Source organism: Streptomyces sp. NPDC049915, assembly GCF_040656475.1.
Lineage (GTDB): Bacteria > Actinomycetota > Actinomycetes > Streptomycetales > Streptomycetaceae > Streptomyces.
The window spans coordinates 1-112,175 of the sequence record NZ_JBFAMH010000008.1 but is presented as its reverse complement, the minus strand read 5'-3'; the positions used below and the strand labels follow the sequence as shown (position 1 = coordinate 112,175).

Genomic DNA, 112,175 nt, shown 5'->3' with positions numbered 1-112,175 from the left:
GGAGATGACGACGGCCAGGATGGCCACCGTGATCCACATCAGTCCGGTCTCGAAGCGCTGGTAGCCGTAGCGGATGGCGATGTCGCCGAGGCCGCCCGCGCCGACGGTGCCGGCCATGGCCGAGTAGCCGATGAGGGCGATGATCGTGGTGGTGGTGCCCGAGATCAGGGAGGGGAGCGACTCGGGGACGAGGACGCTGCGGACGACCTTCCAGGTGCTGCCGCCCATGGCCTGCACCGCCTCCACGAGACCGCCGTCCACTTCGCGGACGGATGTCTCGACGAGCCGCGCGAAGAACGGGATCGCGCCGATCGCGAGCGGCACGATCGCGGCGTCGCGGCCGATGGTGGTGCCGGTGACCCAGCGGGTGAAGCCCATCAGCGCGACCATCAGGATGATGAACGGCATCGAGCGGGCGATGTTCACGATCTGCCCGATGACCTTGTTCGCGACGACGTTCTGCAGTAGCCCGCCGCGGTCCGTGAGCACGAGCAGGATGCCGAGCGGCAGGCCGCCGACGACGGCGATGAGGGTGGACCAGCCCACCATGTAGAGGGTGTCCCAACACGCCTGCGACAGCAGGGGCTGCATCTCGGACCAGGTCACTTGGCACCTTCCTTCACCAGCACGGGCTCCTGGCCCAGGACGTCGATCTGGAGTCCCTGCTCGCGCAGGAAGCCGATGGGCACGACGTTGTCCTCGTAGCGCCCGGGCAGTTCGATGCGCATGCGGCCGATCTGCAGTCCGCCGACGGTGTCGATGGCGGCGCCGAGGATCGAGATGTCGATGTTGTAGGTGCGCGCGAGCTGGGAGATGACGGGCTGGGTGGCGGCCTCGCCGTGGAAGGTGACGTCGAGGACGGTGCGGTCGTCCCCGGAGGCGTCGCCGCCGACCGGGAACAGCGCGGTGGCGAGCTTGCTGCCGGGGGTGGCGAGCAGTTCGCTGACCGTGCCGGACTCGACGATGCGGCCCTTCTCCATGAGCGCGGCGGAGTCGCAGACCGTCTTCACGACGTCCATCTCGTGGGTGATGAGCAGGACGGTGAGACCGAGTTCGCGGTTGAGGTCGCGCAGCAGGGTCAGGATGGAGCGGGTGGTCTCCGGGTCCAGGGCGCTGGTGGCCTCGTCGGACAGCAGCACCGTGGGGTCGCCGGCCAGGGCGCGGGCGATGCCGACGCGCTGCTTCTGGCCGCCGGAGAGCTGGGCGGGGTAGGCGCCCGCCTTGTCGGCGAGGCCGACGAGGTCGAGGAGTTCCAGCGCCTTGCGGGAGCGGTCCTTGCCGGAGCGGCCGAGGATCTCCAGGGGGAGCTCGACGTTGTCCTGCACGGTCCGCGAGGACAGCAGGTTGAAGTGCTGGAAGACCATGCCGATCCGGCTGCGCGCCTGCCGCAGCTCACGGCCGGCGCGCGGACCGCGCCCGGCCAGGGCGGTGAGGTCCTGGCCGTCGACGGTCACGGTGCCGGAGGTGGGGCGCTCCAGCAGGTTGACGCAGCGGATGAGGGAGGATTTGCCGGCGCCGGACTGGCCGATGACGCCGTAGACCTCGCCTTCGCGGACGTGCAGGTCGACGCCGGCCAGGGCGGTGACCTCGCGGCCGCGTGAGCGGTAGACCTTGGTGAGGCCCTGTGTGGTGATCACGTGGGGTTTCCGTCGCTGTCGAGTGCGCGGCACGTCGTGGGCGCCGGGCACGGGGCATGAAGAATCGAAGGCAGCCGGGACGCGGCATGTTCTTCGGCGCGGGGTGCGGCCGTGGGGGGTGGGAACGTGCGCGCGGGGGCGGGGCTCGGTCGCGCAGGGCGGAACACGAGCGGGCACTCGCTTCGGGGCGCGAGGCTCGGGTGGTGCGGGGGCCCTCTAGCAGGCGCACATTCGGCGCGTACGACACATACAACGAGCACCGGGCGTCATGGTCGCCTCGGTCGCAGGGGTGCGGTCGCTCGTCGTGGTCATGCGATCAGTAAACCAGACCTACGGTGCTGACCGGTCACCGCTGTCCGGATAGTGGACAGCGGTGGGACGGCGCCGGACGCGACGCACACCCGTACGCCGATCGCGACACCCTCGCCGGTGACCAGTGCGGACGGGGCCGACGGGTCGCCCACGACCAGGCCGGCGCACCGCCCATGGCCGCGTCGGGCTGTGGCCAACGCCACGGCGGCCCTGCCGGGGGTGCTGTGTCGGCGCGGACGTGGGCCCTGGGGAGGAGGCCGGCGGCGCCCGGGCGGGCTGCTTCGGGCCGGACGACTGCTACGGCGTCGCCTGGTTACTGCTGCATCTGATCGAGACGGGCCCGAACCCCGTACTCACCGAACCGCCGGACGCCCATGCCGGGCCGTGGCGGCGCCGGCTGTGGCGGCGGGGCGCGAACGCCGGGCTCGTCATGGCCGAGGAGGCCGGGGGCGGGGACGGTGGGGCGATTCGGTCGTAATAAAGTCGCTGCATGCTAGATGTCCTGACGCTGGTGACCGGGGTCGCCGCGCTGTTGCTGGCCGCCTGGTGCGGCTGGGCGGCCTACCGAGACCAGCCGACCAAGGACTGGCACTTCATCGGCATGGCCGTGGTCTCGCTGCTGGCGGTGGTCCAGCTGGTGGTCGGGATCGTGCAGCTGGCGCGGGGCGAGAAGCCGGAGCAGGGCACGGCGATCTTCGTGGCGTATCTGCTGGGCGCCTTCGCGTGTGTCCCGGCGGCCGGCTTCATGTCGCTGGCCGAACGCACCCGGTGGGGTTCGGTGACCGTCGCCGCGGGCGGCGTGGTGCTCGCCGTGCTGGAAGTACGGCTCTACGACATCTGGGGAGGCTGAGATGACGGCGGTGCAGGAGAAGCCGGCCCGGCTGATCAGCGGGCCCGGCATGCTGCTGGTGTGGCTGTACGGCGTGATGGTGGTCGGCGCGGTGTCGCGGTCCGTGTACCAGATCGCGACCGAGTTCGACCGGGCGCCGCTGGCCTACTCGCTGTCGGCGGTGGCCGGAGTCGTCTACGGCTTCATCACGTACTCCCTGGTGCGCGGCGGTGAGACCGCTCGCCGCGCCGCCCTGTGGTGCTGCGCCGCCGAACTCGCGGGCGTGCTGACCGTCGGCACCTGGACCCTGGTGCAGCCGTCGGCGTTCCCCGACGCGACCGTGTGGTCCGACTACGGCATGGGGTACCTCTTCATCCCGGTGCTGCTGCCGCTCTCGGCGATCTACTGGCTGCGCACATCACGGCGGCAGCAGCAGCCCTGAGTCACGCCGTCTGCAGGTACACCCCGGCCGGCTTCTCCAGGACGATCATCCGGACGCCGTCCGTGCCCTCGGCGGTGCCGACCGCCTGGTAGCCGACCTTGCGGTACAGCCGCAGGTTGCCCTCGCTGCGGTGGCCGGTGTGCAGGCGGAACCGTGTGACCCCGTGCTCCTCGGCGAGCGCCGTCTCGGCCGTGCGCAGCAGCCGGGCGCCGATGCCGTGGCCCTGCAGTCGCGGGTGGACGCACAGCTTGCCGATGGCCGCGGAGCCGTCCTCGGTGACACGGCCGCGCACCGAGCCGACCACCTCGTCGCCGAGCCGCGCCACATGGACGCAGTCCCGGGCGACCTCCTCGCGCACCGAGTCCAGGGTCTGGACGAGCGGGTCGATGCGGTAGTTGCCGTACAGCGCGGCTTCGCTCTGGAAGCACAGGTACTGCAGCCTGAAAATCTGCTCGGCATCCTGCTCGGTCGCCGCAGAGATGGTCACGCTCATGCCCATGTGCGCACGCCTCCCGCTCACCTGATCATCTGTCGTCCCCCACTCCTATCCCCGCGGTCAGCGCGCCGCAACCTCCCCTACGAGCAAACGACGCAGACATCCCAGACATCTGGAGCGTTCCGGGCCGAGACTGCCCTGTGAGATACCCAACTCCCCCGCGATCTCCCGGTATGTCGGGTCCCGCGGCGACAGCAGCGCCTCCAGCAGCCCCGGGCAGCGGCCCGGCAGCCGGCGCACCGCGGCCCGAAGCGCCCGCCCCCGCGCGGCGGCCAGCACGAGCGCTTCCGGCCCGGGCTCCTTGCCGGCCGGATCACCGTCGTAGCGCTGCTCCCACCGCCGTGTGCGACGGGTGCGGCGGGCCTCGGCGCGGACGGCCCGGCGCAGCCAGCCGTGCGGATCGGGCGGCGGGTCGGCGGCGGCGAGGCGTTCGAGCAGCCGCAGCCAGACCTCCTGTTCCAGGTCCGCGGCCTCGCCCCCGCAGGCGTGCGCCTCGGCCCGGGCCTCGGCGGCGAGCAGCGGGCGCAGGATGGCGAGCAGGTCGTGTGCCCTGTGCGGCACGTCGTGCGTCATGTCCGCAACGACGCGGCGGCCCGGGCGGTGGGTTGCCCGGGCGGCCGTGAGCTCACTCCAACGAGTCGGTCAGCCGTTGACGAAGGCCTCGCGGGCCAGCAGTCCGGTGTCCGGGTTGTCGGTGAAGACGCCGTCGATGCCGGTGGCGAAGTACGTCCGGAAGGCGCCGAACGCGTCGCCGTAACCGTCGGCGTCGGTCCCCTTGCGGAAGCCGGCCGGCAGGAAGAGGTTCTCGTTGCGCATGGTGTAGGGGTGCAGGACCAGCCCCACCTTGTGCGCGTCGGCGACCAGCGTGGTCGGCCGGGTGAGGTTGCCGCTCGCGTCCTTGGGGATGACCAGGTCCAGCGTGGGCCCGATGCCCTGCGCGTAGCCGGCGATCTCGCGCAGGCCCTTGGGGGTGATGAGGTCGGCGACCGTACGCGGGTCACCGGACTCGACGAAGTCGTACGGACGGCTGCTCGCGGACGACAGCAGCACGACCAGCGGGTTGTCGACGAGCTTGTTCAGCCGCTGGATGCTGGTGGGTTCGAAGGACTGCAGGATGACCGGCGAGGTGCGCTTGTCCTTGCCGTGCTTGTGCAGCAGCTTGGCCACCCGCTCCTCCAGGCCGAGGCCCAGCTTGCGGAAGTAGGTGGGGTGCTTGGTCTCGGGGTAGATCCACACCTGCTTGCCGCGCTTGCGGGTCTGCTCGTCCTGCCACTTCAGGACCTCTTCGAAGGTGGGGATCTCCCAGCGGCCGTCGTAGAGCGTGTTGTGCGGCCGGTTGGCGGGGATGCGCTCGATCGCGCGCAGGGTCTTCAGCTCGGCGAGGGTGAAGTCCTCGGTGAACCAGCCCGTGGTGGGCACGCCGTCGAGGGTCTTGGTGGTCCTGCGGTCGGCGAACTCGGGATGGTCGGCGACGTCCGTGGTGCCGCCGATCTCCGGCTCGTGCCGGCACACCAGATGGCCGTCCTTGGTGGGCACGAGGTCGCCGGCCTCGACGATGTCGGCACCCAGGTCGAGAGCCAGTTGGTAGGAGCCGAAGGTGTGCTCCGGCCGGTAACCGCTGGCGCCGCGGTGGCCGATGACCGTCGGCACGGGCAGGCTCTTCAGGCCCCCGCCGTGCCGCGCGGCACCGTCGGCTGCCCGCGCCGTGCCGGTGAGCCCCAGCACGGAGGCGCCGGCGCCGAGCACCGCCGCGCCGAGCAGCGCGCGCCGTCCGGTCCCCCCGCTCGTGCCCTCGGTCTCCCGCGACTGCTGTGTGCCCATCTGCGGCCTCCTGCCCCTCGGTTGTCCGTGCGCGGCGATCGTAGGGGCGTGCACATGACGAAGGGGAGGCCTCGGCCGGAACACGCGGATGACTGCGGATGTCGTATTCCGTCTGGTCCCCCGCCTGGTGACCCGCCGTAGGGGTACTCGTGCGGTGTCCGGGTGAGCCGTCGGTCACATCTCGCCCGCGCGTCACATGCCGTCCACACGGCGGCACCGCAGGTGAACGGGCGTCAACAGTGCGTAAGACCTGGGTGAACCCGATGTGCGCCGGCCCCCTGGCCGCGAGTATCGTCCTCACCTGCACAGACTCCATACCGACTCCCTTGACACCGGAGGGCCCGTTGTCCCGCTTCGCGATCATCAAGGCAGTGCTCGGACCGGTCATGCGCCTGATGTTCCGTTTCCGGGTCGAGGGCGCCGAGCACATCCCGGGCGACGGCCCGGTGATCCTGGCCGGCAACCACCTCACCTTCATCGACTCGATGATCCTGCCGGTCGTCTGCGACCGTCAGGTGTTCTTCATCGGCAAGGACGAGTACGTCACCGGCAAGGGGTTCAAGGGCCGGCTGATGGCCTGGTTCTTCACCGGCGTCGGCATGATCCCGGTCGACCGCGACGGCGGCCGCGGCGGTGTCGCGGCGCTCATGACCGGCCGCCGGGTGCTGGAGGAGGGCAAGGTCTTCGGCATCTACCCCGAGGGCACCCGCTCGCCCGACGGGCGGCTGTACCGGGGGCGCACCGGTATCGCGCGGCTGACGCTGATGACCGGTGCGCCGGTGGTGCCGTTCGCCATGATCGGCACGGACAAGGTCCAGCCGGGCGGGTCGGGGATGCCGCGGCCGGGGCAGGTGACCGTGCGGTTCGGTGAGCCGATGGAGTTCTCCCGGTACGAGGGGATGGACCGGGACCGGTACGTGCTGCGCGCCGTGACGGACTCCGTGATGGCCGAGGTGATGCGGCTGTCGGGGCAGGAGTACGTGGACATGTACGCGAGCAAGGCGAAGGAAGCGGCGTAGTTTTTCGGCGGGGCGCCTACCCGCCGGGTCGGTTTCTGCCGGCCCGGCGGGTGCGGCGTCGTCGTGGCTGGTCGCGGCGCGGCGGAGCCGCATACCGGATGCAGCCCCGCGCCCCTGAAGGTCAGGTTCCCAGCCGTTGGTCCCGGAGCAGCAGCCATGCCACGGCCGACGCCGTCAGCAGGACGGCTGCTCCTACTCCCGACGCCATGCTGAGACCGTTGACGAAGGCTTCCCTGGCCGAATCCAGCAACGCCTCCGCCTTGTCCGCCGGCAGGCCCTGGGCCGCCTCCATCGCGCCGCCGAGTGATTCGTGGGCTGCGGCCGGGGTGCCCGCCGGGGACGGGAAGCCTCGGTAGACGCCCGTGACGATCGAGCCGAGGACGGCGATGCCGAGGGCGGCGCCGAGTTCGTACGCCGTCTCGGAGACCGCCGAGGCCGCGCCCGCCTGGTCCTTGGGGACGCTCGAGAGGATCACGTCGGCGGTCACCGTGAACGAGAAGCCCGCGCCGATGCCGACGACCAGCAGCACGGTGCCGAGGACCGGGTAACCCGTCGACCGGCCCAGAAGGGTCAGCGCGGCCAGTGCGAGGCCGACCGCGGCGAGACCGCCGGAGACCACCGTACGGACCGAGAAGCGGCGCGCCGCGCGGCCGGCGATCAGACCGGCCGCCACCGCGCCGACGGCGGCCGGGGCTTCGGCCAGGCCCGCCTCGAACGGGCGCCTGCCCTGCACCAACTGCAGGTACTGGGACAGGAAGAACACCAGCCCCGACATGCCGAGGACGGTCAGCAGGTCGGCCAGCACGGCGCCACTGAAGCCGCGGCTGCGGAACAGCCGCATGTCGAGCAGCGGGGCGGGCATGGTCAGCTGGCGGTGGACGAAGCCGTACAGGGCCGCCGCGCCCAGCAGACCCACGGCGAGGACCGGCCAGGTGAATCCATGTGAGGCGACTTCCTTGACCGCGTAGACGACGCCGATCATGCCGAGCAGTGACAGCAGGACACTGCGCAGGTCCCAGGGGCCCGGGTTCGGGTTGCGGGACTCCGGCAGCATCTTGACGCCGACCAGCACCAGCACCGCCATCACCGGCAGGTTGATGAGGAAGACCGAGCCCCACCAGAAGTGCTCCAGCAGGAAGCCGCCCGTGATCGGGCCGACGGCGGTGCCGGCGGACGCGGTGGCGCCCCAGATGCCGATGGCGAGGCTGCGCTCGCGCGAGTCGTGGAAGATGTTGCGGATCAGGGCGAGAGTGGCCGGCATCAGGGTGGCGCCCGCGACGCCGAGCAGCGCCCGGGCCAGGATCATCAGCTCGGGTGTGCCGGCGTAGGCGTTGAGCACGGAGACGGCACCGAACGCGGTGGCGCCGACCAGCAGGATCCGCTTGCGGCCGATGCGGTCGCCGAGACTGCCCATGGAGACCAGCAGTCCGGCGATGACGAAGGAGTAGACGTCGCCGATCCACAGCAGCTGGGTGCCGGACGGGTTCAGGTCTTCGCTGATGTAGGGGGTCGCGAGGCCGAGGACGGTGGCGTCGACGGCCACCAGCAGCACGGCCAGGACGAGGACGGACAGCGCGAGCCAGCGGCCCGGGCGCTTCACCGCCTCCGTCGTGCCGGCCGGCTGCAGGGTGCTGGTCATGATTCCTCTCTTCTGATCGGGTCGTTGCGTCGTGCGCCGCCGAGCAGCAGCTCGACGATCATGTAGGTGAAGTCGTTGGGGGCCACCCGGCCCTCGGTCACCGCCCAGGCGCCGGAGGCGAGCAGGCCGAACAGCGCCTCGGTGAGCCAGACCGGGGTGAGGTCGATACGGAACTCGCCGCTCTCCTGGCCGCGCCGGAACAGGGCCGTCATGCGCTCGTCGATGCGGGCCCAGCCGGCGTGCTGCTGCTCGCCCTCGAAGAGCTGGTTCTCCGTGTAGAGGAAGGCGAGCAGGCCGGCGACGGGTTCGATCTTCCGCACGAGCCGGTGGACGGCGTCCGCCGCCGGGCCGTCGTCGAGCCGGGCCGCGTCCAGGGCCGCCTCGCACTCGGCGATGCCGAGTGCCTCCAGCGCCCGGACGAGCGCGTCCCTTCCGGCGAACTGCCGGTGCAGGGTGGCCCGGCTGATCCCGGCAGCCCTGGCGACCTCGTCCATGGTCGCGGTGGATTTCCGGGTCAGCAGGGCGGCGGCGCTGCGCAGCACCTGGTCACGATCGACAGCCATGAGACAAGACTAGCCCATGTGAGACATTCGTGTCTCACGATGGGCGCGCGGGAGTCAGTGACGGGCCCTCGCGGTCCGGCTCAGTGCCAGGGCAGCCCGCCGCGCCGCTCCCAGTAGGCGTGGGGGTCCTCGGCCAGGGCGGCGAGCCGGGCGAGCTGCTCCTCGTCCAGGTCGACGACGGCCGCGTGCAGGTTGGACGAGAGCTGCTCGGTGGTCGCCGCGCCGGAGAGGACGACTCCGGCCCACGGCTGACGCAGCACGAACGCCAGGGCGACGGCGTCGCAGCCGAGGGCGGTGGACGCGGCCACGGCGCGCAGGGCGTCCGGGGCCTGCGGGCCGGCCAGGCGCCCGTTGGCCATGCCCTCCTTGACGATCACCGTGAGCCCGGCGGCGTGTGCCTCGGCGAGGGCGGGCCCGGCGGAGGTCTCCAGCAGGTTGAAGGTGGACTGGACGGTCCGGAAGAGGGGCTCCCCGTCGACGGTCACGGCGAGCGCGGCCCGGACGGCGTCCGCCTGGGCCGGGCCGCTGGTGGAGAACCCGATGGTGACGCCCTGCGCGGCGGCCTCGGCGAGGCGGGCATGCAGGGCGGTGTCGGTGAGGGCGGGGCTGTCCGGGGTGACGGAGTGGATCTGGTAGAGGTCGAGCCGGTCGCCGAGAAGGGCGTCGGTCTCGGCGCGCTGGCGCTCGTAGGCGGCGAGGCTGTGGTCCTTGACCTCGTGCTGTACGGCGTCGGTGGACCAGTCGGCGGTGTAGGTGTAGCCCCATTTGCTGCCGACGACGACGTCCTGGATTCCGGGGCGGGCGTTCAGCCAGTCGGCGAGGAACTCCTCGGAGCGGCCGTAGGAGCGGGCCGCGTCGATGTAGCGCACGCCCTGCGCGTAGGCGGCGTCGAGGAGTTCGTGGGTGCGCTCGCGCAGGGCGTCGACACTGCGGTCGTCCGGCAGGTCCCGGTCCCGTCCGAGATTGATGTACCCGGGCCGGCCCACGGCGGCGAGCCCCAGCCCGATGTGGCAGGTGGGCGTGGTGACGGTCGCGAGACGGGCGAAGGGCATCGGGTACTCCGTTCCGGATCTGCTCCTTGGCTGCCGCGGACCAACGTAACCCGTGCGGGCCGCGACGGCTCGGACGCGAGGGCCGTGGAAGGGCACACGGCGGCCGAACGAACGGGACGGGACCGCCGGCCAAGGGGACGCGGCGGTGCGGCGCCGCTCACCGGCCCGGCGCCCACCAGGTCAGCACCGTACCGGCGAACAGCAGTACCAGCGCCCAGGCCACGAGGCGGCGGGCGAACGTGATCCGGCGGGTGATCCGCTTCGCCATGGCCACCTCGTACAGGTCGATCGACCCGTGGACGCGGTGGATGTCGTCCAGCGAGCGCACCTCAGGGCCGGCTCCCGCCTGTGCGGCCAGGGCCTGCCAGAGACCGGCCACGGCCAGCGCCAGGCCACCACCGACCAGGGCGGTGACGGCGGCCTTCCAGGCGGTCGGCAGATCGGTGGTGCTGCTGCGGCCCTTGACCACGACGGCCGTGCCGACCAGGGTGATGAAGGCGGCCAGTCCGTTGCGCCACGCCTCGGCGCTGGCCCGCGCGTCCGGCAGGGAGCGGCGGACCATGCGCTGGAAGCGGTCCCGTTCGGCGAGGTCCACCGGGCTGGGCGGCCGGCGCGGCGGCTGGGCCTGGAACGTCACAGGCGCTTCAGTTCGATCCGGAAGCTCACACCGCAGCCGGTCGCGCCCTCGGGCGCCCCTTCGTGCGGGGTGCCGCACCCGCAGGTCACATCCAGCAGGATCAGGTCCGACGGCTCACCCTCCCCATTGCGGCTGACCCCGGCCAGGCCGGTCAGGGCGTCGAGGGAGCGCCGGTCGACGAAGTGATGGTCGCAGCGCGGACACGGGCCGGACACGACGGCCCCCGACACGCCGTCCGCGGTGTGCTCGGTGACGGTGAGCCGCCCCTGCTCGTAGAGCGCGAACGCGCGTTCCGTCCAGTTGAAATCAGTGGTCGGCAGGTAAGCAGACGATCCCGGCATGCCCTCGACTTTAGCGAAAAACCGCTACGTTATGGGCAGTTGAGCAAGAACTGCGAGGGGGGCTTCGCGTGCGCTCGAAGGAACGGCATGACGACGACGCGTCCAAGTGGAACGCCTACGGATGTCAACTCGTCCAGTACGGCCGCAACGAGGAGGCCGAACGGGCCTTCCTCAGATCGGCGGCGCAGGGCGAGTTCAACGCCATGTACAACCTGGGACTCCTGACCGAGCGGACGGGCCGCGCCGAGGAGGCCAGGGAGTGGTACGTCCGTGCCCATGAGGCCGGGCACCCGGAGGCGGCGAACAACCTCGGCTGCCTGCTGCTCAACGCGGACGACCCCTCAGCCGTCGACTGGTTCCGGGTCGCCGCCGATGCCGGCCATCCTCAGGCCGTCGAGAACCTGAGGCTGTGCGCGGACCGGCCGGTGCCGACGCACACCGACGACCCGATGCTGCGGCCTGTGATGCTCGACCTGCTGGCCCTGGCGTCCTACGAGCACTTCGCCGCGACCGGGACGGACGCGAACCTGGTACGGGCGGTGAACCTGCACAGGGAGGCGGCGCGGACGGCCCCGGCCGACCACCCGGCACGGCTCCCGCTCCTGACGAATCTGCGCGACATCCTGTGGAAGCGCTACGAGCTGCGGGGGCACGACAGCGACCTGAGGGACGCGGCCTCGGCGGCCCTGGACGTCTGGCAGGCGACGCCGCAGGACGGGGCCGAGCGGCTGGACGCCGCGCGGGTGACGATCGAGTTGCTGCGCAAGCACTGCGAGCTGACCCGCGACCCCCGGCCCCTGCTTGCGCGACTGGACTCCGCGAAAGGGGAGTTGAGCCGAAACGAAGCCGACGGGGAGACGTGGGCGCAGCTCTCGTCGGCTCTGTGCGGAGCGCTGGTGTCGCTGGCCCGGCACACGGACAGCGTGGACTGGTCCGAAGCGGTGGAACTGGGCCGGGCGGCAGCAGAGCGGTTACCGCAGGCGGGCCCGGTGCTCGTCAACCTCGGTGCGGCGCTGATGTACCGGGGGCAGCACCAGGGCAACCTGGACGACATCGACGCCGCCGTCAGGTTGCTGAACGAGGCGAGGGAGGCGGGCCCGCATCCGGCGCAGGCGGCCGCGGCCGTCAACCTGGCTTCGGCGCTGCGGGTCCGGGCGGAGATCACCGGCCGGTCGGAGGATGCCCGGCGGGCACGCGCGGTCGCGGCCGACGCCGCCGGAACCTTGCCGACGGACGGCCCGGCCCATCCGCAGGCACTGCTGCACGCCACGTACGTCCACGACGGCGAGCTCGGCCTCGACGCCCTCCGCCGTGCCTTGTCCGCACTGCCCCCCACTCACGCGGAGTACCCGGCGCTCCTGGCCCGGCTGGCCGTGGCACTGCACCAGGGGGGCGAGTGGGAGGAAGCCGTCACGGTGGCGCGGGAAGCGGTGCGCACCGCGTCGACCAAGGAGACGGAGGTGGCGGCACGGCACGTACTGGGCAGCATCCTGCTGACCGGTCCGGAAGAAGGCGCCGGCCCGACGGACGCCGCCGTGGCCGAAGCGGTCCGGACGCTGTCGGCGGCGGCCCTGGCCTGCGACAAGAGCGCCGTCCACTACGCCGACGTGCTGGTCAAGTGGGCGTCCTCCCTGCTCATGCGGTTCCTGAGCCGATCGGTCGCCTCCGACCGCAGGGAAGCGCTCACCTTGCTGCGGACCGCTGCCCGGGCGGCCGGTTCGGCCCTGGGAGACCGCCTGTACGCCTCCCAGCTGTGGAGCGGGGTCGCACTGGAGGCGGGTGATCCGGTCGACGCGCTCGCCGGAGCGCGCGTCGCCCTCTCCCTGCTGCAGGAGTACGGCTGGATGGGGCTGGACCGCGCCGACCAGGAGCAGGGCCTGCGGGACGGCGCGGCCATGCCCCGCGATGCCGCGGCCCTGGCCCTCCTCACCGGTCGGCCGGAACTGGCGGTGGAACTGCTCGAGCAGGGCCGCTCGGTGCTGTGGCGCACGACGATGCACCTGCGCGGCGACGTGTCCCTGCTCTCCGCGCGCGAACCGGCGCTGGCCGAGGAGCTGGAGCGGATCCGCAGCCGGATCCACACCACCGTCGACCTCGATCCGGAAACCCGCCTCGAACTGGCCCGGCAGTGGAGCGGACTGCTCGACAAGGTACGGGCGCTCCCCCGGTTCGAGACGTTCCTGATGCCGCCCCCGTTCGACACGCTCGCGCGGGCGGCCGCGGCGGGGCCGGTCGTCATCGTGAACATCAGCACGATCCGCTGCGACGCGCTCATCGTCCGGCCGAGCGGACGGCCCGAGGTCGTGCCCCTGCCCGGTGTGACCGTTCCCGAGATGGACCGCGTGGCCAACACCTACGTCGCCCACCTCACGCAGGCCGAGCAGCCGGGCGCCACCGCTTTGCGGCAGGAACGCGCGCGGCACACCGTGCACGACACCCTCGCATGGTTGTGGGAGCACATCGCCGAGCCGGTTCTCGCCCGGCTCGCTCCCGCCGGTGAGGACATGCCGGCGCGTGTGTGGTGGTGCCCCACGGCGTCACTGGCGGTGCTGCCGCTGCACGCGGCCGGTCGCTATCCGCGCGCCGAGGCGGACACCCGGGCCCCGGTCGGAGTGCCGTACCAGGTGGTGTCGTCCTACACCACCACCCTGCACTCGCTCGTCGTGGCCCGGCAGGCTCCCCGGAACGCCGCTGAGGGGCTGCTGGCGGTCGCGCTGACGGACACCGGCCGCGGCCACAGCCCGCTGCCCGGCGTCGACGTGGAACTCGAGGCGTTGAAGGAGTGCTTCTCCGGCCGACGGCTGAAGGTGCTGGCCGAGGACGAGTGCACCGTGGAGGCGGTCCGCGGCCACCTCCCGTCCTACGCGTGGAGCCACTTCGCGTGCCACGGCAGGCTCGACATGACGGCGCCCTCCACATCCGGCCTGTGCCTGCGCGACGGTGACATGAACGTCCTCGACTTCGCGAACCTCCGCCTCGACGAGGCGGAACTGGCGTTCCTGTCCGCCTGTCTGACGCACGTGGGCAGCAGTCTGCTGCCGGACGAGGCCATCCACACCGCGGCAGCACTGCGCATGGCGGGCTACCGGCACGTGGTGGCCACGCTGTGGTCCATCCACGACCAGGCCGCTCCCCGTGTCGCCTCGGCCTTCTACCGGCACCTTCTCGCCCGGGGCGCGAACGCCTCCGACAGCGCCGCGGCCCTGCATCTGGCGGTCGCGGAGCTACGCGAAGAGCACCTCCACGACCCGACGGTGTGGGCGCCCTTCGCGCACAACGGGCCCTGATCCCCACGCGCGCCGCGTGTCCCGCCCGCCTCCTCGCGCAGCGGTCCCGCCCGCCCCCGCGCGCCGACGCGCGGAGGCGGGCGGAGGCGGGCGGGACGGGCCGTCAGCCGTTCCGCTTGGCGTTGGCCCACTCCTGCTGCGCCGCCACGTCCGCCTTGACCTCGGCCAGCTGGACGGCGACCGCGCTGGGCGCCGTGCCGCCGCGGCCGTTGCGGGAGGCGAGGGCGCCGGGGACGTTGAGGACCGAGCGCACCTCGGGGGTGAGGTGGGCGGAGATCTTCGCGAACTGCTCGTCCGTGAGCTCGTCCAGTTCCTTGCCGTCGGCCTCGGCGACCTTCACGCACTCGCCGGCGACCTCGTGCGCGACCCGGAAGGGGACGCCCTGCTTGACCAGCCACTCGGCGATGTCGGTGGCCAGGGAGAAGCCGGCCGGGGCCAGTTCCTCCATGCGCTCGCGGTTGACCGTGAGGGTGGCGACCATGCCGGTGAAGGCCGGGAGCAGCACCTCCAGCTGGTCGCAGGAGTCGAAGACGGGCTCCTTGTCCTCCTGCAGGTCGCGGTTGTACGCGAGAGGGAGGGCCTTCAGGGTGGCCATCAGGCCGGTCAGGTTGCCGATCAGGCGGCCGGACTTGCCGCGCGCCAGCTCGGCGATGTCCGGGTTCTTCTTCTGCGGCATGATCGAGGAGCCGGTGGAGAACGCGTCGTGCAGGGTCACGAAGGAGAACTCCTTCGTGTTCCAGATGATGATCTCCTCGGCGATCCGGGAGAGGTTGACCCCGATCATCGCGGTGATGAAGGCGAACTCGGCGACGAAGTCCCGGGAGGCCGTGCCGTCGATGGAGTTGCCGACGCTGCCGTGTTCAAAGCCGAGGTCCTTCGCCACCGCCTCCGGGTCCAGGCCCAGCGAGGAGCCGGCCAGGGCGCCCGAGCCGTACGGCGAGACGGCCGTGCGCTCGTCCCACTGGCGCAGCCGCTCGGCGTCCCGGGACAGGGACTGCACATGCGCGAGGACGTGGTGGGCGAAGAGCACCGGCTGGGCGTGCTGGAGGTGGGTGCGGCCGGGCATGGCCACGTCCGGGTGGGCCTCGGCGAGGCCGATCAGCGCCTCCTGCAGCTCGGCGATCAGGCCGCCGATGATCCGGGCGTGGTCCCGCAGGTACATCCGGAAGAGTGTCGCCACCTGGTCGTTGCGGGACCGGCCGGCGCGCAGCTTGCCGCCGAGGTCGGGGCCGAGCCGCTCCAGCAGGCCGCGCTCCAGGGCGGTGTGCACGTCCTCGTCGGCGATGGTGCCGACGAAGGTGCCGGCGGCCACGTCGGCTTCGAGCCGGTCGAGCCCGGCGATCATCCGGGTCAGCTCGTCCTCGGTGAGGAGCCCCGCCTTGTGCAGCACGCGCGCGTGGGCACGGGATCCGGCGATGTCGTACGGCGCGAGCCGCCAGTCGAAGTGGACGGATGCGGACAGCTTCGCGAGGGCCTCGGCGGGACCGTCGGCGAAACGGCCGCCCCAGAGCCGTACGTCACCGCTGTTGCTGCTCACTGCGTTGCTCCTCAAGCTGGGAAAAGCTCTTGATCGGGCTCGTGATGTGCCACCGCCTCCCCACGTTTCCAGGCGGGGAGGCGGCTGTCAGGCTGTTGCGGGTGAGGTGACCCGTGCGTGTTACGCCAGGTCCCGCTTGGCGGCGATCTTCGACGACAGGCTGTAGATGTCGATGAAGCCCTTGGCCGCGGACTGGTCGAACGTGTCGCCCGTGTCGTAGGTGGCGAGGTTGAAGTCGTAGAGCGACTCCGCCGAGCGCCGGCCGGTGACCACCGCGCGGCCGCCGTGCAGGGTCATCCGGATGTCGCCGGTGACGTGCTGGTTGGCCTCGTTGATGAAGCCGTCCAGGGCGCGCTTGAGCGGGGAGAACCACTGGCCGTCGTAGACCAGCTCGCCCCAGCGCTGCTCGACCTGGCGCTTGTAGCGGGCCAGCTCGCGCTCGACGGTGACGTTCTCCAGCTCCTGGTGGGCGGTGATCAGGGCGATCGCGCCGGGAGCCTCGTAGACCTCGCGGGACTTGATGCCGACGAGACGGTCCTCGACCATGTCGATCCGGCCGATGCCCTGGGCGCCGGCCCGCTCGTTGAGCTGCTGGATGGCCTGCAGGACGGTGACGGGCTTGCCGTCGATGGCGACCGGGACGCCCTCCTTGAAGGAGATGATCACCTCGTCGGCCTCGCGGGCGACGGCCGGGTTCTGCGTGTACTCGTAGATGTCCTCGATCGGGGCGTTCCAGATGTCCTCGAGGAAGCCGGTCTCGACGGCGCGGCCGAAGACGTTCTGGTCGATGGAGTACGGGGACTTCTTGGTGGTCGCGATCGGGAGGTTCTTCTCCTCGCAGAACGCGATGGCCTTGTCCCGGGTCATCGCGTAGTCCCGGACCGGGGCGATGCACTTCAGGTCGGGGGCGAGGGCGACGATGCCGGCCTCGAAGCGGACCTGGTCGTTGCCCTTGCCGGTGCAGCCGTGGGCGACCGTGGTGGCGCCGTGCTTGTGGGCGGCGGCGACGAGGTGCTTGACGATCGTCGGCCGGGAGAGGGCGGAGACCAGCGGGTAGCGGTCCATGTAGAGGGCGTTGGCCTTGATCGCCGGGAGGCAGTACTCGTCGGCGAACTCGTCCCTGGCGTCGGCGACCTCGGCCTCGACGGCACCGCAGGCGAGCGCGCGCTTGCGGATGACGTCCAGGTCCTCGCCGCCCTGGCCGACGTCGACCGCAACGGCGATGACCTCGGCGCCCGTCTCCTCGGCGATCCAGCCGATGGCGACGGAGGTGTCCAGACCGCCTGAGTAGGCGAGTACGACGCGCTCGGTCACGGGTTTCTCCTCACAGTGCATTCGCTGACATGCATGAGTATGCAGAACTCTGCATGGTTCGTCAATCCGCCCGCTCGTGGAGCTCGATGCGGAGCCGGGAATTCATTAGACAGTCAAACGTTTTTGCCCAATAATCGTTAGCCATGGGAAAGACCTATGAGCGCATCGACGGCAGGCTCCGCAGGTTCATCGAGGAGCAGCCCCTGTTCTTCACGGCGACCGCCCCCCCTTGCGGGCGACGGCACCGTCAACCTCTCCCCCAAGGGCCTGAAGGGTTCCTTCGCGGTGCTCGACGAGCGCACCGTGGCCTACCTGGACTTCGCCGGATCCACCGCCGAGACCGTCGCCCATCTGCGGGAGAACGGCCGGATCACGCTGATGTGGTGCGCCTTCCAGGGCCCGCCCGACATCGTGCGCGTGCACGGCCGCGGCGAGCCCGTCTTCCGCGACGACGCCCGCTTCCCGGAGCTGCTCGCCCACTTCCCGGACATCGACCAGACCCTGCACGGGCTGCGCGCGATCATCGTCGTGCACGCCGAACTCGTCCGCGACAGCTGCGGATACGCGGTGCCGTTCATGACGTACGACGCCGACCGCGATCTGCACGGCAAGCGGTTCGCCCGCGAGGACGACGCCTCGCTCAGCGCGTACTTCACCAAGAAGGAGCACATCGCGACCAGCCTGGACGGCCTACCCGGGCTGCCGCTGCCGCTGCCCCCGTCTACCGTCTGAGCCATGCGCTCCCGTGTCGTCGCCACTGCCCTCGCCTGCGCGGCCCTGCCCGTCCTCGGTGCCGCGCCCGGCGGCGAGGCCCCGCTGCCCGAGCGGATGCGCGACACCGGCGGCGGCACGCAGCTGATCGTCGCCCGGGCGCCGAGCACGGCCTCGACCACGGGCACCGTCAGCTGGTGGGACCTGCGCCGCGGCCGGTGGGTGAGGGCGGGCTCCGCGCCGGCCCGGTTCGGGGCGAACGGGCTGGTGGAGGGCGCGGCGCGGCGGCAGGGGACGAAGACGACGCCGACGGGGCTGTACGAGCTGCCGTTCGCCTTCGGCGTCAAGGCGGCGCCGGGCGGTACGCGGATGCCGTACCGGCCGGTTCGGCAGAACTCCTGGTGGTGTCAGGACAACGACTCCCGTGCCTACAACCGGTGGAGCGAGCCGCTGGCGTCCGACTGCCGGGCCGCGGAGGCCGAGCGCCTGGTGTCCTACCGGACGCAGTACGCCTACGCGCTGGTCGTCGGGTTCAACTATCGGGCGCCGGTGCGCGGTCGCGGCGCCGGCATTTTTCTGCACGTCACCGGGCGTGGGGCCACGGCGGGGTGTGTGTCGGTGCCGGAGGGGGCGATGCGGCGGATTCTGCGGTGGGCTGTGCCGAGTCGTGAGCCGCACATCGCTGTGGGCACAGTGGCCGGAGTTACGGCTGTTACGCGTTACTGAGAGTGCTGTGCGCGGTTCCCCGCGCCCCTCTACGTCGGTATCCGCACCCGGAACACCGTGGAGCCCGCCCGGCTCTCCACCTCCACGCTCCCCCCGTGTGCCTTCGTCACCGCCGAGACGATCGACAGGCCCAGGCCCGCGCCACCGCCCGGGGTGCGGGTGCGGCGGTGGTCGGCTCGGGTGAAGCGTTCGAAGACGTCCGGCTGGAGGTCGGCGGGGATGCCGGGGCCGTCGTCGTGGACCGTGAGGACCGCGTCCGGGCCGTCGGACGTCAGGGACACCGTGACCTTCGTACCGGGGGGTGTGTGGCCCCGGGCGTTGGCCAGCAGGTTGGCCAGCACCTGGTGCAGCCGGTGGGCGTCGCCGGCGACCGTCACCGGCTCCTCCGGCAGGTCCAGCGTCCAACGGTGGCCGGGGCCGGCGGCGCGGGCGTCGGTGACCGCGTCCAGCACCAGGCGGGTGAGGTCGACGGGGTGGCTCTCCAGCGGGCGGCCCGCGTCCAGGCGGGCGAGCAGCAGCATCTCGTCGACCATCTCGCCCATGCGGGAGGACTCGGCGGCGATGCGCTCCAGTGCACGGCTGATCTCGGGCGGCACCGGTCCGGGGTGCAGCAGCGCCAGCTCGGCGTGCCCGCGCACCGAGGCGACGGGGGTGCGCAGCTCGTGGCTGGCGTCGGCGGCGAAGCGGCGCAGCCGCTCCTCGCCGGCGTGCCGTTTCGTCAGCGCGTCCTCGACGTGGCCGAGCATGCGGTTGAAGGCGGCGGCGACCCGCCCCACCTCACCGCGCGGGTCGGACTCCGGTGCCCTGGGCGGCAGCGCCACCTCCCCGCTGGCCAAGGGCAGCTCGCTGACCCGGGTCGCGGTGGCCGCGACCCGGCTGAGCGGCCGCAGCGACCAGCGCACCCACAGCGCCCCGGCCACGCCGGTCACGGCGAGCGCGACGCCGAAGACGATCGCGGCGACCGCCTCCAGCCGGTGCACGGCGGCCTCGACGGGTTCCAGCGGCAGCCCGGTGATCAGCACGTCGCCGTCCCTGCCGCGGCCCGCCATGACCCGGTAGTCGTCCAGTGCGGACAGGTGGACGCTGTGGCCGCGGCCGTCGGCCGGGACGGCGGCCAGGGTGCGCTCGTCCCGGGGCGAGAGGTTCACGCCCGGATCGGTCGCCACATCACCGGAGCGGACCACCGCCGCGTTGGTGACCGTGCCGTTCACGAGGCGGGCACCGAAGGTGCCGGTGGCCTGGCGGCGGGTGTCGCCGTGCTCGTCGCCGTCGTGATCGTCCGGCTTCTGGCCGGCGTGCTCCAGGCTCGCCGGGAAACGGCTTCCGACGTCGGTGAGCTGCTGGTCGAGGCGGCGGGTGAGGAACCCGTCCAGTTCGACGACGGCGGCCACGCCGACCGCGGCGCAGCTGATGGCCAGCAGCACCACCAGACCGGCGGTGAGCCGGGCCCGCAGCGTCCGCGGCCACGGCAGGCGGATCCGCCGCGGCCGGGGCAGGCGCGGCGTCACGGTGTCACCGGCTTGAGCACGTAACCGGCGCCGCGCACGGTGTGGATCATCGGCTCACGGCCGGCGTCGACCTTTTTGCGCAGGTAGGAGATGTACAGCTCGACGACATGGGCGCGGCCCCCGAAGTCGTACGACCAGACGCGGTCCAGGATCTGTGTCTTGCTGAGGACCCGGCGCGGGTTGCGCATGAGGAAGCGCAGCAGCTCGAACTCCGTCGGCGACAGCTCGATCAGCTCCCCGGCGCGGGTGACCTCGCGGGCCTCCTCGTCCATGACCAGGTCCCCGACGGCCAGCTGGGGGCCCTCCTCGCTCTGGCGGGCCATGCCGGCGCGGCGCAGCAGGCCGCGCAGCCGGGCGACGACCTCCTCCAGGCTGAACGGCTTGGTGACGTAGTCGTCGCCGCCCGCGGTGATGCCGGCGATGCGGTCCTCCACGGCGTCGCGCGCGGTGAGGAACAGCACGCACACGTCCGGCCGGACCGCGCGCAGGCCGCGCAGCACGGCGAAGCCGTCGGTGTCGGGCAGCATCACGTCCAGGACGACCGCGTCGGGCAGCAGTTCGCGGGCGGCGGTGAGCGCCGACGCGCCGTCGCCTGCCATGCCGATCCGCCAGCCCTCGTAGCGCAGGGCGCCGGAGAGGACCTCGGCGAGGTCGGGGTCGTCGTCGACGACGAGGACGCGCAGGGGTGTGCCGTCGGGGCGGGTGAGCGCGGGGCGGCCGGAGCGGGTGGTGGTGTTCATGGCTGTCTCCAGGATCGCCCCTCGCGCGGGCGGCGGACGTCGGCGCAGGCTCTGAGTTTCCTTTGAGTCCGCACTGAGGCACCCGTTTCAGAGGGTCCTCAGAGGTTCGCCCCGCACAGTTGCGTTCCGGACAGGCGAAAGGACACGACTGATGCAGACGGTGGACGAGCGGCGGGCCGCCCCGCCCGTGGCGCCGCCCGCCCGGCCCTCCCCCGCGGCCGGCGTGCCGGCCGCGATATGGGCGGGGGCCGCGGCGGTGATCGCGCTGTGGTGGTCGGACACCGCGTCCGTGGTGGGGACGGCGGGATGGCTGACCGGGGCCGGGCGGATCGCGGGGCTGCTGTGCGGGTACGCGTGCGCGGTGCTCGTCGCGCTGATGGCGCGGGTGCCGCTGCTGGAGCGGCGGATCGGCTCGGACCGGGTGGCCCGCTGGCACGCCATGGCCGGCCGGTACACGATCTGCCTGCTGCTCGCGCACATCGCGCTGATCCTGACCGGGTACGCCGCGCAGGACCACGCCCCCCTGCTGCACGAGACGCTGACGGTGGTCCTGGACTATCCGGACATGCTGAAGGCCACCGCGGGCACGGTGATCCTCCTCGCGGTCGGCGTCACCTCGGCGCGCGCGGTGCGCCGCCGCACCGGCTACGAGTTCTGGTACTACGTCCACCTGCTCACCTACGCCGCCGTCTTCCTCGCCTTCGGCCACCAGCTGACCCTCGGCAACGACTTCAACGGCAAGCCGGTCGCCACCGCCTTCTGGTACGCGCTGTACCTGGGGGCCGCCGCGCTCGTGGTGTGGTTCCGCCTGCTGACCCCGTGGCGGCTCAACTCCCGGCACCGGCTGCGCGTGGAGTCCGTGCACCCCGAGGCGCCGGGTGTGTACTCGGTCGTCGTGCGCGGGCGGCGGCTGGACGAACTCGGGGCGCGGCCGGGGCAGTTCTTCCGGTGGCGGTTCCTCGCGCCGGGGCTGGCGTGGACGTCGACGCCGTACTCCTTGTCGGCGCCGCCGCGTGCGGACCGGATGCGGATCACGGTCAAGGCGCTCGGCGGTCACAGCGCCGCCGTGGCGGTGCTGCGGCCGGGCACCCGGGTCTGGGCGGAGGGGCCGTACGGCTCGCTCACTGCCGACCGGCGCACGGCGGCGAAGTCGCTGCTGATCGCGGGCGGTGTGGGCATCACCCCCCTGCGCGCGCTGTTCGAGACACTGCCGGGCGAGGTGACCCTGCTGTACCGGGCGCGCCGGGCGGAAGACCTGGCGCTCGGCGGGGAGCTGGAGGCACTCGCCCGCCGGCGTGGGGCCCGTCTGCGGTACGCCCTCAACGGCCCGCACGGCGAACGCCCCGACCTGTCGGCCGCCGCGCTGCGGACGGCGTTCGGGGACCTCACCGCGTACGACGTCTATCTGTGCGGCCCGCACGGCTTCGCCCGTTACGTGTACGAGCAGTTGCGCGCCGCCGGGGTGCCGGACCGGCGCATCCACCACGAGTCCTTCGAGCTGTGAGGCCTGAGTCGTGCACGCACTGAGGAAGAACCGCCCGCTGCGCCGGATCGTGCTGGCGAGCGCCGCCACCGTCTCCGGGATGGTGCTGCTGCTGTCACTGAAGCCGCACGCCGCTCCGGCGCTCGCGACCGCCGACTCGCCGAGGCCCGGCGTGAGTTCGACCGCGGCGCCCGGCGCCACCGGCACGACGGGCACCAAGACCGCCACCGGCGAGTCGGTCGACACCCGCTGGGGCCCCGTCCAGGTGCGCGTCACCGTCACCGGCGGCAGACTCACCGACGTCACCGCAGTCGTCTACCCGTCGGAGAACCCCCGCGACCAGGAGATCAACGCCTACGCCATCCCCCAGCTGCGGCGTGAGGCGCTGGACGCGCAGAGCGCGCAGATCGACTCCGTCTCCGGCGCCACCTACACCAGTGACGGCTACAAGCAGTCGCTGCAGTCCGCGCTGGACTCGGCCGGCCTCTGAACGCTCCCGCGGGACGGCGCGTATGTGTGGGCCAAGGGTCCCGTCCCCCCGGAGGAACCGTGAGCACCACGCTCGCCGGCGGCCGTGCCGCCCGCCGCCAGACGATGCGCCGCATCCGCCCCCGCCGCTCCCCCGCCGCCGCACTGCTGCTCGCCGTGGGTGCCGGCGCGGCGGGTGTGCTGTGGCTGTGGTGGCGCAACACGCCGTCCATCGCGGACGACACCGGAAGGATCCTCGGCGCGGGCCGGATCACCGGCCTGCTCGCCGGCTATCTGATGGCGCTGGTGGTGCTGCAGATGGCTCGGGTGCCCGCGCTGGAGCGCCGGGTGGGCTCCGACCGGGTGGCCCGCTGGCACGCGATGAGCGGCCGCTACACGATCAGTCTGGTGCTCGCCCACATCGTCCTGACCATGTGGGGCTACGCCCTCCAGGCCGGCAGGCCGGTCACGGACATCGCCCGGCAGACGGTCGACTCGGTCACCCAGCTGCCCGACCTGGGCAAGGCGGCGATCGGCACCGGCCTGCTGCTGCTCATCGGACTGGTGTCGGCCGGCGGCGTGCGCCGCAGGCTGGGCTACGACACCTGGTACCACGTCCATCTGCTGACGTACGCGGCGGTGTTCCTGACGTTCTGGCACCAGATCAGCGACGGCAACGACTTCGCGGTGGAACCCGCCGCGAAGACCTTCTGGTACGGGCTGTACGGCACGGTCACCGCGCTGGTGCTCTGGTACCGCGTCCTCACCCCGGTCCGGCTCAACCTGCGCCACCGCATGCGGGTCGAGGCGGTGATCGAGGAGACGCCGGGCATCGTGTCGGTCCTCATCAGCGGCACCAAGCTGCACCGCATCGGTGCGGAGGCCGGGCAGTTCTTCCGCTGGCGGTTCCTGGCGCCGGGGATGCGGTTCAGCTCACACCCGTACTCGCTGTCGGCGGCGCCGCGTCCCGGCATGCTGCGGATCACCGTGAAGGCGATCGGCGACCACAGCTCCCGGCTGCGCGAGCTGACGCCGGGCACCCGGGTGTGGGCGGAGGGCCCCTACGGCGCGCTGACCGCGCAGCGGCGCAGCCGGGGCAAGGTGCTGCTGGTGGCGGGCGGTGTCGGCATCACGCCGATGCGGGCCCTGTTCGAGACGCTGCCCGGCGCGGCAGGCGACCTCACGCTGCTGTACCGGGCCAACAGCACGCAGGACCTGGCCCTGTGGGACGAGCTGGCGACGATCGCCGACGAACGCGGGGCACGGCTGATGTACGCCGTGAACAGCCCCGACGGCGAACGCCCCGACATCTCGCCCGAGTCGCTGCAACGCAAGATCCCGGACGTCGACCGCCACGACGTCTTCCTGTGCGGGCCGCCCGGGTTCGCGCAGTCCGTCTACGAGGCGCTGCGGGGCGCCGGCGTGCCCGCCCGTCGTATCCACCACGAGTCGTTCGAGATGTGAGCGGGAGCTGCACACAGATGAGGAAGAACCACCCCGTCCGGCGGACCGTGCTGGCGACGGCGGCCACCGTGTCCGGTGTCGTCCTGCTGCTGACCCTCAAACCCGCCTCCGACCCGGCGTCCGCGCAGGCCGGCGCGGTCGCCCCGCCGCCGGCCGCGGCGCGGCAGTCCGCGCAGGGCGGCACCGCGGAGGGCACGGTCACCGGGGACGTGGCCCGCACCCAGTACGGGGCCGTGCAGGTGCGCCTGACCGTGGCCGGCGGCCGGATCACCGGGGCCGAGGCGGTGCAGGCGCCCAAGGGCGGCCACAGCGACCAGGTCACGGCGATGGCGGTGCCGCGGCTCAACCGGGAGGCGGTGGCGGCGGGCAGCGCGGACATCGACGCGGTCTCCGGTGCGACGTACACGAGCGCCGGGTACAAGCAGTCGCTGCAGTCGGCCCTGGACAAGCTCGGCAAGGGCGGGGCCGCCGGCTCCGGGGCGAAAGACGGGGCCGCCGGCTCCGGGGCGAAAGACGGGGCCGCCGGCTCCGGGGCGAAAGACGGGGCCGCCGGCTCCGGGACGCGGGGCGGGGCCGCCGGCTCCGGGACGCGGGGCGGGGCCGCCGGCTCCGGGACGCGGGGCGGGGCCGCCGGCTCCGGGACGCGGACCGTCACCGGCGAGACGGCGACGACCCAGTACGGTCCCGTGCAGGTCCGCATCACGGTGAGCGGTGGCCGCGTCACCGGGGCGGAGGCCGTCCAGGCGCCCAAGGGCGGCCTCAGCGACCAGAAGACGGCGCTGGCCGTGCCCCGGCTCAACCGGGAGGCGGTCGCGGCCGGCAGTGCGGACATCGACGCGGTCTCCGGGGCGACGTACACCAGCACCGGGTACAAGCAGTCACTCCAGTCGGCATTGGACAAGGCAGGTGGCTGAACGAATGGACGCAACGACTCCCGCCGCGGAGCGTCGGACGGAGGAGGTCATGGGGACGGTCTTCTCCTTCGACGTCCGCGGCGGGGACCACGAGGTCGTGCGGGCCGCGCTCGAGGAGGCCGTCGCCGGACTGCACCGGGCCGACGAGGTGTTCAGCACCTACCGCGAGGACAGCCAGCTCTCCCGGCTGGCCCGCGACGAGCTGACCGTCGACGCCTGTGACCCCGAGGTCGCCGAGGTGCTGGAGCTCGCGGCGCAGGCGGAGCTGGTCAGCGACGGCTGGTTCAGCCCGCGTTATGGGGGCCGCCTGGACCCGACCGGCATCGTCAAGGGCTGGGCGGCCGAACGCGCGGCCCGGGTGCTGGCGCAGGCCGGTGCGAGCGGGGTGAGCGTGAACGGCGGCGGGGACGTGCAGATGTACGGCTCGCCCGGCCCCGATCGCCCCTGGCGGGTCGGCATCGCGGACCCGCTGCGCCCCGGCGGCCTGGCCGCGGTGATCTCCGCGACCGGCACCGACGAACTGGCGGTCGCCACCTCCGGCACGGCGGAACGCGGCACCCACATCGTCGACCCGCGCACGGGCCGCCCGGCGGTCACGGACCTGGTGGCGGTGACGGTGACGGCGCCTTCGCTGACCTGGGCGGACTGCTGGGCGACGGCGGCCTTCGCGATGGGCTCGAGGACGGCCCTGCCCTGGCTGGAGTCCCTGCCGGGGGTGGAGGCGCTGCTGATCACGTCGGGCGACGAGGTCAGGTGCACCGGGGGGCTCGCAGCGCGGCTGGGCTGAGGCACGCCCTGGCTCCCGTGACCCCCTCGGCCCTGCGCGTCTTTCGCGGTGGAACGCCATTTTTACCCTGGAACGCCATCCGTCCGCGGCCCTGCCACGTATCCCCTCTGAGCACATTTCAGGAGGCACGGTATGGCTATCTTCACCGCTCTCATGCCGGCGAAGCACCGCAAGCACGGGAAGGACACATCCAGCAAGGACTCCACGCGGCATGGCCACCGTCGCGACAGCACCAGCCGCCACGGCCACACCAGCCGTCACGGCCACAGCCGCAACAAGTAGCGGTCCCGCACGAGGGCTGAGCGGACCGGAGGCCCGACGGGCCCGTCCGCTCGGCCTTCGAACCCATGGGTACACCTGCCATGGTGCATGTCCTGCGGCGTCTGCTGTCGGTGAGCGAGTCCTCCGACGCCGTGGTCGGGGCCGCGCCGCCCCTGCCCCCGCTCGAGGTGTTCCGGCGGTTCTGGCCCTACACCCGCGGTGGCCGGCGCTGGCTCGTGCCCGTCGTCCTGTTCAGCCTGGCCGGCCCCGTCGTCGACGCCGCGGAGATCTGGCTGTTCAAGATCGTCGTGGACGACGTGCTGGTCCCCCGTGATCTGAGACCTTTCCTGTGGATCGCCCCGGCCTATCTGGGGCTGATCATCTGCTCCGGCATCCTGGGATTCGCCGACGACGTGACGTCCACCTGGGTCAGCGAACGGTTCCTGCTCGCGCTGCGCTCCGACGTCTTCCGGCATGTCCAGGGGCTGTCACTCGGCTTCTTCGAACGGCGGCGGCTCGGCGACGTGCTGTCACGGGTCACCGGTGATGTCGACGCGGTCGAGACCTTCCTGCTGTCGGGCGTCGCCGATGCCCTGTACTACGTGATCCGCCTGGGCGTCTTCCTCGGCCTGCTGTTCTACCTGCGCTGGGACCTGACTCTGCTCGCCCTGGTCATCGTGCCGCTGTTCTGGGGCGCTGCCCGGCACTTCTCCCGGCTGATCAAGAAGGCGTCGCGCGAGCGCAGGCGCCGCACCGGCTCGATCAGCGCGATCGCCGAGGAGTCGCTGGGCAATGTGGCCCTGGTGCAGGCGTACAACCGGCAGGGCTGGGAGCAGCACCGGTTCGAGCGGGAGAGCCTCGGCAGGTTCCGGGCGGCGATGGCATCGGCACGCATCCGCGCCGTCTACGGCCCCGTGGTCGAGATCATCGAGGTCTCCGGCGGCCTCGCGGTCATGGGCCTGGGCACCTGGAAGCTCGCCCAGGGACAGCTGACACTGGGCGAACTGCTGGTCTTCCTCGCGCTGATCGGCAAGATGTACAGCCCGGTGCGCGGCCTGTCCCGCCTGGGCACGACCTTCTACACGGCGTCCGCCTCGGCCGAGCGGATCATCGAGTTGCTGGACGAACAGCCCCAGGTCGTCGATGCGGCCGGGGCCCGGCGCATCCGGCGGGCGCGGGGCGAGGTGGAGTTCGACGGCGTCTGCTTCCGCTACCCCGGCACCTCCCACCCGGCCCTGTCGGAGGTGTCCTTCCGTGTGGCGCCCGGGGAGACGCTGGCGCTGGTCGGGGCCAGCGGCGCCGGCAAGTCGACCATCGCCAAGCTCCAGCTGCGGTTCTACGACCCCGACCGGGGCGCGGTCCGCCTCGACGGTGCCGACCTGCGCCGGCTGCGACTGTGCGACGTGCGGGAGAGTGTCGCCGTGGTGCTGCAGGAGACGCTCGTCTTCCACGGCACCGTGCGGGAGAACATCGCCTACGGCCGGCCCGGGGCCACGGAGGCGGACATCGTCGCGGCGGCACGCGCCGCTGACGCGCACGAGTTCGTCGAGCGGCTCCCGGAGGGCTACGACACGCTGGTGGGCCAGCGCGGCCGCACCCTCTCCGGCGGGCAGTGCCAGCGGCTGGCGATCGCCCGCGCGATGATCAGGGACGCGCCAGTGCTCCTGCTGGACGAACCGACCACCGGGCTCGACGCCGGCTCGGGCCGGCGGATCATGGATCCGCTGCGCCGGCTGATGGCCGGGCGTACGACCGTCGTCATCTCCCACAACCTGCTGACCGTCCGCGACGCCACCCACATCGTGGTGCTCGACCACGGCCGGGTGGTCGAACACGGCACCCACGACGACCTCCTGCGCCGCGGCGGGACCTACGCCCGGCTGCACCGGCTCGGTACGGTGACCGGCACCCCGGCGGCGGGGACGGTGCTGTCGTGAACGTCACCGCGGCCCCGGCGGCCCCTCCTCTCACACCGGGCACCCGGCCGGTGCCGGGCTACGAGATCCTGGCGCACCTGACGCGCACCGGCTGGCTCGACGTCTACGACGCGTGGAGCGAGGAACGGGCCTGCCGGTGTGTGATCAAGCGGGTGCGTCCCGACCGCCTGGGCGAGGAGCGGCTGCGCGCACGGCTGCTGCGGGAGGGACGGTGGCTTCGGGACTTCACCCATCCGCATCTGACCCGCGCCTACGAGACCTTCGAGTCGCCCGAGCCGACGGTCGTCCTGGAGACGCTGACCGGTGAGACGCTGTCCCACCTGATCGACCGGTTGCGGCGCCGGCCGGCCGCCGCCGACGTGGCGCTTCTCGGGGTGCAGCTGTGCTCGGCGATCCACTATCTGCACGGCCGGGACCTGCTGCACCTGGACCTCAAGCCGTCCAACGTGGTCGTGGACCGCGGCCACGCCAAGGTGCTGGACCTGAGCGTGGCCCGGCCGCCCGGTCCGGCCCCCGCCGGGCTCGGCACGTGCTGCTATCTCTCTCCGGAACAGGCCCGCGGCGGGCCGCTCACGGCCGCCGCCGACGTGTGGGGCATCGGCATCACCCTGTTCGAGTTCGCCTGCGACGAGCTGCCGTTCGACTGTGACAGCCCCCCGCAGGCACCGGACGACCAGGGGGCCGACGGCCCGGACGAGTGGTTCCCGCAAGCGGAGCACAGAGCCCCGCCGGTCCGGTCCCGGCGGCGTCTGCCCGCCGCGCTCGCCGCTGCCGTCGACGCCTGCCTGCGGCCCGAGGCGGCCGCCCGGCCGACGGTCACCGAGCTGGCTTCCGCGCTGGAGGCGGCACTGGGCTGAACGCGGCGTCGGAGGGTGCCGCGCCCGGGCGTCGGGTGGGAGGTGGTCAGTCCGCGGTGGTCACGACGCGGCTCGTCTGCAGCCTGGCCGTGGCGAGGACAGTGCCGTCCGGGGCGGTCAGGCGGGCGCCCGAGACCGCCACGGGGTCGACGCGGGCGGCCACGCCCCAGTGTCCGTGTCCGTCCCGCAGGGTGAAGTCGCCCACCCTGACGGTCGTGCCGTCCGCGCGCTCGAGGAGGCAGTCCGCCCTGCCGTTGTAGGCGCTGCCGCGGCCCGGGAGATCGACGGAGACGAAGACCCAGCCGGGCGCGCCGGGATGGGCGTAGATCTCGCCGACAGGCTGCCCGCCGTCCGCGGCGGGTGAGGTCATGTCCCCGACGAGCATGGGTTCGGACTCCACGGCGGTCGGGCCCGAGGCCCTGCTGCCGTCCACGGTCGTGCCGACCGTCCAGCCGGCGAACCCGAAGACGACCGCGAACCCTGCCGCCACCGCCACGAGCCGCAGCCGGGTCCGGCGGGCGCGGCCGTGCAGACCGTGGTGCGCGAGCGCTCCGCGGGCGTTCGGGCGCCCCTCGTACGCCGCCGCGACCTGGGGCAGCCTGCGCGCCACCCGGGTCTCGAAGCCGAGCGGCGGCTCGCGGTCGGGGAGCAGGCCGACCAGCCGGTCGCCGACGAGGGTCAGTTGCCGGACGTACTCCCGGCAGCCCGCGCACCGCTCCAGATGGCCGACCGCCTCGGCCCGCTCCCGGCCGGGCAGCACCCCGAGCGCCAGCTCGGCGCCGTGCTCCCGCATCTTCTCGCAGGTCACATCACTGGCCATGGCCGCCTCGCTCCGGAGACGCAAGTGTGGTGCGCAGCTTCGCCATCGCTGCCCTGATCCGCGTCTTGGCCGTGCCGAGCGGGATCGCCTCCGCCTCGGCGATCTGCTGGGCCGTCATCCCGTAGATCCCCGCCATCACCAGGGCCCGGGCCTGTCCCCGCGGCAGCCGTGCCACGGCGGCCCGGAGCTGGGACGAGGCCTCGTCGACCAGGGCCCAGCGCTCGGGGGTCTCGGTGACGACGCCGAGGAGGGCGTCGAGGTCCTCGGGTGCCACGGGCTCCGTCCGCCGCGCGCGGACGGCGTCGATGGCGAGGTTGTGCGCGATGGCCGTCAGCCAGGTCGTGACGGAACCGCGACGCGAGTCGTAGATCTGCGCGTGCCGCCAGGCACGCTCGAACGTCTGCTGGGCGACGTCCTCCGCGAGCTGGGGGTCCCCGGTGACGGCCATGGCCACCCCGAAGACCCGGTGCTGGAACCTCCGTACGAAGGTGACGGCGAGTTCCGGATCACCGGTGGCCAGCCCGGACAGCAGAGCCTCGTCCGGGAGACGGCCCAGGGGGAACCGGAAACCCGACACATCTGTGTATACGGTCGCCGGCCGCCAGGGGATTGCCCGCCCGCCCCGGGAGATCACACATCCATTCTCCGCCGCCGGACCGGGCGGTGCAGGAGGATCAGTGCCCGTTCTGCGCCAGCCGCAGCAGATGGTCGGCGAGAGCCTGCCCACCGGTGGGCTCCCGGCTGATCAGCAACAGCGTGTCGTCCCCGGCGATCGTCCCGAGGATGTCGTGCAGTTCCGCCTGGTCGATGGCCGAGGCCAGGAACTGGGCGGCCCCCGGAGGGGTGCGCAGGACCACGAGATTCGCGGAGGCCTCCGCGGAGATCAGCAGCTCCTGCGACAGCCTCCGCATCCGCTCTTCCTTGGCGGACTCCCCCAGGGGCGCCCGGGGGGTCCGGAAGCCCCCCTCGCTGGGCACCGCGTAGATCAGGTCGCCGTCGGTGTTGCGGATCTTCACCGCGTTCAGCTCGTCGAGGTCCCGGGAGAGCGTCGCCTGGGTGACGCTCAGTCCGTCGTCGGCGAGGAGCTTCGCCAACTGGCTCTGCGACCGCACCGGTTGCCGGTTGAGGATGTCCACGATCCGGCGGTGGCGGGCGGTGCGGGTCTGCGGCACGGCAGGCCCCGCGGTGCCGTTCTCGTGCTCCTGCGCCTGACTCATCGTCGTCTCATTCTCCGGATCGTCCGTCCCCGTCGACCTGCGCCAGGATGCCGGGCAGCGCCCCGAGGAGCGCGTCCACCTCGTCGTCGCCCAGGTTCAGCGCGGGCATCAGCCGTACGACGTCGGCGGCGGGCGCGTTCACCAGGAACCCGGCCTCCTGGGCCGCCTCCTGCACCTGCTGCGCGTGCGGCCCGGTGAGCACGATACCCAGGAGAAGTCCCGCTCCCCGGACATGACCGATCAAGGGGTGGCCGAGGGCCTCGATTCCGGTGCGCAGCTTCTCGCCCTGGCGCTTGACGTTCTCCAGCAGGCCCTCGTTCGCGATGGTGTCGAGGACGGCGAGGCCGGCGGCGCAGGCGACGGGGTTGCCGCCGAAGGTCGTGCCGTGCTGGCCGGGCTGGAGCAGCTCCGCGGCCCGTCCGAAGGCGACGGTCGCGCCCAGCGGCAGGCCGCCGCCGAGCTGCTTGGCGAGGGTGACGACGTCGGGCAGGACGCCTTCGTGGGCCTGGTAGGCGAACCAGTGCCCGGTGCGGCCGACGCCGGTCTGCACCTCGTCGAGGACGAGCAGCGCGCCCGTGGCCGCGGTGATCGCGCGGGCCGCCTTCAGATAGCCGGCGGGCGGCACGACGACGCCGTTCTCGCCCTGGATGGGCTCGATGACGACGAGGGCCGTCTCCTCGGTGACCGCCGCCGCGAGCGCCTGCGCGTCGCCGAACGGCACGTGGGTGACGTCCCCGGGCAGCGGCCGGAAGGGGTCCTGCTTGGCGGGCTGGCCGGTGAGGGCCAGCGCGCCCATGGTGCGGCCGTGGAAGCCGCCGTCGGTGGCGACGATGTGCGTGCGCCCGGTCAGCCGGCCGATCTTGAAGGCGGCCTCGTTGGCCTCGGCGCCCGAGTTGCAGAAGAAGACCCGGCCGTCGCGGCCGAAGAGCGTCAGCAGCCGTTCGGCCAGCGCGAGCGTGGGCTCGGCCATGAAGAAGTTGGAGATGTGGCCGAGGGAGCCGATCTGCCGGCTGACGGCCTCGACGATCGCGGGGTGGGCGTGGCCGAGGGCGTTGGTGGCGATGCCGCCGACGAAGTCCAGGTAGCAGGCGCCGTCCGCGTCCCAGACCTTCATGCCCTCACCGCGCACGAGGGGCAGCCGCGGGGTGCCGTAGTTGTTCATGAGCGCGCCCTGCCACCGCGCGGTCATCTCCTGGTTGCTCATGACTCCCCCTCGGTGTCCTGGTCGGGCACGACCATGGTGCCGATGCCCTCGTCCGTGAAGATCTCCAGCAGGATCGAGTGCTGGACGCGGCCGTCGATGACGCGAGCGGTCGTCACGCCGTTGCGCACGGCGTGCAGGCAGCCCTCCATCTTCGGGACCATGCCGGAGCTCAACTCCGGCAGCAGCTTCTCCAGTTGGGAAGCGGTGAGGCGGCTGATCACCTCGTCGGAGTTCGGCCAGTCCTCGTAGAGACCCTCGACGTCGGTGAGGACCATGAGGGTTTCGGCGCCCAGTGCCGCAGCGAGTGCCGCAGCCGCCGTATCAGCATTGACGTTGTAGACATGTCCGTCGTCCTGGGAGCGGGCGATCGACGAGACGACCGGGATGCGGCCGTCGGCGAGCAGCGCCTCGATCGCGCCGGTGTCGATGCCGGTGATCTCGCCGACGCGGCCGATGTCGACCAGTTCGCCGTCGATCTCGGGGGTGTGCTTGGTGGCGGTGATGGTGTGCGCGTCCTCGCCGGTCAGGCCGACGGCGAGCGGGCCGTGCTGGTTGAGCAGTCCGACCAGCTCGCGCTGCACCTGCCCGGCCAGCACCATCCGTACGACGTCCATGGCGTCCTCGGTGGTGACGCGCAGGCCGGCCTTGAACTCGCTGACGATGCCGTGCCGGTCGAGGGCGGCGCTGATCTGCGGGCCGCCGCCGTGCACGACGACCGGCTTGAGGCCGGCGTGGTGGAGGAAGACCACGTCCTGGGCGAAGGCGGCCTTCAGCTCCTCGTCGACCATGGCGTTGCCGCCGAACTTGATGACGACGGTCTTGCCGTTGTGCCGGGTCAGCCAGGGCAGCGCCTCGATGAGGATCTGCGCCTTGGGCAGCGCGGTGTGCTTCCGGGTGGATGTCATGACGAGTAGGCGCTGTTCTCGTGGACGTAGTCGGCGGTGAGGTCGTTGGTCCAGATCGTCGCGGTCTCGGAGCCGGCGGCGAGGTCGGCGACGATGTGCACCTCGCGGTAGCGCATGTCGACCTTCTCGCGGTCCTCGCCGACGGAGCCGTTCTTGCACACCCAGACGCCGTTGATGGCGACGTTCAGCCGGTCCGGCTCGAAGGCGGCCTTCGTGGTGCCGATCGCGGACAGGACGCGGCCCCAGTTGGGGTCCTCGCCGTGGATGGCGCACTTGAGGAGGTTGTTGCGGGCGATGGAGCGGCCCACCTCGACGGCGTCGTCCTCGGTCGCGGCACCCACCACCTCGACCTTGATGTCCTTGCTGGCGCCCTCGGCGTCGCCGATGAGCTGCCGCCCGAGGTCGTCGCAGACGGTGCGGACGGCCTCGGCGAACTCGGCGTACTCGGGGGTGATGCCACAGGCGCCGGAGGCGAGGAGCAGGACGGTGTCGTTGGTGGACATGCAGCCGTCGGAGTCGACCCGGTCGAAGGTGACCTTGGTGGCGGCGCGCAGGGCCTTGTCCAGGGTCTCGCTGTCGAGGTCGGCGTCGGTGGTGAGGACGACGAGCATGGTGGCGAGGCCGGGGGCGAGCATGCCGGCGCCCTTGGCCATGCCGCCGACCGTCCAGCCGTCCTTGGTCACGACGGACGTCTTGTGGACGGTGTCGGTGGTCTTGATGGCGATGGCCGCCTTCTCACCGCCGTGCTCGGAGAGCTGGGCGGCGGCGGTCTCGACGCCGGGCAGGACCTTGTCCATGGGGAGCAGCAGGCCGATGAGGCCGGTGGAGCAGACGGCCACCTCGCCGGCGCCGCAGCCGAGGACTTCCGCAGCCTTCTCGGCGGTGGCGTGGGTGTCCTGGAAGCCCTTGGGGCCGGTGCAGGCGTTGGCGCCGCCGGAGTTGAGGACGACGGCGGTCAGCTGCCCGCTCTTGAGGACCTGCTCGGACCACAGGACCGGGGCGGCCTTGACGCGGTTGGAGGTGAAGACGCCGGCGGCGGCGCGGCGGGGGCCGGTGTTGACCACGAGGGCCAGGTCGGGGTTGCCGTTCTCCTTGATCCCGGCGGCGATGCCCGCCGCCGTGAATCCCTTCGCTGCCGTCACACTCACTGGATCTCCTTGTTCGCCTCTGCGCCCGTGCAGCGCGGAGGTGCGGGCATCGTGGTCGTCTGCAGGCCGGTGGCTGCCCGCGCGTCGCTCACGGTGCAACTCCGATCGTCGTCAGCCCCGTGGTCTCGTCGAGACCCAGGGCGATGTTCATGCTCTGGACGGCACCGCCCGCGGTGCCCTTGGTCAGGTTGTCGATGGCGCTGATCGCGACGATCCGTCCGGCGGCCGCGTCGTACGCGACCTGCACCTGCACGGCGTTCGAGCCGTAGACGGACGCGGTGGCGGGCCACTGGCCCTCGGGCAGCAGGTGGACGAAGGGCTCGTCGGCGTACGCCTTGGCGTACGCGGCGCGCACGGACTCGGCGGTCACGCCCGGGAGGGCCTTCGCACTGCACGTGGCGAGGATGCCGCGGGGCATCGGCGCGAGGGTCGGCGTGAAGGAGACGGAGACCCGCTCGCCCACCACGCCGCTGAGGTTCTGGATCATCTCGGGCGTGTGCCGGTGGCCGCCCCCGACGCCGTACGGCGTCATGGAGCCCATGACCTCGCTGCCCAGCAGGTGCGGCTTGGGCGCCTTGCCCGCGCCGGAGGTGCCCGAGGCGGCGACGATCACGGCCTCGGGCTCGGCGAGCTGGGCGGCGTAGGCCGGGAAGAGGGCGAGGGAGACGGCGGTGGGGTAGCAACCGGGGACCGCGATGCGCTTGGACCCCTCCAGCGCGGCGCGGGCGCCCGGAAGTTCGGGAAGGCCGTAGGGCCAGGTGCCGGCGTGCGCGGAGCCGTAGAACGTCTCCCAGTCGGCGGCGTCCTTCAGCCGGAAGTCGGCGCCCATGTCGACGACGAGGACGTCCGGGCCGAGCTGCTCGGCGACGGCGGCGGACTGGCCGTGCGGCAGGGCGAGGAAGACGACGTCGTGGCCGGCGAGGGTGTCGGCGCCGGTCCCGGCGAGGGTGCGGTCGGCCAGCGGCAGCAGATGCGGCTGCAGGGCGCCCAGCTTCTGGCCCGCGTTGGAGTTGCCGGTGAGGGCACCGATCTCGACCTCGGGATGGGCCAGGAGCAGGCGCAGCAGCTCCCCACCTGCGTATCCGCTCGCTCCGGCGACTGCCGCGCGTACTGCCATGGAATCCTCCTCGTGGATGGCATGACTATACGTATCGCTGCACGTTTATGCAATCCTGGCGGATCACGGCCCGCATGACACCGGCCGACCGGAGGGTTCATCGTGGCCCGCCTGACGGGCCTTGCGTTGGAGCGCGCTCGAACTCCTACGGTTCTGGTCATGACCAACCAGCACAGCACCACCCGTGACGAGCGCTTCGCCCAGGGCCTCGAGGTCCTCAGGAGTGTCGACGGCGAGGCCGGGCAGCGGGTCATCGACTCGCTCGCCGACATCAGCCCCGAGCTCGGCCACCAGATCGTCGCCTGGGGCTTCGGAGAGATCTACCAGCGGCCCCAGCTGGTGCCGCGCGACCGCCAGCTGGTGACCCTCGGCATGCTCACCGCGCTCGGCGGCTGCGAGCCGCAGCTCGAGGTGCACGTCAACGCGGCGCTGAACGTCGGCCTCACGCCCGAGCAGATCGTCGAGGCGATGCTGCATGCCGCCGGATACTGCGGCTTCCCCCGCGCCCTGAACGCCACCTTCGTGGCGAAGAAGGTCTTCGCCGAGCGCGGGCTGCTGCCGGCCGGGCAGCAGCCCGCACAGGAACCCCCGGCTACTTCCGCCTGATCCGCAAGAAGGTGACCGAGTTCGCCGGGAACGTGTACGTGAACCTCGCGGCGACCCCGGTCACCGTCGAGGTCACCGGGGTGACCGGCGTGTTCATCTCGCTGTTCACCGCGTCCGGCGCCGCCGCGAGGGTCGTCGCCGTCGCCCGGGAGGCGACCTTCGCCCCGCCCAGGTCGAGCGCGGTGCGGGCGGCCGCGTCCTGGGCGTTGACCACCTTGACGATCAGGTCACCGGTGGCCGCGTCCCGCGTCACCACCTGACGGAAGGGCTCGGCCGGCTTGTCGTCGGTGAAGCCGCCCCACTGCTGCCCGTCCAGGAAGAGGGTGACCTGGCGGCCGCGCACCTTGACGTCGAGGTCGTAGGCGCGGCCCGTCTCGATCGTCCCGGCCTTGGTGAGCAGCGTGCTCTTGCCGCCGTCGGTGGCCTGCTCCACGGCGGACTGGGTGTTGTTCCAGCCGCCGAGGTTCCACCAGTAGTAGTTGCCGGTGTCCTTCACGCCGAAGGCGACGAGGAAGCCCTCCTTGCCGGACTTCTTGGTGGCCTTCACCTGCAGGTCGTAGTCGTGCCAGGCGGGGTCGCCTGCCTGGACCATGGTGTTCTCGGCGGCCGCGTCCGTCTGGACGTACTGGCCGTCCTGGACACTCCAGCTGCCACCGCCGGTGTGGGTCCACCGCGACGCGTCAGTGGAGAAGTCGTCACCGAACAGCGCCGTACCGTCGGCCGCGGTGACCTTCACGTCGTCGTACGCCGCGCTGGTCGCCCACGTCGACAGGCCGATCGCACCGCTGATCGGGCCGCTGACGCTCGGTGTGCCGGACGCCTTCGACGGGACGACCCGGTCGCCGGTGTTGTTCATGAACAGCTTCTGGACCTCGTAGTTGGCCGAGCCCCAGGAGGCGTGGTTGTTGAACCACACCAGGTCGGGCCGCCACTGCACGGCGTCCTCGTTGGCGAACAGCGGCGCGTAGGAGGCGAGCTTGACGACGTCCGCGTTCCGCTCCAGGCCGGTCATGTACGCGGCCTCGGACAGGGCGTTCTGCCAGGCGTTGCCCTGGGAGGCGTACTCGCCGAGGAAGACCTTCGGCCCCTGGCGGTCGTAGGAGTCGTAGCGGTCGTTGTTCTGCAGGAACCACTGCGGGCTGTTGTAGTAGTGCTCGTCGACCAGGTCGACGTGTCCCTCGCGGTTCAGCTTCCAGGCGGTGTCGAAGACGGTGCCGCTGTCGTCCGGGCCGGAGTTGGAGATGACCTTCACGTCCGGGTACGCCGCCTGGATCGCGGCGCGGAACTGCTGGAAGCGGGCGAAGAACTCGTCCGGCAGGTTCTCCTCGTTGCCGACCTCGATGTGGGTGAGGTGGAAGGGCTCGGGGTGGCCCATCCCGGCGCGGACCTTGCCCCACTTGGAGGTCGCCGGGCCGTTGGCGAACTCGATCAGGTCGAGGGTGTCCTGGATGTGCCGCTCGAGCAGCGCGTCGTCCACGACGGCCTTGTCCTGACCGCAGCCGGTGACCAGGGCGGGGACGACGGGCAGCGGCATCGCGCCGATGTCCTCGGCGAAGCGGAAGTACTCGTAGTAGCCGAGGCCGTAACTCTGGTTGTACCCCCAGAAGTTGGCATTGGTGGCCCGCTGCTCCACCGGTCCGACGGTGTCCTTCCACTGGTAGGCGCGGGTGCGCTGCCAGCCGGAGGCCTCGCTGTAGTCCTGCATGGAGCCGGTGTTGACCAGGCAGCCGCCGGGGAAGCGGACGAAACCGGGGTGCAGTGCCGCGACCTTCTCGGCGAGGTCCTTGCGCAGCCCGTTGGGCTCGTGCCGGTAGGTGTCGCGGGGGAAGAGCGAGACCATGTCGAGCGCGGCGGCGGCCGAGGTGGCGACGGTGAGGCGGCCGTAGCTGCTGGTGCGCCCTGCGGCGAAGGTGACGCTGTACTTGGCCCAGCCGCCCCGCACGGCGACCTTGCGGGCGCCCACCAGCGGGCCGGCGGCGTCCTGGAGGCCGACGGTGAGGGTGGTGCCGCTCGCGGCGCGGGCCCACACCGAGAAGTCGTACGTCTTGCCGGCCTCGACGCGGATGCCGGTGTTGTAGCCGGCGTTGGTGACCGAGGAGCCGGCGGCCAGGGCGAGGTAGGTGCGGTTGCGCTCGTTCAGGCGGCCGTCGTCGTCCAGCGTCTGTGCGCTGCCGTCGACCGTCCAGGCGGTGAGCGGGGTGTAGGAGCGGTTGTCGGCGGTGGAGTACTCGAAGGACCGGTTCTGCACGAGTTCGGCGTACAGGCCGCCGTCGGCGGCACGGTTGATGTCCTCGAAGAAGACGCCGTACATCGTGTCGTCGATCGCCGCGCCCCGCGCGGTGGGGTCGACGGTGATCGTGTAGTCGGCGACCGGGGCGGCCTGCGCGGGAACCGGCAGCAGCGCCGAGGCCGCCAGCAGGGCGGTGACGCCGAGACCGAGTCTGAAGCGGGTGCGTGGCAAGGGATACTCCGCGGCTCTTGCTCCAGGGGAGCTGTTCGAAATATCAGACGATGATCAGGACTTCGAACGGCAAGATAGGGAGGGGGCGCGTACGCGTCAATGGGTCGTGCAGCAACCACGGAGAACGGCGTGATGGGTGAGTTCTGGCCGGTTCCTGACGTACTGGCCTACCTGGCCGGGAACTGGCAGGTCGAACGTTCGGTGCGCGACCTGGCGAGCGGCGACGAGGGCCGGTTCGACGGCACCACGGACTTCCAACCGCTGGAGGGCGGCGGGCTGCTGCACGTCGAGTCCGGCACGTTCGTCTGGCAGGGCGTCGCCCGCCCCGCCGAGCGCACGCTGCGGTTCCTGCCCGGCGCCGCCCCCGGCACGGCCGACGTGCGCTTCGCCGACGGCCGCCCCTTCCACCACCTGGACCTCGGCAGCGGCCGGTACATCGCCGACCACCCGTGCGCGGCCGACCTCTACCGGGGCGAGTTCACCGTCCGCGACGCCGGCCACTGGCGGACGGTGTGGCGCGTGCGCGGCCCCGCCAAGGACCTGGTGCTGACGACGCACTACACCCGCGGGGACTGACCGGGGCTCACTCGAAGCTCAGCGTCATCCACTGGTCCGGCCGGTCCAGCGGCCGGAAACCGATCTTCTCGTAGACCCCGTGCGCGTCGTGCGTGGCGAGCATGATCCGCTTCAGTGCGTACGGCCGCAGGTGCTCGCGTACGGCGGCCACCAGCGCCGCACCGATGCCCTTGCCGCGCACCGAGCGGTCGACGTACACGTCGCACAGCCAGGCGAAGGTGGCCCGGTCGGTGACGACGCGGGCGTAGGCGACCTGTTCGCCCGACGCGGTGCCGTAGACGCCGAAGTTCAGCGAACCGGCGATGGCGCTCTCCTGCTGCTCGCGCGCGCGGCCGAGCGCCCAGTAGGCGTCGGTGGACAGCCAGTGGTGCACGCGGGCGGCGTCGAGGCGGGCCGGGTCGGTGGAGATCTCGTAGCCGTCGGCGAGCGGTGGGGTGTCGGACATGCCGGGATCCTGGCAGAGCGGGCGGGCCTCCCACCACGAAGTTTCGGCGAGCTTCCCGGGCCGGTCGTCACGGAGTCTCGGCGGGTCTCCCGGGCCGGTTGCAGTCGGCCCGGTCGCTGCCCACACTGGTGTGGCCGGTGCTGCCGCTCCCGCACATGGTGAGGAGGCCCCACACGATGCACGCAACCGTGGGCGACCAGCTTGTCCAGCACGGCAGGGTGGTCGGTCAACACGACAAGGTCGGCGAGATCGTCGAAGTCCTGGGCCAGGAGGGCAACCCGCCCTACCGCGTCCGCTTCGACGACGGCCACGAGGGCGTGTGCTCGCCCGGCCCGGACACCGAGATCCGTCACCGGGCGACCAGCATGCCTCAGATGCCCCAGATGCCGTAGCCGCGCGGACGCCGCAGGTCGGCGCGGGACTCGCAGGTCAGCGGGGAGGACTCGTCGGCTGCCCGTAGTGGTCGGCGACCACCCGCGTCATCGCCCCGAGCGGATCTGCGGCGACCTCCTTCGCGGCGAAGAAGACGTGCCCGCGCACCTGCGGGTACTTCTTCGCGAGCGTGAGATGGCGGGACAGCTCCGCCGGGTCCTGCCAGGCGGCGGACTGGGCGGGGTCCCCCACCTTGTACAGCGCCTCCCCCGCGTACAGCTTCGTCGCCGTGTCCTGGGCGACGCCGGCCCACCACGGCACGAGCACGGCGTAGTCGGCGGCGGCCAGGCCGATGTTCCAGTACAGCTGCGGCACGATGTAGTCGATCCAGTTCTCGCGCACCCACGTCCGGGTGTCCGCGTAGAGATCGTCGTACGACTGCACACCGCCCTGGGTGTCCGAGCCCGCCGGGTCGGTGGACGCGTTGCGCCACACCCCGAACGGGCTGACACCGAACTGGGCGGTGGGCCGGATCTGCCGGGTACGGGAGCCCGTCTCGCGGATCAGGGTGTCGATGTTGTTCCGCCGCCAGGCGGCGCGGGTCGGGAAGCCGCCGCCGTACGCGTCGTAGGCGTCGTCGTCGTCGAAGGTCTCCCCGGCCACGGGGTAGGGGTAGAAGTAGTCGTCGAAGTGGACCGCGTCGAGCGGGTAGCGGCGGACCGCGTCGAGCATGGCGTCCTCCACGAAGGTCCGCACCTCGGGCAGCCCGGGGTTGTAATAGAGCCTGCCGCCGTAGGTCACGACCCAGTCCGGATGCCTGCGGGCCGGATGCCCGGCCACGAGCCGGCTGGGATCGGTGTGGTTGGCGATGCGGAACGGGTTGAACCAGGCGTGCAGATGCAGACCCCGGGCGTGAGCCTCGGTGACGGCCGTGCCGAGCGGATCCCAGCCGGGGTCCTTGCCCTGGACCCCGGTGAGGTACTGCGACCACGGTTCGTACGGTGAGGGCCACAGCGCGTCGGCCGTCGGCCGGACCTGGAAGATCACCGCGTTCAGCCGCCGACCGACCGCCGCGTCCAGGTGGGCGAGCAGCTCCGAGCGCTGCCGCGCCGCGCTCAGCCCAGGCTCCGATGGCCAGTCGCGGTTCTCCACGGTGGCCAGCCACATCCCCCTCATCTCGGTGGCGGCCCGGGCGTGGCCCTGGCCCCGCGCCGGTGCGGCGCCGAGCGCCAGCGTCGACAGCGCGGCCGCCGCGAACGCCCGCCTCGTCAGTCGTCCCATCGCGGGAACCCCTTGCCTTCTGGATTCATACGGTCACGGATCGTCACCGGGTGTTCAGGATGCCGCACCCCGTCGATCGATCATCGATACTTCGCGGTAACGTGCACGATCGGAGCAGGCATCCGACCCGGAGGTCCTGCCAGTGCCGTGGATCAGCGAAGGGGACGATGTGACCGACATCGAGCGCGTCGGAATCGTGGGCTGCGGCCAGATGGGCGCCGGCATCGCCGAGGTGTGTGCGCGCGCCGGTCTGGACGTGAAGGTCGCCGAGACCAACGGCGAGGCCCTGGAGATCGGCCGTACCCGGCTGTTCAACTCCCTGGCCAAGGCCGCCGAGCGCGGCAAGATCACCGAGGAGGAGCGGGACGCGACCCAGGCGCGGCTGAGCTTCACCACCGACCTCGGCGAGTTCGCCGACCGTGACCTCACCGTCGAGGCGGTCGTGGAGAACGAGCAGGTGAAGACGGAGATCTTCCAGGTGCTCGACCAGGTGGTGACCCGCCCGGACGCGATCCTGGCGTCCAACACGTCCTCGATCCCGCTGGTGAAGCTGGCGGTCGCCACCGCACGCCCCGACCACGTCGTCGGCATCCACTTCTTCAACCCGGCGCCGGTGCAGAACCTGGTCGAGCTGGTCCCGGCCCTGACCACGTCCGAGGGCACGCTGAGCCGCGCGCAGATCTTCGCCGAGAAGGTGCTCGGCAAGCACACCATCCGCGCCCAGGACCGCTCCGGCTTCATCGTGAACGCGCTGCTGGTGCCGTACCTGCTGTCCGCGATCCGCATGTTCGAGTCGGGCATCGCCGGGCGCGAGGACATCGACAACGGCATGGAGATGGGCTGCGCCCACCCGATGGGGCCGCTGAAGCTCGCGGACCTCATCGGCCTGGACACCGTCGTGTCGATCGCCAACTCGATGTACGCCGAGTACAAGGAGCCGCTGTACGCCGCTCCCCCGCTGCTGCAGCGCATGGTCGAGGCGGGCCGGCTCGGCCGCAAGACCGGCTCCGGCTTCTACACCTACGCCTGATTACTCTGCGCGACGCGTAGCGGGCCCGGCACCTTCACAGGCGCCGGGCCCGTCCGTTTCACACACCGTGTGCGCGCCGGGCACGCATATGCCCCTCGCACACTCTCCCCCTGCGCCCACCAGGCGAGTTCACTCTTCATGCGCATGCAAGGGACGCACCCCGCGCCCCTTCGACCACGGAAAGGAGTGGACACGTGAGCGCCGACTCCGGCCATCCCGTCGCCCCAGGAGAACTCGCAGAGTTACGACGCCGGCTCGACGTGGCGTACGCCCGCGTCGAGGGCGGGCTGGCCCTGCTCAGCCATCGCACCGAGGAGACCGCCAAGGAGCTGGACGAGCTGAACAGCCGGCTCGCCAGTCTGGAGCACGCCCGCTGGCCGCTGCCCTCGCTGGCCGCCGTGACCGCCCTCGGGGCGCTGATCGTGGCGGCCTGGCAGGTGCTGGCTCGCTAGCCCTCCGCGAGCCTGAGGTGGTGCAGCAGGAGTAACGCGGCCGCCATGTTGGCGGCCGGGACCTCCCCACGGGCGATCAGGTCGGGGACGAGTTTGAGGGGGACCCATTCCCGGCGGTCCGACTCGAAGTCGTCCACGGGATGCCCGGCGTACTCGCCCCGCTCGGACCAGTAGATGTGGTGCCGGGCGTCGGTGAGGCCGTTGGACGGCTCCACGCTCATCAGGTGGTGCAGGGGCCCCGGCCGCCAGCCGGTCTCCTCCTGAAGTTCGCGGGCGGCCGCGGCGGCGATGTCCTCGCCGTCCTCCACGACGCCGGCCGCCAGTTCCCATCCCCAGCTGTCGGTGATGAAGCGGTGGCGCCACAACAGCAGTACCTCGTCCGCCTCGTTGACGATGGTGGCCACCGCCACCGGCCGCATCCGGATCAGGAAGTGGTCGAGATGCCGGCCGTCCGGCAGCTCGACATCGGCGAGGTTGACGCTGAACCACCGGTTTGCATACACGGTTTGTTCGTATTGTTTCGTCCACTGCACGGTTCTGCCGCCTTCCGTCGGGTAAGGGGCAATATCGCAGCAGGGACTTCTCAGGCCCACAGGGCCGGGACCGGAGCGGGTGGCAGCGCCGGTGTCCGGGCGGGGATCACAGCGGCACGCACAGGGCCCCGTCGATCAGTTCGGCCGCCTCGGCCGTGCCCGCACAGCCGCTGCGCACCAGGTGCTCGCGCACCGCTCTGAGCCGGTCGCGCAGCCGCTGGGACTCCATCCCGCGGGCCTGCTCGGCCATCTGCACGGCCGTCGCCACCGCTTTGTCGGCGTTGCCCTGGCGCAGCTCGATGGTGCTGAGCATGGCCAGCCGGTGCACCCGGCCGCGGTCGTGGGCCGGGGTGTCCACCGCCGCCGTCGCGTGCTCCGCCGCCGCCCGCAGCTCGCCGAGGCTCAGCAGTGCCTCCGCCACCTGCACATTGACCAGGCCCGGCTGGACATAGCCGGTCTCGTCGGGCTCCTGACCGCGCCGGATGTGCTCGGCGGCCTGCTCGGCCCGCCGGATGCAGGACAGCGCGCTGCCGCCGTCACCGAGGTGCGCGTACGCCTTCGCCTGCATCGCGTACAGATCGGAGGCGAGCGCGGGGGTGATGTCCCGGTCGGCGGCCCGCACAGCGGCCTCGGCGAAGGCGACGGCCTGCCGGTACTCGCGCATGAACAGCGACTGGTTGACCAGCAGCGCTATCACATACGCCCCGAGCCCCCGGTCGCCGCTGGCCTTGGCGAGCCGCAGCGCCTGGTGGAAGTAGCGCTGGGCGAGGCCGTGCGCGTCGGAGTCGTAGGCGCAGATGCCCGCGACGGCCACCAGACCGCCGGTGGCGCGGTGCAGTTGGCGGCCGGTCGCGTCGGTGTAGCCGCCGCGCAGCAGCGGCGCGGCCTCGGCGTTGAGGAACCCGACGATCCGTGAGCGGGTCGCGACGCCGCCGGTCTTGCGGTACATCTGCTCGTAGTGCGCGCGGGCGGCGCGCAGCATCTCGATGTCGGCCGGGGTGACCCGGTGCCGGCCACCACGCGAGACGTCCACGTCCTCCGGCGGGTTCTCCCACTCCCACACCGGCATCACGGCCGGGGTGCCGGTGACCGCGGGGGCGCCCAGCAGGTGCGGGCGCTGCTGCTCGTCGGACCGCCACAGGGCGGTGGCCCGCTCCACGAAGCCGGACAGGGAGGTGCCGTGCGGGGTGTGCGGCTCGCCCGGGACGCCGAGCCCGATGTCGTCGAGCGTGACGGGACGTTGCAGCCGGCCCGCGAGCACCTCGCAGATCAGGTCGGGTACGTGGCCGCGCGGCCGCTGGCCCTTCAACCAGCGGGCCACGGCGGTGTGTTCATAGCGCAGGGCGAGTCCGCGGGCCCGGCCGGCCTGGTTGACGTGCACGGCCAGGCCGGCGTGCGAGATGCCCGCCTCGTCCAGGATCGCGTCGAGCAGTGTGTTGGGCTGCATGGGTGGCCCCCCGGTGGCTCGGTGCCCGACAGAGTAGTGCGTCCCGCTTCACACGGGGTGTGTTCGGAATGCGCGTATCCAGGGTGTGCGCGCGGTGTCGCTCCGCGTGTTCGGCGGGGTTTCATGGGTCCCCTCGCAAGAGGCCCGGCCGGGCCTCCGGCTCCCCCTCTTCAAGCGGTGGCCCGGCCGGCGGCGTGGCGGTGCGATTCAGCGCCGCCGGGCCACCGGTGGTTCGTCGGGTGCGGGTGCGTGGTGGCCGGTCGCGCAGTTCCCGCGCCCCTGGAGGCCGGCTGCGGCAGCCGTTCGTTTCCGAGGATGAGCAGGGCGGTGTCTCCCAGCGAGAGGGCTGTATCCGCCAGGTACGTCACCCGGATGAGTGACGGGACTGGAGCGCCCCTGAAAGGGGCGCGGGGAACTGCGCGACCAGCCACGGCGAGAGCCGTACCCGGCAGATCACGCAGTCCCCCACGGCGGCTAGCCGCGCAGCACAGCCCCCGTGCGCTCAGCGGCCAGCGCAACGGCCGCATCCCGGGCAGCCGACGCCTCATCCACCGTCAGCGTCCGGTCCCCCGCGCGGAAGCGCAACGCGTACGCCAGCGACTTCTTGCCGTCGCCCAGCTGCTCGGCGTTCTCGTAGACGTCGAACAGCCGGATGTGCTCGAGGAGTTCACCCGCGCCCTCGCGCAGCGCGGCCTCGACCTCGGCGGCCGGGACCGGCTTGTCCACGACGAGGGCGACATCCTGCGTGGCGACCGGGAAGGTCGAGATCCGCGGCGCCTGCGGCGTGTCGTCGCCGGCCTGCTCCAGCGCGTCGAGGTTCAGCTCCATCGCGCAGGTGCGCTCGGGCAGGCCGAGGGTCTTCACCACGCGCGGGTGCAGCTCACCCGCGTGACCGATGACCTGCTCCTCGCCGTCGGCCACGACGGCCAGTTCGGCGCAGCGGCCGGGGTGCCACGGGCCGTACGCGCCCTTGCGGACGATCAGCTCGGCACCGGCCTCACGGGCGACGGCCCGCGCGGCCTCGATGGCGTCGGCCCAGCCGGCCGGGCGGCCCGCGCCCCACCAGCCGGCCTGCTCGCGGGCGCCCGCCAGGACGGCGGCGACGTGGCGCGGCTGCTCGGGCAGCGCGGCGTCGAGCTCAGCGATCTCCTCGTCGGTGGGACGCCGGTCGACGGGCAGCGCGGCGGCGGTCTTCTGCTCGGCGCGCGGGTGGAAGACCAGGCCGGTCTCGAAGAGGGCGAGGTCGTGCGAGCCCCGGCCGTCGTTGCGACGCAGGGCGCCCAGCAGGCCCGGCACCAGCGACGTGCGCAGGGCGGGCTCCTCGTCGTTGAGCGGGTTGGTGAGCTTGACGACGCGGCGGGCCGGGTCGTCGGCCTCCAGGCCGAGCTGGTCGAAGACCTGCTCGGAGACGAACGGGTAGTTCGGCGCCTCGACGTAGCCGGCCCCGGCCAGCGCGCGGCCGACGCGGCGGTGCAGGCGCTGGCGGTGGGTGAGGCCACGCCCGGACGGCGGCTTGGGCAGCGTGGAGGGCAGGTTCTCGTAGCCCTCCAGGCGGATGACCTCTTCGGCCAGGTCGTTCGGGTCGGTGAGGTCGGGCCGCCAGGACGGGACGGTGACGATGAGCTCGTCCTGCCCGTAGACGTCGCAGCCGATCTCCTGCAGGCGGCGCACGACGGTCTCGCGGCCGTAGAGGACGCCCGCGACCTTGTCCGGGTGGTCCGCCGGAATGGCGATCGTGCGCGGCGCGGAGGGCGCGAGGACCTCGGTGACGCCGGCCTCGGCGGTGCCGCCCGCGAGGATCACCAGCAGGTCGACGGTGCGCTGCGCGGCAGCGGCGGCGGCCGCGGGGTCGACGCCGCGCTCGAAGCGGCGGGAGGCCTCGGAGGACAGTTTGTGGCGGCGGGCGGTGCGCGCGATGGACACCGCGTTGAAGTGGGCGGCCTCGATGACCACGTCGGTGGAGGCGTTCTCCACATCGTCGTGATCGGCGATCTCGGTGTTGGCGCCGCCCATGACGCCGGCGAGGCCGATCGGCCCGCGCTCGTCGGTGATGACCAGGTCCTCGGCGTCGAGGGTGCGGGCCACGCCGTCGAGCGTGACGAGCTTCTCGCCCGCCTCCGCCCGGCGTACGCCGATGGCGCCCTGGACCAGGTTGCGGTCGTAGGCGTGCAGCGGCTGGCCCAGCTCCATCATCACGTAGTTGGTGACGTCGACGGCGAGCGAGATCGGGCGCATGCCGACCTTCTGCAGCCGGCGCTGGAGCCAGATCGGGGAGCGGGCCTCGGGGCTCAGACCGGTGACGGTGCGCGCGGTGAAGCGGTCGCAGCCGATCGGGTCCTGGACCTGCACCGGGTAGCCGAAGGCGTTCGGGGCGGGCACGTCGAGCAGGGCCGGGTCGCGCAGCGGCAGGCCGTAGGCGATGGCGGTCTCGCGGGCGACGCCGCGGATGGACAGGCAGTCGCCGCGGTTGGCGGTGACGGCGATGTCGAGGACCTCGTCGACCAGCTCCAGCAGCTCGACGGCGTCCTTGCCGATCTCGGTCTCCGGCGGCAGGACGATGATGCCCTTGGTGCCGTCGTCGCCCATGTTCAGCTCGTCGCTGGAGCAGATCATGCCGCGCGAGATACGGCCGTAGGTCTTGCGCTCGGCGATCTGGAAGTCGCCGGGCAGCACCGCGCCGGGGAGGGCCACGACGACCTTGTCGCCGGCCTGGAAGTTGCGGGCACCGCAGATGATCTCCTGCGGCTCGCCGGTGCCGTTGGCCTGGCCGACGTCGACGGTGCAGAAGCGGATCGGCTTCTTGAACTCCGTCAGCTCCTCGATGGTCAGCACCTGGCCGACGACCAGGGGGCCCTTGAGGTCGGCACCGAGCTGCTCGACGGTCTCGACCTCGAGACCGGCCGAGACGAGCTTCTCCTGGACGTCACGGCCGGATTCCGTCGCCGGCAGGTCGACGTACTCCCGCAGCCAAGAAAGCGGGACCCGCATCAGATCTCCATCCCGAAGGGCCGGGTGAACCGGACGTCACCCTCGACCATGTCTCGCATGTCTTCGACGTTGTGGCGGAACATCAGCATCCGCTCGATGCCGAACCCGAAGGCGAAGCCGCTGTACTTCTCCGGGTCGACACCGCAGGCGGTCAGCACCCGCGGGTTGACCATGCCGCAGCCGCCCAGCTCGATCCAGCCCTCGGAGGAGCAGGTGCGGCAGGGGCGGTCCGGGTTGCCGACGGACTCGCCGCGGCAGACGTAGCAGACCATGTCCATCTCGGCGGACGGCTCGGTGAACGGGAAGAAGTTCGGCCGCAGCCGCGTCTTCATGCCCTCGCCGAACAGCGACTGGACCATGTGGTCCAGGGTGCCCTTGAGGTCGGCCATGGTCAGGCCCTCGTCCACGGCGAGCAGCTCGACCTGGCGGAACACCGGGGTGTGCGTGGCGTCCAGCTCGTCGGTGCGGTAGACGACACCGGGGCAGATCACGTAGACCGGCAGGTCGCGCTCCAGCAGGGAGCGGATCTGCACGGGCGAGGTGTGGGTGCGCAGCACCACGCCGGACTCAGTGCCGCCCTCGGGGCCCGCCACGAAGAACGTGTCGTGCTCGCCGCGGGCCGGGTGGTCCGGGCCGATGTTGAGCGCGTCGAAGTTGAACCACTCGGCCTCGGCCTGCGGGCCCTCGGCCACCTCGTAGCCCATGGCCACGAAGATGTCCTCGATACGCTCCGACAGCGTGGTGAGCGGGTGGCGGGCACCGGCCGGTACGCGGTCGTACGGCAGGGTGACGTCCACGTCCTCCTCGACCAGTACGCGCGCGTCCCGCTCGGCCTCCAGCTCGACCTGGCGCGCGGCGAGGGCCTTGTTCACCGCGCCCCGGGCCTGGCCGACCAGCTTGCCGGCGGCCGCCTTGGCGTGCGGGGGCAGCGCGCCGATCTCGCGGTTGGCCAGCGCCAGCGGGGAGGTGCCGCCGGTGTGGGCGACCTTGGCCTCCTGGAGCGCGTCGAGGGAGTCCGCTGCGGCGAAGGCGGCGAGCGCCTCGTCCCGCATGCGCTCGATCTCTTCCGGTTTCAACGCCTCGACCTCGACAGGGTCGTACGACTTATTCGGTGCCGACATCTCTTCCCGTGCTTCCGATTGTCCCCCAGCTGACGCTGGGAGGTGCCCCCAGGCGGATGGTCCCCGTGACCGTTGGTGGGCCGTGTGAAGGACACAAAGGTGCCAAAGGCCGAGTCTAACGGGGTGGGGGTGTACGAATGCGCCCGTGGGTCGCTAGGCGAGATACGCCGGCGCCGCCACGGGCAGCGTAAATCGGAATTCGGCGCCGCCCTGCTGGGCGCGGCCGACCGTGATCGTGCCGCCGTGGGCCTCGACGATGCCCTTGACGATGTACAGCCCGAGACCCGTGCCGCCGCGTTTGCTGCCCCGCCAGAAGCGGGTGAATACACGGTTCATGGACTCCTCCGGGATGCCGGGCCCCTCGTCGCTCACCGTGACCGACGTGCCGGTCTCCTCCCCTTCGCGGGGGGACGCCGTGGCCGTGATGTCGATGGTGACGGTTCCCTCTCCGTGGCGCACGGCATTTTCGATCAGGTTGCTGAGCACCTGGTCGATCTTGTCGGGGTCGGCCCACAGATCGGGCAGCGGCTGCTCCAGGCGCAGCAGGAAACGGTCGGCGGGCTGGCCGGCGGCGACGTATGCCTGGATGTGACGCCCCACGGCGGCTCCGATGTCGACGGGCTGGCGGCGCACCTCCAGCCGGCCGGAGTCGATCCGGGAGATGTCCAGCAGCTCGGCGATCAGGCGGGTGACGCGGTCGGCGTCGGCGTCGACGGTCTCCAGCATCAGCCGCTTCTGGTCGTCGGTGAAGCGTTCCCACTTGGCCAGCAGGGTTGCGGTGAAGCCCTTCACGGAGGTGAGCGGGGAGCGCAGCTCGTGGGCCACGGTGGCGATCAGCTCGGCGTGGCTGCGCTCGGTACGGCGGCGGGCCTCGGTGTCGCGCAGCTGGACGACGACGCGCTGCACGGGCCCGGTGGGCTCGGCGCGCACATAGCGGACGGTGACGAGCACCTCGTGGCCGCCGGGCAGGAGGAGGTTGCGCTCGGGTTGCCGGGTGCGGATGGCGAGGCCGCCGTAGGGGTCGGTCAGCTGCCACCAGCGCCGCCCCTCCAGGTCCTCTAACGGCAGGGCCTTCTCCAGCGGCTGCCCGAGGGCCTCGGCGGCGGGAGTGGCGGTGATCCGCTCGGCGGCCGCGTTGAAGCAGACGACGCGGCCGTGCTCGTCGGCGACGACGAGGCCGTCGGGCAGGTCGTCGGGGTCGATGCCGGACGCGGCGGGATCACCGGGCGGCCGGGGCGCGGGCGCTCGCCGCACGTCCCGTGCTCCCGGTGCGCTGCTGGTGCCGACGCTCATCCCCGTATCCCACCTCTCAGGCAGCTGGGCAGCAGGCCCTCGAGCTGGTCACCCTACTAGCTCCCGGTGACGGAGCGGCACCCTCCGGAGGCGCGCTGTACACGGGCCGACGCATACAGACATACGGCCGCGGCGGTCGCGAGGTTCAGACTCTCGGCCTTGCCGTGGATGGGAACGCGGACGACGGCGTCGGCGAGGGCGCGGGTCTCCTCCGGCAGGCCCCAGGCCTCGTTGCCGAAGACCCAGGCGGTCGGCCCGCCCATGGTGCCCTTGTCCAGCTCCTCGTCCAGGTCGCGGTCCCCGGCCCCGTCGGCGGCGAGGATGCGCACCCCGGCCGCCTTCAGCCCGTCGATGGCCTGCTCGACGGGGACGCCGACGGCGACGGGCAGGTGGAAGAGGGAGCCGACGGAGGCGCGGACGGCCTTCGGGTTGTACAGGTCGACGGAGGCGTCGGTGAGGACGACGGCCTCGGCACCGGCGGCGTCGGCGCAGCGCAGCACGGTGCCGGCGTTGCCGGGGTCGCGGACGTGGGCGAGGACGGCGACGAGCCGGGGCCGGCGCTCGAGGATCTCCTCGAAGGGGGTGTCAAGGAACCGGCACACGCCGACGAGCCCCTGCGGGGTCACGGTGGTGGAGATGTCCTCGATGACCTGCTCGGAGGCGAGGTGGATGCGGGCGCCGGCGGTGCGGGCCTCGCCGATGATGTCGGCGTAGCGCTCCGCGGTCTCCACGGTGGCGAACAGCTCCACCAGCGTGTCCGCGTGCCCGGCCGCCTCCCGCACGGCCTGCGGCCCCTCCGCGAGGAACAGCCGCTCCTTCCCCCGGAAGTTCCGCTTGGCCAGCCGCCGAGCGGCGAGAACACGGGGAGAACGGGGCGAGATCAGCTCGGGGCTGACGGGAGGCATCCTCTTCTTCACCTTCACGAGAATTTCAACGTGCAGCGCGTCGTGGACTGCGGCGCTACAGCCGACCCAGGGGCGCGGGGAACTGCGCGACCAGCCACCACGGACCCGCAGCCGAACGACGCCAGACGAACCGCAACAACAGGACCCGCAAGCGCACAGCCTGCGGGTCCTGCAGTGAACGTCGGCTCAGAGCCGGCGCAGCGTCACGCGGCCTTCGGCGCGTTGACGTCCGACGGCAGCGCCTTCTGCGCCACCTCGACCAGCGCCGCGAACGCGTTCGCGTCGTTGACCGCCAGCTCGGCCAGGATCTTGCGGTCGACCTCGACGTTCGCGGCCTTCAGACCCTGGATGAAGCGGTTGTAGGTGATGCCGTTGGCGCGGGCAGCGGCGTTGATGCGCTGGATCCACAGCTGGCGGAAGTCACCCTTGCGCTTCTTGCGGTCGTTGTAGTTGTAGACCAGCGAGTGGGTGACCTGCTCCTTGGCCTTGCGGTACAGGCGCGAACGCTGACCGCGGTAGCCGGAGGCCTGCTCGAGGATCGCCCGGCGCTTCTTGTGGGCGTTGACTGCCCGCTTGACGCGTGCCACTTGTTAACTCCTTGTAGCGGGGCCGTGGGTGTGCTCACACGGCCCGGAATCGATTGGGTCCCGGTCCAGCCGTACGGCGCTCAGTGGCGCCCGTACGTCACTTGCCGAGAAGCTTCTTGATCTTCGCGGCGTCGCCCGGGGCCATCTCGGCGTTGCCGGTGAGGCGACGCGTCACGCGGGACGACTTGTGCTCGAGCAGGTGGCGCTTGCCGGCGCGCTCACGGAGCACCTTGCCGGAGCCGGTGACCTTGAAGCGCTTGCTGGCACCGCTGTGCGACTTGTTCTTCGGCATAGCGCCGTTCTCTCCTCGTCGGTGGCGCTCCGGTGCCCGGTCGCGAAAAACCGGGCACGGTGGAGCGTCGCTCTTGTATCGGTTACATCCTTGGGGACGGGTGTCCCCCGGGATCACGCCTCGGCGGAAGCCTCGGCAGGTGCCTCGGCAAGGTCCTCGGCAAGGTCCTCGTCGTGAGCCTCGGCGTTCACAGCGTCCGGGTCCGCGGCGTTCTGCGACTTACCCGGGTTCGCCTTCGCCTCGGCCTTGCGGGCCTCCTGCGCCTGGCGGGCCTCGGCCATCGCCTCGGTCTTCTTCTTGTGCGGACCGAGAACCATGATCATGTTGCGGCCGTCCTGCTTCGGGTTCGACTCGACGAAACCGAGGTCCTGGACGTCCTCCGCGAGGCGCTGCAGCAGCCGGTAGCCCAGCTCGGGCCGGGACTGCTCGCGACCACGGAACATGATCGTGATCTTGACCTTGTCGCCCTGCTTGAGGAACCGGACGACGTGACCCTTCTTGGTGTCATAGTCGTGCGGGTCGATCTTCGGCCGGAGCTTCATCTCCTTGATGACCGTGTGCGCCTGGTTCTTGCGCGCCTCACGGGCCTTCATGGCCGACTCGTACTTGAACTTCCCGTAGTCCATGAGCTTGCACACGGGCGGACGGGCGTTCGCCGCTACCTCAACCAGGTCGAGGTCGTACTCCTGAGCAAGCTCCAGTGCCTTCGCGAGCGGCACGATGCCGACCTGCTCGCCACTGGGACCGACAAGTCGCACCTCGGGAACGCGAATCCGGTCGTTGATGCGGGGCTCGGCGCTGATGGATCCTCCTCGGTAGCACCAACGCGGCGGTCTGGCGGACAGCCGCGCATGTCTGTTTTCCTGAGACCAACCGCGCCGAAGCAGAAAAAATGCCCCGGACGATCACAGGCGGGGCTCCTCGCACTACCGGAGCACCGCCGCGACACATCGCGGGGCGCGCTTTCGGACGACTCCATCGTCCGTACGGAACGATGGTGGCCGTCTGACCGGATGACCCGCCGTCCCGGAGGACGATCAGGTGGGAGTTCGGAGCCTCCACTTGTGGGCCGTCCACACTGTCCTGCTCATGTGCGTGTCCGGCCGGTCGTCACACAAGGTTAGCAGCTACCCGGGGGTGGTGCGAACCGTCGTGGTCCGGGGCCTATCGTGTGGGACATGAGTGAGACCCCTCCTGAGTCCCCCGACTTCGACGCGATGACCCGCGACATCGCCGAGGTCCCCGCCGTCGAGGTGATCGTGACGGTCGCCGTCAACCTGATGAGCGCCGCCGCGGTGAAGCTCGGCCTGACGGAGGAGGGTGACGAGCACAAGGACCTGGACGAGGCCCGCAAGCTGGTGCACGCCCTCGCCGGTCTGCTCGACGCGTCCGCGACCGAGATCAGCTCCTTCCACGCGGCGCCGCTGCGCGACGGCCTGAAGTCGCTGCAGCTGGCCTTCCGCGAGGCGTCGATCGTCCCGGACGAGCCGGGCCAGGGGCCGGGCGAGAAGTACACCGGCGCGGTCTACGGCTAGCAGTTCATCCGCGTACGTACAGGGGCTCGCCCGGAGGCGTGGCCGAGGCCGGCAGGACTGCCAGGTCGAGGCCGCGCACCAGGCGGGCCCTCAGCGTTTCGTCGGTGGCCAGCCGCCCGGCGACCGCGCGCGCGGTCTCGGCCGGCGCGGCGGCCGGGTCGAGGACGAGGGCGAGGGTGCCGTCGGCCTGTCCGGGGCCGAGGTGGGCGCGCAGCACGGCCGGCTCCGCCGCCACGGCCGTGCGGACGGCGTCGAGCACCGCCGGGTCGGCGAGCGGGTCGGTGCTGGTGCGGCCCTCGGCGAGCGCGAGCAGCGCGGGGCCGGTCAGCTCGAACGGCACGGGCCCGGCCAGGTCGAGCACGACCGTGTCGGCCTTCTCGTGCGCGGCGGCCTGCAGCGCCTGGTGCAGGGGTACGGCGACGGGGCGGGCCGCCGGATCCCAGCGGGCCAGGGAGCCGGTGGAGGTGAAGGCGGGCAGCGCGGTCCGGTTCCCGGCCTTCAGGGTCGGCACGGCCATGTCGGAGGTCTTCTCGCGGCGCAGCCCGTTCTCGTCCTCCTCGACCTCGCCCAGCACGGCCACCACCGGCACGAGCAGCCGGGCGCCCTTGAGCGCGGCCAGGACGGGAGCGACGGCCGTGCGGTCCTCGGCCCAGGCGGCGAGCGCGGCGCTCAGCCGGGGGTCGGCGGAGCCGTCGTCGTCGGAGAAGCCCGGGTCGGGAATGTTCTTGTTCGCCACGGTCCCGACCCTACGCGGTGGGGCCGGGGCGGCGTTCACAGGGCGTCGTACCCCCCGGGCCGGCCCCGCCAGTCGTCCTCCCGGCGCCGCCCCCGCCACAGGACGACGGCCACGACCAGCAGCACTCCGCCGACGCTGCCCGCGAGCGGGGCCGCCCAGTCGCTGGTGTCGTCCTTTTCGCGGGCGGACTCGGGGCCGTCACCGAAGTACTTCTCACCGTAGGCCGCCGAGCGCAGGCCCTGCGGCTCGAGACGGGCGGCCGCCTTGATGGCGGCGGCCGGGTCGACGAACCCGAAGCCGCGGGAGTCGTCGCGGCCGCCGGCGGGCGCGCTGCGGGCGGTCCGCTCCAGCAGCTGCTTGATCTGCGCCGGGGTCAGTCCCGGGTGGGCGGCCTTGATCAGGGCGACGCAGCCGGAGACGAACGCGGAGGCCGCGGAGGTGCCCCAGCCCTGGTAGTAGCGGTGGTCGGGGTCGGCGATCACTATGTCGACGCCGGGGGCGCTGACGGTGGCGTACCAGCGGCGGGTGGAGAAGGAGGCGCGGGTGCCGAAGCGGTCGACGGCGGTGGCGGCGATGACGCCGGGATAGGCCGCCGGGTAGGAGATGTGGTCGCCCTTCTCCCCGCCGTTGCCGGCCGAGGCGACGACGACGGCGCCCTTCTTCAGGGCGTACTGGACGGCCTCGTCCTCACCGGCCTCGGGGTGCGCGGCGGCGGAGTCGTCGCCGAGGGAGAGGTTGATGACGTCGGCGCCGTGGTCGGCGGCCCAGCGGATGCCCTCGGCGAGGGCGTTGCCGCGGGTGCGGCGGGCCCGGTCGCGGTCGGGGTCGCTGTCCTCCAGGATCACGCGGACGGGCAGGATCCTCGCCTTCGGCGCGATGCCCATGACGCCGTCGGCGCCGCCGGGGCCGTGACCGTGCCCGGCGATGATCGAGGCCATCGCGGTGCCGTGCCGGGCCCAGGGCCGCTGGCCCTCCTTGGCGCCGAAGCCGACGAGGTCGGCGCCGGTCAGGACGTTGCCTGCGAGGTCGGGGTGGTCGGCCTCGACGCCGGTGTCGAGGACCGCGACGGTGACGCCCTCACCGTGGGTGGTGCGCCAGATCTGCTGGGCGTGCAGGGCGTCCAGGGCCCACTGCTGGCCCCGTATGCCGTCGGCGTGCGCGGGGGCGGCGGGCAGCAGCGCGAGGGAGCCGGCGAGCAGACAGGCCAGCAGCCCCGTGCGGCCCGCGCGCACGACGGTGGTGGGGCGGCTCATGAGGACGTCTCCGTGGGCGAGTTCGCGCTGTGGCGCAGGTTGTTCTCGATGCGGCCGGCCAGGCCCTCCGCCTCGTTGCCGAGGCCGGCCTGGACGGGGGCGGTGGTGGCGCCGGACGTGGTGGCCGGGGCGGGCTGCGGGCTGTCGACGGTGCGGCCGTCGGCCCAGCCGGAGACGGCGTAGACGACGACGGGGGCGTCGGTGAGCACGGTGATCGTCCATGCGGCGCGCTGCCGGTCGCCGAAGCCGGCGGCCGGGGTGCCTGCGGCGGCGTAGGGGCGGGGCATCAGGTCGGGGCGGGTGCCGAGGCCCTCGGTGCGCAGGCGGGTGCTCAGTGCCCGCATGCCGGCCGGGTCGGCCTTGGTGAACAGCAGGCCGACCGTGGTGACGTAGCTCTGGGTGGCGTCGGTGTAGGTGGCGCGCAGCAGGCGGGCACAGCCGACGGGGGCGAGGGCCTGGCGCAGCAGCGGGTCGAAGGCGTCGGCGCAGCCGCCGTCCGGGGCGACGGCGACCCGGGTCCAGGTGCGGTCGGCGCCGCCGGGACCGGCGTCCGGGCCGGAAACGGTCGGCGGGAAGAGCTGGTCGACGGGCACGTTGTGCCACAGTCCGGCGGCCGCGGTGAACGTGCCGGCCTTCCCGGTGTCGTCGGAGTCGCCGGTCAGCCAGGCCCCGGTGACGGCCCCGCCGATGAGCCCGAGGCCGAGGACGAGACACACGGCGGCCGCGACGGAGTGGCGCCGCATCCGCGCCGGAGCGGTGGAGGGCCGGTCGTCGAAGAACTCGGGCCGGCCGAACGACACCCGCGGCCGTGCCGGTCCGCCCGTGCTCCAGGACAGCGCGGGGTCGGGCGAGGGGGTGGGGGCGGGAACGGCGGGATGCGGGCGGTGGCCGGGTGCGCCGCCGGGCATCGCCGCGTCCGGCGAGCCGCCGCCGGGGGCTCCGAACGGCGTCCCGGAGGCCTCCGGGACGCCGGACGGGCCGGGGACCCGTCCGGTACGGCCCGGGTCCGGCCGGGAGAAGGGGTCGGGTCCGGGGCGGTCCCCGCGGTACGCGGCCGACGCACCCGTGTCACCGAGACCGGCCCCGGGCGCGTGGGAAGGCTGCGGCAGCACGCCCTGCCCGGCGTGAACGGGCGGGCCGAGGTAGGACGAGGAAGCCGTAGCGGCGGCCGAACCGGAGGCGCCGGAAGCGGCCGAAGCGGAAGTAGCTGAACCAGCACGGGCCGACGATCCGGAATCCTTCGCGTCGTCGTCGGCGGCGGGGATGGGACGCAGTCGGGTGGTCGTCTCGGCCGGGGTCATCTCCGGCACGGACCCGCCCGCGCGCAGGCCGCCTATGCCCCGGCCTATCGTCGGCGGGGCGTCGGGGAAGCGGGCGGAGGCGGGGGGTGGCGGTGGATCGTCCGGGAAACGGGCCGACGCGGGCGGCGGAACGTCCCGGTCGGCGTCGGCCGACGGACCGGGCCGCAGCAGCGGAAAGCGCGGCGCGGACCCCGCGAGACCGGCGGAGCGACGCCCGGCGGGAGCGGAAGCGGAACCGGAGGCAGGACCCGAAGCGGAACCATGATCCGACGCGGAACCGGAGGCAGGATCCGAAGCGGGACCGGAGGCGGAACCCGTCGCCGGGTCCGGCCCGCCGGCCGTCGGGCGGTCCGGCTGGGACCGGGCGCCGTGGCGTGCCTCCGTGCTCATGCACCCCCCGTTTCCTCGGCCCCGGACCATCGCTTCGCCTGCGCTGCGCGTCACTCTACGGGTTGGACCTGGCAGGACGGGAACCAGTCCGGGGAGCCCGGGGCATCTGCCCGGAACGTCCCCCTACCCTGCGGTAATCCCGTCTGGCAGGCTGCCGTCATGACTGCGCGCGCCGCCGACCGGGCCCGTTACGACCGGGCCACCGCCCATCTCGACGCCCCCGTGGCGATCGTGGACCTGGACGCCTTCGACGCCAACGCGGACGATCTGGTCCGCCGTGCCGGGGGCAAGCCGATCCGGGTCGCCAGCAAGTCCCTGCGTTGCCGGGCGCTGCTGGAACGGGCCCTGGCCAAGGACGGCTTCCGCGGCGTCATGTCGTTCACGCTCACCGAGTCCCTGTGGCTCGCGCGCTCCGGCTTCGAGGACGTCCTGCTCGCCTACCCGTCGGCCGACCGCGCCCGGTTCGCGGAACTCGCCGCCGACCCCAAGCTGGCGGCCGCGGTGACCGTGCTGGTCGACGACGTGGCGCAGCTCGACCTGATCGACGCCGCGCGCGGCGACGGGCGCGAAGTCGTGCGCATCTGCCTGGAGTTGGACACGTCCCTGCGGCTGCTCGGCGGCCGGGTCCGGGTCGGCGCCCTGCGTTCCCCGCTGCACTCCCCCGCCCAGGTGGCCGAGCTGGCGCGCGCCGTGACCCGCCGGCCGGGCTTCAAGGTGGTCGGGCTGATGGCCTACGAGGGGCACATCGCCGGGGTCGGCGACGCGGTCGCGGGGCGGCCGCTGCGGTCGCGGGCGATCCGGCTGATGCAGGCCGCCGCCCGCCGTGAACTGGCCCAGCGGCGCGCCGCGGTGGTGCGCGCGGTGCGGGCCCTGGTGCCGGACCTGGAGTACGTCAACGGCGGCGGCACCGGGAGTGTGCAGCACACGGCCGCCGAGGACGCCGTCACGGAGATCGCGGCCGGGTCGGGGCTGTACGTGCCGCGGCTCTTCGACAACTACACGTCGTTCAGCGGCCGTCCGGCGGCCCTGTTCGCGCAGCCGGTGGTGCGCCGGCCGGGCGTGGGCGTGGTGACGGTGCTGGGCGGCGGCTACCCGGCCTCGGGCGCGGCCGGGCCTGACCGGCTGCCGGTGCCGTATCTGCCCGAGGGGCTGCGCTACGACCCGCAGGAGGGGCCCGGCGAGGTCCAGACGCCGCTGCTCGGCTCTCCGGCCGACGATCTGCTGATCGGCGACAAGGTGTGGTTCCGGCACGCCAAGGCCGGTGAGCTGTGCGAGCGGTTCGACGTGCTGCATCTCGTCGAGGGCGACCGGGTCACCGCGACCGTGCCGACGTACCGGGGCGAGGGACACACGTTCCTGTGACGGCTCGGCGGCTCACGGGGTGGGGCCGATGCTGCTGCCCACGCCGCCGCCGGTGGCCGCGTCGCCGAGCGGCCGGATGCCGTGGGTGATGCGGTCCATGTCGGCGAGCGGCGGCCCGTCCTGGCCGGCGTCGAAGACGTAGCGCACGACGACGGGTGCCTCGGTGCCCGTACTGGAGGGGAAGACGAGGGACTGGACGTATCCGCCGGGACCCTTGGCGGTGGTCACGTGCCAGCGCACGTAGTACCCGGCGCGGCCCGCCACTGCCGCCGGGCCCTGGGCCACGACCCGGTGGCCGGTCATCCCGCCGAAGGGGCGCCGGTTCAGGGTGTCCTGGTCGAAGGCCAGGCCGGCGGCCTCGCTGATGTCGGCCTTCGCCAGTGCCTCGGGTGAGGTCTGGTCGGTCGAGGTCGCCGTGTGGGTGGTGACCAGGCCGTGGCGGCACATCCCGGGGTCGCCGGGGCAGTCGTAGGTGCCGTCCGTGGTCATGACGACGGAGTCGTCGGCGACGAACTCGGGCCGCACCCAGCCGTCGGGCATTCTCAGCGTGATGCCGTTGAGCTGGTCGACGACGACGGACGGGTCACCGGTGGGCGACGCGGAGGACGGCTCGGGGGTGGGCGGCTCGTCCGTCGCCGTGGAGAGGGCCGGGGCGGGCTGCGGGGTCGTCCCGGCGGTCGGGTCGCCGCCGTCGCCCCTGCCCAGCAGGAGCGCGCCGGTGGCGATCGCCGCGACGAGCACGACCCCGGCGACGGTGAGGGCGACGGCCTTGGCGCGCCCCGGGGCGGCCGCCGGCTGCGGGACCGTGGCGGGTTGCGGCGGGAACGCCACCGGTGGCGTCGGGAACACCGGCGGCTGCGGTGCGGCCGGCTGGTGCACCGGCACGGTCGGCGGTGCCGGGGCCGGGCGGGTGCGCCGGTGCTCGGTCCAGGCCGTGCCGTCCCACCAGCGCTCCAGGTGCGCGGCCGACGGGTCCGGGTACCAGCCGGGCGGGGGCGTCATGCTCATCCCCGCACTGTAGGGCCCGGCCTGACGGTCAGTACACGGTGTCCCGCTGGTCGGGCACCACCGAGCCGTCCTCGCGCCGCACCGGGCCCCGCGTGCCGTCGGGCGCGGTGTACGCGTTCGTCGCGCACGGGTAGGGGGTGCTGCGGCGGGGCAGCGGCTCGAGGAACATCGGGTTGACCAGCCAGTGGCCGTCGGCGTCGTCGTAGGCCCTGCACATCAGTTCGGGCTTGTTGCGGTTGATCACGAGGTGCACGGCGGTCGCGTCGGCCACGAAGGTGACGTCGGTGTCGGCGTCGCCGCCGGCCAGCGCGGGGCGGTGCGGCCAGGGCTGGCGCTGCCAGGCGGCGGGGCCGCGGACGCCGTAGACGTCCTGGTTGATCCAGCAGCGTTTGCCGTCGATGTACGGGATCACCGCGCCGCGGGTCGCCGGGACGCCGCCGCAGCCCTCGGTCCACGGGGTGATGCGGCCGTGGCGGTCCAGGACCGAGCGGATGGCGATGGTGTGCGCGGCGTCGACGCCCACCCCGCGCGACCAGACCTCGGTGATCGGTTCGGAGCCCGCGGAGACGATGTAGACGTCGAAACCGGCCCGTCGCAGGGTCCGGATGAGGTCGCGCTGCTGGTCGTAGTAGCGGACGTAGGCGGGGAGGGTGTGGGTGCCGACCCTGCGGGTGGCGCCGACGGGGGCGGCGAGGGCCTCGCGGCGGGCGGCAGCGGCGTAGGAGGCGAGGTCGGCGGGGGTGCGGCCGGTGAACAGCTGCGGCACCCAGGCGTACTGCGGGACCGTGCGCCGGTGGTCGAAGGTCCCGGCGAAGGCGGGGGCGCCGCTCATGGTGGTGCCCCTCTCGCGCAGGGCGAGGATCTCGTCGGTGCAGCGGGCGTTGCGGGAGGTGGGCAGCGGGGCGCCGACCGGGCCGCTGCCGCAGGCGCGGGTCAGGGCGCGGTCGGCGGCGGCGGTGAGCCAGGCGCTGGTGTCCTTCCAGCGGGCCGGGCGCAGCAGCCGGTCGTGGCGCAGCGCCCAGGCGAGGGTCGCGTCGGTGACGTCGTTCTTGACGACGGTGTTGTCCCAGTCGAACACGGCGACCGGGCGGAGGCGGCCGGGCCGGCCGGCGCAGGTGCCGCGGGCGTCGATCGCCCGCTGGAGGTGGGCGCGGTTGTCGCCGTACCAGGCGGTGGCGAGGCGGGGGCAGGCGCCGCGGCCGACGGGCTGGGCGGCGGGCGCGGCCGCCAGGACGGCGGCCGCGGCCAGGGTCCACGCGAGGAGCTGTCGCATACGCCCGGACCGTACCGTTTCCTCCCTTACAGGGGGGTGACGTACGCGCCGGAGATTCCGCCGTCCACGAGGAAGTCGGTGGCGTTGACGAAGGAGGAGTCGTCGCTGGCGAGGAAGGCGACGGCGGCGGCGATCTCCTCGGCCTCGGCGAACCGGCCGACCGGGATGTGCACGAGGCGGCGCGCGGCCCGCTCGGGGTCCTTGGCGAACAGCTCCTGCAGCAGCGGGGTGTTGACCGGCCCGGGGCACAGGGCGTTGACGCGGATGCCCTCCCGGGCGAACTGCACGCCCAGCTCCCGGGACATCGCCAGCACGCCGCCCTTGGAGGCGGTGTAGGAGATCTGGCTCGTGGCCGCGCCCATCCGGGCCACGAAGGACGCGGTGTTGATGATGGACCCCTTGCCCTGGCGGCGCATGTAGGGCAGGGCGGCCTTGCAGCACAGGTAGACGGAGGTCAGGTTGACCTCCTGGACGCGCTTCCACGCCTCCAGGCCGGTCTGAAGGATGGAGTCGTCGTCGGGCGGCGAGATGCCCGCGTTGTTGAAGGCGACGTCGACGCTGCCGTAGGTGTCGTACGCGGCCCGGAACAGGGCCTCGACCTGCTCGGGGTCGGTGACGTCGACCTTCACGAACAGCCCGCCGGTCTCCTCGGCGGCCGCCTTGCCGCGGGCCTCGTCGACGTCGCCGCACACCACGTGCGCGCCCTCGGCGGCGAGGCGGCGGGCGGAGGCGAGGCCGATGCCACTGCCGGCTCCGGTGACGACGGCGGTCCGGCCGACGAGGCGGCGGCACACGTTCTCTTGGGTCACTGCGCGGGGCCCTCCGTGCTGATGAAGACGTTCTTGGTCTCGGTGAAGGCGGCCAGCGCGTCCGGGCCGAGCTCGCGCCCGACGCCGGACTGCTTGAACCCGCCGAAGGGGGTCCAGTAGCGGACGCTGGAGTGGGAGTTGACGGACAGGTTGCCCGCGCGTACGGCCTGGGAGACGCGCAGGGCGCGGCCGACGTCCCGGGTCCAGATCGAGCCGGACAGGCCGTAGTCGGTGGCGTTGGCGAGTGCGACGGCCTCGCGCTCGTCCCGGAAGGGCAGCACGACGGCGACGGGCCCGAAGACCTCCTCGACGGCCACGCGCGCGTGCGGGTCGACGCCGGTCAGGACGGTCGGCGGGAACCAGTAGCCGGGGCCTTCGGGGGCCTTGCCGCGGATGCCCTCGGCGTCGCCCGGGACGTAGGAGCGCACCCGGTCGAGCTGGGCGCGGGAGATGAGCGGGCCCATCTGCGTGGACTCGTCGGCGGGGTCGCCCACGACGACGGACTCGACGGCCGGGGCGAGCAGGGAGAGGAAGCGCTCGAAGACGGAGGCCTGGACGAGGATGCGGCTGCGGGCGCAGCAGTCCTGGCCGCTGTTGTCGAGGAAGGACATGGGGGCGGCGGTCGCGGCCTGTTCGAGGTCGGCGTCGGCGAAGACGATGTTGGGGCTCTTGCCGCCCAGCTCCAGGGTGATCCGCTTGAGCCGGTCGGCGCCCTTGGCCCACACCTGTCTGCCCACGGCCGTGGAGCCGGTGAACACGATCTTGGCGACGCCGGGATGCTCGACGAGCGCGGTGCCCGCGACCGGCCCGTGCCCCGGCAGCACCTGGAACAGCCCCTCGGGCAGCCCGGCGGCCAGGGCCAGTTCGGCCAGCCGCAGTGCGGTGAGCGGGGTCGTCTCGGCGGGCTTGAGGATCACGGCGTTGCCCGCGGCGAGCGCGGGCGCGGTGCCCCAGGCGGCGATGGGCATGGGGAAGTTCCACGGCGCGATGACGCCGACGACACCGAGCGGCTCCAGGAGGGTCACGTCCAGCCCGCCGGGCACCGGGATCTGCCGCCCCGTCAGCCGCTCCACTCCCCCGGCCGCGTAGTCGAGCAGGTCGCGCACATTGCCCGCCTCCCAGCGGGCGTTGCCGATGGTGTGCCCGGCCTCGCGGACCTCCAGCTGGGCCAGCTCCTCCAGGTGCTCGTCGACGACCCGGGCGAAGCGGCGCAGCAGCCGGGCGCGGTCCCCGGGCGGGAACGCGGCCCACTTCGACTGCGCCCGTACGGCGCGTACGACGGCGGCGTCCACGTCGGCGGCGGTCGCGGCCGGGACGGTGGCGACGACCTCCTCGGTGGCGGGGTTGAGGACCTCGAGGACGTACGGGTCGGACGGGTGGCTCACGAAGGGCCTCACATGCGTTCGAAGGAGCGGCGCAGCTCCCAGTCGGTGACGGCGGCGTCGAAGGCGTCCAGTTCGACGCGGGCCATGGTGCGGTAGTGCGCGACGACCTCGTCGCCGAAGGCGGCCTTGGCCAGGGGGCTGTTCTCCCACAGCTCGGCGGCCTCGCGGAGGGTGGCCGGGACGTGCTCGAAGTCGGCGGCGTAGGCGTTGCCGGGGCAGGGCTCGGGCAGCTCCAGCTTCTGCTCGATGCCGTACAGCCCGGCCGCGACCATGCCCGCCACCGCGAGGTGCGGATTGACGTCCCCGCCGGGCAGGCGGTTCTCGAAGCGCAGGGAGCGGCCGTGGCCGACGACGCGCAGGGCGCAGGTGCGGTTGTCGTGGCCCCAGGCGACGGCGGTCGGCGCGAAGGAGCCCGGCTGGAACCGCTTGTAGGAGTTGATGTTGGGCGCGTACAGCAGCGAGAACTCGCGCAGCGCGGCGAGCTGCCCGGCCAGGAAGTGCCGCATCACGTCGGACATGCCGCCCCCGTCGGCGGCCATGACGCTGCGGCCGTCGGCGTCGGCGAGGGAGAGGTGGATGTGGCAGGAGTTGCCCTCGCGCTCGTTGTACTTGGCCATGAAGGTGAGCGAGACGCCCTCCTGGGCGGCGATCTCCTTGGCGCCGGTCTTGTAGATCGCGTGCTGGTCGCAGGTGGTCAACGCCTCGGCGTAGCGGAAGGCGATCTCGTGCTGGCCGGGATTGCACTCGCCCTTGGCGGACTCGACGGTCAGCCCGGCGCCGGCCATCTCGTTGCGGATGCGGCGCAGCAGGGGCTCGATGCGCCCGGTGCCGAGGATCGAGTAGTCGACGTTGTACTGGTTGGCGGGCGTGAGAGCGCGGTAACCGGAGTCCCAGGCCTGCTCGTAGGTGTCGCGGAAGACGATGAACTCCAGCTCGGTGCCGGCCTGCGCGGTGTAGCCCAGCGCGGCGAGCCGCTCGAGCTGGCGGCGCAGGATCTGCCGGGGCGCGGCGGCGACGGGTGAGCCGTCCTCCCAGGCGAGGTCGGCGATCAGCAGGGCGGTGCCGGGGTGCCAGGGGACGCGCCGCAGGGTCCGCAGGTCGCCACGCATGGCGAAGTCGCCGTACCCCCGGTCCCAGGAGGACATGGCGTACCCGTCGACGGTGTTCATGTCGGCGTCGACGGCGAGGAGGTAGTTGCAGCCCTCCGTGCCGTGGTGCAGGACCTCGTCGAGGAAGAAACGGGCGGCGAACCGCTTGCCCTGGAGTCTGCCCTGCATGTCGGGGAAGGCCAGGACGACGGTGTCGATGTCACCGCTCGCGACGAGGGCGTGCAGTTCCTCGACGCTGAGCGGGGGTGTGCGGTCTGCCACGGGAGAGCCTCCTCGGGCTGCTGCGGCGTTCTCGTCCGGCACCGGAAGCCATAAGGTATTGCTGTTGACCTTTGCTTGGGAAGGGGACGCGGCGAGATGGCGCGGACGCAGGGGGAGAGTGGGCCGGCTCGGGCGGCGGACCGGCTCGCGCCGCTGCTGCGGCCGGTGCGGGCGGGCAACGGCTTCGAGGAGGCGCTGGAGCAGATCCTCCAGGTGGTCCGGCTCGGTCTGGTACCGGCCGGCGGGCGGCTGCCCGCGGAGCGGGAGCTGGCGGAGCGGCTGGGGATCAGCCGGGTGACGCTGCGCGAGGTGCTGAAGGTCCTCCAGGACCAGGGGCTGGTGGAGGCGCGGCGCGGCCGCTACGGCGGAACGTTCGTACTGCCACGCCCCCAGGCGGCCGACGCCGGCGGCGAGGACGAGCTGCGCCGCCGGATCGCCGAGGTCGACATCGAGGACGTGCTGCGGTTCCGGGAGGTGCTGGAGGTGGGGGCGGCGGGCCTGTGCGCGCAGCACGGTCTGACGACCGACCGGGCGGACCGGCTGCGCGAGGCGCTGGCGGCCACGCAGGACGCGCCGCTGGCGGACTACCGCCGCCGCGACACCCTGCTCCACCTCACCCTGGCCGAACTGAGCGGCTCGGCCACGCTCACGGCCCAGTACGCGGCGGTGCGGGCCACGGTGAACGACCTGCTGGACTGCATCCCGCTGCTGGTGCGCAACCTGGAGCACTCCCAGCGCCAGCACACGGCACTGGTCGAAGCGGTCCTGGACGGCGACGCGGACGGCGCCCGCGAGATGATGCGCGAGCACTGCGCGGGCACGGCGGCACTGCTGCGGGGCTTCCTGGCGTGAGGGCGCCTCCGGTCGGCGGAGAGCGGCGGGGGCGGCGGGGCAAAGGTGCGGTCGAGCGCCATTGCGGGGGTGCGAGGGCCGTCATCCTCGTGCCGCCGAGGCGCCCGGACGGACCGGGTCAAGGCGCTCCCTCACGCCCCCGAGCCCCCCGGCCGGGACGGCGACCGGGTCAAGGACAGCAGCTCGCGTGCCGGGCCCGCCGGCCGGTGCCCCGCGGGCCACACCGCCCGCAGGGCCCGCGCCAGCGCCACGCCCTCCACCGGCACCCGCACCAGCCGCCGGGACGCCAGCTCCTCCCCCACCACCAGTTCGCTCAGCACCGCGGGCCCCGCTCCGCTCACCGCCGCCGCCTTCACCGCGGTCGTCGACGACAGCTCGATCAACGGCACCGCGGGCGAACCCAGCGCCGCGTCCAGCACCTGCCGCGTCCCCGACCCCGTCTCCCGCAGGATCAGCGGCGTCGCCGCCAGCTCCTGGGCCGAGACGGCCCCCCGCCGGCGCCGCGCCCAGGGGTGTCCGGGAGCGGTGACCACGATCAGCCGGTCGCGGGCGATGACCGCGGAGTCCAGTCCGCCGGGCAGCGTCAGCCCCTCCACGAACCCGAGGTCGGCCTCTCCGGCCAGCAGCCGCTCGGCGACCACCGCGGAGTTCCCGGCGAGCAGCGACACCGCGGTGTCGGGCCGCCGCGTGCGCAGCGCGATCAGCCACCCGGGCAGCAGGTACTCGGCGATGGTCATGCTCGCGGCGACCCGCAGCCGCGAGTCCCGCCGGTCCCGCAGCGCCTGCGCGCCCACGTCGAAGGCTTCGGCCGCCTCGACGACCCGCCGCGCCCAGTCCGTCACGAGCGCCCCGGCGTCCGTCAGCCGCGACCCGCGCGGCGAGCGGTCCACCAGGCCGACGCCCAGCTGCCGTTCCATGGAGCGGATACGGCTGCTCGCGGCGGGCTGGGTGATGCCCAGCTCCCGCGCCGCGGCGCCGAGGCTGCCCAGCCGTGCCACGGCCAGCAGCAGCTCCAGCGCGCCGAGATCCGGCACCCGGTGGGCCAGCGACCCGCCCGGCGACGGGGCCCCGCTCTCGGTCCCGCTCACGTCTGCCATAAACCCAGCTTATGTGCTCATAGAGCCGTGATCCCTGGTGGGTGCCGCCCGCTCACGGCACGGTGGGGACATGATCACCGCAGTCCGGCACCTGGGGCCCAACTGGTACGCCACCGTGATGGGCACCGCCATCCTCGCCACGGCCGGCATCTCCCTGCCCGTCCCTCTGCCCGGCCTGCGCCCGGCCTGCGCGGCGCTGTGGGCCCTCGCCCTGGCGATGCTGCTGCTCCTGCTCACCGCCCGCGCCCTGCACTGGCGCCACCACCGCGACCAGGCCCGCGCCCACCTGCTGGACGCGGCCATGGCCCCCTTCTACGGCTGCCTCGCGATGGCCCTGCTCTCCGTCGGCGCCGGGGCGCTGACCGCGGGGCGCAACTGGATCGGGACGACGGCCGCCGTCGCCCTGGACACCGTGCTGTTCACCACCGGTACGGCCATCGCTCTCGTGGCCGCGGTCGCCGTGCCGTACCTCATGGCCGTACGCCATCGGGTGCCGGTGCAGGAGGCCACGCCCGTGTGGCTGCTGCCGCTGGTGGCGCCGATGGTGGCGGCCGCCGCCGGCCCGCTGCTGGTTCCGCACCTGCCGCCCGGACAGCCGCGTGAGACGCTGCTCCTCGCCTGTGTCGCCCTGTTCGGCCTCAGTGCGCTGGCGGTCCTGCTGATGCTGCCGCTGCTGTTCGCCCGCACGATCGGCGGGCCGCTGCCGCTCGCGCTCACCCCGACGCTGTTCCTGGTGCTGGGGCCGCTCGGCCAGTCCACGACCGCGGTGGGCAAGTTCGCCGACGCCGCCCCGCAGGCGATGCCGGAGTCGGCCGGCACGGGCTTCGGGATGTTCGCCGTCCTGTACGGCGTGCCGGTGACGGGGTTCGCGCTGCTGTGGCTCTGCCTGGCCGGTGCCCATGTGGTGCGCGCCCGGCGCCGCGGCATGGGGTTCACGATGACCTGGTGGGCGTTCACCTTCCCGGTCGGCACCTGTGTCACCGGCGCCGAGGCGCTGGCCCGGCACACCGGTCTCGCCGCGTTCGACGCCCTGGCGCTCGGCCTGTACGCCCTGCTGGTCGCCGGCTGGCTCGCCGCCGCCGTGGGCACGGCTCGCGGGCTGCTCAGCGGTGAGCTGCTGCGAGGGCCGCGCCCAGTACCCGTGGCGCCTCGGCCAGTGACGGCCCGTACCACGTCAGGTGCCGTCCGCTGACCAGCGCGCAGGCGAGCCCGTCGAAGGCCTCGGGCCCGTCCTCGGCGGTGAAGCGGTAGGGCTCGTCCGGCAGCACGACGACATCCGGAGCGGCCGCCCGCAGTTGCTGAAGCGGCACGCGCGGGTAGCGCTCCGCGTGCCCGGCGTACAGCTGGTCGACGCCCAGCCGGGCCAGCACGTCGCCGGCGAAGGTGTCGCGGCCCAGCACCATCCACGGCCGGCGCCAGATCGGTACGACGGCGCTCCGGCGCGCGGCCGGTTCCGGGAGCGTCCGCCATGCCGCCTCGGCCTCGTCCAGCCAGCGCGGCCGCTGCCGCACCCCGCAGGCCGTGACGACCCGGTCCAGTTCCCGGAAGGCCTGCGGCACGTCGCGCACCTCGGTGACCAGCGCCTCGAGGCCGGCGGCGCGCAGCGCGTCCAGGTCGGCGGCGCGGTTCTCCTCCTCGTTGGCGACGACCAGGTCGGGCGCGAGGTCGAGGATGCGCTCGATCCCGGGGTTCTTGGTGCCGCCGACGCGGACCACGTCCAGGCCCGCGGGGTGGGTGCACCAGTCGGTGGCGCCGACCAGGACGCCGGGCGCGGAGGCGGCGACGGCCTCGGTCAGCGAGGGCACCAGCGAGACCACCCTCACCGGCGCGGCCGGTCCCGTACGGCCTCGATGTGCTCGGCGACGGCGACGACGATCAGCCGGGTGTCGGGCACGGTCGCCCGCCAGCGGTGACGCACCCCGCCGGTCAGATAGAGGGTGTCGCCGCGGCCGAGCCGGTAGGCGCGGCCCTCGGCCTCGATCTCGACGGCGCCGTCGGCGACGTACATCAACTGGTCGTTGCGGTACTGGAACTCGCGGCCGGCGTCGTGGTCGCCGAGGAACTCCGAGGCGTGCATCTGGTGGTGCCCGCGCACCAGGGACCGCACGTGCGGCACCGGCCCGGGTTCGAGGTCCTCCGCGCGTACCAGGTCGACGCTGGAGGCCGGGTCCGCGGCGGCGAGCAGCTCGACCGCGGTGGTGCGCAGGGCGTCGGCCAGCTTCTCCAGGGAGCTGCGGCTGGGCCGCGCCCGGTCGTTCTCGACCTGGCTGAGGAAGGGCACCGACAGGCCGCTGCGCTCGGCCACGACGGCGAGCGTGAGATCCAGGGCCCGGCGGCGCCGCCGCACGGCCGCGCCGACCCGGAGGGGCTGCTCTTTGTGGTCGCCCATCGCTCCGGCTCCCTCCTTCGCTCGTCGTCCCGATCGTCGCGCCGCTCGGTGGGTCCCGGTCGGCGGGTGCGCGTCTTCGCTTGAGTTCTCTGCACCCTACGCATGTTCGGCAAACCGTTTCATGCGGCCGTCCCGACGAGGACCCACGGGGTGGGCTCCGACCTGATGGTTCGCGCCAGTGGATCACCTGCCCGGGCGGTCGGCGGATGGGGCGTTCGGCGTACCGCGATCCCCGTGTCATGTTCAATGTGGTGGCCGTCCCGGGTGTTCCCGCGTTCGGGAACCGGGTTCTGGCGGTGACATAGCGGTGCGTGGTTGGCCGGATCCTTGTGGTGGCCGCGCCGGGTCGCCGGAGACGACCCGAGGGGTGGGCCGGCCCACGCGGTCAGGTGGCGTGGGTGGCCCACCCCTCGGGGGTGTGCGGGGACGGGGCGGTTACCGCGGGGTCATGCGGCCCGCCATGTCCGGGTGCTGCCCGAGCCAGGCGGCGACGGCGTCGTCCTCGTGGCCCTGGCCGCGCTTGGTGATCTCGGCCTCCAGGCCGCCGAGCTCCGCCTCGCTCATCCGGAAGTTCTTGATCCAGCGGGTGAGCTGCGGGTACTGCTCAGGGAACTTCTCGTTGGCGATCGTCCGGATGGTGTTGCCCTCACCGAAGAGCTTCTTGTCGTCCTTCAGCTTGGTCAGGCCGTACTGGCTGTACGCCCAGTGCGGCGACCACAGGACGACGGCGATCGGCTCCTTCTTGGCGTACGCGCGCTTGAGTTCGGCGAGCATCGCCGGGGTGGAGCCGTCGACGACCTTGTACTCCTTGTCCAGGCCGTAGCCCGGCAGGACCTTGGTCTTGAGCAGGTTCATCTCGCCGGTGCCCGGCTCGATGCCGATGATCTTCCCGCCGAACGTCCCGGCCTTGCCCTTGAGGTCCTGAAGCGACCTCACGCCCTTGACGTAGGACGGCACGGCGATCTCCAGTGACGTGGGCCGGTACCAGGTGCCGAGGTCCTTCAGCCGGTCCTTGCTCTTCTCCCAGTAGTTCCCTTGCGCGTACGGCAGCCAGGCGTCGAAGTTGAGGTCGAGGTCCCCGCCGGCCAGGCCGGTGTAGACCGGGCCGACGTCCATCTGCTTCAGGTTCAGCTTGTAGCCGCGCCGCTCCAGGACGTTCTTCCACAGGTGGGTGACGGCGATGTCCTCGTCCCAGGGGAACCAGGCCACGTCCACCGGCCGCTTGGCCTCGGCGGCCCGGGTGTCCTGGACCGGGGCGAACTTGTCCACGAGACCCGGGTTCTTCTTCAGCCAGGCGCGCACCGCGTCCTGCTGCTTGCCCTTGCCGGCCTTGGTGATGTCGGCCTCGAGGCCGGTCAGCTGCTTCTCGTCCAGCTTGAAGCCCTTCAGCCACTTCGCCACGACGGGGTTGTCGCCCGCGAAGCCCTTGCGGGCCAGCGTGTGCAGGCCGTCGCCCTTGCCCCAGGCGCCCTTGGGGTCCTTCAGCTTCTTCAGCCGGTAGTCGTTGTACGCCCAGTGCGGGGACCAGAGCGGGACGACGATCGGTTCCTTCTTGCTGTAGGCCCGCTTCAGCTCGGCCAGCATGGCCGGGGTGGAGCTGTCGACGACCTTGTACTCCTTGTCCAGGCCGTACTCCTTGAGGACCTTGCTCTTGAGCAGGGCCATCTCGCCGGCGCTGGACTCGATGCCGGTGATCTTCCCGCCGAACTCGCCCGCCTTGCCCTTGAGGTCCGCGAGCGTGTCGACGTCCTTCAGGTACGCCGGGACGGTCAGCTCCAGCGACGTCGGGCCGTACCAGCTGCCCAGGTCGTCGATCCGCGAGCCGTACTTCTTCCAGTACTGCGCGTGGGTGGTCGGCAGCCAGGCGTCGGTCTGGAAGTCGACGGTGCCGGCGGCGAGGGACGTGTAGAGCGGTCCGGCGTCGAGCTGCTTGGCCTCGACCTGGTAGCCGCGCTGTTCGAGGACCTCCTTCCACAGGTAGGTGGAGGCGATGCCCTCGTCCCAGGGGATGTAGCCGATGGTGACCTTCTTGCCCTGGCCGACGTCCTTGCCGTCGGCGACGGCCGTGGCGGCGCCCTTGCCGCCGAAGACGCCCATGCCGCCGGCGACCAGGCCGAGGATCACGACGCCGATGACGGCGATCTGCGGCCGGGGCCGGTACGACCAGATCTCCAGGCCCTTCGCGGCACGCGCGCGTGCGGCGGCGCGGCGGCCCAGCGGGGAGACCTGGGTGCCGAGCGCGCCCGTCATGCGGTCGAGGTAGATCGCGAGGATGACGATCGCCACGCCCGCCTCGGAGCCGAGGCCCACGTTGAGCTGGCCGATGGCCTCGTTGACGTCGCCGCCGAGGCCGCCGGTGCCGACCATGCCGGCGATCGCGGCCATCGACAGGCCGAGCATGATGACCTGGTTGACGCCGGCCATGACGGTGGGCAGCGCCAGCGGCAGCTGGACCCGCAGCAGCGTGGAGCGGGGCGTGGTGCCGAACGCCTCGGCGGCTTCCACCAGCTCCTTGTCGACCTGGCGGATGCCCAGCTCGGTCATGCGCACCCCGGGGGCGAGCGCGAAGATCAGGGTGGCGACGATGCCGGCGGAGGCGCCGGTGCCGAAGAACAGGATCGCCGGGATGAGGTAGATCATCGCGGGCAGCGTCTGCATGAAGTCCAGCACCGGCCGCACCAGGCTGCTGACCCGGTCCGACCGGGCGGCCCAGATGCCCACCGGCACCGAGATCACCAGCGCGATCAGCGTGGCGACGAGCACGAGCGACAGCGTCACCATCGCGTCGTCCCACAGCTCGAGCGAGTCGATGAAGGCGAAGCCCACGAAGGTGAGCACACCGGCGAGGGTGCCGCGCAGCCAGAAGGCGAGCACGGCGAAGATGCCGGCGAGCAGCAGGGGCTGGGGCGCCTGGAGGACGGCGTCGATGCCGTCGTAGGTGCCGGTGAAGACGGTCTTGAGGAAGTCGAAGAGCCAGGAGACGTGGTTCAGGAGCCAGTCGACCGCGCTGTTGACCCAGTCGCCGAGGGGAATCCTAGGCACGGGCCATCACCTTCTCCCCGCCCTTGTCCCGCCGGTTGTCGCAGGCGGCGGGTTCCCCCTCCTCGTCGCCGAGGAAGCCGACCAGGCGCTGCCGCGGTACGACGCCGACGAGCGCCCGGTCGGCGTCCAGCACGGCGACCGGGTGCGGCACGCGTGCGGACAGCGCGCACAGCTCGGTGAACGGCGTGTCGGGCGTCGCGGTCGGGCAGCCGCAGTCGGCCTCGTCGCCGCGCAGGCCGTCGGTGTCCATGACGGCGCCGGCGGTGACCACGCGGGAGCGGTCGACATCCTGGATGAAGGAGGCGACGTAGTCGTTCGCGGGGCGCAGCAGGATGTCCTCGGCGGTGCCGTTCTGGACGATGCGGCCGTCGCGCATGACGGCGATGCGGTCGCCCAGGCGCATGGCCTCGTTGAGGTCGTGGGTGATGAAGACGATGGTCTTCTTCAGGGTGCGCTGCAGTTCGAGGAGCTGGTCCTGCATGTCGCGGCGGATCAGCGGGTCCAGGGCGCTGAAGGACTCGTCCATCAGCAGCAGGTCGGCGTCGGTGGCGAGCGCGCGGGCGAGGCCGACGCGCTGCTGCATGCCGCCGGACAGCTCGTCGGGCCAGGAGTCCTCCCAGCCGGCCAGACCGCACAGGGCGAGTGCCTCGGCGGCGCGCTCCTCGCGCTCGGCGCGGGGCACTCCCTGGACGGCGAGACCGTAGGCGGCGTTCTCGCGCACGCTGCGGTGCGGGAAGAGCGCGAAGTGCTGGAAGACCATGCTGATCTTCCTGGCGCGGACCGCGCGCAGCTCCTTGCCGCCGAGCGAGGTCAGGTCCTGGCCGTCGAAGAGGACGCGGCCGGCCGTGGGCTCGAGCAGGCCGTTGAGCATGCGCAGGAGCGTCGACTTGCCGGAGCCGGACAGGCCCATCACGACGAAGATCTGGCCGGGGTCCACGGTGAAGGATGCGTCGATGACGGCGGCCGTGGTGCCGTCCGCGCGCAGCTCCTCGCGGTCGGCTCCCGCACGGAGCCGTTCCACCGCCTGATCTTGTCGTCTGCCGAACACCTTGTAGAGATGCTCGGCCTGAAGCCTGGCTGACACGCGGACCTTCTCTTCTCGACAGCAGGGAAAGGAGCGAGGGGCTCGCATGCATCACACAAAAGTTGAACACGCAACCGACATCGCTCCGAAGTCGCGCCTCCCCGCTTTGCCCGAACGCAAACGCACAAGTGGGCCACGTCACAAAGGGCGCAACGCGTTGCACCTTGCGCGCCGGGCGGCCGCTGTCAGTGCCGTACGGCATGATGCGAGCGTGACCGGACGACTCATGCTCCTCGACACCGCCTCGCTGTACTTCCGCGCCTACTTCGGCGTCCCCGACTCCGTGAAGGCCCCGGACGGCACGCCGGTGAACGCCGTGCGCGGACTGCTCGACTTCATCGACCGCCTGGTCAAGGACCACCGGCCGGCGCACCTGGTGGCCTGTATGGACGCCGACTGGCGGCCACAGTGGCGGGTCGATCTGATCCCCTCCTACAAGGCGCACCGGGTCGCCGAGGAGCACGCGAGCGGGCCCGACGAAGAAGAGGTGCCCGACACCCTGTCGCCGCAGGTGCCGGTCATCGAGGCGGTCCTCGACGCGCTCGGCATCGCCCGCGTGGGCGTCGAGGGGTACGAGGCGGACGACGTCATCGGCACCTTCACCGCCCGCGCGAAGGGACCGGTCGACATCGTCACCGGCGACCGCGACCTGTACCAGCTGGTCGACGACGCCCGGGACGTGCGCGTGCTGTACCCGCTCAAGGGCGTCGGCACCCTCCAGCTGACCGACGAGTCCCTGCTGCGCGAGAAGTATGGCGTCGACGGCAGGGGGTACGCGGATCTGGCGCTGCTGCGCGGCGACCCGAGCGACGGACTGCCGGGCGTGGCCGGCGTCGGCGAGAAGACGGCGGCGAAGCTGCTGGCCGAGTTCGGCGACCTGGCCGGGATTCTGGCGGCCGTGGACGACCCGCGCGCCAAGCTCACCCCGGCCCAGCGCAAGCGGCTCACGGAGGCGAAGCCGTATCTCGCGGTGGCGCCGAAGGTGGTCCGGGTGGCCGGCGACGTCCCGCTGCCGGACGTCGACACGGCGCTGCCGCACGCCCCGCGCGACGCGGCGGCACTGGAGGAGCTGGCAGGGCGCTGGGGGCTGGGCGGGTCCCTGCAGCGGCTGCTGACCACGTTGGCGGTGTGACAGCTGTCCACCCCGGCGAGGTGTTAGCTTAGGTAAGCCTAAGCATGGGGAACAGGGAGGCCGTCATGGCAGAACGTCCGGGACGCAAGCCGCGCAGGGTGCACTCCGCGCGCGTCGTCCGCACCGAACGGCTCACCCCGCACATGCAGCGCGTGGTGCTCGGCGGCGCGGGCCTGGCCGCCTTCGAGGCGGACACCTGCACCGACCACTACGTCAAGCTGCTCTTCCCGGCGGACGGCGTGACCTACCCCGAGCCCTTCGACCTGGAGCGCGTGCGCGAGGAGTTCCCGCGCGAGCAGTGGCCGGTGACCCGGACCTACACCGTGCGCTCCTGGGACCCCGAACACCGCGAGCTGACCCTGGACTTCGTGATCCACGGCGACGACGGACTGGCCGGCCCGTGGGCGACGCGGGTGCGGCCCGGTGAGACCGTCCGCTTCATGGGCCCCGGCGGCGCCTACGCCCCCGACCCGGCCGCCGACTGGCATCTGCTCGCCGGTGACGAGAGCGCGCTGCCCGCCATCGCGGCCGCCCTGGAGGCGCTGCCCGACGGCGCCGTGGCGCACGCGTTCATCGAGGTCGCCGGAGTCGAGGAGGAGCAGAAGATCGACTCCGACGTGGACGTCGTCTGGCTGCACCGCGGTGATCGGCCGGTCGGCGAGCGGCTCGTCGAGGCCGTGCGCGCGCTGGACTTCCCCGAGGGCCGTGTGCACGCCTTCGTGCACGGCGAGGCGGCCTGCGTGAAGGAGCTGCGCCGGCTGCTGCGCGTGGACCTCGGCATCCCGCGCGAGGACCTGTCGATCTCCGGCTACTGGCGCCTCGGCCACAACGAGGACGGCTGGCAGGCCTCCAAGCGGGAGTGGAACGCCCGGGTGGAGGCCGAGCAGGAGGGCGCACCCGCCGCCTGAACGGCGCGCCGCCCGGACGACGGCCGCCGAGTCCGGTCAGTCGCCGCGCACCCGCGCGTGCAGGTGCATGTCGTGCCAGCCGTCGGGGTGGAGCAGGGCCCGTCGCTTGGTCCCCTCCAGCGCGAAGGCGGCCCTCCCCGCGACCCGGCAGGACGCCTCGTTGCCGACCGCGTGCAGCAGCTCCAGGCGTTCGAACCCGATCTCGTCCAGCGCCCAGCGGGCCAGCGCGGCCGCGGCCCGGGCGGCAACGCCTTGGCCGCGGGCCGCCGGGTGCGTCCAGTAGGCGACCTCGGCGGCCCCGTCGAGCAGCTCGATCCGGCGCAGCCCGGCCCGGCCGAGCAGCCAGTCACCGGCCGCGTCGGCGACGGCCCACTGCGCCGTGCACTCCCCCGCCCAGGCCCGCTGCCACTCGGCGATCCAGCCGCGCACCTCCTCCTCGGAGTCGGCGGAACGGATGTGCCACTGGTGGATCGCCGGATCCTGGAAGGCCTCGTACACGGCGGCGGCGTCCGCGGTGCGCCACGGGCGCAGCACCAGGCCGTCGCCGGTGGGGATCGTGGGCTGCGGGATGCGGGAGAAGGTGCCGGCGGGCAGCACCGGCTGTGTCAGGTCAGGCATGATCGCCATCCTGCCCACGTCCGCTCCCCGCGCCCAGCGGTTTTCACCGGCCCGCGCCGGCCTCGTACCCTGGCCTGCGATGAGACGCCGTACCCCGCCCCCGCCCTCGCCGCTCCCTCAGCTCGACGGAGTGGACCCGGTGCGCGTGCGGCTGCCCGCGACCGGGTCGTGGGCCACCGTCCGGGAGTACCTGGTGGAGCGGCTCAGCGGGGCCGGGGCCGGGAGGGTCGAGGCGCTGTTCGACGCCGGGCTGGTCGTCGGCGCCGACGGGCGGCCGGTGGCGCCGGACGCGCCGTACGCACCCGGGATGTTCGTCTGGTTCCACCGGGAACTCGCCCCGGAGGTGCCGGTGCCGTTCGCGATCGACGTCGTGTACCGCGACGAGCACATCGTCGTCGCCGACAAGCCGCACTTCCTGGCCACCACCCCGCGCGGCAGCCACATCAGCGAGACCGCCCTGGCCCGGCTGCGCCGGGACCTGGGCATTCAGACGCTGACCGCCGCGCACCGGCTGGACCGGCTCACGGCCGGGCTGGTGCTGTTCACCGTGCGGCCCGCGGAGCGCGGCGCCTACCAGACGCTCTTCCGCGACCGGCGAGTGCGCAAGGTGTACGAGGCGATCGCCCCCTGCGAGCCCGCGCCGGAGCTGCCGGTGACCGTGCGCAGCCGGATCGTGAAGGAGCGCGGGGTGCTCACGGCGCGAGAGGTGCCCGGTGAGCCGAACGCGGTCAGCCGGATCGAGCTGGCCGGGCAGCGTGGCGGCCTCGGCCGGTACCGGCTGGTGCCCGCCACCGGTCAGACACACCAGCTGCGGGTGCACATGAACGCGCTCGGCGTGCCGATCCTCGGCGATCCGCTCTACCCGCGCATCGCCGCCCCCGTGCCGGCCGGTGACTTCCGGCGCCCGCTGCAACTGCTGGCGCGGGAGCTGGAGTTCACCGATCCGGTCACAGGGGCGGAGCACCGCTTCCGCAGCGGCCGCACCCTCGCGGCCTGGACGTCGTACGACGCGTGGGCGGCCGTATGAGCCTCTGCGGCCCGGAGTCAGTTCCCCCGCCACCAGCGCAGGAGACGCTGCCACACCCCGGGCCGCCGGGCCGGATCCGCCTGCGGCACCGGATGCTGCCCGTACGGCGGCTCGGCGGGAGCCTGCTGGGGCGGCGCGAAGGGCGGGGCCGTGGCTGATGCGGGCACGGAGGGGGTGGGCGCGTGCTGCGGCAGGGGCGGGGGCGCGGTCACCGACCACACCGGGGGACGCTGCTGCTGCGGCAGCCCGTACGGGCTCGGTGCGGCCCGCACGTCCTGCGGCGCCTTGGGGTCGAACCGCACCGGCAGGTCGACCAGGTGCCGGGAGGCGATCGACTCCGTCCAGCTCAGCCCGTCCTCGTCGCAGTCGAGCTGCACATCGGGCAGCCGCATGAGCAGCGCGTCCACACCGGCGTCGGCGATGGCACGGCCGATGTCCTGACCCGGGCACTCGTGCGGTCCGCCGCCGAAGGCGAGGTGGGAGCGGTTGCCCTGCATGTTGGCGCTCAGGTCGGGCCGCACCCGCGGGTCGATGTTGCCCGCCGCGGGCGCGAAGAGCAGCCCGTCGCCCCTGCGGATGCGCTGGCCGCCCAGCTCGGTGTCCTGCTTGGCGTAGTAGGCGAAGACGGTGCTGAACGGCGGTTCGTCCCACAGGGACTGCTCCACCGCCTCCGGCACGGTCATCTGGCCGCCGTTGAGCTTGGCGTAGAAGCGGTCGTCGGTGATGACCATGAGCAGCACATTGGCGAGCAGGTTGGCGGTGGCCTCGTAGGCCGCCATGAGGACCAGCCACAGGTGCTTGGTGACCTCGTCGTCCGTCAGCCCGGCGGGGTGGCGGATGAGATGGCTGGCGAAGTCGTGCTGCGGTTCGGCGCGGCGGCGCGCGGTGAGGCGCTGCAGTACCTCCATGACGTAGGCGTGGCTGGCGATGGCGGTCTCGCTGCCGCGGAGCATGTCGCGGGCGGCCTGCACGATCCGGTCGTTGTACTCCTCGGCCATGCCGAAGATCTCGCACATCACCGCCATCGGCAGGTGCTCGGCGAACTGGCCGACGAGATCGGCCTCCCCCCTCTCGCAGAACCTGTTGACGAGGATCTGCGTGTAGCGGGTGATGTGGCGGCGCAGGCTGCGGTGGTCGATGGTCGTCATGGCGCCGGTGACCGCGCCGCGCAGCCGCAGGTGCTCGTCGCCCTCGGCGTAGGAGCAGATGGGCTCCCAGGCGATGTGCGGCATCAGCGGGTGGTCGGGCTTGACCATGCCCTCGTCCAGCGGCGTCCAGATACGGCTGTCGCGGCAGAACTGGCCCGGGGATCGCACCAGTTGGAGGTTCTCGGCGTGGCCGAGGACCACCCACATCGGGACGTCCTCGTGCAGCAGGACGGGCGCCACCGGCCCGTACTCCTCACGCAGGTGCTCATACAGCTCGCCCAGGTCCTCGGCTCCGGGGCCGTAGAGCCGGTGCAGCCCGCCGGGTCCCTTGGCGTGGGCGGGGCAGCCGGGCGGCGGACTCTGGGCGGGATCGTCCGCTGTGGTCGTGGACAGTGATTCAGGCGTCACGGGGTCGCTCCGGGAAAGGGGGTTCGCTCCGGGGAAAGGGAAGAAACAGCGCGAAGGGGTACGTACGTCAGGTGAGCCGGCCGGCCGCGGACAGGCCGGTCAGGAACCGCATCAGGGTCAGCAGGACGTCACGGCTGGAGGCGCGCCGGCGGGCGTCGCACTCCAGGATCGGGACCCCCGGGACCAGGTCGAGCGCCTGCCGCAGGTCCTCGACGGGGTAGCGGGGCGCGTCGGGGAAGGTGTTGACGGCGACCACGAACGGCACGCCGCGCTCCTCCAGCCGGCCCATGACCTCGTAACTGACCTCGAGGCGGCGGGTGTCGAGCAGGACGACCGCACCCAGGGCGCCCTGGAACAGCCGGTCCCACAGGAACCAGAAGCGTTCCTGGCCGGGCGTGCCGAAGAGGTACAGCACGACCTGGTCGGAGACGCGGATACGGCCGAAGTCCATCGCCACGGTGGTGGCGGTCTTGGTCTCGGAGCCGAAGTTGTCGTCGACCCCGACGCCGGCCTGGGTCATGGTCTCCTCGGTGGTCAGCGGTTTGATCTCGCTGACCGAGCCGACCATGGTGGTCTTGCCGACACCGAAGCCGCCCACGATCACGATTTTCGCCGCCGCCTGGGTGGACTGCGGCAGATGGTCGTCCGCGCGTGGGCCGGGGAGGGCGTCAGAGCCTTTCAAGTCCATGCATCACCGCTTCGAGAAGGGATCGGTCGGGCAGCTGCTGGCGGACGATCGGGGCGCGGGCGTGCACCAGTTCGCCGGCCAGCATCTCCGTGAGCAGCGCGGTCATCGCGCTGAACGGCAACTGCAGATAGGCCGAGAGTTCGGCCACGGACAGGGGGGCCGCACACAGCCGGAGTACCGCCGACTGCTCGGGGGTGGCGGACGACGGCGTGTCGGCGTGCGCCACGATCAACGTGACCAGGTCGAGCTTGGCCCGGTCGCCTTCGGCTCCCGTGATGATGTACAGCCGTTCGGGTGCCTTCCCGTCGCCCTCCTGCTGCGCCGGCCGGGGCGGCGGCACGGGCGCGGTCGGCTCCTTGCGCTGTCGCCTCTGGCGTTGCGGTGGCGTCATACGGTCTGTCCACCCCGCCGGGGCGGGCTGGTCAGGTGATCCCCGATGCGGAGCACCAGGTCGCGCATGTAGTGACTCATCGCGCCGGGCTCGCAGCGGATGTCGGAGAGCACCGCCAGATAGGCGTTGGCACCGGCGGCCATCAGATAGAAGTAGCCGCGGTCGAGTTCGACGACGACCAGCTTCATCTCGCCGCTGCTGGCGGGCAGTTCCTGGGCGACGGCACCGGCCAGGCTCTGCAGGCCCGCGCAGGCGGCGGCGACACGGTCGGCGGCGTCGGGGTCGCCGCTGTAGCGGGCGATGCGCAGGCCGTCTGCGGACAGCACCACGATCATCTCGATGCCCGGAACGCTGTCGTAGAGCTCCTTGAGCATCCAGTCGAAGTTCTGTCGCTGCTGGATCACGTCAGATCCCCTTCGTCGTCGCCCTCGGGGCGGGCCTTGTCGTTGAGCAGGTAGCTGAACGCGCTGGGGTTGCGCGTGAACTCGGTCGGGTGGGTGCCGGGCGGCAGGTCCTTCTTCAGCCCGTCCCAGAACGCCTCGACCCACAGGCCGGGGGCCGGCTCGTCCTTCTTCGGCTCGGGTTCGGTGCGGGACTGCGCCCAGACGGTGGCCTCGCGCTCGCGCGCTTCCCGCTCCTCGCGCTCGAGGCGGTCCTGTTCGGCGTACGGCTGGGCACGCAGTTCGGTGATCGGGACGACGGCCTTGCTGCGCCGCTGCGGCAGCCCCTTCTCGGTCCACTCGGTGATCACGGGGACGTCGTCTTCCAGGGACAGGTTCTCCGGGATGCGCGGGTTGGTCGGGCGGCGCTTCTTGGGCGGGCGCTTGGGGCCCTCGGCCACGTCGGGGCCGATCGCGGGGAGGGAGGTGGCGCCGATGCCGTGCGCGAAGCCGGGCGCCGGGTGGCTGGTGAGCATGTCGCTCGGCACGATCAGTACGGCGCGGACACCGCCGTAGGCGGAGGAGCGGAGCGAGATCTGCATGTTGTGCGCCGTGCACAGGCGGCCGACGACCGCGAGACCGAGGCGGGGGGCCTCGCCGAGGACGTTCAGGTCGATGCCGGCCATGGCGCGCTGCAGGATGCCCTCGAGGCGCTCGCGGGACTCCTCGGTGAGGCTGACACCGGCGTCCTCGATCTCGATGGCGACACCGGTCTGCACCTCGGTGGCGGTGACGTGGACCTTGGTCTGCGGCGGCGAGTAGCGGGTCGCGTTGTCGAGCAGCTCGGCACAGGCGTGGATGACCGGCTCGACGGAGATGCCGCGGACGTTGACCTTGGCGATGTTGTCGAGCGAGATGCGGCGGTACTCCAGGATGCGCGACATGGCGCCGCGCAACGCGCTGTACAGCGGCACGGGTTCGGGCCACTGACGGCCGGGGCGGCCGCCGCCGAGGACGGAGACGGAGTCGGCGAGGCGGCCGATCAGCGAGGTGCCGTGGTCGATACGCAGCAGGTCGTCGAAGACCTCGGGGCTGCGGCCGTGGTCCTCCTCCATCTCCCGCAGTTCCTTGAACTGCTGGTGGACGATGGCCTGGACGCGGCGAGCGACGCTGACGAAGGCGCGCTGCTGGGAGTCGCGCATGTTCTCCTCGTGGTCGAGGATGCGCAGCACGGAGAGGATGACCTCGCGGCCGGCCTCGCGCAGTCCACGAAAGCGTGAATCGCCGTCGAGGATGTCGCGGGTCGTGTCGAAGAGTGAATTTCCGCGGCGCAGATACTCGACGGCGACCGGCAGGAGTTCGTACGCGAGGCGGTGGTCGTCCGCGTCATGGGTGGCGAGGCGCTGTTCCAGATACGCGGAGTGACGGGTGTGTTCGGCCTGCTGGGCGCGCAACCGGCGGCCGCGGCGCAGCGCTTCGCCGGCCGTCAGGACGACCAGGACGGTGGCGATGCCGCCGCACACGGCCACGGCCGGCCGGGCCGGTTCGGCGACGAGGGCGACGGCGGCCCCGGTCGCCGCGGCCATCAGTATGACGGGCAGCAACAGCACGCCGACGGAGGGGAGTTCACGGCGACGAGGAGGGGATTGGACGCTCACCATGCAGGTCCTTGAATCTAAGGAGTTTTGGGAAGAAAGGAGCTTCCGGGAACAAACGCACCAATACGCCTCAACTCGGTGCTCTGCGGGCGAGCTTAGTCCGACCGGATCATCGCCGGGACATCTTCCGGAAGGCGCTGCAATCCCTCCCGTGACAGGAGTACCCTCGACTCCATTTGCACGCTGGGGATCGAGTCGCACACATGCTGTGACGACGAACGGGCGTGCACCATCACTCACCGCAACGGGGTGAGGTGCCGTCACAAACCGACGGGCCCCACCGCCGCTGCGGTGGGGCCCGTCCGGGATTCTTCCGTCGGCGCTAACCCACCGACGAGTACGCCACGACGCCGCGCAGCAGGCCCTCGACCGCCTTGCGGGCCGCCTTCGGGACCGTGGAGCCGTCGCCGGGGGCCGCTGCCTGGATCTGGCCCAGGACGTCGATGACCTGCTTGCACCAGCGGACGAAGTCGCCCGCCGGCATCTCCGCCTCGCGCAGCACCTCGTCCAGGCCCTTGCCGGACGCCCACATGAAGGCGGCCCAGGCGAAGCCGAGATCGGGCTCGCGCTGGCCGACGCCCTCGGTCTGGGAGATGCGGAAGTCCTCCTCCAGGGCGTCCAGCCGCCCCCAGATCCGCACCATCTCGCCGAGTGCCGCCTTCGCCTTCCCCGACGGCAGCTTCGGCGCCATGGCGTCGTCACTCACCCGCGCCTCGAACACCAACGCCGAGACACACGCGGCGAGTTCGGCCGGCGACAGACCCTCCCAGACGCCCGCGCGCAGGCACTCGCTGGCCAGCAGGTCCAGCTCGCCGTACAGCCGGGCGAGCCGCTTGCCGTGTTCGGTGACCTCGTCGCCGCGCAGGTAGTCCAGCTCGGTCAGCAGCGCCACGATCCGGTCGAAGGTGCGCGCGATCGTGTTCGTGCGGCCCTCGATGCGGTGCTCCAGCTGCCTGGTGTCACGCTGCAGCCGGTGGTACCGCTCGGCCCAGCGGGCGTGGTCCTCGCGCTGGTCGCACCCGTGGCAGGGATGCGCCCGCAGTTCCTTGCGCAGGCGGGCGATCTCCCGGTCGTCGGCGGCCTGGGAGCGATTTTTGCGGTGCCGCTCCGGCGGGATGTGCCCGGCCTTGGTGCGCAGCGCGGAGGCGAGGTCACGCCGGGACTGCGGGGAGCGCGCGTTGAACGACTTCGGGATGCGCATCCGCTCCAGCGGCTCCACCGGCACCGGGAAGTCCATGGCCGCCAGCCGCTTGACCTGCCGCTCGGCGGTCAGCACCAGAGGGCGCGGACCGTCGTGGACATCGAAACCGCGGTGGCCGTTGGAACGCCCGGCCGGCAGACCGGGGTCCAGCACCAGCGCGAGACCGGCGTACTTGCCCGTCGGAACGTGGATGACATCGCCCGGCTTGAGCTTCTCCAGCGCGACGGCCGCCTCGGCGCGGCGCTGGTTGGCGCCCTGCCGGGCCAGCTCCGTCTCGCGGTCCTTCAGCTCGCGGCGCAGTCGCGCGTACTCCTCGAAGTCGCCGAGGTGGCAGGTCATGGACTGCTTGTAGCCCTCGAGACCCTCCTCGTTGCGCTGCACCTGCCGGGAGATCCCGACGACCGACTTGTCCGCCTGGAACTGCGCGAACGACGTCTCCAGCAGCTCACGCGAGCGGTGCCGCCCGAACTGCTCGACCAGGTTGACCGCCATGTTGTACGACGGCTTGAAGCTGGAGCGCAGCGGGTACGTGCGCGTGCCCGCGAGCCCGGCGAGGTGCTCGGGGTTCATGCCGCGCTGCCACAGCACGACCGCGTGGCCCTCGACGTCGATGCCGCGCCGGCCGGCGCGCCCGGTGAGCTGGGTGTACTCGCCCGGGGTGATGTCGGCGTGCTGCTCGCCGTTCCACTTGACGAGCTTTTCCAGCACGACGGAGCGGGCGGGCATGTTGATGCCGAGCGCGAGGGTCTCGGTGGCGAAGACCGCCTTGACCAGGCCGCGCACGAACAGCTCCTCGACGACCTCCTTGAAGGTCGGCAGCATGCCCGCGTGGTGGGCGGCGATGCCCCGCTCCAGGCCCTCCAGCCACTCGTAGTAGCCGAGGACGTGCAGGTCCTCGGCCGGGATGGACGCCGTGCGCTCCTCGACGAGGGCGCGCACCTTCTCGCGGGCCTCGTCGTCGTTCAGCCGCAGGCCCGCGTACAGGCACTGCTCGACGGCCGCCTGACAGGCGGCGCGGGAGAAGATGAACGTGATCGCGGGCAGCAGGCCCTCGGCGTCCAGCCGCTCGATGACCTCGGGCCGCCCCGGCGTCCAGATGCGTGAGCGCTGGCGGCGCTCCCGCTCCCGGTCGGCCTCGCGCATGCTCCGGCCGCGCCGGCGGTCCTGGAAGGACGGGCGGCTCGCCTCCATGCGCGCCATGCGCATCAGGTCGGGGTTGACCGCCTTGCGGTGACCCTCGCCCTCCTCGAACAGGTCGTACATCCGCCGGCCGGCCAGCACGTGCTGGAACAGCGGCACGGGCCGGTGCTCGGAGACGATCACCTCGGTGTCGCCGCGGACGGTGTCCAGCCAGTCGCCGAACTCCTCGGCGTTGGACACGGTCGCCGACAGCGACACGAGTGTCACCGACTCGGGCAGGTGAATGATCACCTCTTCCCATACGGCGCCGCGGAAGCGGTCGGAGAGGTAGTGCACCTCGTCCATGACCACGTACCCGAGGCCCAGCAGGGCCTGGGAGCCCGCGTACAGCATGTTCCGCAGCACCTCGGTCGTCATCACGACCACCGGGGCGTCGGAGTTGACGCTGTTGTCGCCGGTGAGCAGGCCGACCTTGTCCTGGCCGTAGCGACGGCACAGGTCGGCGTACTTCTGGTTGGACAGCGCCTTGATGGGCGTGGTGTAGAAGCACTTCTTGCCCTGCTGGAGGGCGAGGTGGACGGCGAACTCGCCCACGATCGTCTTGCCGGAGCCGGTGGGCGCGGCGACCAGCACGCCCTTCCCAGTCTCGAGGGCCTTGCACGCCTCGATCTGGAAGGGGTCGAGGCCGAAGTCGTACATCTCGCGGAAGGACGCGAGGGCGGTGGCCTGCTCGGCAGCTCGCCTGCGTGCTGCCGCGTACCGCTCGGCCGGTGAGAGGTCCTGTGTCATCGTGCTTTCCACCGTACCGGGCCGCACTGACAACAGGACGATCATTAACCGGATCTCCTGCTGTGACTCCGGCCGTACGCCCAGCTCAGCGGGGATGCGGCCGATGCGCAGCCGCAACGGCGAACCGGCCGCCCCGCGGTGCGGGACGGCCGGTCGTGCGGAGCCTGTCAGGTCACGTCGTCGTATCCGTTGACGCGTTCCGTGCTCGTCTGCTCCGGCAGCGCGCGGGTGGCGCTGACCGGTTCGACGTCCCCGATGGCCTCGGGGGTGAGGTCCAGCTGCGATGCCTCGTCCTCGTCCAGTTCGGCCTCGGGATCGGCACGCCGGCGGCGCCGGTCGTTCAGCAGGGAGATCCCGACGGCGATGAAGTACAGCACGACGATCGGACCGGCCAGCGCCAGCATGCCGAACGGGTCCGTGGTCGGCGTCGCCACCGCACCGAAGATGACGACGCCCATCACGACGCCCCGCCACCAGCCGGCCATCCGGCGCCCGGTCACGACACCCGCGAAGTTGAGCATCACCAGCAGCAGGGGCAGCTCGAAGGCGCTGCCGAAGACGAGGATCATCCTGACGATGAAGTCCAGGATCTTGTCCATCGGCAGGATGTTCGCCGAACCGTCGGGTGTGATCCCGAGCAGTACGCGCATGCTGATGGGCAGGATCGTGTACGCGAGCCACGCACCGCCCAGGAAGAGGGGCACGGCGCCCGCCACGAACCAGTACGTGTACTTCCGCTCGTGCTTGTGCAGACCCGGAGCCACGAACGCCCAGAGCTGGTACAGCCAGACCGGGCTGGAGATGATCACGCCTGCCATGAAGCACACCTTCACCGTGGTGGTGAAGGGGGACAACAGGTCCGTGTAGGCGATGACGGCGCAGGTGCCGCCGGTCGACTCACCCAGACCCTTGGTGCAGCGCGGGACGGGATGCATGAGGAAGGACATCAGGTCCTGGCTGTAGAAGGCGACCACCACGGAGACGACCGTGATCGCCAGCATCCCCTTCGCCAGCCGGTTGCGCAGTTCGCGCAGGTGCTCGACGAGGGGCATCCGCCCCTCGGGGTCCTTCTCTTTCTTGCGGGCAGACTTCAGCAACCCACGTCCTCATCTCGTGCGGCTGGCCGGAACTCCGGCCGCGTGTGTCAGCGCTGGGTGGAGTCCGTCGGTTCGTTGACCGGACGGGCGCTTGTCACATCACCGGGGGCGGACTGGATCGTGCGCTGCGCGGGAGGCTGCTCGTTGGTGGTGGGCCCCTGAGCGGACGTACCGCTGCCGCCCTCCTCCTTCATGGCCTTGGCCTCGCTCTTGAGGATGCGCGCGGACTTGCCGAGCGAGCGCGCCATGTCCGGAAGCTTCTTCGCGCCGAACAGCAGGATGATGACGACGAGGATGAGAATGATCTCGGGGGCTCCGAGCCTTCCGAACATAAGATTTACCTTCTCACCGAGGCGGCAGGGTGGGGTGCTGTCCGACTGGTCGGACACGCGTCCGATCAACCGTTTCTGACAGCGATCGTAACGCCCAGGGGTAAACGTGAGGCAATCCCCGTGCGTACTCCCGGCTCACGGAGCGGGCCTCGTTCTCCGCCCCGCGATCAGCAAGCCTACCCGCGCGGTTACAGCGAATCCACGGCCCGGGCCGCGCTCGCCGTGGCCCGCTCCAGGTCATCGGCCGCCCGGTTGATACGGCGTGTGGAATCCGCCACCTGCCGACCCAGCCGCTCCGCCGCCAGGAACACCCGGACAGCGAGCACACCGAGCACGGCGAGACTCACGAAACCCATACCTACCGCGAACATCGGCCAGAACATGCCGATGAGCCTAGACGGTCCCGGGGTGGTTCGTTTCCGGTCGGCGGGCTCCCCGTCGCCGGCGCTGAACTGATCTTGACAACCGGTCGCCGACTCCGGTTACGTTCTGGCCGACCTGGGGGCCGGGATCATGCACGACTGCCGATCATGAAACGGATCGACGACCAAGCCGTTGTGCGTCCCTTCGCCTTCACCGACACATTTCCTGGGGGAAATATGCGTTTCAAGCAGCGCTTCAGTGTTCTCGCGGCCGGCTCCGCCGTGATTCTCGGCATAGCGGCCGCCACGCCGGCGTCCGCGGCCGGTATGTCGGCCGAGTCCGTCCACCGCGGGAGCGTGGGCTGCTTCAACTATTCGTGGGGGGACGGAAGCGCGACCTACACCATCTACTACCACAACACCTGCAACGTGAAGTCGGCCATCGCCGGCACCACCAGCGCGCTGTTCAACAACAAGTGGTGCGCGAATGTGGCCGCGGACGGCAAGGGCCACACCGTGGTCTACAACAAGCCCATGACCTTCTCGTCCGCCAAGGGTGGTCACTGCTGACACCGGCCGCGGGGCAGCCGGGTCACGTCGTCGTGACCCGGCTGCCCTGCGCTACGCCCTGCCGGGTTCTGCCTTCCCCGCCGGGCACCGGCCCCCTAATGCACGGTGGAGTGCAGGCGCAGGGTGCGCACGCCGCCGCCGGTGAGCAGTTCCACGATCCGCTCCCCCGCCGGCTTGCGTACCGCCGCCCCGCACTCGGGGCAGGTGAACGAGTAGAACGTGGTGCGGCTGGAGGCGCCGATCGCCAGGCGCAGGGCACTCGCCGCGAGTTCGAAGCGGCCCCGGCAGTCCGGGCAGCCGGCTCGGAAGACCACGGGCGCCACACTGCGCATCTCCGCGAACGCGGAGGCCGCCGTCATGCCCACGACTCCCGGCGACGCCGACTCGCTCACAGCCTCTGCTCCTGCCTGTCGTCCTGCACCTCGCCCGCCCCGGCGGCCGGGACCGCGCGCGGCCCGGGCGACCCGTGCGGTCCCTGCGCCCCCTCGGTCTCGATGCCGTCGTAGGCCGCCAGGGCCTCGCGGGCCGCGCGGCGGGCGCTGTCCGCCAGCTCCGGCGGGGAGACGATCCGGCCGTCGCGGCCGAGCCGCAGCGCCAGCCTGCGCAGCGAGGCCGGGTCCGGGGTGCGCAGCGCGATCCGCAGCCCCCCGTCGGGGAGCTCCTCGGCGCTGTCGTGCGGGTAGTACTCGGCGACCCAGCGGCCGCCCGGGCCGACCTCGACGACGACCTCCGGGTCCTCGGCGGCCGGCTGGACCAGCCCCTCGGACAGATCGCGCAGCTCTATCTCCGGCGGCGCCGACGGCTCGTCGAGAATCCTGATCTCGGCGACCCGGTCGAGCCGGAACGTACGGCGTGCCTCGGAGCGGCGGCACCATGCCTCGACGTAGGTGTGGCCGACGCTGACCAGGCGGATGGGGTCGATCTCGCGCTCGGTGACCTCGTCACGGGCCGGCGAGTAGTAGCGGATCCACAGCCGGCGGCGCTCGGAGATCGCGCGGTCGACGTCGGCGAAGACACCGCCCTCGGACTCGAAGGTCACCGACAGCCGGGAGCTGGCACCGGCGGCCTCGCCGGCCGCAGTCTCCACCTTGGCCGTGGCCCGCAGCAGCGCCTGCCGGTCGCTCTCGCGCAGTCCCGGCAGGGTGGCCACCGCGCGGGCGGCGACCAGCAGCGCGGTCGCCTCGTCGGCAGCCAGCCGCAGCGGCTCGGCGGCCTCCGCGCCGAGCGCGGCCGGGTTGTGCCACCAGATGCGCTCGCCGTCGGTGTCGATGTCGAGCAGATCGCCGCCGCGGAAGCTGGTGCCGCACATGGGCAGCACGTCGAGGTCGGAGACCAGCTCGTCCTCGGTGATCCCGAAGGCGCGCGCCACGTCCTCGATCCGCGCACCTGGACGCTCCCGGAGATACGTCACCAGGGACAGCATCCGCCGGGTCTGGTCGATGGCGCTCGTGGGCCTGACCGGTTTGCCTGCCACGTCTCGCTCCGCTCCCCCTCAGCCCTTGGCCACGGCGCGCAGCCGGTCCACGACGTCGGCCCGCAGCTCGGCGGGCTCCAGCACCACCACGTCCGGGCCGAACTCCACCAGCCAGGCGTCCAGGCCGTGCCCGTACGGAATCTCCAACTCGTCCCAGCCGTCACCGAGTTCCCGCACGGCCGTGGCCTTCGCCCGAAGGGGGTACCCGGCGCCGGAGCGCAGCCGGATCAGGGCGCTGCGGTCGGCGGTCTCGCCGGCCCAGCTCGCGACGGTCTCACGGACGGTGACGACATCCGGGACCGGGGCGGTGAACTTCCCGCCGCGGGAGCGCACCTTGCCGGTGATCCGGGACAGCCGGAACACGCGCTCGGCGCCCCGGTCGCGGTCGAAGCCGGCCAGGTACCAGTGGCCGCGCCAGCACTCCAGCGCCCACGGCTCGACGTGCCGGGTCTCGGGCTGGGCGGCGTTGGCCTTGCGGTAGTCGAAGGCGACCGTGCGGCGGTCGCGGCAGGCCAGCATCAGCGGTTCGAAGGCGGCCTCGTGCACCGGGATGCGCGGTTCCAGCGCGCTGTGCGCCTCGTAGGGGTCGACGTCCTCGGGCAGTCCTGCCGCGCGCAGCTTCTGCAGGGCGCCGCTGGCCGCGCCGGCGAGGCGGGCCTGCTGCCAGACCTTGGCGGCGAGACCGAGGGCTGCGGCCTCCTCGGCGTCGAGGGTGATGGGCGGCAGGCGGTTGGAGTCGCGGCGGGCGAGATAGCCGACCTCGCCGTCGAGGCTCTCCACGGTCTCGATGACCAGACCCAGCTCGCGCAGGTCGTCCTTGTCCCGCTCGAACATGCGGTTGAAGGAATCGTCGGACCCCGCCGCACCCTTCTCCGGCCCGAAAGTCTCTACGTACGCCTCGATGGACTCGCGCAGCTCACGCTTGCTGAGCGGCCGCCGTGTCCCGAGCAGACACAGCGCCAGGTTCATCAGCCGCTCGGCCTTGGCAATGGCCATCGACGCGCTTCGCCTCCCTATGGTCCTTACGATCGATGACCGTACCGCTCCGTGGGGCGATGGCAAAAGCCGAGGGTCCATGCCCGTACGGGCATGGACCCCATGTGATCAGCTGTGATCGTGCGACGATCAGACCGAGACCAGGTCGCAGACGAAGATCAGCGTCTCGCCCGGCTTGATCGCGCCGCCCGCGCCACGGTCGCCGTAGGCGAGGTGCGGCGGGATGATCAGCTGGCGGCGGCCGCCGACCTTCATGCCCTGCACACCCTGGTCCCAGCCGGGGATGACCTGACCGACACCGAGCTGGAAGCGCAGCGGGGTGCCGCGGTTCCAGGAGGCGTCGAACTCCTCGCCGGAGGAGAAGGCCACACCCACGTAGTGGACCTGGACGGTGTCGCCGGCCTTCGCCTGAGGACCGTCGCCCTCCCAGATGTCCTTGATCTCGAGGTCAGCCGGGGGCTCGCCGCCCGGGAAGTCGATCTCGGGCTTGTCGATGCTCACGTCTTGAAGCTCCTGCATATCTACGACACGGAACGCGGACAGTCTGTCATCCCACAGGTGCCGGCGCCTGCCGGGCCCGGCCGGCGCGGGCCACGCTTCCCGGCCCGCGCCTCGTGGGTCACATCTTCGCCAGGATGTCCACCGTGAACACCATCGTGGAGTCCTTCTTGATGCCACTGCCCTGCGGGGGGTTGTCGCCGTAGCCCAGGGCGGGCGGGACGACGATCAGGACGCGGCTGCCGACCTTCTTGCCGGTCAGTCCCTGGGCCCAGCCCTTGACGACCTGCTGAAGGGAGATGAGGGTCGGGCTCTTGCGGCCGTACGTGGAGTCGAACTCCTTGCCGGTGTCCCACAGCACGCCCTTGTACTGCACGAGCGCCGTGCTGTCGGCCTTCAGCTCCTCGCCGTCGCCCTCCAGGATGTAGTTCGCCACCAGCTTCTTCGGCGCGCTCGTCTTGGGCACGTCGACGGACGGCGCACCGCCGTCCGTGTTCGTGCCGACCTTGGGCAGCGCGGCGTCGCCCTGCGGGACCTTCTTGCCCTGGGCGGAACTCTTGCCGTTGAACACGTCCTTCAGATCGACCACGAACACCAGCGTGTCGGTGCCCTTCACACCCGCCTGAGGGTTGCCCTGCGGGCCGTAGCCCCAGGTCGGCGGCACCGACAGCTCCACCCGGCTGCCGACCTTCTTTCCGGGCAGCGCGAACCGCCAGCCCTCCCAGATCTGCCCCTGGGCGAGCTGGGCGATCAGCGGCGTCTTGCTGTCGTAGGAGTTGGCGAAGACCTTGCCGGTGTCCCAGATCTGGCCCACGAAGTCCGCCTGGACGAAGTCGTTCTCCGCGACCGTGCGACCGCCGCCGGTGATCAGCGTCTTCACCGCGATGTCCTTCGACGGCGCGCCGCTGCCCTTGGCGATCGTCGGCTTCTCGCCGAACTTCGTACCCGCGGTGACCGCCGGGAGCGGACCGGCGACGATCTTCGGACTCGGCGCGGCCGACGGCTGCGGCGCCGACGGCGACGCGCTGTCGCTGGTCTTGCTCGAGTCGGACTTGTCGTCGCCGCAACCGGCGAGGGTGACCAGTCCGGCGGGTACGGCAATCATCAGGGAACGTCGGCGCACGATAGGGCCTCGTAATCGGTCGATCTTGTGGATGGCGTGCGCGCAACTCTACGGCGTGAGAAGGGCGCCGTACGGGTAACGTACGGCGCCCGAGTGGCGTTCCGGCATGTCGCCGAAAGGCCGGCTCACATTCCCGCGATGAGCTTCTCCACCCGGTCGTCCACCGACCGGAACGGGTCCTTGCACAACACGGTCCGCTGCGCCTGGTCGTTCAACTTCAGATGCACCCAGTCGACCGTGAAGTCCCGGCGCTGCTCCTGCGCCCGGCGGATGAAGTCACCGCGCAGCCGGGCCCGAGTGGTCTGCGGCGGAACCGACTTGCCCTCGAAGATCTTCAAGTCGTTGCAGATCCGGGCCGCTTGTCCCTTCTTCTCCAGCAGGTAGTACAGGCCACGACGGCGGTGGATGTCGTGGTACGCGAGGTCTATCTGCGCGACCCGCGGATGCGACATCGTCATGTTGTGCTTGGCCCGGTACCGCTCGATGAGCTTGTACTTCATGACCCAGTCGATCTCGGTGCCGATACGGTCGAGGTCCTCGGACTCGATCGCGTCCAGCGTGCGCCCCCACAGCTCCAGCACCTGCTCCACCGTGCCGGTGCGGATACCGCGGCGCTCGCAGAAGTCGACGGCCTTCTCGTAGTACTCGCGCTGCACCTCCAGGGCGGAGGCCTCGCGGCCGCTGGCCAGGCGCACCTTGCGGCGGCCGGTGATGTCATGGCTGACCTCGCGGATCGCCCGGATCGGGTTCTCCAGGGTGAGGTCACGCATCACCGTGCCCGCCTCGATCATGCGCAGCACCAGGTCGGTCGCGCCGACCTTGAGCAGCATGGTCGTCTCGGACATGTTGGAGTCGCCCACGATGACATGCAGGCGCCGGTAGCGCTCGGCGTCGGCGTGCGGCTCGTCGCGGGTGTTGATGATGGGCCGCGAGCGGGTCGTCGCCGAGGAGACGCCCTCCCAGATGTGCTCGGCCCGCTGGCTGACGCAGTAGACGGCGCCGCGCGGGGTCTGCAGGACCTTGCCCGCACCGCACAACAGCTGCCGCGTCACCAGGAAGGGGATGAGGATGTCCGCGAGCCGCGAGAACTCTCCGTGCCGGGCCACCAGGTAGTTCTCATGGCAGCCGTAGGAGTTTCCCGCCGAGTCGGTGTTGTTCTTGAAGAGGTAGACGTCGCCTGCGATTCCCTCCTCGTGCAGGCGTCGTTCCGCGTCCACCAGCAGGCCCTCGAGAATGCGCTCTCCGGCCTTGTCGTGGGTGACGAGCTCGGTCACGTTGTCACATTCGGGTGTCGCGTATTCCGGGTGGGAGCCCACATCGAGATAGAGGCGGGCACCGTTCCGCAGAAAGACATTGCTGCTGCGGCCCCATGACACGACACGGCGGAAGAGGTACCGCGCCACCTCGTCAGGTGACAGACGGCGCTGTCCCCTGAACGTGCACGTGACGCCGTACTCGTTCTCCAGCCCGAAAATGCGGCGGTCCATGAGGGAACATTACGCCCGATCCCCCGAACTGAAACGGGGTTCGGCGGCACGATTTGGATCATTTTCCGAGAAGGCCGCAACAACCCCCGTTGCGACGGGAACTGCGAGGACGCTGCGTGTACCCAGCAGAACGAGCAGCGAAACCGCACCGGCGGCACCGGGTACCGCGAATCCCCATAGCGCGCCGCCCGCCTGGACGACCGGCCCCGCCAGACCCGTTCCCACCGACGCGCCCACGGTGAACGTGGTCACCAGCCAGGAGAACGCCTCGGTCACCGTGCCGCTCGGCGCGTGCCGGTCGACGATGACGAACGCGCAGGCGATCGACGGCGCCAGGAACACACCGGCGAGCGCGGTGAGCGCCACCATGGCGACCGCGTCCGGCATCAGCGTCAGCGGCAGGTAACACACCGCCAGAAACGCGACGAGGAAGCGCAGTCGCCGCTCCGGCGGGCCGGCCCACTGCCGCGCCCCGTACACCGCGCCCCCGGCCATCGCGCCGAGACCGAGGGCGGCCATCAGCCAGCCGTAGACGGCGTCGCCGCCGTGGTCGTCCGCGTACGGCACGGAGGCCACCGTGATGGAGCCCAGCGCCATCCCGATGAACAGGAACGCGGCCAGCAGCGCCAGCAGCCCCGGCGAGCGCAGCGCGCCCAGCCAGTGGGCCTCGCGCGGTGCGGAGCGCCACGCGCGCGAGGGCGGCGACAGGACGACCGAGAGCGCGCCGAGGACACCGAGGGCGCTAAGGACCAGCAGCGCGGCCTGCGCGGACCACAGGGAGACGCACAGCGTCACCAGCAGCGGGCCGACGGTGAACATGACCTCCTGGGCGATCGCGTCCATGGCGTACGCGGTGTGCACCTGGTCCTCGCGGTGCAGCACGCTCGGCCACAGCGCCCGCAGACCGCCCTCCAGTGGCGGGGTGCACAGTCCGGAGGCGGCCACGGCGGCGTAGGCCAGCGGAGCGGGGGTGATGCCGACGGCCGCGAACACGGTCATGGCCAGCGCCGCGGCGATCGCGGCGGGCAGCTGGATCCGCGGCTGCCCGTACAGGTCGACGAGCCTGCCGAGCACCGGCTGGCCCACGGCGTTGGCGACGCCGTACACGGCCGCGAGCGCGCCCGCGAGGCTGTAGCTGCCGCCCTCGGCACGCACGAACAGCACGATCGCGATGGCGGCGGTGGCGTTGGGCAGCCGTCCCACCAGCGTTCCCACGAGCAGGCGGGCGGCGTGCCTCGCCCTGAGGATCTCCAGGTATCCCGCGGCCATCTCCGCCCTCCGGCTCAGGTTTTACGTATAACGTCCTGCGTCATACGTACCATGTGCGCTGTTCAGCAGTCCAGACGACGGAAGTGAGCGGACGGTGGTCCGAGGCAGCACCCGCCCCACCAGCCGGGACGTCGCCCAAGCGGCCGGCGTCTCGCAGGCCGCCGTTTCCCTCGTCCTGGGCGACAAATGGCGCGGCCGGGTCTCCGAGGCCACCGCCGAACGCGTCCGCGAGGCCGCGCGGGAGCTCGCCTACCGGCCCAACCTGGCCGCCCGCAATCTGCGCCTCGGCCGCACCCGCACCGTCCTGCTCGTCGTCCCCGCGCTGACCACCGAGTTCTTCGCCGGCGTCTACACCGGTGCCGCCCGCGTCGCCGCCGACCATGGCTTCGGCATCGTCCTCTACCCCTCCCCCGAAGGCATCGGCCCGGCCCGCGACCCCTTCGCCTCCGCCCAGGCCGCCCTGGACGGCGTCCTCGCCTCCTCCATGGCCGCCGACGCCCTCACCGCCATCCGCGGCGACCAGCTGCCCCTGGTGATGCTCGACAGCGACCCTGCGGGCAGCCTCGGCGCGGCCACCGTCAACCTGGACATCGCCGACGGCGTCCGCCAGGTCGCCGAGCACCTCCTCGGCCTCGGCCACCGGCACTTCCTGCACCTCGCGGCCGACGTGCCCTCCTGGACGTTCGAGGTACGCGCGCGTGAACTCGCCCGGCGGATCGGCGCCGTACCGGGGACGTCCCTGCGCGCCGCCCCCGCGCCCGCCCCGATCTCCATCGACGGCGCGCTGGCCGCCACCGAAGCCGCGCTCGGCCCGGCGCAGGCGCGCCCGACCGCGATCGTCTGCGACGACGACATGCTCGCCGCCGGCGTCTACAAGGCACTGCGCCGGCTCGGCCTGCGCGTCCCCGAGGACGTCTCCGTCACCGGCGTCGACGACCTCGGCCTCGCCACCGCCATCGACCCCGAGCTCACCACCGTACGACTGGACGCCGAGCGGTTCGGCGAACACGGCATGCGAGCCCTGCTCGCCGTCCTGGAGGGCCGCACACCCGCCGCCGGTGACATCCCCGTCGAACTCGTGGTGCGCGGCTCCACGGCACCGCCCAAGGCCTCCTGAACGCCACTGCGCCCCGGCCGTCACCGACCGGGGCGCAGAAAACGCGCATGGACTACTCCTCGTCGCTGCTCTCGGCCTCGGTGGCCGTGCTGCCCGCCTGCAGCAGCCGGCCGAGCTGCGGGCCGACGATCCGCTTGAACTTGCGCTGCTGCGGCCGCGTGCGGTCCAGCACCGCCACCTCGAGACGCTCGGCGGGGATCTCCCGCTCCGTGCCGTTGGTGTCCCGGGACAGCGCCCGCACGGCCAGCTGGAGCGCCTCGGCGAGGCTCATGCCGTCGCGATGGTGCTGGTCCAGGAAGCCACTGATCTGCTCGGCGCTGCCGCCGACCGCCACCGAGCCGTGCTCGTCCACGATCGAGCCGTCGTGCGGCAGCCGGTAGATCTGGTCGCCCTCCGGCGTCTCCCCCACCTCGGCCACGACCAGCTCCACCTCGTACGGCTTCTCCGCCGCCGACGAGAAGATCGTGCCCAGCGTCTGGGCGTAGACGTTGGCCAGACCCCGGGCGGTGACGTCGTCCCGGTCGTAGGTGTAACCGCGCAGGTCGGCGTAGCGGACACCACCGATGCGGAGGTTCTCGTACTCGTTGTACTTGCCGGCCGCGGCGAAGCCGATCCGGTCGTAGATCTCGCTGAACTTGTGCAGCGCGCGGGACGGGTTCTCGCCGGCGAACACGATGCCGTCGGCGTACTGCATGACGACCAGGCTGCGGCCACGCGCGATGCCCTTGCGGGCGTACTCGGCGCGGTCGGCCATCGCCTGCTGGGGTGAGACATAGAACGGCGTCGACACCGGTTATCCGTCCCTTTCTGTGGAAGTCACTGGATCACCTTGACAACAAATCCGGGCCCGGCCCTCAGAGGAGGGCGGCGCGCGGGCCGTCCGGCTGCTCCAGACGCCGCTGCAGCACCGAGCGGGCGATCTCGGAGGACTCGTCGTCGGTGAGCCGGCGGAAACCGTCCTCGGTGATCACGGTGACGATGGGGTAGATCCGGCGGGCGACATCGGGACCACCGGTCGCCGAGTCGTCGTCTGCCGCGTCGTACAGGGCCTGCACCACCAGGGTCGTGGCGTCGGCCTCGGTGAGATCCTCGCGGTACAGCTTCTTCATCGCGCCCCGGGCGAAGACCGAACCCGAGCCGGTTGCGGCGAAGCCGCGCTCCTCGGTACGGCCGCCGGTGACGTCGTAGGAGAAGATGCGGCCCTTGGCGCGGTCCACGTCGTACCCCGCGAACAGGGGTACCACGGCCAGGCCCTGCATGGCCATGCCGAGGTTGGAACGGATCATCGTCGACAGGCGGTTGGCCTTGCCCTCCAGCGACAGCTGGGCGCCCTCGACCTTCTCGAAGTGCTCCAGCTCGAGCTGGAAGAGCTTGACCATCTCGACGGCGAGACCGGCGGTGCCGGCGATGCCGACGGCCGAGTACTCGTCGGCCGGGAACACCTTCTCGATGTCGCGCTGCGCGATGACGTTGCCCATGGTGGCCCGGCGGTCGCCGGCCAGCACCACGCCGCCCGGGAACGTCACGGACACGATGGTCGTCCCGTGCGGCGCCTCGATCACACCCTGGACCGGAGGCAGCCGGCGCTTGCCCGGCAGCAGCTCCGGCTGGTGCTCGGCGAGGAAGTCCATGAAGGAGGAGGATCCTGGCGTCAGGAAGGCAGCAGGTAGACGCCCGGTGCCACGAGAGTTGGCTTCCACGAGGTTCCTTCCGGATAGGCCGAAATAACGGTTGAAGCTTGGTGTGCCACGGACCTTACCCGGCTCGCGGCGGTGATCCACATCCCCGGCGGAAGCCTTCGGGCGGGGAGCACCCGGCACGTCCTGCGGAGTGCGAAGACCGGTGGTCCACGACAGGGTCGCGGGCCCACCGGTCGCTCACACCCCGCTCCCCCGCCTTCGAAGTGAAGGCAGTTCCGGCCTACTGCCCGCCCTTTTGCACGAATGACCTCACGAAATCCTCGGCGTTCTCTTCGAGGACGTCGTCGATCTCGTCCAGGACGGAGTCCACGTCGTCGCTCAGCTTCTCGTGGCGCTCCTTGAGGTCGTCCGAGGCCTGTGCGTCCTGCGCCTGCTCCTCGACCTCCTCCGTGGAGCGCGTGGCCTTCTGCTGGCCGCCACCGGTGTCCTTGGTTGCCATAACCCTCACCCCGCTCTTTCGCCCGACATGGGTCGACAGGTCGGCATTCCTGCCGATCGGTGATGATCAGACCCTACAAGCCGGGTCCGACATCGGCCCCGCAGTTTCCACAACGTGCGGGGACCACCTCGATGATTCCCGGCCGGGGGCATTTCCACCCTGTTCCGGCCGGGGAGGCCGACGAGTACCCTCAGCTGCCCGAGAGCACCCTGACCAGGTCTTCCGCCGTGCGGCAGCGGTCCAGCAGCTCCTTGACGTGATTTCGCGTTCCGCGAAGCGGTTCCAGGGTTGGGACCCGCTGGAGGGAGTCCCGGCCCGGCAGGTCGAAGATGACCGAGTCCCAGGAGGCGGCGGCCACGTCGTCGGCGTACTGCTCCAGGCAGCGGCCGCGGAAGTACGCACGCGTGTCCTCCGGCGGCTTCTGGATGGCTCGCTCGACCTCCGCATCGTCCAGCAGCCGCTTCATGCGGCCGCGGGCCACCAGGCGGTTGTACAGGCCCTTCTCGGGCCGTACGTCGGCGTACTGGAGGTCCACCAGGTGCAGGCGCGCCGCGTCCCAGTCGAGGCTGTCACGGCGCCGGTAGCCCTCCATCACCTCGCGCTTGGCGACCCAGTCCAGCTCGCCGGCCAGACTCATCGGGTCGTTCTCCAGGCGCGTGAGGGTGTCCTCCCAGCGTGAGAGCACGTCCTTGGTCTGTTCGTCGGCGTCCGCCCCGAAGCGCTCCTCGACGTACTTGCGGGACAGCTCGAAGTACTCCATCTGCAGCTGCACCGCGGTGAGTGTGCGGCCGCTGCGCAGGGTGACCAGGCGCTTGAGGGAGGGATCGTGCGAGACCTGGTGCAGCGTGCGGACCGGCTGGTCGACGGCGAGATCGACCGCGATGAAGCCGTCCTCGATCATGGACAGCACGAGCGCCGTCGTGCCGAGCTTGAGGTAGGTGGAGATCTCCGACAGGTTCGCGTCGCCGATGATCACGTGCAGGCGGCGGTACTTCTCGGCGTCCGCGTGCGGCTCGTCACGGGTGTTGATGATGGGGCGCTTGAGAGTGGTCTCCAGGCCGACCTCGACCTCGAAGTAGTCCGCGCGCTGGCTGAGCTGGAAGCCGTGCTCGTGGCCGTCCTGGCCGATGCCGACGCGACCGGCGCCGGCGAAGACCTGTCGGGAGATGAAGAAGGGCGTCAGGTGGCGCACGATGTCCGAGAAGGGGGTCTCCCGCTTCATCAGGTAGTTCTCGTGCGTGCCGTAGGACGCGCCCTTGTTGTCGGTGTTGTTCTTGTAGAGGTGGATCGGCTGGGCACCGGGGAGCTGGGCGGCCCGCTCCGCGGCTTCCGCCATGATCCGCTCGCCGGCCTTGTCCCACAGGACGGCGTCGCGCGGGTTGGTGACCTCGGGGGCGCTGTACTCGGGGTGCGCGTGGTCGACGTAGAGGCGGGCGCCGTTGGTGAGGATGACGTTGGCCAGGCCGATGTCCTCGTCGGTGAGCTGGCTGGAGTCGGCGGCCTCACGGGCGAGGTCGAAGCCCCGCGCGTCCCGCAGCGGATTCTCCTCCTCGAAGTCCCAGCGGGCACGGCGGGCCCGGTGCATCGCCGCCGCGTAGGCGTTGACGATCTGGGACGAGGTGAGCATGGCATTGGCATTGGGGTGGCCGGGGACGGAGATGCCGTACTCCGTCTCGATGCCCATTACTCGCCGTACGGTCATGCGGCCCTCCTTGCCCGGCGGCACCCTCGGTCGTAGGCGCCGCTCAAGTACCGCGATTGCTCCGGTGCGTGTGCGGTGCCCCTCCCCGCACTGCGCGATCGGGCGGTACGGAAGAGCCTAGAACGCCTTTGCGCTGGTGGGGAGATCATTTGCGTCATTGCCATGTGTGCTGTGCCCCGGATCCGGCCGGAAAAAACAGCGGGCTGCGGGTACCCGGCGAGGGCACCCGCAGCCACCCTGTTTTTACAGGTACTGACCGGTGTTCGCCACCGTGTCGATGGAGCGTCCGGTGTCCGCGCCCTGCTTTCCGGTGATGAGGGTGCGGATGTAGACGATCCGCTCGCCCTTCTTTCCGGAGATACGGGCCCAGTCGTCCGGGTTGGTGGTGTTCGGGAGGTCCTCGTTCTCCTTGAACTCGTCCACGCACGCCTGGAGGAGGTGGGAGACGCGAAGGCCCTTCTGGGTCTTCTCCAGGAAATCCTTGATCGCCATCTTCTTGGCCCGGCCCACGATGTTCTCGATCATGGCGCCGGAGTTGAAGTCCTTGAAGTAGAGGACTTCCTTGTCACCGTTGGCGTAGGTGACCTCCAGGAAGCGGTTCTCCTCGGATTCCGCGTACATGTGCTCGACCGCGGTCTGGATCATGGCCTGAACGGTGGCCGACTTGTCGCCGCCGTGCTCGGCGAGGTCGTCGCCGTGCAGCGGGAGGCGCTCGGTGAGGTACTTGCCGAAGATGTCCTTGGCGGCCTCGGCGTCCGGGCGCTCGATCTTGATCTTCACGTCGAGCCGGCCGGGGCGCAGGATGGCGGGGTCGATCATGTCCTCGCGGTTGGAGGCGCCGATCACGACCACGTTCTGCAGGCCTTCCACGCCGTCGATCTCGGCGAGCAGCTGCGGGACGATGGTGTTCTCCACGTCCGAGCTGACACCGGAGCCACGGGTGCGGAAGAGGGACTCCATCTCGTCGAAGAAGACGATCACGGGGGTGCCCTCGGACGCCTTCTCCCGGGCCCGCTGGAAGACCAGGCGGATCTGCCGCTCGGTCTCACCGACGTACTTGTTCAGCAGCTCGGGGCCCTTGATGTTGAGGAAGAAGCTCTTGCCGGCGGCCTGGCCGGTGACCTCGGCGACCTTCTTGGCCAGCGAGTTCGCGACGGCCTTGGCGATCAGCGTCTTACCACATCCAGGGGGACCGTAGAGCAGCACGCCCTTGGGCGGCCGCAGTTCGTGCTCCTTGAACAGGTCGGGGTACAGGTACGGAAGCTCCACCGCGTCACGGATGGCTTCGATCTGGCCGCCGAGGCCGCCGATGGCCTCGTAGCCGATGTCGGGGACCTCTTCGAGGACGAGTTCCTCGACCTCGCTCTTGGGCACGACCTCGTAGACGTAGCCGGAGCGGGGTTCGAGCAGGAGCGCATCGCCGGGGCGGATGGTCACGTCCAGCAGCGGCTCGGCGAGCCGCACCACCCGTTCCTCGTCGGTGTGGCCGAGCACCAGGGCGCGCTCGCCGTCCTCGAGGATCTCCTTGAGGGTGACGATGTCTCCGACGCTCTCGTACTCCATGGCCTCGACCACGTTGAGCGCCTCGTTGAGCATGACCTCCTGGCCACGCCTGAGGTCGTCGAGCTCGACGTTGGGGCTGACGTTCACGCGGAGCTTGCGGCCGCCGGTGAAGATGTCGGCGGTGCCGTCCTCGTTGGCCTGCAGGAAGACGCCGAAGCCGGCCGGCGGCTGCGCGAGCCGGTCGACCTCTTCCTTGAGGGCCACGATCTGGTCGCGGGCCTCGCGCAGGGTGTTGGCGAGCCGCTCGTTCTGTGCGGACACGCCGGCCAGGTTGGTCTGCAGCTCGACGATCCGCTCTTCGAGAATCCTCGTGTGTCGCGGAGAGTCGGCGAGCTTGCGCCGCAGGACGGCGATCTCCTGCTCAAGGTAGGCAATCTGCCCGGACGGGTCGTCGGACCCGCGTCCCGGGCGGATGCCGCGGTCAATGTCGTCGTCGTGGGCTGCCACGGTCCTCACCTCCTCCAAGGGGAGCTGGACGCTTCCAGACCCTACCTGGGCGGGTGTCGATTGAAACCCCTAGATCACAAAGACGGTCGGGGTGTGTCCGATCTTCACCCTTGCGCTCTCCCTCACGCCAGGGGAATACCCACTGAACATGGTGGGGAAGCGGGCCCAGGTAGGGTCGAAGTGTTCAACACCCGTCAGAGCCTGCATCGTTCCCGTGCGGCTCGACCGTAAACGGCAGGAGAGGTGAGTCGTGCAGCAGGAGGCCGCGTCCGCGGGCGAGGCGCTGGAGGTCTGGATCGATCAAGACCTGTGTACCGGCGACGGCATCTGCGCCCAGTACGCGCCGGAGGTGTTCGAGCTGGACATCGACGGCCTGGCCTACGTCAAGGGCGCCGGCGAGGAGCTGCTGCAGGCGCCGGGCGCGACGGTGCCGGTGCCGCTGCCGCTGCTGACGGACGTGGTGGACTCGGTCCGCGAGTGTCCGGGCGAGTGCATCCACGTACGCCGGGTCGCGGACCGGGTCGAGGTGTACGGCCCGGACGCCGAGTGACCGTCCGGGCGCCGGGCGTTAAGTCGTCTTCAAGACGCTTCCGAGGGCGGTCACGCGCCACATGCGCGTGACCGCCCTGCGGTATGTCTGATCACACCGGCACGGCGCGGGTCACACGCTGTGCGCCGCTGCGGGCGTCGAGCGGACGAACGCGCCGTCCCTCCAGCGCCACTTCACGCTCTTCCGTACGTCGGGGCAGCAGGCGGGCACGTCGTCGGAGGAGTAACCGAGCAGGGTGGCGTGCACGGCTTCGTCGCGTACGGCGATGTCGCTGACGTTGGTGCGGTCCTTGGGGTCGGCCAGGGTCGCCACGAGGCGCGGCCGGCCGGTGCCGGACGCGCGCGTGAGGACGTAGACGCCGTCGGGCGGGGTGCCCATGGGGGCGTCGCAGTGCACGACCGCGACGGTCTCGGGCCGGTGGTCGCCGTCGAGGTCGCCGGTGGCCTGCTTCACGACCACGGCCTTGACGGGGCCGCACTCCAGGGGGAAGTCCACGCCGGTGGTGACGGGGGCGGCGAGGGTGGTGGTTTCCGCGCCCGGTGTCGGGGCAGCCGTGGCCGTGCGGGGTTGCAGCAGGGAGGAGAGCGCGACGACACCGGCCAGGGCGGTGGCGGTCGCGAGCCAGTGGATGGGGCGGGTGTGCGTGTGAGCCAGTTCCGGGACGGCGGATTGCTGCACTAGGAGTGTCTCCCGTGAGGGCTGTGCCGGTGGGGGTGGCCAGCATGGTGCCACACGTCACAGTACGGCGGAACGGCGGGGTACGCCTTGCCTTCCTGCCCGTGCGACGGGTTCCAGGACGGCGGGGCCTCGGCTCCGGGACGACGGCACGCGGCTTCAAGACGACGGCGCCGTGGCCGAGTTCCGCGCGGGGTGCGGGAACTCGGCCACGGCGCCGGTGCGTTGCCGGGGTGAGGCTGCCTCAGCGGCCGAGGCCGCCGTCGGCGTTGGGGCCGCTGTAGTCCTCGCCGTAGGCACCCTTGGCGGGGCGGCGGCGGCGCATGGGCGGCTCGACGCCGTCGGCGAGGCGACGGGCGGTGAGGAGGAAGCCGGTGTGGCCGATCATCCGGTGGTCGGGGCGTACGGCCAGGCCCTCGATGTGCCAGTTGCGGATCATGGTCTCCCAGGCGGTCGGCTCGTTGAAGCCGCCGATCTCCCGGATGGACTCCACGGTCCGGGCGAGCTGGGTGGTGGTGGCGACGTAGCAGCAGACGATGCCGCCGGGCACCAGCGCCTTGGAGACGGCCTCCAGGCACTCCCAGGGGGCGAGCATGTCGAGGATGACGCGGTCGACCTCGGTGTCGGACAGGTTGTCCTGGAGGTCGCCGACGGTGAGCTGCCAGGCGGGGTGCGGGCCGCCGAAGTAGCGCTCCACGTTCTGCTTGGCGATCTCGGCGAAGTCCTCGCGCCGCTCGTAGCTGTGCAGCATGCCCTGGTCGCCGATGGCCCGCAGCAGGAAGCTGCTCAGCGAGCCGGAGCCGACGCCGGCCTCCACGACGCGGGCGCCGGGGAAGATGTCGGCGAAGGCGAGGATCTGCCCCGCGTCCTTCGGGTAGACGACGGCTGCCCCACGGGGCATGGACAGGACGTAGTCGGGGAGCAGGGGGCGCAGCGCGAGGTAGGCGACGTTGCCGGTGGTGCGGACAACGCTGCCCTCGGGAGCGCCGATCAGTTCGTCGTGCGGGAAGCTCCCCTTGTGGGTGTGGAAGTTCTTCCCGGCCTCGAGCGTGAACGTGTAGTGGCGGCCCTTGGGGTCGGTCAGCTGTACCTGGTCCCCGACCTTGAAGGGCCCGCGGCGGCGGGCGGCACCGGTCGGTTCGGACATGTGACCAGCCTACCGGGGTTTGCGGGGGCCGCGGACCACACCCCGCGCGGGGAGAGCGGGGTTCACCTGGGCCGGGCCATGGCCTTGACGAAGGCGCGCTCGACGTCGGCGGCGGACAGGACGCCGTAGATCTCACCGGTGTCCTCGACCACGAGGTATTCGGTGGCGGGGGTGGCGCGCAGGACTTCCAGGAGGTCCTCGCCGGCGAGTTCGGCGGAGACCCGCATGCCCTCGGTGAGGTCCTGGGCGAGGTTGCTGACGGCGACCCAGGGGCGGCGGTGCTCGGGGACGCCGACGATGGCGGCCTCGCGCACCAGGGAGAGGGGTTCGCCGTCGGTGTCGACGACGACGAGGGCGCGGGCGCCTGCGTCGTTGGCGCGGCGCAGGGCCTCGGAGAGCGGCGTGTCGGTGTGGACGGGGACCGCGCGCCGGGTGAGGTTGCGGGCGCGCAGTTCGGGCAGGTGCTCGCGCAGGCGGGCGACGCGCAGGCTGTTGCCGGCGCCGGTCCAGATGATCGCGGCGAGGATGGCGGCGAGCAGGGCGTCGGTGACGGTGTCCATGCCGACGCTGTCCTCGGCGCTGGAGCCGAGGGCGCCGGACTGGGTGAGCAGCGGCAGGCCGATCAGGACGGAGACGGCGAGGGCGCGGCCGACCCAGGCGGCGGCGATGGTGCCGCTCATGGGCTTGCCGGTGATCTTCCAGACGACGGCGCGGAGCATGCGGCCGCCGTCGAGGGGCAGGCCGGGCAGGAAGTTGAAGATCGCCACGATGAGGTTGGAGATCATCAGGCCGGCCAGCAGGACGCCGGGGACGGTGCCGGGCTCGACGGGCTGCATGGCGAGATAGAAGACGCCGGCCAGGACGAGGGAGAGCAGCGGGCCGACGAAGGCCAGCACGAACTCCCGTCCGGGGGTCTCGGCCTCCTTCTCGATCTCGCTGACCCCGCCGAAGAACTGCAGCCGGATGCGGCGCACCGGCAGCTTGAAGCGCAGGGCGGCGACGGTGTGGGCCAGCTCGTGCACGAGCACGGAGGCGTAGAAGGCGACGGCGAAGAAGAGGGAGACGAGGTAGCGGGCGGCGCCGAGTTCGGGCAGCACGCGGTCGAGCTGCCCGCCGAACACCCAGGTGATCAGCGCGGCAACGAGGAACCAGCTGGGCGCGACGTACACGGGCACGCCGAAGGGGCGGCCCATGAGCAGCCCGCTGCGCGGCTCCGGCGGCCGCGGGGGGCGTCCGCCGGGTCCTCCGCGGGCTCCCCCGTGGGCGTGGCTGCGGTCGGGGTGCTGATCGCGCGGATCGGCAGCGGGCGGGTGGTGCGGGTGCGGGGGGTTGTGGGGGGCAGGGGCGTGGTGGGGGTGCGGGGGGTCGTGGGGGGCGGCGGGGGTGGGGCGTTCGCCCGCGGGGCCCTGGCCGGGGGCCGGCGTGGTGGGCCCGGTCCCCGGAGCCTCGGGCTCGGTCCCGGGGGTCTCGGCGGGCTCCGGCCGTCCGCCGGGGCGGGAGGCGGGGTTCTCTGCTGCCGGGGTACGGGGGGCTGGCGCGTCGCCGGGGGCTGGCGCGTCGCCGGGGGCGGCCGGCTCACTGCCGGGGCGGGCGGCGGGGGCGTCCGGGCCGGCGGGCGGGGCGTCGGTGGGGGCGGGCTCGGGGGGCTCGGCGCCGGAGGCGGGCGCGGGGGTGGCCTTCTGCTCGCCCTGGTCGGACGGCCCGTGGGAGCCGGTGGGGTCGGGGTGTGCGGGGGCGGCGGGTGGGGTGGGCGGGCCGGCGTGGTGCTCGGCCGCCTCGTCGTCGCCCGACCGCGGCTGCGCGCTCCGGCCGCTCTCGTCCACGGTGTCCCCTCGTTCGAAGCGTCTTCCGAACCGGCCGGCCGGAAGCGGTCTCGGGTCGATGGTATGCGTCCGTCGCGGCGTGTTCCGCCCCGGCACCCCTCGTGTTCGCCGTGCCGTACCCCGCCCGCCGGGGTCGCGGGTTGGGTCACTGTCAGTGGCGGGCCGTAAGGTCTTGGGGCATGGAGACGAGCAGCGAGGGAACGGCCGGGCCGGGCGGCGGCGACACCGAGACGGTGCCGCCGCCGTCCGGGGCGCCAGGCGTGGCGAGGGCGCACGGTCCGCTCGCCGCGACGGTGCCGGGCCAGGAGGCGGGGCACGGGGTCGCGGCGGCGGACACGCCGTCGATACGGCCCGCAGCCGACGCGTCCCCCGACGCCGCTGTCCCCGCCGGCACCACGGTGTCCCCGGCCGGTGGCGAGGCGCTGCCCGAGGCGTCCCTCCCCTCCTCCGAGGACGGGCACCCGGAGGCCGCCGCCCCCGCCGCACCGCGGCCGGAGCGTGCCGCGCCCGTCAGCCTGTCGCCCTCCCGCGCCGGCGACTTCATGCAGTGCCCGTTGCTGTACCGCTTCCGGGTGATCGACCGGCTGCCGGAGAAGCCGAGCGCGGCGGCCACGCGGGGCACGCTGGTGCACGCGGTGCTGGAGCGGCTCTTCGACGCCCCGGCGGCCGAGCGGACCGCGCCGCGCGCCAAGTCGCTCATCCCGGGTCAGTGGGAGCGGCTGCGGGAGAGCCGTCCGGAGGTCACCGAGCTGTTCGCCGACGATCCGGAGGGCGAGCGGCTGGCGCAGTGGCTGGCGGAGGCCGAGCAGCTCGTGGAGCGCTGGTTCACGCTGGAGGACCCGACGCGTCTGGAGCCCGCGGAGCGCGAGCTGTTCGTCGAGGCCGAGCTGGAGTCCGGGCTGACCCTGCGCGGGATCATCGACCGGGTGGACGTCGCGCCCACCGGGGAGGTGCGGATCGTCGACTACAAGACCGGCAAGGCGCCCCGGCCCGAGTACGCCGAGGGCGCGCTGTTCCAGATGAAGTTCTACGCCCTCGTCGTGTGGCGTCTGAAGAACGTCGTTCCGCGGCGGTTGCAGCTGGTCTACCTCGGCAGCGGGGACGTCCTGACCTACGACCCGGTCCTCGCCGACCTGGAGCGGGCGGAGCGCAAGCTGCTGGCCCTGTGGGAGGCGATCCGGCAGGCCACCGAGACCGGTGAGTGGCGGCCGCGGCCGACCAAGCTGTGCGGCTGGTGCGACCACCAGGCGCACTGCCCGGAGTTCGGGGGCACTCCCCCGCCGTATCCGCTCCCGGTGCGCACGCCCGGTTCCGGCGGCGTCTGAGCCACCGGTCCTCCCCAGAGGGCGAAGCCCGACCAGGCATGATCGGCGCGGGCCCGCCCCTGGGGAAGACGGGTGGCGGGCGCAGGGCAGAATGGGCCCGGACGAGCGAAGGAGACTTACGTGGCCATCCGTGTCCTACTGGTCGACGACCAGCCGCTGCTGCGTACGGGCTTCCGGATGATCCTGGAGGCCGAGCAGGACATCGCGGTCGTCGGCGAGGCCGGGGACGGCCTCCAGGCGCTCGACCAGGTGCGCGCCCTGCAGCCCGACGTCGTACTGATGGACATCCGCATGCCCCGGATGGACGGGGTGGAGGCGACCCGGCAGATCACCGGGCCGGAGCGCAACGGCCCGGCCAAGGTGCTGGTGCTGACCACCTTCGACCTCGACGAGTACGTGGTGGAGGCGCTGCGGGCGGGGGCGAGCGGCTTCCTGCTCAAGGACGCGCCCGCGAACGAGCTGGTGCAGGCGATCCGGGTGGTGGCCGGCGGCGAGGCGATGCTCGCGCCGAGCATCACCCGGCGGCTGCTGGACAAGTACGCCACCCATCTGCCCTCCGGCGAGGAGCCGGTCCCGGACACGCTGCACACGCTGACCGACCGTGAGGTCGAGGTGCTGAAGCTGGTGGCGCGCGGCCTGTCGAACGCGGAGATCGCCGCCGATCTGTTCGTCAGCGAGACCACCGTCAAGACGCATGTGGGCCATGTCCTGACGAAGCTGGGCCTGCGCGACCGCGTACAGGCCGCGGTGTACGCCTACGAGAGCGGCCTGGTGCGCCCCGGCGCGCAGTAGAACATCCCGCACGCGACACAAGGGCGCCCCTGCCCCCGGTCATCCGGGGGCAGGGGCGCCCTTGTTGCGTCAGCTGCCGCTCAGGCCATGGCCAGAAGGGAGGCGTTCAGCTCTTGTGCAGCTGCCAGAAGCGGAACACCGTCGAGGCGTCGAGGCAGGACTCGAGGCCGTAGACGCCGTCGCGCACCACCGCGTACTGCTTGCCCTGCCACACGGGCAGGATCGGCACGTCGTCGGCGACGATGTCCTGCAGCTCGCCGTATTCCTTGTCGGTGGAGGCGCGGTCGCTCTGTGCCGCGGTGCGCGGGATGAGCGTGCCGGTGATGGTCTTGTTGCCGTAGTTGTTGCCCAGCACGTTGCCCTGGCCGAAGAAGGGGGCCGTGAAGTTGTCGGCGTCGGGGTAGTCGGGCACCCAGCCCTTGACGTAGACGCCGTACTTGCCGGCCGCGATGTCCTTCTCGTACTGGTCGAAGGCCACCGACTTCACGTCGGCCTCGAACAGCCCGCTGGCGTTGAGCTGGCCGGCTATCGCCTTCAGCTCGGCGTCGGTGGCGGGGCCGTAGCGGGACGGCGTGGACCACAGGGTGAGCTTGACCTTGCCCGTGATGCCGGCGGCGCGCAGGGCCTCCTTGGCCTTGGCCTTGGAGGGGCGGGCGCCGTAGGTGTTGAAGAAGGACGTGGTGTGGCCCGCGATACCGGCCGGGATGATCGAGTACAGCGGCGTCGCGGTGCCCTGGTAGACGTCCCGGATGAGGGCGTCGCGGTCGAGAAGGTGGGCGATGGCCTTGCGCACCCCGGCCTTTCCGGCGACCGGGTCGTTCATGTTGAAGACCAGGTGCTGGACCTCGGCGCTGCTGCCCTCGACCACCTCGACGCCCGAACTGCCGCCGCTCTTTTGGATGTCGGCGACGTCGGCCGCGCTCAGGCCTCGGTAGGCGGCGTCGACCTTGCCCTCGAGGAGGGCCTGTTTCAGGGCGCTCTGGTCGCCGTGGAAGAACTTCAGCGTGACGCCGGAGTTCTTCACCTTGGCGGTGCCCTGGTAGTTGCCGTTGACCGAGAAGACGGCCTCCTCGTCGTTGAAGGAGTCCAGCTTGTAGGGGCCGGAGCCGACGGCCTTGCCGTCCTTGCGCAGGCCGTTCGCGTCGTACTGACCGTGGTCGACGATGGATCCGGCGCCCGAGGCGATCTTGCTGGGGAAGGTCGCGTCGGAGGTCTTGAGCTGGAAGACGACCGTCTTGTCGTCCGGTGTCTCCACCGAGGCGAGCGACGGGAACATGATCGCCGGGCCCGCGGGGTCGTTGATCTTCAGCATGCGGTCGAAGGAGAACTTCACGTCCTTCGAGGTGAGCGGGTCACCGTTGCTGAACTTCAGGTCGTCCTTGAGGGTGCACCGGTAGACCTGGGCCTGGGTGTCGGTGAAGCCGCACTGCTTCGCCGCCTCCGGCTGCGGCTCGGTGGCTCCTTCCGGGAAGCTCAGCAGCGACTGGAAGACGTTGTTGAACAACAGCCAGGAACCCGGGTCGTAGCCCGAGGCGGGGTCCGTGGCCAGGACGTCGTCGGACATCCCCATCACCACGGCGGAGCCGGTTCCCCCGGAATCGCCGTTCTCCGTTCCACATCCGGTCAACAGGCCGGAGGCCAGCCCGGCCACGAGGGGCAGGACCGGCCACTGGTTGCGCATGTTCACGTACGTGTGCCTTGTCTTCGGTTCTCCGACAACCCGGGGCCCGTCGACGGGCCCCGGGCACAGGGTGCGTCAGCCGCTCACACCGCGGCCGAGCTCCCACAGCTGCAGGGTCGAGGTGTTGTTCAACGCGTATGCGGTGCCCGTGATGTCGTCGCGGGCGGCGACGTACTGCTTACCCTGCCACAGCGGCAGGACGGGCACATCGTCGGCCACGATGTCCTGGATGTCCGTCAGGCTCTTCGCGGCGGCGAGCCGGTCGGCCTCACGCCGGGACTGCGGGATCAGCTGGTTGATGATCTCACTGTTCCGGTAAGGCGACTTGAGGAAGTTGTCCGTGTCGAGGAACGGCGCGAGGTAGTTGTCGGCGTCCGGGAAGTCCGGGAACCAGCCCATGCCCCACACGTCGTAGGCGCCCTTGCGCTCGGCGGGGACGAAGGCGTCCCAGGGCGTGCCCTGAATCTGGACGTCGAACAGGCCGCTGGAGTTGAGCTGCTGCTGGAGCACCTCGAACTCCCGCTTGGTGACCGCGCCGTAGTGGTCGGTGGTGTAGTGCAGGGTCAGCTTGACCGGGGTGGAGATGCCGGCCTTCTCCAGCAGCGACTTGGCCTTGGCGGCGCTGGGGTCGCCGTACTTGTTGAAGAACGAGTTGGAGTGGCCGGTGACGGTCGCCGGGACCAGCGAGTACAGCGGCTCGGCCTGGGTGCCGTACACCTGCGAGACCAGGGCGCCGCGGTCGACGACCTGGGCGACGGCCCTGCGCACGGCCTTGTCCTTGACGGACTGCGCGTTGGTGTTGAAGGCGAGGTAGCGGATCTCCAGGCCGGGCATGCTCAGCAGGTCGATGTTCTTGCCGGAGCCGCCGGAGAGCTTGCGCACCTGGTCGGGGGACATGGTGCGGCTCATGAGGTCGATGTCGCCCTTCTCCAGCGCCGCGCCCATGGCGTCGGCGGTGTCGAAGGAGACCAGCTCGACCTTGCTGTTGTTCACGGTCAAGGAACCCTTGTAGTCGGGGTTCTTGGTGAACACGGCCTTGGTCATGGAGTCGCCGTCGGTCTCGGCCTTGAGGGTGTACGGCCCGGAGCCGTCCACCGAGAACCCTTCGCGCAGCTTGTCCTTGGGGTAGTCGGCGGGGTCGATGATGCCCGCGACGGGGGTGGACAGCTTGTACGGGAAGGTCGCGTCGGCCGTCTTCAGGTGGAAGACGACCTCCTTGTCGCCCTGCGTCTCGACGGTGTCGACGGTGGACAGCAGGGCGGCCACGCCGGAGTCGGCCTGGATGGCGCGGGCCCGGTCGATGGAGTACTTCACGGCGTTGGCGGTGACGGCGTCCCCGTTGGAGAACGTCAGTCCGTCGCGCAGCTTGCAGGCGTAGCGCTCGTTGCCGCTGTCGGTGAAGCCACAGCTCTGGGCCGCCTCGGGCACCGGCTGGCCCCCGCCCTTGGGCAGGGTCATCAGGGTCTGCACGGTCTGGCGCAGGATGTTCCAGCTGCCGACGTCGTAGGCGTAGGCCGGGTCGAGCGGAGCCGGGGCGTCCTCGGTGGCGGTGAACCGGTCGGTGGTGCCGACGGCGATGGCGTCTCCGCCGCCGCTGCCCGCGTGGGTCCCGCCGCAGGCGGCGAGTACGGGGGCGAGCAGGCCGGCCATGGCCGGCAGCACCAGAGTCTTGCGGTTCATGCTCGAGTTTCTCCAGAGCGTCTGACTCCGTGTATCCGGCATGCAGGGGTGTCGCAGCGGAGCACGGGGGTAAGGGGCGATGTTCTCGCGATGAGATTAGTCCGCGCCCGAGGGGCGGTTCGCGGGCCGTGTAGTTCAGGCCCCATCACGCTGCGAAACCGGGCGGGGACACAACGAAAACCCGACAGGGGAAGGATTCGTGCAGGGTTTCATCAATCGGGACACAAGGGTCCGCGCCGCAGCCGCCGTTGGGGGTGGACAGCCGGGGGCCCATCCCTTCCCGAACCCTTCTGGCGTGGGGAACGTCACACGCGTGCGGGGTGCACGGGGGGCGCAATTCCGCCCCCGCCGCACGCCGGGAATTCACCGGTGGACGCCCCGGTGCCCGTGAGCGGAATTCCCCGCCGATGGCCGGGACACGCTGGGTGAACGGTTACCGCATATGCGTCACAAGACCGCGCAGAAAAGCGAGATCGACTTCTTCCAGGGAGGTCACGACGGTGCGCCGGGCGGCCGGGCCGATGGGTGCCACGGAGGGCACCGCGACGACGTGGCAGCCCGCGGCCTCGGCCGCCGCGACTCCGGTCGCGGTGTCCTCGACGACGGCGCAGCGCGCCGGATCGACGCCCAGCCCTGCCGCCGCGAGGAGATAGGGGTCGGGGTGCGGCTTGGTGCGGGAGACCTCGTCGCCGGCGATGCTCAGCGAGAAGTGGTGGGAGCCGAGCGTGGTCAGCACGCGGTCGATGATGCGGCGGTGGGAGGCGGAGACCAGGGCCGTGGGCACGGCCTGCTCGTGCAGCTCTGCCAGCAGCCGGGCCGCGCCGGGCATCAGCGGCAGGGCGTCGCCGATACGGTCCTCGAAGCCCTGGTTGAGCAGGACGGTCAGCTCGGCGAGGGGGATGTCGGCGCCCGTCGCCTCGATCAGGAACCCCGCGCTGCGGGTCATGGGCCCGCCGACCACGACATGACGCCATGAGTCGTCGAGGGCATGCCCGAGGGAGGCGAACACCTCCACCTCGACGTCCCACCAGAAGCCCTCGGTGTCCACCAGGGTGCCGTCCATGTCCAGGAGCACGGCCTGCAGTGCGGAGCCTTCGGCCGTCTTGGTACCGAGCGCGACCGTCGTCGTCATCCGGCGTACCTCCTTGGGGACGATCAGGCCGGTTCCCGACGGGAACCGGCCTGCGCTGGACCGACCAGTGTACGACGTTTTCGATCGACGTGCCCGAGATGCCGGTCGCGGCCCGTCGAACGGGGTCACCGTGCGTTGAAGTACTTCGCCTCCGGGTGGTGGATCACGATGGCGTCCGTGGACTGTTCGGGGTGGAGCTGGAACTCCTCCGACAGGTGCACGCCGATGCGCTCCGGCTGGAGCAGGTCCGCGATCTTGGCGCGGTCCTCCAGGTCGGGGCAGGCGCCGTAGCCGAGCGAGAAGCGAGCGCCACGGTACTTCAGCTCGAACATGCCCTCGATCTCGTCCGGGTCCTCCCCGGCGTAACCGAGCTCGGAACGCACGCGCGCGTGCCAGTACTCGGCGAGGGCCTCGGCCAGCTGGACGGACAGGCCGTGCAGTTCCAGGTAGTCGCGGTAGGCGTTGGCCTCGAAGAGACGGGCGGTCTCCTCACCGATGCGCGAGCCAACGGTGACGACCTGGAAGCCGACCACGTCGGTCTCCCCCGACTCCTCCGGGCGGAAGAAGTCGGCCAGGCAGAGCCGGCGGCCGCGGCGCTGGCGCGGGAAGGTGAAGCGGGTGCGCTCGTTCCCGGCCTCGTCGAGGACGATCAGGTCGTCGTCCTTCGACACGCACGGGAAGTAGCCGTAGACGACGGCCGCCTCCAGCAGGTTCTCCGTCTGGAGCCGCTCCAGCAGGCCGCGCAGCCGGGGCCGGCCCTCGGTCTCGACCAGCTCCTCGTACGTGGGGCCCTCGCCGGTGCGGGCCTGCTTCAGCCCCCATTGGCCCTTGAACAGGGCGCCCTCGTCGAGCCAGGAGGCGTACTCCTTGAGCTGGATGCCCTTGATCACGCGGGTGCCCCAGAACGGCGGGGCGGGCACCGCGTTGTCGACGGCGACGTCGGAGCGCACGTGCCCCTCCTCCGCTCGCTCCTCGACCTCGACCGTCGCCGCCTTGACCCGGCGCTGCTTCAGCTCGGGCAGCCTGACGCCGGGAACGCCGCGCTTGATGCCGATCAGGGCGTCCATCAGGCGCAGCCCCTCGAAGGCGTCCCGGGCGTAGCGGACCTCGCCCTGGTAGATCTCGTGCAGGTCCTGCTCGACGTAGGCCCGGGTCAGCGCGGCGCCGCCGAGGATGACCGGGTACTTCCCGGCCAGCTCACGCTGGTTGAGCTCCTCCAGGTTCTCCTTCATGATCAC

106 protein-coding genes and 1 pseudogene (1 of these 107 running past the window's edge) are annotated in these 112,175 nt (G+C 71.8%); 32 read left to right on the top strand and 75 right to left on the bottom strand.

The window, feature by feature from the left end; genetic code table 11:
* Together AB0J12_RS16465 and AB0J12_RS16460 are read right to left on the bottom strand one after the other, a co-directional pair.
* Positions 1-606 carry the 5' portion of a methionine ABC transporter permease gene (locus AB0J12_RS16465; protein WP_363264981.1) on the bottom strand. 138 nt of this gene lie to the left of the window's left edge, so only the first 606 of its 744 coding nucleotides appear in the window; its start codon is at positions 604-606; the stop codon falls past the left edge of the window.
* Positions 603-1,637 (bottom strand): ATP-binding cassette domain-containing protein, encoded by a 1,035-nt coding sequence (locus AB0J12_RS16460; protein WP_363264980.1) that lies wholly within the window; start codon positions 1,635-1,637, stop codon positions 603-605. The genes AB0J12_RS16465 and AB0J12_RS16460 overlap by 4 nt, the downstream gene beginning before the upstream one ends.
* 550 nt (positions 1,638-2,187) lie before the next feature.
* Here AB0J12_RS16460 and AB0J12_RS16455 point away from each other — a divergent pair.
* From AB0J12_RS16455 to AB0J12_RS16445, 3 genes are read left to right on the top strand one after another with little or no spacing between them, the layout of a single operon-like run.
* A complete protein-coding gene (locus AB0J12_RS16455; RefSeq protein ID WP_363264979.1) occupies positions 2,188-2,427 on the top strand; it encodes a hypothetical protein in 240 nt (79 codons plus the stop codon).
* 12 nt (positions 2,428-2,439) lie between these two features.
* Entirely contained in the window at positions 2,440-2,799 is a 360-nt protein-coding gene (locus AB0J12_RS16450; RefSeq protein ID WP_363264978.1) for a hypothetical protein, read from the top strand.
* 1 nt (position 2,800) lies between these two features.
* A complete protein-coding gene (locus tag AB0J12_RS16445; RefSeq protein WP_363264977.1) occupies positions 2,801-3,220 on the top strand; it encodes a hypothetical protein in 420 nt (139 codons plus the stop codon).
* A gap of 1 nt (position 3,221) precedes the next feature.
* On the opposite strand, the gene AB0J12_RS16440 is transcribed toward AB0J12_RS16445, so the two are convergent.
* The 3 genes from AB0J12_RS16440 to AB0J12_RS16430 form a co-directional block, all read right to left on the bottom strand.
* Positions 3,222-3,719 (bottom strand): GNAT family N-acetyltransferase, encoded by a 498-nt coding sequence (locus tag AB0J12_RS16440; RefSeq protein WP_363264976.1) that lies wholly within the window; start codon positions 3,717-3,719, stop codon positions 3,222-3,224.
* A 57-nt stretch (positions 3,720-3,776) separates the two neighbouring features.
* Complete coding sequence (locus AB0J12_RS16435; RefSeq protein ID WP_363264975.1) at positions 3,777-4,289, bottom strand: sigma-70 family RNA polymerase sigma factor; 513 nt, start codon at positions 4,287-4,289, stop codon at positions 3,777-3,779.
* A gap of 69 nt (positions 4,290-4,358) precedes the next feature.
* Positions 4,359-5,537 (bottom strand): glycerophosphodiester phosphodiesterase, encoded by a 1,179-nt coding sequence (locus tag AB0J12_RS16430; RefSeq protein WP_363264974.1) that lies wholly within the window; start codon positions 5,535-5,537, stop codon positions 4,359-4,361.
* 263 nt (positions 5,538-5,800) lie between these two features.
* Here AB0J12_RS16430 and AB0J12_RS16425 point away from each other — a divergent pair, with 263 nt between their 5' ends.
* Positions 5,801-6,556, top strand: a complete 756-nt coding sequence (locus tag AB0J12_RS16425; RefSeq protein ID WP_363265146.1) for a lysophospholipid acyltransferase family protein — start codon at positions 5,801-5,803, stop codon at positions 6,554-6,556.
* 121 nt (positions 6,557-6,677) lie between these two features.
* On the opposite strand, the gene AB0J12_RS16420 is transcribed toward AB0J12_RS16425, so the two are convergent.
* The 5 genes from AB0J12_RS16420 to AB0J12_RS16400 all read right to left on the bottom strand — a co-directional run bounded on the left by AB0J12_RS16420 (position 6,678) and on the right by AB0J12_RS16400 (position 10,788).
* A complete protein-coding gene (locus AB0J12_RS16420) occupies positions 6,678-8,195 on the bottom strand; it encodes an MFS transporter (RefSeq protein WP_363264973.1) in 1,518 nt (505 codons plus the stop codon).
* Positions 8,192-8,758 carry a helix-turn-helix domain-containing protein gene (locus AB0J12_RS16415; protein ID WP_363264972.1) on the bottom strand — a complete coding sequence of 189 codons (567 nt, stop codon included), beginning with the start codon at positions 8,756-8,758 and terminating at the stop codon, positions 8,192-8,194. The genes AB0J12_RS16420 and AB0J12_RS16415 overlap by 4 nt, the downstream gene beginning before the upstream one ends.
* A gap of 80 nt (positions 8,759-8,838) precedes the next feature.
* Positions 8,839-9,810: an aldo/keto reductase gene (locus AB0J12_RS16410; RefSeq protein WP_363264971.1), complete on the bottom strand. Its 972-nt coding sequence runs from the start codon at positions 9,808-9,810 to the stop codon at positions 8,839-8,841.
* A gap of 157 nt (positions 9,811-9,967) precedes the next feature.
* Complete coding sequence (locus AB0J12_RS16405) at positions 9,968-10,447, bottom strand: hypothetical protein (RefSeq protein ID WP_363264970.1); 480 nt, start codon at positions 10,445-10,447, stop codon at positions 9,968-9,970.
* The gene (locus AB0J12_RS16400; protein WP_363264969.1) at positions 10,444-10,788 is read right to left on the bottom strand and encodes a hypothetical protein; all 345 of its coding nucleotides are present in this window, start codon (positions 10,786-10,788) and stop codon (positions 10,444-10,446) included. The genes AB0J12_RS16405 and AB0J12_RS16400 overlap by 4 nt, the downstream gene beginning before the upstream one ends.
* A gap of 68 nt (positions 10,789-10,856) precedes the next feature.
* On the opposite strand from AB0J12_RS16400, the gene AB0J12_RS16395 reads away from it, so the two are divergent.
* Positions 10,857-14,075 carry a CHAT domain-containing protein gene (locus AB0J12_RS16395; protein ID WP_363264968.1) on the top strand — a complete coding sequence of 1,073 codons (3,219 nt, stop codon included), beginning with the start codon at positions 10,857-10,859 and terminating at the stop codon, positions 14,073-14,075.
* A gap of 103 nt (positions 14,076-14,178) precedes the next feature.
* Here the strand turns inward: AB0J12_RS16395 and argH are convergent, their stop codons facing one another.
* Both argH and AB0J12_RS16385 read right to left on the bottom strand, forming a co-directional pair.
* Complete coding sequence (argH, locus tag AB0J12_RS16390; protein WP_363264967.1) at positions 14,179-15,612, bottom strand: argininosuccinate lyase; 1,434 nt, start codon at positions 15,610-15,612, stop codon at positions 14,179-14,181.
* A 120-nt stretch (positions 15,613-15,732) separates the two neighbouring features.
* Positions 15,733-16,926, bottom strand: coding sequence for an argininosuccinate synthase (locus AB0J12_RS16385; RefSeq protein WP_363264966.1), 1,194 nt, complete (start codon positions 16,924-16,926; stop codon positions 15,733-15,735).
* 143 nt (positions 16,927-17,069) lie between these two features.
* Here AB0J12_RS16385 and AB0J12_RS16380 point away from each other — a divergent pair.
* Both AB0J12_RS16380 and AB0J12_RS16375 read left to right on the top strand, forming a co-directional pair.
* A pseudogene (locus AB0J12_RS16380) lies at positions 17,070-17,658 on the top strand (pyridoxamine 5'-phosphate oxidase family protein).
* Positions 17,659-17,661: 3 nt separating this feature from the next.
* Positions 17,662-18,363 carry a L,D-transpeptidase family protein gene (locus AB0J12_RS16375; protein ID WP_363264965.1) on the top strand — a complete coding sequence of 234 codons (702 nt, stop codon included), beginning with the start codon at positions 17,662-17,664 and terminating at the stop codon, positions 18,361-18,363.
* A 29-nt stretch (positions 18,364-18,392) separates the two neighbouring features.
* Here the strand turns inward: AB0J12_RS16375 and AB0J12_RS16370 are convergent, their stop codons facing one another.
* Both AB0J12_RS16370 and AB0J12_RS16365 read right to left on the bottom strand, forming a co-directional pair.
* Complete coding sequence (locus AB0J12_RS16370; RefSeq protein ID WP_363264964.1) at positions 18,393-19,871, bottom strand: HAMP domain-containing sensor histidine kinase; 1,479 nt, start codon at positions 19,869-19,871, stop codon at positions 18,393-18,395.
* Positions 19,868-20,611 carry a response regulator transcription factor gene (locus AB0J12_RS16365; protein WP_363264963.1) on the bottom strand — a complete coding sequence of 248 codons (744 nt, stop codon included), beginning with the start codon at positions 20,609-20,611 and terminating at the stop codon, positions 19,868-19,870. The genes AB0J12_RS16370 and AB0J12_RS16365 overlap by 4 nt, the downstream gene beginning before the upstream one ends.
* A gap of 151 nt (positions 20,612-20,762) precedes the next feature.
* Here AB0J12_RS16365 and AB0J12_RS16360 point away from each other — a divergent pair, with 151 nt between their 5' ends.
* The 8 genes from AB0J12_RS16360 to AB0J12_RS16325 all read left to right on the top strand — a co-directional run bounded on the left by AB0J12_RS16360 (position 20,763) and on the right by AB0J12_RS16325 (position 28,782).
* Positions 20,763-22,115 (top strand): ferric reductase-like transmembrane domain-containing protein, encoded by a 1,353-nt coding sequence (locus tag AB0J12_RS16360; protein WP_363264962.1) that lies wholly within the window; start codon positions 20,763-20,765, stop codon positions 22,113-22,115.
* Positions 22,116-22,125: 10 nt separating this feature from the next.
* Positions 22,126-22,584 carry an FMN-binding protein gene (locus AB0J12_RS16355; RefSeq protein WP_363264961.1) on the top strand — a complete coding sequence of 153 codons (459 nt, stop codon included), beginning with the start codon at positions 22,126-22,128 and terminating at the stop codon, positions 22,582-22,584.
* Positions 22,585-22,643: 59 nt separating this feature from the next.
* A complete protein-coding gene (locus AB0J12_RS16350; protein ID WP_363264960.1) occupies positions 22,644-24,026 on the top strand; it encodes a ferredoxin reductase family protein in 1,383 nt (460 codons plus the stop codon).
* 17 nt (positions 24,027-24,043) lie between these two features.
* The gene (locus tag AB0J12_RS16345) at positions 24,044-24,940 is read left to right on the top strand and encodes an FMN-binding protein (protein WP_363264959.1); all 897 of its coding nucleotides are present in this window, start codon (positions 24,044-24,046) and stop codon (positions 24,938-24,940) included.
* 4 nt (positions 24,941-24,944) lie between these two features.
* Positions 24,945-25,727 (top strand): FAD:protein FMN transferase, encoded by a 783-nt coding sequence (locus AB0J12_RS16340; RefSeq protein WP_363264958.1) that lies wholly within the window; start codon positions 24,945-24,947, stop codon positions 25,725-25,727.
* 132 nt (positions 25,728-25,859) lie between these two features.
* A complete protein-coding gene (locus AB0J12_RS16335; protein ID WP_363264957.1) occupies positions 25,860-26,009 on the top strand; it encodes a hypothetical protein in 150 nt (49 codons plus the stop codon).
* A gap of 65 nt (positions 26,010-26,074) precedes the next feature.
* On the top strand, positions 26,075-27,925 hold the full coding sequence (locus AB0J12_RS16330; RefSeq protein WP_363264956.1) for an ABC transporter ATP-binding protein: 1,851 nt from the start codon (positions 26,075-26,077) through the stop codon (positions 27,923-27,925).
* Entirely contained in the window at positions 27,922-28,782 is an 861-nt protein-coding gene (locus AB0J12_RS16325) for a serine/threonine-protein kinase (RefSeq protein ID WP_363264955.1), read from the top strand. Before AB0J12_RS16330 ends, AB0J12_RS16325 begins: the two co-directional genes overlap by 4 nt.
* Before the next feature lie 46 nt (positions 28,783-28,828).
* Here the strand turns inward: AB0J12_RS16325 and AB0J12_RS16320 are convergent, their stop codons facing one another.
* The 7 genes from AB0J12_RS16320 to argC all read right to left on the bottom strand — a co-directional run bounded on the left by AB0J12_RS16320 (position 28,829) and on the right by argC (position 35,193).
* Positions 28,829-29,602 (bottom strand): hypothetical protein, encoded by a 774-nt coding sequence (locus AB0J12_RS16320; protein WP_363264954.1) that lies wholly within the window; start codon positions 29,600-29,602, stop codon positions 28,829-28,831.
* The gene (locus AB0J12_RS16315) at positions 29,592-30,179 is read right to left on the bottom strand and encodes an RNA polymerase sigma factor (RefSeq protein ID WP_363264953.1); all 588 of its coding nucleotides are present in this window, start codon (positions 30,177-30,179) and stop codon (positions 29,592-29,594) included. The genes AB0J12_RS16320 and AB0J12_RS16315 overlap by 11 nt, the downstream gene beginning before the upstream one ends.
* Before the next feature lie 97 nt (positions 30,180-30,276).
* Complete coding sequence (locus AB0J12_RS16310; protein WP_363264952.1) at positions 30,277-30,819, bottom strand: arginine repressor; 543 nt, start codon at positions 30,817-30,819, stop codon at positions 30,277-30,279.
* 7 nt (positions 30,820-30,826) lie between these two features.
* Positions 30,827-32,023, bottom strand: coding sequence for an acetylornithine transaminase (locus AB0J12_RS16305; protein ID WP_363264951.1), 1,197 nt, complete (start codon positions 32,021-32,023; stop codon positions 30,827-30,829).
* Positions 32,020-32,928: an acetylglutamate kinase gene (argB, locus tag AB0J12_RS16300; RefSeq protein WP_363264950.1), complete on the bottom strand. Its 909-nt coding sequence runs from the start codon at positions 32,926-32,928 to the stop codon at positions 32,020-32,022. The genes AB0J12_RS16305 and argB overlap by 4 nt, the downstream gene beginning before the upstream one ends.
* Positions 32,925-34,076, bottom strand: a complete 1,152-nt coding sequence (gene argJ / locus AB0J12_RS16295) for a bifunctional glutamate N-acetyltransferase/amino-acid acetyltransferase ArgJ (protein ID WP_363264949.1) — start codon at positions 34,074-34,076, stop codon at positions 32,925-32,927. The genes argB and argJ overlap by 4 nt, the downstream gene beginning before the upstream one ends.
* 88 nt (positions 34,077-34,164) lie before the next feature.
* On the bottom strand, positions 34,165-35,193 hold the full coding sequence (gene argC, locus AB0J12_RS16290; RefSeq protein WP_363264948.1) for an N-acetyl-gamma-glutamyl-phosphate reductase: 1,029 nt from the start codon (positions 35,191-35,193) through the stop codon (positions 34,165-34,167).
* Positions 35,194-35,352: 159 nt separating this feature from the next.
* Between argC and AB0J12_RS16285 the strand changes: the two genes are divergently transcribed.
* On the top strand, positions 35,353-35,799 hold the full coding sequence (locus AB0J12_RS16285) for a carboxymuconolactone decarboxylase family protein (protein ID WP_363264947.1): 447 nt from the start codon (positions 35,353-35,355) through the stop codon (positions 35,797-35,799).
* Here AB0J12_RS16285 and AB0J12_RS16280 read toward each other — a convergent pair.
* Positions 35,786-38,260 (bottom strand): alpha-L-arabinofuranosidase C-terminal domain-containing protein, encoded by a 2,475-nt coding sequence (locus AB0J12_RS16280; RefSeq protein WP_363264946.1) that lies wholly within the window; start codon positions 38,258-38,260, stop codon positions 35,786-35,788. The genes AB0J12_RS16285 and AB0J12_RS16280 overlap by 14 nt on opposite strands.
* A gap of 132 nt (positions 38,261-38,392) precedes the next feature.
* Between AB0J12_RS16280 and AB0J12_RS16275 the strand changes: the two genes are divergently transcribed.
* Positions 38,393-38,836 carry a DUF6314 family protein gene (locus AB0J12_RS16275; protein ID WP_363264945.1) on the top strand — a complete coding sequence of 148 codons (444 nt, stop codon included), beginning with the start codon at positions 38,393-38,395 and terminating at the stop codon, positions 38,834-38,836.
* 7 nt (positions 38,837-38,843) lie between these two features.
* Here AB0J12_RS16275 and AB0J12_RS16270 read toward each other — a convergent pair whose 3' ends face one another.
* On the bottom strand, positions 38,844-39,281 hold the full coding sequence (locus AB0J12_RS16270; protein ID WP_363264944.1) for a GNAT family N-acetyltransferase: 438 nt from the start codon (positions 39,279-39,281) through the stop codon (positions 38,844-38,846).
* 176 nt (positions 39,282-39,457) lie between these two features.
* Between AB0J12_RS16270 and AB0J12_RS16265 the strand changes: the two genes are divergently transcribed.
* On the top strand, positions 39,458-39,673 hold the full coding sequence (locus AB0J12_RS16265) for a DUF1918 domain-containing protein (RefSeq protein WP_363264943.1): 216 nt from the start codon (positions 39,458-39,460) through the stop codon (positions 39,671-39,673).
* A 37-nt stretch (positions 39,674-39,710) separates the two neighbouring features.
* Here the strand turns inward: AB0J12_RS16265 and AB0J12_RS16260 are convergent, their stop codons facing one another.
* A complete protein-coding gene (locus AB0J12_RS16260) occupies positions 39,711-40,934 on the bottom strand; it encodes a family 10 glycosylhydrolase (protein ID WP_363264942.1) in 1,224 nt (407 codons plus the stop codon).
* A 169-nt stretch (positions 40,935-41,103) separates the two neighbouring features.
* On the opposite strand from AB0J12_RS16260, the gene AB0J12_RS16255 reads away from it, so the two are divergent.
* A complete protein-coding gene (locus AB0J12_RS16255; protein WP_363264941.1) occupies positions 41,104-41,964 on the top strand; it encodes a 3-hydroxybutyryl-CoA dehydrogenase in 861 nt (286 codons plus the stop codon).
* Between the two features lie 194 nt (positions 41,965-42,158).
* A complete protein-coding gene (locus AB0J12_RS16250; protein ID WP_363264940.1) occupies positions 42,159-42,416 on the top strand; it encodes a hypothetical protein in 258 nt (85 codons plus the stop codon).
* On the opposite strand, the gene AB0J12_RS16245 is transcribed toward AB0J12_RS16250, so the two are convergent.
* From AB0J12_RS16245 to infC, 9 genes are all read right to left on the bottom strand, one after another.
* Entirely contained in the window at positions 42,413-42,949 is a 537-nt protein-coding gene (locus AB0J12_RS16245; RefSeq protein WP_363264939.1) for an NUDIX hydrolase, read from the bottom strand. The two genes, AB0J12_RS16250 and AB0J12_RS16245, sit on opposite strands and share 4 nt — an antisense overlap.
* 106 nt (positions 42,950-43,055) lie before the next feature.
* Positions 43,056-44,396: a transcriptional regulator gene (locus AB0J12_RS16240; RefSeq protein WP_363264938.1), complete on the bottom strand. Its 1,341-nt coding sequence runs from the start codon at positions 44,394-44,396 to the stop codon at positions 43,056-43,058.
* Positions 44,397-44,870: 474 nt separating this feature from the next.
* Entirely contained in the window at positions 44,871-47,384 is a 2,514-nt protein-coding gene (gene pheT, locus AB0J12_RS16235) for a phenylalanine--tRNA ligase subunit beta (RefSeq protein ID WP_363264937.1), read from the bottom strand.
* Entirely contained in the window at positions 47,384-48,505 is a 1,122-nt protein-coding gene (pheS, locus tag AB0J12_RS16230; protein WP_363264936.1) for a phenylalanine--tRNA ligase subunit alpha, read from the bottom strand. The genes pheT and pheS overlap by 1 nt, the downstream gene beginning before the upstream one ends.
* Positions 48,506-48,658: 153 nt before the next feature.
* Positions 48,659-49,798: an ATP-binding protein gene (locus tag AB0J12_RS16225; RefSeq protein WP_363264935.1), complete on the bottom strand. Its 1,140-nt coding sequence runs from the start codon at positions 49,796-49,798 to the stop codon at positions 48,659-48,661.
* Positions 49,799-49,854: 56 nt separating this feature from the next.
* A complete protein-coding gene (locus AB0J12_RS16220; RefSeq protein WP_363264934.1) occupies positions 49,855-50,703 on the bottom strand; it encodes an RNA methyltransferase in 849 nt (282 codons plus the stop codon).
* A gap of 203 nt (positions 50,704-50,906) precedes the next feature.
* The gene (rplT, locus tag AB0J12_RS16215; protein WP_006141703.1) at positions 50,907-51,290 is read right to left on the bottom strand and encodes a 50S ribosomal protein L20; all 384 of its coding nucleotides are present in this window, start codon (positions 51,288-51,290) and stop codon (positions 50,907-50,909) included.
* Between the two features lie 97 nt (positions 51,291-51,387).
* On the bottom strand, positions 51,388-51,582 hold the full coding sequence (gene rpmI, locus AB0J12_RS16210; protein WP_004933563.1) for a 50S ribosomal protein L35: 195 nt from the start codon (positions 51,580-51,582) through the stop codon (positions 51,388-51,390).
* A gap of 113 nt (positions 51,583-51,695) precedes the next feature.
* On the bottom strand, positions 51,696-52,385 hold the full coding sequence (gene infC / locus AB0J12_RS16205) for a translation initiation factor IF-3 (protein WP_363265145.1): 690 nt from the start codon (positions 52,383-52,385) through the stop codon (positions 51,696-51,698).
* 375 nt (positions 52,386-52,760) lie between these two features.
* Between infC and AB0J12_RS16200 the strand changes: the two genes are divergently transcribed.
* Positions 52,761-53,117 carry a DUF1844 domain-containing protein gene (locus AB0J12_RS16200; RefSeq protein ID WP_363264933.1) on the top strand — a complete coding sequence of 119 codons (357 nt, stop codon included), beginning with the start codon at positions 52,761-52,763 and terminating at the stop codon, positions 53,115-53,117.
* A gap of 4 nt (positions 53,118-53,121) precedes the next feature.
* Here AB0J12_RS16200 and AB0J12_RS16195 read toward each other — a convergent pair whose 3' ends face one another.
* The 3 genes from AB0J12_RS16195 to AB0J12_RS16185 are packed head-to-tail and all read right to left on the bottom strand — an operon-like array spanning position 53,122 to position 56,407.
* Positions 53,122-53,853, bottom strand: coding sequence for an SseB family protein (locus AB0J12_RS16195; protein WP_363264932.1), 732 nt, complete (start codon positions 53,851-53,853; stop codon positions 53,122-53,124).
* Positions 53,854-53,888: 35 nt separating this feature from the next.
* Entirely contained in the window at positions 53,889-55,106 is a 1,218-nt protein-coding gene (gene mycP, locus AB0J12_RS16190) for a type VII secretion-associated serine protease mycosin (RefSeq protein ID WP_363264931.1), read from the bottom strand.
* Positions 55,103-56,407: a hypothetical protein gene (locus tag AB0J12_RS16185; RefSeq protein ID WP_363265144.1), complete on the bottom strand. Its 1,305-nt coding sequence runs from the start codon at positions 56,405-56,407 to the stop codon at positions 55,103-55,105. Before AB0J12_RS16185 ends, mycP begins: the two co-directional genes overlap by 4 nt.
* Positions 56,408-56,956: 549 nt before the next feature.
* On the opposite strand from AB0J12_RS16185, the gene AB0J12_RS16180 reads away from it, so the two are divergent.
* Positions 56,957-58,159, top strand: a complete 1,203-nt coding sequence (locus AB0J12_RS16180) for an amino acid deaminase/aldolase (protein WP_363264930.1) — start codon at positions 56,957-56,959, stop codon at positions 58,157-58,159.
* Positions 58,160-58,171: 12 nt separating this feature from the next.
* On the opposite strand, the gene AB0J12_RS16175 is transcribed toward AB0J12_RS16180, so the two are convergent.
* The 5 genes from AB0J12_RS16175 to AB0J12_RS16155 are packed head-to-tail and all read right to left on the bottom strand — an operon-like array spanning position 58,172 to position 64,004.
* Positions 58,172-59,161 carry a DUF2510 domain-containing protein gene (locus AB0J12_RS16175; RefSeq protein WP_363265143.1) on the bottom strand — a complete coding sequence of 330 codons (990 nt, stop codon included), beginning with the start codon at positions 59,159-59,161 and terminating at the stop codon, positions 58,172-58,174.
* Positions 59,162-59,195: 34 nt separating this feature from the next.
* Complete coding sequence (locus AB0J12_RS16170) at positions 59,196-60,440, bottom strand: haloacid dehalogenase-like hydrolase (RefSeq protein ID WP_363264929.1); 1,245 nt, start codon at positions 60,438-60,440, stop codon at positions 59,196-59,198.
* A 26-nt stretch (positions 60,441-60,466) separates the two neighbouring features.
* The gene (locus AB0J12_RS16165; RefSeq protein ID WP_363264928.1) at positions 60,467-61,249 is read right to left on the bottom strand and encodes a 3-oxoacyl-ACP reductase; all 783 of its coding nucleotides are present in this window, start codon (positions 61,247-61,249) and stop codon (positions 60,467-60,469) included.
* On the bottom strand, positions 61,246-62,634 hold the full coding sequence (locus tag AB0J12_RS16160) for an aldehyde dehydrogenase family protein (RefSeq protein WP_363264927.1): 1,389 nt from the start codon (positions 62,632-62,634) through the stop codon (positions 61,246-61,248). Before AB0J12_RS16160 ends, AB0J12_RS16165 begins: the two co-directional genes overlap by 4 nt.
* Before the next feature lie 8 nt (positions 62,635-62,642).
* Positions 62,643-64,004, bottom strand: a complete 1,362-nt coding sequence (locus AB0J12_RS16155; protein ID WP_363264926.1) for a glutamine synthetase family protein — start codon at positions 64,002-64,004, stop codon at positions 62,643-62,645.
* A 96-nt stretch (positions 64,005-64,100) separates the two neighbouring features.
* Between AB0J12_RS16155 and AB0J12_RS16150 the strand changes: the two genes are divergently transcribed.
* Positions 64,101-64,856 carry an FCD domain-containing protein gene (locus AB0J12_RS16150; protein WP_363264925.1) on the top strand — a complete coding sequence of 252 codons (756 nt, stop codon included), beginning with the start codon at positions 64,101-64,103 and terminating at the stop codon, positions 64,854-64,856.
* Positions 64,857-64,987: 131 nt separating this feature from the next.
* Here the strand turns inward: AB0J12_RS16150 and AB0J12_RS16145 are convergent, their stop codons facing one another.
* The gene (locus tag AB0J12_RS16145) at positions 64,988-65,953 is read right to left on the bottom strand and encodes a LysR family transcriptional regulator (protein WP_363264924.1); all 966 of its coding nucleotides are present in this window, start codon (positions 65,951-65,953) and stop codon (positions 64,988-64,990) included.
* A 70-nt stretch (positions 65,954-66,023) separates the two neighbouring features.
* On the opposite strand from AB0J12_RS16145, the gene AB0J12_RS16140 reads away from it, so the two are divergent.
* Positions 66,024-67,145, top strand: coding sequence for a TDT family transporter (locus AB0J12_RS16140; protein ID WP_363264923.1), 1,122 nt, complete (start codon positions 66,024-66,026; stop codon positions 67,143-67,145).
* On the opposite strand, the gene AB0J12_RS16135 is transcribed toward AB0J12_RS16140, so the two are convergent.
* From AB0J12_RS16135 to AB0J12_RS16120, 4 genes are all read right to left on the bottom strand, one after another.
* Positions 67,057-67,776 (bottom strand): helical backbone metal receptor, encoded by a 720-nt coding sequence (locus AB0J12_RS16135; RefSeq protein WP_363264922.1) that lies wholly within the window; start codon positions 67,774-67,776, stop codon positions 67,057-67,059. The two genes, AB0J12_RS16140 and AB0J12_RS16135, sit on opposite strands and share 89 nt — an antisense overlap.
* Complete coding sequence (locus AB0J12_RS16130) at positions 67,773-68,342, bottom strand: XRE family transcriptional regulator (RefSeq protein ID WP_363264921.1); 570 nt, start codon at positions 68,340-68,342, stop codon at positions 67,773-67,775. The genes AB0J12_RS16135 and AB0J12_RS16130 overlap by 4 nt, the downstream gene beginning before the upstream one ends.
* A gap of 435 nt (positions 68,343-68,777) precedes the next feature.
* The gene (locus AB0J12_RS16125; RefSeq protein WP_363264920.1) at positions 68,778-71,384 is read right to left on the bottom strand and encodes an ABC transporter permease/substrate binding protein; all 2,607 of its coding nucleotides are present in this window, start codon (positions 71,382-71,384) and stop codon (positions 68,778-68,780) included.
* Positions 71,377-72,468 (bottom strand): betaine/proline/choline family ABC transporter ATP-binding protein, encoded by a 1,092-nt coding sequence (locus AB0J12_RS16120; RefSeq protein ID WP_363264919.1) that lies wholly within the window; start codon positions 72,466-72,468, stop codon positions 71,377-71,379. Before AB0J12_RS16120 ends, AB0J12_RS16125 begins: the two co-directional genes overlap by 8 nt.
* A gap of 211 nt (positions 72,469-72,679) precedes the next feature.
* Here AB0J12_RS16120 and AB0J12_RS16115 point away from each other — a divergent pair, with 211 nt between their 5' ends.
* Positions 72,680-73,600: a 5'-3' exonuclease gene (locus tag AB0J12_RS16115; RefSeq protein WP_363264918.1), complete on the top strand. Its 921-nt coding sequence runs from the start codon at positions 72,680-72,682 to the stop codon at positions 73,598-73,600.
* 65 nt (positions 73,601-73,665) lie between these two features.
* Positions 73,666-74,508, top strand: coding sequence for a siderophore-interacting protein (locus AB0J12_RS16110; RefSeq protein ID WP_363264917.1), 843 nt, complete (start codon positions 73,666-73,668; stop codon positions 74,506-74,508).
* Between the two features lie 36 nt (positions 74,509-74,544).
* Here the strand turns inward: AB0J12_RS16110 and AB0J12_RS16105 are convergent, their stop codons facing one another.
* Complete coding sequence (locus tag AB0J12_RS16105; protein ID WP_363264916.1) at positions 74,545-75,126, bottom strand: GNAT family N-acetyltransferase; 582 nt, start codon at positions 75,124-75,126, stop codon at positions 74,545-74,547.
* Positions 75,127-75,205: 79 nt separating this feature from the next.
* On the opposite strand from AB0J12_RS16105, the gene AB0J12_RS16100 reads away from it, so the two are divergent.
* Positions 75,206-76,153 carry an RluA family pseudouridine synthase gene (locus AB0J12_RS16100; RefSeq protein ID WP_363264915.1) on the top strand — a complete coding sequence of 316 codons (948 nt, stop codon included), beginning with the start codon at positions 75,206-75,208 and terminating at the stop codon, positions 76,151-76,153.
* 17 nt (positions 76,154-76,170) lie between these two features.
* Here the strand turns inward: AB0J12_RS16100 and AB0J12_RS16095 are convergent, their stop codons facing one another.
* The 9 genes from AB0J12_RS16095 to AB0J12_RS16055 form a co-directional block, all read right to left on the bottom strand.
* Positions 76,171-77,709, bottom strand: a complete 1,539-nt coding sequence (locus AB0J12_RS16095; protein ID WP_363264914.1) for a cytochrome P450 — start codon at positions 77,707-77,709, stop codon at positions 76,171-76,173.
* A gap of 67 nt (positions 77,710-77,776) precedes the next feature.
* Positions 77,777-78,397, bottom strand: coding sequence for an ATP/GTP-binding protein (locus AB0J12_RS16090; RefSeq protein ID WP_363264913.1), 621 nt, complete (start codon positions 78,395-78,397; stop codon positions 77,777-77,779).
* Positions 78,378-78,788 (bottom strand): DUF742 domain-containing protein, encoded by a 411-nt coding sequence (locus AB0J12_RS16085; protein ID WP_363264912.1) that lies wholly within the window; start codon positions 78,786-78,788, stop codon positions 78,378-78,380. Before AB0J12_RS16085 ends, AB0J12_RS16090 begins: the two co-directional genes overlap by 20 nt.
* The gene (locus AB0J12_RS16080) at positions 78,785-79,192 is read right to left on the bottom strand and encodes a roadblock/LC7 domain-containing protein (RefSeq protein ID WP_363264911.1); all 408 of its coding nucleotides are present in this window, start codon (positions 79,190-79,192) and stop codon (positions 78,785-78,787) included. Before AB0J12_RS16080 ends, AB0J12_RS16085 begins: the two co-directional genes overlap by 4 nt.
* A complete protein-coding gene (locus AB0J12_RS16075; RefSeq protein ID WP_363264910.1) occupies positions 79,189-80,829 on the bottom strand; it encodes an ATP-binding protein in 1,641 nt (546 codons plus the stop codon). The genes AB0J12_RS16080 and AB0J12_RS16075 overlap by 4 nt, the downstream gene beginning before the upstream one ends.
* A 319-nt stretch (positions 80,830-81,148) precedes the next feature.
* Positions 81,149-84,001, bottom strand: a complete 2,853-nt coding sequence (locus AB0J12_RS16070) for a DEAD/DEAH box helicase (protein ID WP_363264909.1) — start codon at positions 83,999-84,001, stop codon at positions 81,149-81,151.
* 122 nt (positions 84,002-84,123) lie between these two features.
* Positions 84,124-85,008, bottom strand: a complete 885-nt coding sequence (tatC, locus tag AB0J12_RS16065; RefSeq protein WP_363265142.1) for a twin-arginine translocase subunit TatC — start codon at positions 85,006-85,008, stop codon at positions 84,124-84,126.
* A 92-nt stretch (positions 85,009-85,100) separates the two neighbouring features.
* The gene (gene tatA, locus AB0J12_RS16060) at positions 85,101-85,385 is read right to left on the bottom strand and encodes a Sec-independent protein translocase subunit TatA (RefSeq protein ID WP_363264908.1); all 285 of its coding nucleotides are present in this window, start codon (positions 85,383-85,385) and stop codon (positions 85,101-85,103) included.
* 188 nt (positions 85,386-85,573) lie between these two features.
* Positions 85,574-85,768, bottom strand: coding sequence for a hypothetical protein (locus AB0J12_RS16055; RefSeq protein WP_363264907.1), 195 nt, complete (start codon positions 85,766-85,768; stop codon positions 85,574-85,576).
* Between the two features lie 216 nt (positions 85,769-85,984).
* Here AB0J12_RS16055 and AB0J12_RS16050 point away from each other — a divergent pair, with 216 nt between their 5' ends.
* Entirely contained in the window at positions 85,985-86,317 is a 333-nt protein-coding gene (locus AB0J12_RS16050) for a hypothetical protein (protein WP_363264906.1), read from the top strand.
* Positions 86,318-86,412: 95 nt separating this feature from the next.
* Here AB0J12_RS16050 and AB0J12_RS16045 read toward each other — a convergent pair whose 3' ends face one another.
* The 7 genes from AB0J12_RS16045 to AB0J12_RS16015 all read right to left on the bottom strand — a co-directional run bounded on the left by AB0J12_RS16045 (position 86,413) and on the right by AB0J12_RS16015 (position 93,164).
* Positions 86,413-86,709: a hypothetical protein gene (locus AB0J12_RS16045; protein ID WP_363264905.1), complete on the bottom strand. Its 297-nt coding sequence runs from the start codon at positions 86,707-86,709 to the stop codon at positions 86,413-86,415.
* Positions 86,706-87,791: a WYL domain-containing protein gene (locus AB0J12_RS16040; RefSeq protein ID WP_363264904.1), complete on the bottom strand. Its 1,086-nt coding sequence runs from the start codon at positions 87,789-87,791 to the stop codon at positions 86,706-86,708. Before AB0J12_RS16040 ends, AB0J12_RS16045 begins: the two co-directional genes overlap by 4 nt.
* 18 nt (positions 87,792-87,809) lie before the next feature.
* Positions 87,810-88,787, bottom strand: a complete 978-nt coding sequence (locus tag AB0J12_RS16035) for a WYL domain-containing protein (RefSeq protein WP_363264903.1) — start codon at positions 88,785-88,787, stop codon at positions 87,810-87,812.
* Positions 88,788-88,916: 129 nt separating this feature from the next.
* The gene (locus AB0J12_RS16030; protein ID WP_363264902.1) at positions 88,917-89,288 is read right to left on the bottom strand and encodes an FKBP-type peptidyl-prolyl cis-trans isomerase; all 372 of its coding nucleotides are present in this window, start codon (positions 89,286-89,288) and stop codon (positions 88,917-88,919) included.
* A 118-nt stretch (positions 89,289-89,406) separates the two neighbouring features.
* Positions 89,407-90,408, bottom strand: a complete 1,002-nt coding sequence (locus tag AB0J12_RS16025; RefSeq protein WP_363264901.1) for an FKBP-type peptidyl-prolyl cis-trans isomerase — start codon at positions 90,406-90,408, stop codon at positions 89,407-89,409.
* Positions 90,409-90,533: 125 nt separating this feature from the next.
* Positions 90,534-91,895 carry a Pup--protein ligase gene (gene pafA / locus AB0J12_RS16020; RefSeq protein ID WP_093722625.1) on the bottom strand — a complete coding sequence of 454 codons (1,362 nt, stop codon included), beginning with the start codon at positions 91,893-91,895 and terminating at the stop codon, positions 90,534-90,536.
* Between the two features lie 9 nt (positions 91,896-91,904).
* Complete coding sequence (locus AB0J12_RS16015) at positions 91,905-93,164, bottom strand: MFS transporter (RefSeq protein ID WP_363264900.1); 1,260 nt, start codon at positions 93,162-93,164, stop codon at positions 91,905-91,907.
* A 94-nt stretch (positions 93,165-93,258) separates the two neighbouring features.
* On the opposite strand from AB0J12_RS16015, the gene AB0J12_RS16010 reads away from it, so the two are divergent.
* Positions 93,259-94,281 carry a LacI family DNA-binding transcriptional regulator gene (locus tag AB0J12_RS16010; RefSeq protein ID WP_363264899.1) on the top strand — a complete coding sequence of 341 codons (1,023 nt, stop codon included), beginning with the start codon at positions 93,259-93,261 and terminating at the stop codon, positions 94,279-94,281.
* A gap of 52 nt (positions 94,282-94,333) precedes the next feature.
* Here the strand turns inward: AB0J12_RS16010 and prcA are convergent, their stop codons facing one another.
* From prcA to arc, 5 genes are all read right to left on the bottom strand, one after another.
* On the bottom strand, positions 94,334-95,071 hold the full coding sequence (gene prcA, locus AB0J12_RS16005; RefSeq protein ID WP_363264898.1) for a proteasome subunit alpha: 738 nt from the start codon (positions 95,069-95,071) through the stop codon (positions 94,334-94,336).
* A gap of 64 nt (positions 95,072-95,135) precedes the next feature.
* Positions 95,136-95,981, bottom strand: a complete 846-nt coding sequence (prcB, locus tag AB0J12_RS16000; protein WP_363264897.1) for a proteasome subunit beta — start codon at positions 95,979-95,981, stop codon at positions 95,136-95,138.
* Between the two features lie 220 nt (positions 95,982-96,201).
* A complete protein-coding gene (locus tag AB0J12_RS15995) occupies positions 96,202-96,420 on the bottom strand; it encodes a ubiquitin-like protein Pup (RefSeq protein ID WP_181794039.1) in 219 nt (72 codons plus the stop codon).
* Positions 96,421-96,610: 190 nt separating this feature from the next.
* Entirely contained in the window at positions 96,611-98,122 is a 1,512-nt protein-coding gene (dop, locus tag AB0J12_RS15990; RefSeq protein ID WP_363264896.1) for a depupylase/deamidase Dop, read from the bottom strand.
* 243 nt (positions 98,123-98,365) lie between these two features.
* Positions 98,366-100,132 (bottom strand): proteasome ATPase, encoded by a 1,767-nt coding sequence (arc, locus tag AB0J12_RS15985; RefSeq protein WP_363264895.1) that lies wholly within the window; start codon positions 100,130-100,132, stop codon positions 98,366-98,368.
* Positions 100,133-100,382: 250 nt separating this feature from the next.
* Here arc and AB0J12_RS15980 point away from each other — a divergent pair, with 250 nt between their 5' ends.
* Entirely contained in the window at positions 100,383-100,682 is a 300-nt protein-coding gene (locus AB0J12_RS15980) for a ferredoxin (RefSeq protein WP_363264894.1), read from the top strand.
* A gap of 111 nt (positions 100,683-100,793) precedes the next feature.
* Here AB0J12_RS15980 and AB0J12_RS15975 read toward each other — a convergent pair whose 3' ends face one another.
* The 3 genes from AB0J12_RS15975 to AB0J12_RS15965 all read right to left on the bottom strand — a co-directional run bounded on the left by AB0J12_RS15975 (position 100,794) and on the right by AB0J12_RS15965 (position 104,327).
* Positions 100,794-101,360 carry a hypothetical protein gene (locus AB0J12_RS15975; RefSeq protein WP_363264893.1) on the bottom strand — a complete coding sequence of 189 codons (567 nt, stop codon included), beginning with the start codon at positions 101,358-101,360 and terminating at the stop codon, positions 100,794-100,796.
* Between the two features lie 241 nt (positions 101,361-101,601).
* Complete coding sequence (locus tag AB0J12_RS15970) at positions 101,602-102,504, bottom strand: tRNA (adenine-N1)-methyltransferase (RefSeq protein WP_363264892.1); 903 nt, start codon at positions 102,502-102,504, stop codon at positions 101,602-101,604.
* A 62-nt stretch (positions 102,505-102,566) separates the two neighbouring features.
* Positions 102,567-104,327, bottom strand: coding sequence for a site-2 protease family protein (locus AB0J12_RS15965; RefSeq protein ID WP_363264891.1), 1,761 nt, complete (start codon positions 104,325-104,327; stop codon positions 102,567-102,569).
* Positions 104,328-104,506: 179 nt separating this feature from the next.
* On the opposite strand from AB0J12_RS15965, the gene AB0J12_RS15960 reads away from it, so the two are divergent.
* Complete coding sequence (locus AB0J12_RS15960) at positions 104,507-105,652, top strand: RecB family exonuclease (protein WP_363264890.1); 1,146 nt, start codon at positions 104,507-104,509, stop codon at positions 105,650-105,652.
* Positions 105,653-105,772: 120 nt separating this feature from the next.
* Positions 105,773-106,444 (top strand): response regulator transcription factor, encoded by a 672-nt coding sequence (locus tag AB0J12_RS15955; RefSeq protein WP_361625498.1) that lies wholly within the window; start codon positions 105,773-105,775, stop codon positions 106,442-106,444.
* Between the two features lie 106 nt (positions 106,445-106,550).
* On the opposite strand, the gene AB0J12_RS15950 is transcribed toward AB0J12_RS15955, so the two are convergent.
* The 4 genes from AB0J12_RS15950 to AB0J12_RS15935 all read right to left on the bottom strand — a co-directional run.
* Positions 106,551-108,131: an ABC transporter substrate-binding protein gene (locus AB0J12_RS15950; protein WP_363264889.1), complete on the bottom strand. Its 1,581-nt coding sequence runs from the start codon at positions 108,129-108,131 to the stop codon at positions 106,551-106,553.
* Positions 108,132-108,200: 69 nt separating this feature from the next.
* The gene (locus AB0J12_RS15945) at positions 108,201-109,805 is read right to left on the bottom strand and encodes an ABC transporter substrate-binding protein (protein WP_363264888.1); all 1,605 of its coding nucleotides are present in this window, start codon (positions 109,803-109,805) and stop codon (positions 108,201-108,203) included.
* 433 nt (positions 109,806-110,238) lie between these two features.
* Positions 110,239-110,937: an HAD family phosphatase gene (locus AB0J12_RS15940; RefSeq protein WP_363264887.1), complete on the bottom strand. Its 699-nt coding sequence runs from the start codon at positions 110,935-110,937 to the stop codon at positions 110,239-110,241.
* A gap of 125 nt (positions 110,938-111,062) precedes the next feature.
* Positions 111,063-112,175: vitamin B12 dependent-methionine synthase activation domain-containing protein (locus AB0J12_RS15935; RefSeq protein ID WP_363264886.1), on the bottom strand; the 1,113-nt coding region annotated here is incomplete at its 5' end.

Excerpts from the sequence above, each read along its gene's own strand:
- AB0J12_RS16450 (WP_363264978.1), top strand. The coding sequence starts at position 2,440 with ATGCTAGATGTCCTGACGCTGGTGACCGGGGTCGCCGCGCTGTTGCTG.
- AB0J12_RS16445 (WP_363264977.1), top strand. The coding sequence starts at position 2,801 with ATGACGGCGGTGCAGGAGAAGCCGGCCCGGCTGATCAGCGGGCCCGGC.
- AB0J12_RS16440 (WP_363264976.1), bottom strand. The coding sequence starts at position 3,719 with ATGGGCATGAGCGTGACCATCTCTGCGGCGACCGAGCAGGATGCCGAG.
- AB0J12_RS16435 (WP_363264975.1), bottom strand. The coding sequence starts at position 4,289 with ATGACGCACGACGTGCCGCACAGGGCACACGACCTGCTCGCCATCCTG.
- AB0J12_RS16430 (WP_363264974.1), bottom strand. The coding sequence starts at position 5,537 with ATGGGCACACAGCAGTCGCGGGAGACCGAGGGCACGAGCGGGGGGACC.
- AB0J12_RS16425 (WP_363265146.1), top strand. The coding sequence starts at position 5,801 with ATGTGCGCCGGCCCCCTGGCCGCGAGTATCGTCCTCACCTGCACAGAC.
- AB0J12_RS16420 (WP_363264973.1), bottom strand. The coding sequence starts at position 8,195 with ATGACCAGCACCCTGCAGCCGGCCGGCACGACGGAGGCGGTGAAGCGC.
- AB0J12_RS16415 (WP_363264972.1), bottom strand. The coding sequence starts at position 8,758 with ATGGCTGTCGATCGTGACCAGGTGCTGCGCAGCGCCGCCGCCCTGCTG.
- AB0J12_RS16410 (WP_363264971.1), bottom strand. The coding sequence starts at position 9,810 with ATGCCCTTCGCCCGTCTCGCGACCGTCACCACGCCCACCTGCCACATC.
- AB0J12_RS16400 (WP_363264969.1), bottom strand. The coding sequence starts at position 10,788 with ATGCCGGGATCGTCTGCTTACCTGCCGACCACTGATTTCAACTGGACG.
- AB0J12_RS16375 (WP_363264965.1), top strand. The coding sequence starts at position 17,662 with ATGCGCTCCCGTGTCGTCGCCACTGCCCTCGCCTGCGCGGCCCTGCCC.
- AB0J12_RS16365 (WP_363264963.1), bottom strand. The coding sequence starts at position 20,611 with ATGAACACCACCACCCGCTCCGGCCGCCCCGCGCTCACCCGCCCCGAC.
- AB0J12_RS16360 (WP_363264962.1), top strand. The coding sequence starts at position 20,763 with ATGCAGACGGTGGACGAGCGGCGGGCCGCCCCGCCCGTGGCGCCGCCC.
- AB0J12_RS16345 (WP_363264959.1), top strand. The coding sequence starts at position 24,044 with ATGAGGAAGAACCACCCCGTCCGGCGGACCGTGCTGGCGACGGCGGCC.
- AB0J12_RS16340 (WP_363264958.1), top strand. The coding sequence starts at position 24,945 with ATGGACGCAACGACTCCCGCCGCGGAGCGTCGGACGGAGGAGGTCATG.
- AB0J12_RS16335 (WP_363264957.1), top strand. The coding sequence starts at position 25,860 with ATGGCTATCTTCACCGCTCTCATGCCGGCGAAGCACCGCAAGCACGGG.
- AB0J12_RS16330 (WP_363264956.1), top strand. The coding sequence starts at position 26,075 with ATGGGTACACCTGCCATGGTGCATGTCCTGCGGCGTCTGCTGTCGGTG.
- AB0J12_RS16320 (WP_363264954.1), bottom strand. The coding sequence starts at position 29,602 with ATGGCCAGTGATGTGACCTGCGAGAAGATGCGGGAGCACGGCGCCGAG.
- AB0J12_RS16310 (WP_363264952.1), bottom strand. The coding sequence starts at position 30,819 with ATGAGTCAGGCGCAGGAGCACGAGAACGGCACCGCGGGGCCTGCCGTG.
- AB0J12_RS16305 (WP_363264951.1), bottom strand. The coding sequence starts at position 32,023 with ATGAGCAACCAGGAGATGACCGCGCGGTGGCAGGGCGCGCTCATGAAC.
- argB (WP_363264950.1), bottom strand. The coding sequence starts at position 32,928 with ATGACATCCACCCGGAAGCACACCGCGCTGCCCAAGGCGCAGATCCTC.
- argC (WP_363264948.1), bottom strand. The coding sequence starts at position 35,193 with ATGGCAGTACGCGCGGCAGTCGCCGGAGCGAGCGGATACGCAGGTGGG.
- AB0J12_RS16285 (WP_363264947.1), top strand. The coding sequence starts at position 35,353 with ATGACCAACCAGCACAGCACCACCCGTGACGAGCGCTTCGCCCAGGGC.
- AB0J12_RS16275 (WP_363264945.1), top strand. The coding sequence starts at position 38,393 with ATGGGTGAGTTCTGGCCGGTTCCTGACGTACTGGCCTACCTGGCCGGG.
- AB0J12_RS16270 (WP_363264944.1), bottom strand. The coding sequence starts at position 39,281 with ATGTCCGACACCCCACCGCTCGCCGACGGCTACGAGATCTCCACCGAC.
- AB0J12_RS16265 (WP_363264943.1), top strand. The coding sequence starts at position 39,458 with ATGCACGCAACCGTGGGCGACCAGCTTGTCCAGCACGGCAGGGTGGTC.
- AB0J12_RS16260 (WP_363264942.1), bottom strand. The coding sequence starts at position 40,934 with ATGGGACGACTGACGAGGCGGGCGTTCGCGGCGGCCGCGCTGTCGACG.
- AB0J12_RS16240 (WP_363264938.1), bottom strand. The coding sequence starts at position 44,396 with ATGCAGCCCAACACACTGCTCGACGCGATCCTGGACGAGGCGGGCATC.
- pheT (WP_363264937.1), bottom strand. The coding sequence starts at position 47,384 with ATGCGGGTCCCGCTTTCTTGGCTGCGGGAGTACGTCGACCTGCCGGCG.
- pheS (WP_363264936.1), bottom strand. The coding sequence starts at position 48,505 with ATGTCGGCACCGAATAAGTCGTACGACCCTGTCGAGGTCGAGGCGTTG.
- AB0J12_RS16225 (WP_363264935.1), bottom strand. The coding sequence starts at position 49,798 with ATGAGCGTCGGCACCAGCAGCGCACCGGGAGCACGGGACGTGCGGCGA.
- AB0J12_RS16220 (WP_363264934.1), bottom strand. The coding sequence starts at position 50,703 with ATGCCTCCCGTCAGCCCCGAGCTGATCTCGCCCCGTTCTCCCCGTGTT.
- rpmI (WP_004933563.1), bottom strand. The coding sequence starts at position 51,582 with ATGCCGAAGAACAAGTCGCACAGCGGTGCCAGCAAGCGCTTCAAGGTC.
- AB0J12_RS16200 (WP_363264933.1), top strand. The coding sequence starts at position 52,761 with ATGAGTGAGACCCCTCCTGAGTCCCCCGACTTCGACGCGATGACCCGC.
- mycP (WP_363264931.1), bottom strand. The coding sequence starts at position 55,106 with ATGAGCCGCCCCACCACCGTCGTGCGCGCGGGCCGCACGGGGCTGCTG.
- AB0J12_RS16185 (WP_363265144.1), bottom strand. The coding sequence starts at position 56,407 with ATGACCCCGGCCGAGACGACCACCCGACTGCGTCCCATCCCCGCCGCC.
- AB0J12_RS16180 (WP_363264930.1), top strand. The coding sequence starts at position 56,957 with ATGACTGCGCGCGCCGCCGACCGGGCCCGTTACGACCGGGCCACCGCC.
- AB0J12_RS16175 (WP_363265143.1), bottom strand. The coding sequence starts at position 59,161 with ATGACGCCCCCGCCCGGCTGGTACCCGGACCCGTCGGCCGCGCACCTG.
- AB0J12_RS16170 (WP_363264929.1), bottom strand. The coding sequence starts at position 60,440 with ATGCGACAGCTCCTCGCGTGGACCCTGGCCGCGGCCGCCGTCCTGGCG.
- AB0J12_RS16150 (WP_363264925.1), top strand. The coding sequence starts at position 64,101 with ATGGCGCGGACGCAGGGGGAGAGTGGGCCGGCTCGGGCGGCGGACCGG.
- AB0J12_RS16145 (WP_363264924.1), bottom strand. The coding sequence starts at position 65,953 with ATGGCAGACGTGAGCGGGACCGAGAGCGGGGCCCCGTCGCCGGGCGGG.
- AB0J12_RS16140 (WP_363264923.1), top strand. The coding sequence starts at position 66,024 with ATGATCACCGCAGTCCGGCACCTGGGGCCCAACTGGTACGCCACCGTG.
- AB0J12_RS16130 (WP_363264921.1), bottom strand. The coding sequence starts at position 68,342 with ATGGGCGACCACAAAGAGCAGCCCCTCCGGGTCGGCGCGGCCGTGCGG.
- AB0J12_RS16110 (WP_363264917.1), top strand. The coding sequence starts at position 73,666 with ATGGCAGAACGTCCGGGACGCAAGCCGCGCAGGGTGCACTCCGCGCGC.
- AB0J12_RS16105 (WP_363264916.1), bottom strand. The coding sequence starts at position 75,126 with ATGCCTGACCTGACACAGCCGGTGCTGCCCGCCGGCACCTTCTCCCGC.
- AB0J12_RS16100 (WP_363264915.1), top strand. The coding sequence starts at position 75,206 with ATGAGACGCCGTACCCCGCCCCCGCCCTCGCCGCTCCCTCAGCTCGAC.
- AB0J12_RS16090 (WP_363264913.1), bottom strand. The coding sequence starts at position 78,397 with ATGGACTTGAAAGGCTCTGACGCCCTCCCCGGCCCACGCGCGGACGAC.
- AB0J12_RS16085 (WP_363264912.1), bottom strand. The coding sequence starts at position 78,788 with ATGACGCCACCGCAACGCCAGAGGCGACAGCGCAAGGAGCCGACCGCG.
- AB0J12_RS16075 (WP_363264910.1), bottom strand. The coding sequence starts at position 80,829 with ATGGTGAGCGTCCAATCCCCTCCTCGTCGCCGTGAACTCCCCTCCGTC.
- AB0J12_RS16070 (WP_363264909.1), bottom strand. The coding sequence starts at position 84,001 with ATGATCGTCCTGTTGTCAGTGCGGCCCGGTACGGTGGAAAGCACGATG.
- tatC (WP_363265142.1), bottom strand. The coding sequence starts at position 85,008 with ATGCCCCTCGTCGAGCACCTGCGCGAACTGCGCAACCGGCTGGCGAAG.
- tatA (WP_363264908.1), bottom strand. The coding sequence starts at position 85,385 with ATGTTCGGAAGGCTCGGAGCCCCCGAGATCATTCTCATCCTCGTCGTC.
- AB0J12_RS16055 (WP_363264907.1), bottom strand. The coding sequence starts at position 85,768 with ATGTTCTGGCCGATGTTCGCGGTAGGTATGGGTTTCGTGAGTCTCGCC.
- AB0J12_RS16050 (WP_363264906.1), top strand. The coding sequence starts at position 85,985 with ATGCGTTTCAAGCAGCGCTTCAGTGTTCTCGCGGCCGGCTCCGCCGTG.
- AB0J12_RS16035 (WP_363264903.1), bottom strand. The coding sequence starts at position 88,787 with ATGGCCATTGCCAAGGCCGAGCGGCTGATGAACCTGGCGCTGTGTCTG.
- pafA (WP_093722625.1), bottom strand. The coding sequence starts at position 91,895 with ATGGACCGCCGCATTTTCGGGCTGGAGAACGAGTACGGCGTCACGTGC.
- AB0J12_RS16015 (WP_363264900.1), bottom strand. The coding sequence starts at position 93,164 with ATGGCCGCGGGATACCTGGAGATCCTCAGGGCGAGGCACGCCGCCCGC.
- AB0J12_RS15995 (WP_181794039.1), bottom strand. The coding sequence starts at position 96,420 with ATGGCAACCAAGGACACCGGTGGCGGCCAGCAGAAGGCCACGCGCTCC.
- dop (WP_363264896.1), bottom strand. The coding sequence starts at position 98,122 with ATGACCGTACGGCGAGTAATGGGCATCGAGACGGAGTACGGCATCTCC.
- AB0J12_RS15970 (WP_363264892.1), bottom strand. The coding sequence starts at position 102,504 with ATGTCCGAACCGACCGGTGCCGCCCGCCGCCGCGGGCCCTTCAAGGTC.
- AB0J12_RS15960 (WP_363264890.1), top strand. The coding sequence starts at position 104,507 with ATGGAGACGAGCAGCGAGGGAACGGCCGGGCCGGGCGGCGGCGACACC.
- AB0J12_RS15945 (WP_363264888.1), bottom strand. The coding sequence starts at position 109,805 with ATGAACCGCAAGACTCTGGTGCTGCCGGCCATGGCCGGCCTGCTCGCC.
- AB0J12_RS15940 (WP_363264887.1), bottom strand. The coding sequence starts at position 110,937 with ATGACGACGACGGTCGCGCTCGGTACCAAGACGGCCGAAGGCTCCGCA.